Here is a 103,395-nt window from a genome sequence, read left to right on the forward strand (position 1 = left end):
TAGCGGAGAAAAATCATCCATAGCTTTTTCCCACGGAAAACCCATCACCTTTGACCAGCAAAGCGCCTGTCAAACCCTTCACCTCGCTTTAGCGACCCTTCGCCTTTTCACCGCTGAGCAATGGTGAAAACCCTTCACCAATACTTTGTAATATATCACTATCATGAACAACATTATTTTTAAGATTTACACATATTAATAATGCTCTGCATATATTATAGTGAAATCAAAAAAAGAGGAGAAAAATGATGTATTACTGTAATTATTACAGGCATCAACAGCCAGAAGAAACATACAATTCTAGTAATGAAGACTCTGATAGTGTTTATGGCTGTGAAGAGGCTGATCAATTTGAAAATTTTGAAATTCCACCTTTTTGCCCATATAGGTATTGTCAAATGCCGCCTTATGATGATCCTTATAGAAAACATGGTCCAGGACATGGAATGGATCAAGGACCAGGATCTGGTCATGGTCAAGGGATGCCTCCTGGACCACCACCAACTAAAACACCAAACAAACCATCAACACAAATGGGCGGACCTGGAGTTAAAGCCGTGGATCCGGGTTCATTAAGACCATGTGTATATAGGTTTGTTTATATATGGCCTAGAAGAGGAAAGTCTTTTTGGGCATGGCTCACTTATGTAGGGAGACAATCAGCGTCTGGTTTTAAATGGAATGGACGTAGATGGATATATTTTGGAATAGATTTAAGAGATATACAAAGTTTTCAATGTTATTAAGAACTTATGACATAAGGGGATTAAAAACAATATAAAGAATATATTTAGTCACTTCTTTCATATGTATTAGCTAGCATTCAGGTTGGAATAAAAAACAATCCGAATGCTAGTTTCAATTTAATTGGAAATCTTTTTCAATTGTAAAAGAATCTATAATTAAGAAACTTGGATGTGAATATGGTAAATGATATAATTATTAAAAATGAAGTAATTATATAATAATAATTAAACAATTAAATTGAGAGGAGAAAAACATATGAGAATAGGGAATGGAATTGAAATGCTTGAAATATCAACTGAAGTTATGGGAAGACCAGGTACTATTAATCCAACATTAATTTGGGACAATGATATAACAATTCTTGTAGATACTGGATTTCCAGGACAACTACCATTAATTAGAGCGGCAACTAACAAGGCAGGGGTTTCTTTTGAAAAAATAGGTAAAATTATTCTTACGCATCATGATATTGATCATATAGGAAGTCTTAGTAGCATTGTGAAAGAATTAGGGAACAGTGTTAAAGTGATTGCACATAAGGAAGAAAAGGCATATATACAAGGGGATAAGGTGCCACATAAGTTAGCTAAATTAGAAGAAAACATATCTTCTCTTCCTGAAGAAATGAAAGGAAGATATAAAATGATGAAGGAGGGTTTTCAAAAGTGTAAAACAAATGTGGATCAAGTAATAGAAGATGGTGAGGAATTGCCTTATTGTGGGGGAATTATTACTATTTATACGCCTGGTCATACAATAGGACATATTTGCTTATATCTTAAGCAAAGCAAAACGCTTATAGCAGGAGATTTGTTATTTGTTGAAGAAGGAAAGCTTTCTATGGCACCTACAGCGATTAATTATGATAACGAATTAACCAATAAATCCTTAAAGAGGCTAACAGAGTATGATATAGAAACAGTAATATGTTATCATGGTGGAGTATATAGGGATAATGTAAATAAGAGCATTAAACAATTAGCAAATCAAGGAAAATAGAAAAAGTATCTTTTAGTATTACAAAAGAATAATTAGGGGGCAGACATGTTTGAAATTAAAAGTTCTAGATTAGCATTAGACTCATTGTGTATTTATAGAAATTTACTTAAAGATCCAATTATAAAAAAGCTGAAATTATTACTTGAATATATTTGCTTGGATGATAAGGAATTATCGCAATCCATTAATTTATATAATGATTTCTTGTACAGTTTATTGGATAAAGATGTGGATTCTTTAGAAGATTATATTGTAAATAAAATCATATTCGATGAAAATTCATTTTCAAAAAATGTTCATAAACTTAATGCGGATAAGAAAAAAGAATTAATTAAAAATGCAGTGTCGTTGGATTTGGAAAATCTCCAAATTTTATCAACATTAGATTCAAAAAATATTAAAAATTATTTAATAAATTATTTTAAAGATGAAGAATTTAAATATATTATAGAGAAATTACCTGATTGGCAAATAAAATGTGAGTATGTAGACAATAAAGTAAATCACGAAAATATAAGAAATATTAAACAAAAACTATTTAAGTCTAATAGATGGGGTGGTTTAATTTACGATCTTGAAGACTTTCATATACAATATGGATGTGGGCTCTTTGCTGAGTTTAGAGCTTTTGTATGGGAACATTCAGCAGAAAATGGATATTTTAATGGGGTAAAAAATCCAGATCCTGTTGAGCTTGAAGATCTTATAGGATATGAAAATGAAAGACAAGTAGTAATTGAAAATACAGTTCAATTTTTAAAAGGATTTTCTGCAAATAACGTACTTCTACATGGTGATAGAGGAACGGGTAAATCCTCTACAGTTAAGGCGATACTAAATAAATATTATAAAGAAGGACTTAGGATGATTGAAGTTCCTAAAGCCTATCTTACGGACTTTCCAGATATAATAAGGAACTTAAAGGAAAGACCTCAAAGGTTTATAATTTTTGTTGATGATTTAGTATTTGGAGATGATGAAGAAAGTTATACTGCTCTTAAAGCAATATTAGAAGGTGGACTTGAAAATAAATCATCAAATATATTAATCTATGCAACTTCAAATAGAAGACATCTTGTTAAAGAATATTTTAATGAAAGACCTGGAATTGGTGAAGAAGTTCATGCTGGTGATAGTGTTCAAGAAAAATTATCTCTTGCAGACAGGTTTGGAATTAATGTGGTGTTTTCATCACCAGATCAAAATAAATACTTAGAAATTGTAGATGGAATTGCAGCCAAAAGAAATTTAAACATTGATAAAGAGACACTTCACAAAGAAGCGAAAAAATGGGAGCTGTGGTACAATGGACGTTCTGCAAGAACAGCAAGGCAATTTGTGGATTGGATAGAAGGACATGAAAATATATAAAGGCTGTTGTGCTAATAGGGATTATTCGTCAGTTGATTCACAATCTCTTTATATTCTAAACTATCTAAGTAAATTGTATTGCTAATATTAAATATTAATTTAGCTAATATTTAATAATTATTAAAATACATATGCTTATAAAATGAAAACCATAATAATTTTATAAGCATATTGACAAAAATCTGTTTAAGTAATAGAATTTTCTAAAAATAAATAAAATTTTAAAAGCGTTGAAATTGAGGAGTAAATATATTCTGATGTTTAGAGAGAGAAGTTTAAGGTGAAAATTCTTCTGATGAATATATTGAAGGTAGCTATTGAGCTTCAAATAGAAATCTATTGAGAGTAGAATTTGGCGGAATCCCACCGTTACAAGGGATAGAAGTAGAAGTTTTTGCTTTTAACAAAGTGTGTACAAATTGTACAAAAAAAGGTGGTACCGCGGAGATGTATCCTTCGTCCTTATTTTTATTTAGGACGAGGGATTTTTTTATCTAAAAATATTGTTAGAAGCTTATAGTTTTTATTCTAATGGGGCTAAAGTATAAAAATAACAGGAGGTATTTTATATGAGATTGAGTGGGGCTGAAATCACTATAAAACTTTTGGAAAAACTGGGGATAGATGTTGTAGCAGGAATTCCTGGAGGAACAAATCTTCCACTATACGATTCACTTTATAACAGCAAGATAAAGCATATACTTGCAAGGCATGAACAAGGGGCAGGGTTTATAGCTCAAGGAATAGCTCGTTCAACTGGAAAAGCAGCAGTCTGTTTTGCAACTTCGGGACCAGGAGCAACAAACCTTTTAACGGCCATTGCAGATGCAAAACTTGATTCTGTACCTATAATAGCAATAACTGGACAGGTGGCTTATGATTATGTAGGAACTGATTCATTTCAAGAAGTAGATACGTATGGACTAACAATTCCAATAACAAAGCACAATTTTTTTGTAAGATCTGCAACAGAATTGTTTAGTATTATACCGGAGGCTTTTAAAATTGCAGAGGAAGGCAGAATGGGACCTGTATTAATAGATATTCCTAAAAATGTTCAAACTGAAGAAGTAGAATTTTATAAGTGGCCAGATTTTAATATAGAAAATTCAATAAATAATATAGATGAAAAAGTGCTTAAACAAGCAGCTGAAATGATCAACACATCAAAAAAGCCCATATTATATATAGGTGGAGGAATAGCAAATTCAAATTCCTCAGAAATTTTGTATAAGTTTGCAAAGAAAAACAGTATACCTGTAGTTTCAACGTTAATGGGACTTGGAACTTTTCCAATGGAAGATCCGCTTTATATAGGAATGCTTGGAATGCATGGTGAAAAATACACAAATTTACTTTTAAACGAAGCAGATGTACTATTGGCATTTGGAGTCAGATTTGATGATAGAGCTGTAGGAAATATAAATAAATTTTGTACTAAAGCGAAAATAATACATGTTGATATTGATGATGTTGAGATAGATAAAATAAGGAAAGTTCAAGTTTCAATATGTGCAGATGTTGATGAAGTTATGCATAAAATTATAAACATTGTAGAAGAAAACAAGAGGGAAAAGTGGATAACATATATAAATAATAAAAAAAATTCAACACCAGTATTTTTGCCAAAGGAAAAAGATGAGTTTCATCCAATGAATATAATTAAAGCTGTAAGCAGCCTTGTTAAAGAAGATACAATAATTACAACAGACGTTGGGCAGCATCAAATGTGGGTAGCAAAAACTTACCCAATAAAATCTCCTAAAACTCTTTTAACGTCAAGTGGACTTGGAACAATGGGTTTTGGGTTACCAGCAGCTATAGGGGCAGCAATTGCAAATCCTAAAAAAACTGTAGTATGTTTTTCTGGAGATGGATCGTTTCTTATGAATATTCAAGAACTCGCTACTTTAGCAGATTTAAATTTGAATGTAAAGATAATAATATTAAACAATGGGCATCTAGGACTTGTAAGGCAACAACAAGAACTTTTTTATAACAAACACTATATGGCATCTAGGTTTATAACAAATCCAGATTTTGCAGCTATAAGTAAGGGGTTTGGAATAAATTCTTATAATGTTAATTCAGATGACAAGCTTATGGAAATACTTAAAAAGGTTTTTACCGGTGAAGAACCATGTTTAATTAATATACCTGTTGAACAATTTGAAAATGTATTGCCCATGGTTGCACCAGGAGCTGGCATTTCAGAAATGATAGGCGGTGATTTAATATGAGTACAGAAAATTACGTTATAAAACTTATAGTTAATAATCATCCTGGAGTTATGTCTCATATTGTAGGACTTTTTTCAAGGAGAGCCTTTAATCTTGAGGGTATAATATGTTTGGGGATAGGTGACAGCAATACCAGTCAAATGTATTTGCTTATAAAAAATGATGAGAGGACAGAACAAATTATAAAGCAGTTAGAGAAATTATATGATATTTTAAATGTTTCGCTTCATACGGAAGAGGAGTTTCCTGTTTTTAATAAGTTATACAATGAGTTAGAGTAAATAATTTATTGTAGTTCATAGTAGTGATAAATTGCGAAGCATTGGGTGAAGGGTTTTCACTTATGCTTCGCAATTTTTTTATACTATGAATTAAACTATAAGTAGTTAAAGTTGTAATAAATCTTTTATACTGTTTATCCTTTATGTGGATTAAAAGATTTAACTCTTGAAAAATCAGCTTTACTAAATTGTTTAACTGATAACACAAAGAAAATGAAGAACATAATTAATATAATAATCATTCCTAAATAGGGGTGAATCACAAAGCCATGAATATTAAATGCAACACCAGCTTTAACTAGGTCATTTGTAGATAAATTTTGCATTTTTAGAGTTATATATCTAAATATTGCAGTGGTATAAGTAAGTGGATTTATATATACAATTGGGCGAAGTATTTTAGGCATCACAGTAGTAGGAATATATGCGCCGGATAAAAATGTTAAAGGCATTAATATTACATTAGTCATCATTTGAAATGTAGTTGAATTTTTAGAAACTGTAGCTAAATATAAACCCATAGAACTAAAAGTTGCTCCAACTGCAACCATTACAATAAACATCTGAATAAATTGAATAAAGTCTATTTTTAAGCCCATAAATAATCCCATAATAACAACTAGAATACCTTGAAGTACAGAGATAGTTACAGCAGAAGATATTTGACCTACAGCTATTTGCCATCTTGAAGATGGTGAAACAATTATTTCTTTCATGAATCCACCAGATATATCATCTATGATACTAGTGGAATTAGTTAGTGCAGATTGAAAAACTGTCATAATTATTATACCTGAAATTAAATAGTTAAGGGGATTGCTGTATCCAGTAGTATTAGATTTCATAACAAAAGAAAAGATAAACATAAAAAACATGGGCATTATAATTGAAAAAGCAAGTTGAAGTTTGCTTCTAGTAAAATTGATTAAGTTCCTAGTTATAATAGCTTTTATTGTTCTCATTACAATCTAATCTCCTTTCCTGTTATTGATAAAAATACATCATTAAGCGTACCTTTTGTCATTTCAAAATCTATTATAATGTCCTTAAATTTACACATTATTTCTAGAGTGTCTTTTAAGTCTAATTGTATGGAAAAGACTTCGTCTTTGAGCGTGTATTTAATAGCATGTTTTTCTAAATGTGCCTCAAGAAGTTGATTATTAGAAGTTTTAATCTTTGAAACATTTGATGTATACTGTTTTTTTAGATTATATGGAGTATCAAAAGCTACAATTTTTCCATGGTCCATAATGGCTACTTTATCGCATATTTCAGCTTCATCCATATAATGAGTTGTAAGGAAAATAGTAATATTTTTTTCTTTTTGAAGCTTGTAAATATAATCCCATATGTTGGCTCTAGTTTGAGGATCTAGGCCTGTTGTAGGTTCGTCTAGGAATAATACCTTAGGATAATGAATTAGTCCTCTAGCTATTTCAACCCTTCTTTTCATTCCACCTGAAAGACTGTTAACAGGTGCTTTTTGCCAGTCTTTTAAATCTACAAGATTTAATACAAATTCAATTCTTTGTGTGATTTCATTTTTGGGAACTTTGTAAAATTCGCAATGAAATTTAAGATTTTCTTCAACAGTTAATTTACCATCTAAGGTGAAGTCTTGAAAAACGATACCTATGTCATTTCTAACCTTATCTTTGTTTTTAGAAACATCATAGCCATTAATCTTAAGAGTTCCTTCAGTTTTATCAATGATTGTACAAAGAGTACTTATGGTTGTACTTTTACCGGCTCCATTTGGACCTAGAAAAGCGAAAATTGACCCTTCTTCCACTTGAAAAGATACATTGTCAACTGCTTTAAAGTCTCCATATTGTTTAGTAAAATTTTCTACTTCAATTATATTTGACATAACATTTATCCTCCTGTTTTGTAATTTCTAGTTTATTGTAACTAGCCATTTTAAAGTAGGCATAAAACATTTCTAAAGATTTTATAAAGAAGGTTAAAAGTTTTTTAAACACACATTATAATACACAGATTTATCCATTCACTACCATGAGGGCAAGTTTCACTTTATAAAATTTTTAAGAATCCTTAAAGTAATTTTTAAAAATACTAATTACAATATTAATTAATAAATGTATTATTAACTAGGGAGCGTGGTACTCATGATTAAAAATGCCATAATAAATTTTTTTATGGAGTGGGGTAAGAAACGTAAAGAGAATAGAATTTTTCATAGAGAATTGCATAAAGAATTTCATAAGAAACAAAATGAACTATATAAAAATAATGTTGAGCTACAGATGTATAGGAAACATGTTAAATATTCAAGAATTATTATTACTCTATTAAATTTAGTAATATGGTTTCTTATATTCAAATATTTTGGAATAAAAACCATAAGTGTTTTTTTTGCTGTGCTTATAAGTTTAGGAGCAATAATACAATTAATTTTTTTAATGACTTTAGAGAAGAGGATATTTAAACCAATAAGCCAATTAGAAAAAGGTGTTGAAGAAATTTCTAAGGGAAATTATGACGTAAATATCGAATCTAATTATAATACTGAAATTAGCAATCTTATAGATTCTTTTAATGATATGGCAAAAAAATTAAAAGAAGGGGAGAGACTTAAAGCTGAATATGAGGAGAACAGAAAAACACTTATAGCAAATATATCTCATGATTTAAAAACTCCAATAACTTCAATTCAAGGATATATTGAAACGCTATTAGAACTAGAAAATATGCCAAAGGAGAATATAAACAAGTATTATAAAATAATACATAATAATGCTGCGTATATTAACAAATTAATAGATGATCTTTTCCTATTTTCAAAGTTAGATATACAAAAACTAGAACTATATATAGAGAGAGTTGAAGTACTTTCATTTATGGAAGATTTAATGCAGGAATTTAAATTCGAACTTGATGATAGAGGAATTGAATTGTACTATAATTATAGTATTAAAGAAAAGTGTTATGTAGAGGTAGACGGAAAAAGAGTAAATCAAATATTTAAAAATATAATAGGGAATGCTGTAAAATATGGCAAAGAGAATGATTTAAAAATAAATGTATATTTATATAAAAACAAGGGTCATATATGTATTGAAATAGAGGATAATGGAATAGGGATTCCTGAAGATAAACTTGAACATATATTTGAGAGATTTTACAGAGTGGATTATGAGAGGACTAAGGATCTTATGAGTACAGGACTGGGCCTTGCAATTGCAAAGGAACTAGTAGAAGCTCAAGGAGGGTCTATAGCAGCAAGAAGTGTAGAAAATAAGGGAACAACTTTTATTGTAAAGTTTCCAATTAAAGAATAGATAGGAGTAGAAGTTGATGAAAAACATTTTAATAATTGAAGATGATATTGATATTGCAGAACTTGAAAGGGATTACCTTGGATTAAATGGATATAAAGCTGAAATTATTCAAGATGGAGCAGAAGGACTAAAAAAAGCTCAAGTTGGAAATTATGACGTTATAATAGTTGACTTGATGCTTCCTAACAAAAATGGATATGAAATTATTAAAGAGATTAGAAAAAAACAGGAAATACCAATAATTGTAGTCTCAGCTAGAACAGATGATATAGATAAAATAAGAGGGTTAGAGTTTGGAGCGGATGATTATCTGACAAAACCATTTAGTCCGGCAGAACTTATGGCCAGAATAAAGTCCCATATAAATAGATATGAAAGACTTAAAGGAAATAGTGTTGTACCATTAGAGGTTATAACGAGAGGTGGATTAGAAATAAATGTAGATTCACACAGGGTATTTGTTAATGGTAAAGAAATTCAGATGACTTCAAAAGAATATGGGATACTTGTATTTCTAGCATCTAATCCAAATATAGTATTCACTAAAGAACAAATATTTGACAGAGTATGGGGAGATGAAAGCTTTGGAGATACAGCTACAGTTCCAGTTCATATACAAAAAATAAGAAAAAAAATTGAGAAGGATTCATCTAATCCTGAATTTATAGAAACATTATGGGGAACAGGTTATAGGTTTAAAGCTTAAATTAAAAAAAGATATGTCACAATATATTATGTTAAAGTGACATATCTTCTGCAATCTACTATTTTTCAATAAGTGTTTTATAACTTTCCTCTTTTTTCTGTATGTTTTGAGATATAACGTCATTAGGAAGCTCTCCGTCAACACCTAAATAATAATGACGTAAAGGTAAAATATTTTCATCTAATTCATATACTAGAGGAACACCTGTTGGTATATTAAGATCTGCAATTCCATTTCCAGGTATATTATCAAGATATCTAACTAGTGCCCTTAGAGTATTTCCATGAGCGGCAATAATTATTTTTTTACCGTTTTTAATTTGAGGAACAATAACTTCGTTCCAATATTCTAATACTCTTTTCTGTGTATCATCAAGATTTTCAGTTGTAGGTATTTCCTCTTCTTTTAATTCTGAATATTTGTGTTCATTGCCAGGATATCTTTCATCACTTTTTTTAAGTGCAGGTGGTCTAACGTCTACGTACCTTCTCCATTTATGGACTTGTTCATCACCATACTTTTTAGCTGTTTCTGCTTTGTTTAAACCTTGAAGTGCGCCATAATGTCTTTCATTTAACTTCCAAGATTTATAAACTGGTATCCATAAAAGATCTAATTCCTCTAATACGGTAGATAGAGTTTTTATTGCCCTTTTTAAAACTGAAGTATAGGAAATATCAAATTCATATTTATTATTCTTAAGTATTTTTCCAGCTGTTTTAGCTTCATCAAGTCCTTTTTCTGATAAGTCAACATCTGTCCAACCAGTAAATCTATTTTCTTTATTCCATTCACTTTCACCGTGTCTTATTAAAACTAATTTTATCATTTAAATCCCTCCTCGTTTAATTGTATGTATAAGAACACATTAAAAATATGTGCTCTAAATATTGTATCTCTTTACATAAATTCTATACAATTTAATTATAAATTGCAAGTGATAATCATTATTATTTATACATTTTTTATTAATTTAAAATTGTATCCTCAAGTTTATTTAAATCTAAGATTTTGAATGTATTTTTATGAAAATCTATAATTTTTTCATTTTTCATGTTTATAAGCTCTCTTGAAAGGGAAGGACGTGGAATGCCTAAGGATTCTGCCATTTCTTTTCTGGAAAAATCTATTTGAAATATAAGCTTTTTTCTTACATAATAAATGTCAAGTAAAAAACTGGCCACTTTTTCGCGTATTGTGTTGTAGGAAAAATTTTTTAGTTTTTTATTAAGCATAAGAATTTTATTAGATAAAAGTCCCATAAAATTACTTAATATTATAGAATTAATGGTACATAACTGAAGAATAGCTTCTTTTGTTATGTACAATATTTTACAATCATCGGAGCTAACAATTGTAGAAGGATATTTATGTGTCTCTGAAAAAATTATAACTTCTCCAAATATATCACCAGGTAAAAACTTTGCTATGGTGACAGTTTTTCCAGATGCAAAAAGTTTTTTTACCTCTACTGAACCAGAAAGAATGAGACCTAGGTTAGAACATTCATCGCTTTCAGCTGCTATTATACTATCTTTAGGATAGAAGGTGATTTTATAGTTTACATTATGCAAAAGATTGTTAATTTCTTGTGGACTAAATTTTTTGAAAATTACACATTTATTTAAAACATCTATAAATTCTATCACCATATTCACTCCCTCTATAATTATATTTGAAAAAAGGTAACATAAGATACAGACTTTATATTAAAATATTACTATAATAAAATCATGAAATCAACGAATAAAGAGAATGTTTCAATATAAATGGAGGGTACAAAATGAAAAGGAAAATTGTAAAAATACATGAAGAAAAATGTAATGGATGTGGAATATGTGTGAAGGCTTGTCATGAAGGGGCTATTCAAATAACTGATGGGAAGGCAAAACTAATAAGTGACATTTATTGTGATGGTTTAGGAGACTGCTTGCCGGGATGCCCTGAGGGTGCCATTGAGATAATCGAAAGAGAAGCTAGTGAATATAGTGAAGAGGCAGTCAAAAAACTTCAAGAAGAAAACAAAAGTAGTACAGAAAAGATTGTTTCAGAACTAAGACAATGGCCTGTTCAGTTAAATCTTATAAATAGTAGAGCACCATATTTAAATGGAGCAAATCTTTTGGTGGCAGCAGATTGTACAGCCTATGCCTATGGAGATTTCCATAAGGATTTTATAAAAGATCATATAACAGTTATAGGCTGCCCTAAACTAGATGATGTAAATTACTATAAGGAAAAATTAATAAACATGCTCAGTAATAACAATATAAAGAGTATAACTGTAGTAAGAATGGAAGTTCCATGTTGCGGTGGAATAGTTTCAGCAGTAAAGGCAGCTATGTTAGAATCAAAGACAATTTTACCATATAGAGAGGTAATAATAAGTACAGAGGGAGAAATTCTCTAAATAGTTTATCCATTCGCTATCATCCGTAAGACTCCCACTTATGCAAGCATTGAGTTAACGGATGCTACGCGCTGCATTGGTTCAACGAACACTCAGATGGTGTCAAAACCAAAACACCATCTGAGTGTTCGTTTCACTTTATTTACAAGAATTCAAAAGTAAGTGTTATTAAAAAAATCTTGCATTAAGGCTGAAAATGTTGTATAACTTATATATATACTGACTAGTCAGTTTGTGTATGGATTGGAGGTAATAACATGAATTTGTTTAGCGTATTTAAAACAGAAGCTAAATCATTTTTGCAAAACAAAATTAAGATACTTGCATTGTTAGCCGTCATAATTATTCCATTATTATATAGCTTCAGCTATTTAAAAGCCTATTGGGATCCATATGGTGATTTGAAAAATTATCATGTTGCAGTTGTTAATAATGATTCAGGGGCAACCTTAGATAATGAAAAGGTTAATTACGGTAATGATACTATTAAAAAACTTAAGGATAATACCGATGTTGGTTTTGAATTTGTTGATAGTAAGACGGCAAATAAGGGAATCAATGATGATAAATACTTTGCATTAATCGAAATACCAAAGGATTTTTCACAAAAAATTGCTGATGCGAAAAATGGTAAAGCAATAGCTCCTACAATAAAATATGTATCAAACAATAAGAAAAACTATATTGGGACTAAAATTTCAGAAAATATTAAAAATGAAATTTTAGTTCAAGTTAAGCAGAGTATTTCAGGAAAATATGGAGAAAGCGCATTTGATTCAATTTACCAATCGAGAGATGGGTTAAATGATGCTGCAAATGGTGCTGATAAGCTCATTAACGGAACAAATGATATTCATGATGGTAATAACAAAATATCATCTAGTTTAAATGAACTTAATAATCAAGTACCTAAGTTACAAAATGGTACAAATGCTCTTGCAAATGGTTCATTAGCACTAACTAACGGTCTTGGTAGTTTGAACTCACAGGTTCCTACAATAACTAATGCAGTTGGGCAGCTTACTTCTGGTGCTAATTCCTTAAACAAAGGATTAGCTGATGCTAACAATGGTGCGGCTACACTAGCTTCAAAATCAAAAGACTTAAATGATACTTACAATAACAAGGTAATTCCTGGTTATGGACAGATGACAGATGCTCTTAAAAATGGTGCAGATGGCTTAAATAATGGGGCAAAACAAGTTCAATATGGAGTTAAGCAATTGATTGACAATACGAAAAGTAGTCAAGATGCAATCAATGCAGCACAAAAATACTTAATTGCATATTTAGCAAACAATAAAAATGCAATGAATGATAAAAACATGCAAAACTATATGAATGCTATGCAACAAATAGCTGAACAGACTAATTCATCTAGTGATGCTAATAAAGCTAGCATTAAACAATTAACAGATGGAACACAAACAATGGTTGATGGGACTCAAGAGCTATCAAATAGTCTTAATCTTAATAATGATAACTCAGCAGTATCACAATTTAAAGCAATTGGATTAAATGCTTTTAACACAGCTGGACTTCAGCCTTACACAGCTGGAGTAGATCAGTTAGCTTTAGGATTAGGGGCATTAGCACAAGGTTCTGATAAAATTTCTACTGGACTTGGAGCTTTAAATGCTAACATGCCAACACTTACAAATGCATCAAGTCAATTATATAATGGATCATCTACATTAAATAATGGTATAGATGAACTTAACTCAAAAATGCCTGCTTTAGCTTCTGGTACACAGCAGCTTGCAGACGGATCAAATAAACTTGGGGATGCTTTAACAACCTTAAATAACGGAAATAAAGACTTGAAAAATGGACTAACAGATGGAGCAAACAAAATCAATGATAATGTGAAATCATCAAGTAAAGATCTTGGAACCTTCATTGGTGATCCAGTAAAAATATCAGAAACTAATATTGATGAAATAGATAATTATGGTACAGGGCTAGCTCCATACTTTTTACCAATATCATTGTGGTTAGGTGCCGTACTTATGATGCTTATTTTAAAGATTAAAAAAGATAATTATAAAGAATTAAACAGATTTGAATTTACTTTAGGGAAATATTTCAACTATGGTATACTAGGTATAGTACAGGCAATATTATTGGGGTTTGTAGTTTTAATACTTGGAATTAAGCCTGCACATCCAGTGATGCTTTTTGGTTCTTTAATAGTAGTAGCACTTTCATTTGATGCTATACTTTATGCGCTAGTAAGTTTACTTGGACTGGTAGGAGAAGGTGTAGCAATAGTACTTTTAGTATTACAACTATGTTCTGATGGAGGTACCTTCCCAATGGAAGTTTTGCCTAAATTTTTCCAAAACATAAGCTATTTCTTACCATTTACTTACACGGTACAAGGCTTAAGAGAGTTGTTATTTGCTCAAAATATTAATAGTGCTTTAGTATTAAAAGATTTAGGAGTGCTTTTATTGTTTGGACTTGTAGCAATAATTGTTACACTAACATTAATTAAAAAAGGTGAAAAAATAAACAAACATATAGATGAAGCTTTAGATAGTTCAGCTGCTTAATTTATATGAGATAAAATAAAAGGGTATTAAAGAAAAAGGCCAGAATTTACTAGCCTTTTTTTTTATTTTTAGTGTATGTTAAAGATTTCCAGAAAAACAATACTATAACTAAAAGCGTAATTAAAGGTGAGATAAACTCTGGGACTTCAACCTTAAAGCCTTCAAGTATCATTATAACTCCCAAAAATAATATAGAATACATGGCACCATTTTTTAGAAACACATACTTTTTTATATTTTCAATATTGCCTATAGTTAGTTGCCTAACAACAATTGCTCCAAGTCCATTACCAATAATAATAAGTGGTACTGACATAGTAAAAGCAAAGGCACCTAAAACACCGTCAATTGAAAAGGTAGTGTCAATTATCTCTAAATATAATATTTTGCTTAAATCTGACATTTTATTAGTATTACTTAATAGCTGGGCTTCATTTGATTCTGCATTTTTTTTAAAACCATCTGTTATAAAAAAGGCTGAAGAACCTATGACAGCAGCTAAAGCTAACATTGGATTATATTTTAAGGAAAGTGTTACTATAAGAACTAGAATAAGAGAAACTACAGCATAAAACCAAACTCCATGCTTTAAAAAGAATTTTTCACTTGAAAGTCCAAATTTCTTATCTTCTATAAATAACCAATGTAAAAATAGAAATAAGAGAAAAATCCCTCCGCCAAGCATAAGTGGAGGTTTAGACATTTCAATGGATTCCTTTATATGTGGATTGTTAGAAAACGCAGCGGTTAATGCACCAATTGGCCCTAAGGTTGGATTGGTAATCCATACTATGAGCCAAGGTAGCATTCCTCTTACAACAAAAACTGCAAATATTATTCCGTATATTAAAAAAAACTTTTTTCCCTTTTCAGACATTGTTCCAAGGACTTCCGCATTGATAACAGCATTATCAATACTAGATACTATTTCAAAAATACATAATCCAATTAAAATAAATATTATAGAGAATATACTCATAAACCACACTCCTTTTTATTGAAAATTCTGTTATGTCAAATTATTCTGTCTATTTGTAGATTATATCAAAAAAATTTATATTACTATGTTAATATATTAATAATTTTAAAAATTATGTGGTGTATATCTATATTGAATGTTTAAATTTAAAATGATAAAATTAGAAAGTATGCTTACAATTGGAGGTAAAAGATGAAGACGTATTATGATATTGTTGTCATTGGTGCAGGTCCAGCCGGTCTTCTATCGGCAATATCTGCTAAAAAACAAGGTATTGATGATATAATTATAATTGACAGAGATGATAATTTAGGCGGTATTTTAAATCAATGTATTCATGACGGATTTGGTATAGAAATTTTTAATGAGAATTTAACAGGTACGGAATATGCCGAAAGACTTAATGAGGAAGTAAAAAAGTTAAATATTCAGTATAAATGTAATACGGTAGTTTTAAATATAGATGATAATAAAGTTGTGACAGCAGTAAATAAAAATCAGGGTATTTTTCAGATAAAGGCTAAGGCTTTAATTTATGCTACAGGAGCTAGAGAAACTGCAAATTTTAAAATTAATATTGATAAAAGCAGAAGTGCAGGAGTATATACGGCCGGTACAGTACAGAGGTTCGTTAATATTGAAGGATATGTTCCAGGTAAAAATGCTTTGATTTTAGGATCAGACAATATAGCACTTATAACAGCTGGGAGATTAGCAATTGAAGGAACAAATGTAAAAGCTCTAATTGAACCACAGCAGCATATATTAGGTGATAAAGAAAAGCTTGAATTATGGATTCATAGTTTTAACATACCAATAAAATTAGGGTATGACATTGTAGAAATTAAAGGTAGGAAAAGAATCACAGGAGTTACTATAGCTAAGTTAGACAATAATAAAATAATAGAAGGTACGGAAGAGCATATTGAGTGTGACGCTTTAATAGTTGGAGCAAAGTTAACACCTGAAATTGAACTTATAAAAAAGCTTACAATTACAATGTGTAAGGAAACTATGGGACCTAAAGTAGATAAAAATTTTCAAACAGATATAAGTGGAATTTTTGTGTGTGGAAATGCCCTTCATATAAATAGATCTGCTGATGGTGCAGCTATAGAAGGTAAAAAAACCGGCATATATGCAGCAAACTATATAAGAAAATTATGATATTTAGGAAAAATTAAAGTTGAAAAAAGACTATCTTAAAATTTTTATTTTGAGATAGTCTTTTTTACATTGATGAATAAATGTCAAGTTTATAGAGACAATATATGTTTATCTTTTCCTTGTGTTACAAATATGTGAAAGTTATAATATTAATTGGAAGGAGAATAGGGCAGTGATTATATTAGGTTGGTGATTTTATGTATAGGCTTAGTTCGAGACAAATAGATTTAGTTAGGAGATTGCTCAAAAATGAAAACGTTACAGTTAAAAATTTCGCGCAAGCACATAATGTAAGCACTAGAACAATTTATAGAGAAATAGACAACATTAATAAATTAATTTCCAAATATAAAATAAATATAATAAATACACTAAATGGATTAAGTTTAAATGGTAAAGATGATGAAATTTTAGAATTTAAATGGGCAATGTATGGTTCAGAGTCGATGACAGGATCCAAGAATAGAAAAAATTTCATAGTTGCAGAACTTTTACAATGTAAAGAGCCTATAAAAATTCAATATTTTGCACAAAAATTTGATGTGTCCAGTTCAACAATAAGCCATGACATAAAAGATGTAAAAGAATGGCTTGAAACAAAGCATATAAATGTTATTTCTAAACCAGGTGTTGGGGTATACACAGAGGGTGGCGAAGAAAATATTAGACATACTTTAGTTGATTTGCTTTATAAAAATTACAATATAGAACAATTGATTAGTTTTATACAAAATGATATAGAGGAAATAAATGAAGGTAAAAATAGTAGAATCGATGAGCTTAACAATAGACTATTAAACATAATAGATTATGAAACAATTTATCTTATTGAGCGGTCACTTTCGAATATAGAGTCAACAATGGATTATAAAATAGACGACAGATTATATATAGAGTTATCTATTCACCTTTCTTTAGCCATTGAGAGGTTAAGGAATAATGAAAAAATTAGTTTCGACAGCATTACCTTAGAAAAGTTAAAGAAGTCACAAGAATATAAAATATCAAAAATTATAGCAAAGTATATTGAGAATGAAATAGAGATAAAAATTCCAGAAGAAGAACTTGGGTATATTACAGTTCATCTTCAAGGGGTAAGGGTTGGGGGAAACAACTTAAATTTAAGTGAGAAATATTTATATTCACTTACAGAAAATGTAATAGAAGAAGCCTCAAAGATATTTGATATAAGATTTGATATGGATTGTATACTAAAAAAAGATTTAAATATGCATCTTTTAAATTCAATTTACAGATTAAAATCAGGGTATAAAATAAGAAATCCGTTAATAAGTGAAATTAAACATCAATATGGATATGTTTTCAATAAATGTAATAATGTCTTAGATGTCCTTAGAAAAGCTTTAAATGTAGAGATAAGTGAAGATGAAGTTGGATATATAAGTATGCATTTCGCAGCGGCAATGGAGAGAATGAAGGATAAAACCACTATATATAATGTACTTTTGGTTTGTGCTAGTGGAGTTGGAACTTCAAGAATGCTTGCAGCTAGAGTAAAAAAAATTAAGGAAATAAACATAGTTGCTATATCTTCAGTTTTTAAAATTGATGAAATAATAAATAAAAATCCTGTAGATTTAATTATATCAACAGTACCAATTAAAAGAGAGGACAAAAAAATCATTGTTGTAAATCCATTATTCACTGAAAGGGATATTACAAAACTTGAGGACGAGTTGAATATAAAGATAACTATAGAGAAGGAAGAAAAACGACAGCCTATTGAAAAACAAATGGAAAATGTAGAACGTATAAAGGCATATAGTTATGAGATAAGTACCATTGTAAAAAATACATTTTTCACAGAAATATGTGCGACCAATGTAAACGGTATAATTCAAGAATTATTAGAAGAACAAGTTAAGTATGGAGTAATTGATATGAAAACTTCAGATGGTATCAAGGTTATGTTAGTAAATAGAGACAAGTTAGGCACAATAATATTGCCTAATAAAAAATTTGTTATATATCATTGTGTAAGTAGTGATATTAAAGAGCCTATGATAACAGTTGGAAAGCTAAAAATACCTATAAAGCTTATAAACTTAATTGATAAAAAAGAATTGATTTATACAGCTTTTCTTATGGTAGCACCATTAAACAAAAAGGATAGTTTAGAAGTTATAGGAGATTTATCATCATCAATTATCGAACAAGTTGATTTTATTGATAGATTAAATGAAAGTAAAAATGCTGAAGAATGTAGAAAAATTATTGAGAAGACTCTTGTAAAAAGGCTTTATCTACAAATAATAAGAGTTTTTAGATAGGGAGATGAAGAAGTGTTAAATAAAAATAATTTATATAACAATAAGGGCCCATTTGCATTATTTTATATTTTATTAAGTTTACCATGGGTAATCCAAATAAAAAATTTATTATCATTAGGGAAAATAGGATCGTCTATTAAATTATCCGTATTTGCAATTGTATTTTTGGTTGCTATGTTTTTTATTCAGAAATGGTTTAAAAAAATGCTCATTCAATATCAATATAATTTAAATATATCTCTAGACAAAATGAAAAATAAAAAAATGAGGAGGAATTTAAAATGAAAGCAATAATTTTATGTAGTTGGGGTGCGACTTCAAGTTCTCTTGCAAAGGCTGTAACAGATGAGGCTAAAAAAAGAAATTTAGATATAGTGGTAGATGCTGGTGGTACAGGAGAATTTAAGAAAAAAGCAGCAAATTATTCGGTAGCATTATTAGAACCACAGGTAAGACATTTGAGAAAAGAAGTTGAAACTGCTGCAAGTAAATTTGATATCCCGGTAGAAATAGTAGACATGCAAGCCTTTGCACTTATGAATGGAGGAAAAGTACTTGACCAGATTATTAAGCTTGCACAAAAATCAGGTAAGATGTAATTAGGATAGGGGTAATACCCTTATCTTAAAATAAATATTTAGGAGGAATAAAATCTATGAAAGAGAACAGGTTTATGAAATGGATGGAAGATAGTTTAATGCCCGTCCTTGGAAAGATGGCACAAAATATTTATTTGCAATCAATACGTGATGCCTTTTGTGTCTTTGCATTGCCACTTATAATAAGTGGATCTGTATTTTTAATTATCGCAAATCCACCTACATCACTTGGATGGGGAGTTATAAATGCATGGAACAATGCTATTACTCCGATTCAAAGCAATATTATGATTGCGTTTAATTTAAGTTTTGGAATTATGGCGGTAGCGGTTGCATTTGGTACAGCTTATAGCTTGGCTTCAAGGTGGGACATGGATGAATCTCTTTGTGGTATGTTGTCACTAGTATGTTTTTTAATTGTTTGTTTCCCAGCTTCAGATATTACAAAAGTAAAATTTGGTGATGTTTTAACTTATCTTGGTGGAGAAGGATTGTTTATTGCAATAATTCTAGGTATAATAACTACTATTGTAGTAAGGTTATTTACAAAAAAAGGTTTAGTAATAAAAATGCCTGCAGGTGTTCCACCATATGTTGTAAGAACATTTAGTGCATTAGTACCATTTTTCGTAATGATTACTTTATCTTGGGCAGTAGAATGGGTTGTATGGGCAAATCTAAAAATTACATTGCCACAGTTGGTACTAAACATATTTGCACCTTTAGTTGCAGTTTCAAATAGTTATCCAGCTGCAGTATTAGAAATAATCTTAATGATGCTTTTATGGTCACTTGGTATCCATGGAATGAATGTTGTATCTTCTGTTGCATATCCATTTTGGACAGCACAATTAGCTGCAAACACTGCTGCTCGTAATGCAGGAACACCACTTCATGGAATTGTTACAGAACCATTCTTTCATATGTTTACACATATCGGAGGATCAGGTTTAACATGGCCACTTGTAATAATGTTCTTATTTTCACAATCAAAGCAACTTAAGAGTCTTGGAAAAATCGAACTTATACCAGCAATATTTAATATAAATGAACCAATAATGTTTGGTGCACCCCTTGTTCTTAATCCAGTAATGTTTATACCATTTATACTAGCTCCTGTTGCTGCAGTAACTATAAATTATATTGCGTTTTTCAGTGGAATTGTTCCTAAAATAGTAATGCAACCACCATTTACAGTTCCAGTGTTTTTCGGAGGAATTATAGCAACTGGTGGATATTGGCAAGGCGCTGCACTTCAGCTTGTAAATCTAATTGTTTCAGCATTAATATATTTGCCTTTCTTTAGAATGTTCGAAAAAGAACTTGTAGCAAACGAAAAGAAAGCAGAACTTGAAATAAGAGCTACTAATGGAGAAACAGTGTAATAAATATCAATTATGAATGGGGGCTTAACGGTGAATGAAGAAAATAAAATGGATTTAGAAAAAATTGTATTTAATCTAGTGCTTCATGGTGGAAATGCAAGAGGAAAAGCATACGATGCATTAGATGCTGCAGAGGAAGGAAATTTTGAATTGGCAGAAAAGTGTCTTGATGAGGCAGATCAGGAATTTTATGACGGACACGAATATCAAAATATGTTAATTCAAGGACAAATGGATAATGAAACACCTAATTTTCTAGTAATACATGCACAGGATCAGCTTATGACTGCTCTTTCTGAAAAAAATCTTATTAAAAGAGAAATAGAATTATATAAAAAGGTACATGAATTAGAAAATAAGGTAGAAGGTTTAATAAAAAAATAGAAATACCCTTAAATAAAATAAAATTATATTAGGATATTTCCAAAATATATACTGTGTAAATAAATTCTAACTCTTAAATACAATAATTACAATATGAAATATTAAAAAAGCTGTGAAAAATGTTTTGAGCATTTTTCATGGCTTTTTTAATATACTTTAGAAGCAAAAATTCCTATATATTCTTTTATACCTAAACTTAACTTTGACAGAGAATCTCCAGAGGGAATAAGATCATTTGTTCCAAAACTTTTACGAATGTCTGTTTGATAATCTGTTGGATAAGGAGTCACTGTCACTTTAAATTTTTTAAATTGCAGTAAAGCTCTAGGCATATGAAAAGCAGAAGTAACCAGTATAGGCTTTTTAAAACCATATTTTTGCAAAAGTTCACTAGTATACTTGGCATTTTCAGTAGTATTAATACTTCTATCATCTATAATTATGTTACTCTTTGGGACGCCAATAGATAGCAATATGTTTTCTGCTATTTTTGATTCAGTACCTGAAGATTTAAAAACTTTCCCACCAGAAATTATTATTGGCACATTCAATTTTTTATATAATTGTAGAACAGTTAAAAGTCTATTGGAGGAATAGCCAGACAAATGGCCTTTAAAATCTAAATTTGGAGTGTCAAGCGTTGCACCTCCACCAAGCATTATTATAACATCAGCAGATGGATTTCTTGGCGGACTATATTGGCGTTCAAGGGAACTAATAATTGAATCAGTAACAAGAGGTATAGAAAAAGCATAAAATATAAAAGTGAAAAGTATTAATGGTTTTAAAAACTTGCTATTAAATTTGTGTATTTTAAAACATATAAAAATTAATACCAGTATAAATATACCTGGAGGTAGTATAAAAGTAGAATATAAAAATTTTATAATATAAATCAATGCAATAAATGCTAAAGCATAAAATATGCCTAGCCACTCCTTTCATAAATTAAGACATATTTATAAATTTACCATATTCTTATTCAAGATAAAAGTATTTTATTTCTTTCATATGCATAAGGGTTAAATTGTGTCATTTTATAATACTGTGAATATTATATATTATGAAAAACAAAAGCTTAAAAATTATATGGGGGAAGTGAGTAGGTATGAGTTTAGGCTCAAAAGATATTGCTAGTTGTGGACTTTTTGGAGGACGTAATAACAATATTTTACTAATCATAATAGTCATATTTTTCTTCTTTTGTTGCTGCGGCGGAGGCGGTAATTCAGGTGGAATCTCAGGATGTGGCAGTCCATGCGGCAGGAGACGTAGAAGAAGGGGTGGCATTGGCATTGGAAGTATATCAATAGTCTGGGTAATTGTAATATTTGCATTACTTGCAGGTGGTAATAGAAATACTAATACAAATATAATTAATTTAGATACTGATGAGGGAACTGACTTTACTGGTAGTACCACAGGATTTTAATAATTAATAGCTATTGTTACCCGGAAAGGAGGTTGTATGTTTTCAAATGGTTTTGGATTTAATCGTGGAGGAAATTGCTGCTGCAATTTATCTCAGCTTACTATATTAATATTGATAATTTTGCAATTCAGTAAGAAAAAAGGATGCACAGATTCTGAAGAAGAGGGTGAAAAACAACTTGTAGATGATGGAGTATTATTCATAATAACCATATTTTATTTGTGTTGTTGTAAACCAAAAGTTTGTTAATAATTAAGAAGGGAAAATTTGCCCTACTTTAATAAAGGGGTGATAGTATGGCAACCAGTGAAGACGAGCCATTAGAAGGTGAAGAAGTTATAGATGGAAATAATGATAGTTTTGGAAATCTAGCAGGATTATTTAAAAATATAGATATGAGTCAAATAATGAGTTTGTTAGGATCTGTAGACATTAGTCAGGTATCATCTCTATTTGGTTCTATGGGAGGTATGAATTCTGAAGATACAGGTAACGACTTTGTACCTAGTGGAGGTAAAGCATATAAAGTATTAAATGCTCTAAAGCCTATGGTTAATTCAGATCAAGCAGACCTTATAGATATGATACTTCAAATTTATACTATAAGTAAAATATTGAAATAAGACATCTTAATAAAAATATATCAAAATGATGGATTATTTTTTAGATGCCGAGGAGGACTGTCTCAAAATGACTAAAATAATTTTGAGGCAGTCCTTTGAGGTTTACCTTTAAAAAGATATAAATATTTTGTTTGTATGTAAATTTAAACAAAATATAGATTAAGGAATAATATATTATAAAGTAGATTAATTTGCTTTTAAGAAGGAGGGCTGGATTATGGCATTCACGGACTTTCTGGGAGGTTCTGGAAAGGGCTCAAATTTGATTGTTTGGGTATTAATACTTGTAGTAGTTTTTGGATTTGGAAAGGGCAAAAAATTTTATAACTTTAATTTTAAAACTGAAGAGGCAAAAAAAGACAAGGAAGATTTGAAGGAAACTGAAACAATACATCATGGACATAGACAAAAAAAAGTAAAAGTTTCATCAGAAAAGATTTTTGAAAATATGTCTTTTGGAAATATAGCAGGAAATAAAACTGGATTTAAAAAACTTGTAGGTGGAAATGGAATATTTATTTTGGTAATAGTTGCACTTCTATTTATATGTAAGGATGGTAAGAAACATACTTCAGAAGAAGCTTAAGGCACATTGAGTTAACGGCTGATACACGCTAGATTTTTAGTTCAACTAACACTCAGATGGAGTCAAAACTAAAACCCTACCTGAGTGCAAGTTTTACTTTATTTTAGATAGTTTTAATTATCTAAAATATTGCTATTTTTAAATAGAGGGAGGTGGTAAGATGACGACTCATAAAAAACATCGTCACATTGTAAAAGAACCTGAGACTAATACTCCATTTGATTTTAATTTAAATAATATTATAAGTATGTTAGGGAAAATAAATATTAATGATATGGCTCCTGTACTTGAAAAAATGGCAAAACAAGAGGCCGGAGGAAACAATAAGAGCAAAGAAGAAATAATAAAGGCTATAAAAACTCTTTTAGATTCAGATAAAGGAGAACTTGTAACTATATTAATTGAGGCTTATGGCATAAGTAGAATAAGCACTAAAAAATAACATAAATTAATTTATTAATAGCACAAGTTTAAATATATTGAATAGAATATAGTATAAACAAAAGATGGAAAATATGATACGAAACATTATTAGCCAAGGGAGGGTTATTAATGAGTAGAAGATATGAAAGTGATTGTGGATGTCAAGCACCAGTATTTCCTTCAGTAGGTGGTTTCGGAGGAAAGAATTGTTGCTGCAGTTTACCTACTTTAATAATTTTAATTCTTATAATACTTCAATTTAGTAAAAAAGGTAGAAGAACAAGTTCAAGTACTTCATCATCAAGCTGTGGAGGAAAATTAGTAGATAATAGCATATTGTTTATAATAGCATTATTCTATTTGTCTTGCTGTAATCCATGTAAAACAGCTTAGTAAATTAAATTTTAAGGAGGGTAGTATGATTTTACCCTCCTTTTAAATAAAGAGGTGTTTTTTATGACAGATAAAAATAAAGAAAATAATAAGGAAATGGATCCTAAAGAAATACAAAATATGCTTAAAAATATGGATATGAAAAAATTGCAAGATACAATGAACAATGTAAACATAAATGAATTGCAACAAACAATAAACAATATAGACTTTAAACAGCTTGCAGTAATAATTAATATGCTTAAATTAATTACAAAAAATAAAGGTAATTCTTCAAAATAGATAAAAGCAATTCACATTTTTTAATTAATAGGAATAATATAAAGTATAAACAAAAGATGGAAAATAAATATACATTGACCATAGCCCAAGAAGGGGGGGGTATATATGTGTAAAAAACATGAAAATGTAACTGTTTATCAACCACTACCAGCTGTAGGCGGTAATTGTTGCTGCAACTTACCAAATCTAGTAATATTAATATTAATAGTTCTTCAATTCTCTAAAAAGGGAGGTCATGGAGGAAAATTTGATAATGGAATATTGTTCATAATAGCATTGTTCTATCTATCTTGTTGTAATCCATGCAAGAATATGTAGTTAAAAAATCTTGAGGGCGTAAAAGGCCCTCTTCTGATATAATGTATATAAATTCATAAGTAAATTTTTATTACATAATATGAAGAAATCGCGAAGTAAAGACTAAAGAATTTTATCATAGCTAAAGCTAGATAAAAAGATTAAAGAAAGCCTTCGGCTAGATGGAAGAATTGACGGGGCTAAAGCCGTCAAAGGTGAGAGAAGTTACTTACGTAACAGATAAAAGATGAATTTCCTAGTATAAAGTAATTGGACTTATATGTTTTAAACCGTAGGTTTTGGTTTTAGGCGAAGCCTTATGTAAACATATATCTACTTAAGTTTTTAGTGCTACACAAAATTTAAGTTCGAGATACATGACCTTCGGTGAAAAAAATGAATGGCAATATACTTTAGATTCTAAACCTTTTGCTGCAAGCAAATTCTCTCACCATTAACTGCATTACCGTTAATTCTTTAATCTTGCCACTCTGGCAATCTTACACCTTTTTGCTCACGCAGTAGAGGAAAATCTTTAACCAACTTGCTTCGTAATTTATGACAATTATAAATATTAAATAATTTTGTTTTTTCAGTGAACATAATATAAAATATAGATGTAATGTACAAAAGGATGAGGAGGAATAATATGTTTAAAGCAGTTATATTTGATATGGATGGTGTTCTAGTAGATAGTGAATTAGAACATTTGGTAGTTGAAACAAAACTTTTAAAGAGCATAGGCATAGAACTTGAAGAAGGTGAGCATAACAAATTTGTAGGTACTACTGCAAATTACAAATGGAGTTGTATTAAAGAAAAATATAAGATAGATAAATCCATTGAAGAGCTTATGAAACTTAATACTGATGCATATTATGACCATATTACTTCAAATGATGTATTAAAGCCAATAGATGGGGTCACTGAATTAGTAGATAATTTAAGTAGAAATGGATTCAAACTTGCAGTAGGTTCATCTTCAAACATGAATGCTATTGAAACAACATTAAAGGCAATTAAACTTGAAAAATATTTTGAAGCTGTAGTTTCAGGTCAATATGTTAAACTTAGCAAGCCAGAACCAGATATATTTTTATATGCAGCAGATAAGCTTGGTGTAAAACCAGAAGAATGTCTTGTTATAGAGGACTCACATAACGGAGTTATAGCTGCAAACAAAGCAGGGATGAAGTGTCTTGGATACATAAGCGAACATTCTGGAAATCAAGATATTTCTACAGCTGATTTGATTACAGATTCATTTCATAAGATTTCAATAGAAGACCTCAAAAAATTATTTTAGTTTTTCTAATCTAATTCTAATCTTAGATTAATAATCATATAATTTTCTCCATTTATAATAAAAGCATAATAAGATATGGAGGGATTTAAAATGAGTATTGATTTGAAATTAATTGATGAATTAAAAAAGAGAGCCGATGTAAGTTATGAGGATGCAAAAGAAGCACTTGAAAAAAACAATGGTGATTTGGTTGAAGCATTAATTTATCTTGAAAAACAAAACAAAGTTAAGACAGAGCCTGAAAATGGATTTATTAGTTCTGTAAAAAAAATAATAAAAAAAGGAAACAGAATAAAATTTATCATAAAAAAAGAAGAGAGTACAATATTAAGTATTCCGCTAACAGCAGGTATTGTTATAACAGTTTTCGCACCATATGTAACCGTAATAGGAATAATCTTAGCAATTTTTACTGGACATAAAATAAGGTTTCAAAGTGCAAAAGGCGAAGATATGAAGGTAAACGAAACTGTTGATAAAGTTACAAACATTGTAGACAAGGTAAAGACAAATCTTACAAGTGAGTAAAGTTTACCTAATTGAACAAAATTTAGTTAATAGTATAATAATGATAAGGTAGTTTAGGATGCCTTATCATTTCTTATATATGGAGGTTTTTTATGAGAGCATACAAGGTTCTTATTATAGAAGACGAACTTAAGATAGCTAGGTTTGTAGAACTTGAGCTTAAGTACGAGGGATACGATGTAGAAAAGTCTAATGATGGAAAAGTTGGACTTATAATGGCATTAAAAGATAAATATGATATTATATTATTAGACATAATGCTACCATCCATGAATGGCATAGAAGTTTTAAGAAGATTAAGAGAAAGTTGTGATACACCTGTTATAATGCTTACAGCTAAAGATGAAGTTATGGATAAGGTTATAGGACTTGATATGGGGGCCAATGATTATGTAACAAAGCCATTTGCAATTGAGGAATTACTTGCGAGGATTAGAGCAATACTTAAAACAACAAAAATAAGAAAAGAAAGCTTAGAAATTTTGCAAATAAATAAGCTTAAAATGGACTTAAAAAAGTATGTGGTATCTTATGATGATAAGATTATAGATTTGACTAAGAGAGAATTTGACTTGTTACAATATCTTATAGAAAATAAAAATATTGTACTAACTAGAGAAAAAATAGTTGAAAAGGTCTGGGGATATGATTATCTTGGAGATACTAATATTGTGGATGTCTATATAAGATATCTGAGATCCAAGATAGATGAAAAATACAAGATAAAATTAATAAACACTGTTAGAGGAGTTGGATATTTACTAAAAGATGAGATATAGAAAAGATAGATTTATAAAAATTATTAAATTTATAATGTTAATGTTTTTTTTACCTTTTCGTATATTTAGAATTTTTATTAGACTAATTAGTAAAATTAAAGAAAAAATTTCTTTAAGACTAAAATTTTCCATTACATTTAAAATAACTTCCATTTATACTTTGATTTTTGCCATCATCTATATAGTTATAAGTGTAATAATAATAAGTTTATTTTCATTATATATTGGGAAAAATGTTGAAAATAACATACAAAAAGATATTAAATTAATATCTTATAATCTAATATCTAATGAAGATATGCCCAAAGAGTATATATTAGAAATTTCACAAATAGAAGATATATCCATAGATTTATTTGATGAAAACAACAAATTGGTTTACTCAACAGATGGCAATAAAGGAAATGTCATGCTTTATAAAAAAGGAATCCATAGCAATTTGCAAAATTTAAATGGAGACTATATGCTTTTAACTAGTAGAAATTCTGCGCCATGGATAATTTTAAGCAAAACCTCAAAGTGGTATGGCAAAAATGTGGTGATTCAAATTAGGCATAATCTATATAGAGAAATATTAAAAATAATAATACTTTTCTGTGCTCTAATGCTTATTAATATAATATTTATAGTAATTACTATAAGAATAGGTTCAAAAGCTAGTAGAAAAATGCTTAAACCTATTGAGAACATGACAAATACTGTTAAGAATATAGATGTAAACGTACTTAATACAAGACTCGATATAAACGGTGCTCAAGATGAACTTAAAGATTTAGCTATAACTTTTAATAGTATGTTGAATAGAATTGAGAAGTCTTATGATGAACAAAAACAATTTGTTTCAGATGCTTCTCATGAGTTAAGAACGCCAATTTCAGTTATACAAGGATATGCAAACCTTTTGAAGAGATGGGGAAAAGATGACAGAGATGTTCTGGAAGAGGCCATAGATGCAATTAAAACCGAATCTGAAAGTATGAAGGAGTTAATAGAAAAATTGTTGTTTTTAGCAAGAGGAGATAATTCTAGGCAAAGAATAGAAATAACTAATTTTCAAATTAATAAGTTGATTGATGAAATCATAAAAGAAACAATATTAATTGATAAGGAGCATGAAATAATAAATAACCAAAATCATAACATTAATATTGATGCAGATTATAACTTGCTTAAGGAGGCAATTAGAGTATTTATTGATAATAGTATAAAATATACACCTGTTAACGGAAAGATAATTGTTGACAGTTCATTAAAAGATTCATCACAAGTAATGATTTCAGTAGAAGACACTGGTATAGGTATTAATAGAGAAGATCTTCCAAACATATTTAATAGATTTTACAGAGCGGATAAATCAAGAACAAAAAAAACAGGTGGGACTGGCTTAGGTCTTGCAATTGCAAAGTGGATAATATTAAAACATAAGGGGAGTATAAATGTTAAGAGCAAGATCAATGAAGGAACAAAGATAACTATAGTATTACCTTTAAAGCAAAATGAAGCAGCTCAAAATGAGAAAGTTGAAAGCTAAGGATATAAATGTTTTTCCTTAACTTTCAACTTTTTATTATCAATTATATATCTATACCAATCATTTTCATTAAGTATTTAGCATTTGTGGTATCTGAGCGTCCAGATCGTAATTTATAATCAAAATGAATTTTATTGTCAATATAATCTTCTCTAAAATGATAATTTTTTATCTTGCCTTCGTTTATATCTTCTAGGTCACAAAGCTCAAAGTCATGAGTAGAAATTAATCCACAACACCAAGGTTTATTTAAATGTTTTAACACAGTTTTAGCACCTATAATTCTGTCATTTGAATTAGTTCCTCTAAATATTTCATCAATTAAAAATAACATTGGTTCCTCTGTAGGTAAAAAGTTCAATATTGTTTTAATTCTAGTTAATTCCACATAAAAGGTTGATAACCCTTTGCTAAGATCATCACTTATGCGCATTGAGGTAAACACTTTTAAAAGACCACATTCAAATGCATCGGCACAGACTTCAGCACCAGTATAAGCTAATACAAGGTTTATACCTATGGTTCTTAAAAAGGTTGTTTTTCCTGACATATTAGAACCAGTTATAATAAAAATATTGTTTTCAAAACTTACATCATTGTATATCCTTGAAGTAGTTTCAATAAGTGGATGACCAAGATTTTTACCATGAATCCTTGAAATGTTATTTGAAAAAGTTGGGTAACAAAGTTTAGAGCTTAAATGAGAGATTGTAGCTAAACTTGATATTACCTCAAAATCGGCAACAGTTTCTAAATAAATTCTAACGAGACTTCTATAGTTATCTTTCCATTTTTCAAGAGAAAACAAACATCTATAATCCCAAAATAAAAGTAAATTTAAAATGAAATATAATAAAAAATTGTTTCTGAGATTAACGGCACTTATAATTGTATCTATTTTTTTTAATACAGTTGAAGCTTTAGCCTTTGTATATAAGTTTTTTTGAAGTCCATTTAAAAGTGGAGAACTAAATTTTTCATTTTCAATAAGATATAACATATTACCGTAAGCAGAAAAACTATTATTAAAGGCTTCAATGGAGTTAAGTACAGGGTACACATTTATGTAACTTATTATATTTATTAAAGCATGAAGTAAGAATAAAACAAATAAAATATAATAAAGTATAGGCAGTTTTAATATTATTGATGATATTAAACAAATTAGAGTAAGTACAGGAAGTATATTTATGACAAGTTTAAAGATATCTTCATTCCATATTTCATCTTTACTTTCTATGTAATCTAGTAGAGGATTAGAGTCTTTTGAAAATTTTTTATTTGCCATACCTTCACTTTGAAGCTTTTGACAAAATTTAATTCTTTCAGATAATTCTTTTACAGCACTTTGCCTGCCCTTAATTTTTTCTATATTTAAATCGGGTGATTTTAAAATATTTGACAATTTTATACGTCCTAAAAAGGTGGTAGTTGTATTAATTAGTTGAAATAAAGAGTTATTACCAAATATGTCTAAATCGTTTGAATAAGGATGATCTAAATCTATATATTCTTCACCAATATCATTAAATTCTGTCCAAGTTCCATTAATTCTTTTTATATAATTTTCATTTATTAATAGTAATCGTTTAATATCCTTTATTCTAGATGATATATTAAGATCATTAACTAAAAGAAATGCAAAAAGAATTATTGAAAAAACCAGACCTAAAATTGTTATAAGTGATAAATTTTTTTTTACAATTAAAAATAGAAAAAATATAATCATTATAAATGACAATAAACGTAAGGTCCCAAAAATACTGTGCGTTTTTTTTAAATCAAATTCATTAGCTTCAAGCTCTTTTTTACGATTTAAAAATGTATCTAATTTATTCATTGCTACACTCTCCTTAAATTTAATTAAAACAGTTTTTTTAAACAAGATTTACATATAAGCATCTTACCTTTATTTGCAGAAACACAATCTTTAGAACTAACTTTTTTACCACATATTTCACAGATAATCAAATCAGAAATATCACTTGAGCAATTAGGTTTCTTAGTGATTGCTTTTTTTATAAATTTATTAGACCTATTAGGTGGAGGCAAGTAATCAATAGGTTTCTCTTTATTTTTTCTTTTTATTATGGTGTAGTCTATAGAATAACTACTTTCTCCAAAAAGTTCTAGTTCAAATCGTGGATTTTCTTTATCATAAAATTCTTCTATAATCAGTCTTCTTATTTGTGCATCATTTATTATAAGTCCACTTTTTTCGATGCCATCAAATATGCTTTTGGTTATGTTATTAGTGTCAGGATGTCTTTTTTCACTTTTGTAATAAACTTTAAGAACGGCAATAAGGGCTTCACTTAAAATTATATTGGGGTTTTGTGATCTTGCTTCATAGGCAATTTGCTCTTCATAGAGTGCATATCTATCATGATATTTTCCTGAATTATATGGTAAAATAGCTCTCCCTTGTATGTTAAATAATTTAAAATTTGACTTTGATATTGGTGATCCTTGTATAATAACCTTTGCGTAACAATCTTCCATCATGAATTCTCCATTAAAAATATTTATAGAAATATTATAACATATATAAGTTACGCACAAGTTATTAAATAATTTCTTATAAATAAGTAACAATATTGTATATTAAAGTTGTTTTCTATATTAGAGTTAGGCTATAATCTTAGAAGAAGTTATAGAATGAATTTGTGAATTGGAGGAGTTTAGAATGGCGATTACAAAAAAGAAAGAGACATCATTAAAAATAAAAAAAAGAAATGAATTTATAATGCAGCTTGTTACTATTATAATGGGGTTACTTTCTATACCTGTATATATGATTACAAGGAATAAATATATTACAATAATATTAATTGTATTATGTTTTATTATTGTCTTAAGATACATAAAAAAAAGAAAAATATATGATTATGGAATTAAAGGTGAAATGGAGACAGCAAAAGAACTTTCAAAATTAAATAATAAGTATTATATTTATAATGATATAATTATTGGTGGAAAAGAAAAAGGGGCACAAATAGATCACTTAGTTTTATCACCATACGGAATGTTTTGTATAGAGACCAAAAATATGAGAGGAACAATTACTGGAAGAGAAGAAGATAATAATTGGAAACAAAAAAAGATTGGACAAGGTGGCAAAATATACGAAAAAGAATTTTATAATCCATGTAAGCAGTCCAAAGGGCATATAAATGCAATAAATAATATGCTAGTGCATGAGAATTTTCATGATATAAAAGTATACTCAGTTGTGGCCTTTAACAATAGCTCAGACACAAATTTAAAAATTGAAGTAAAGCATACTACAGTATTAGAATTAGATAAACTTATTAATTTTATACTAACTAAAAATGAAAAGAAAATTGATGATTATAAATTAAAGTCATTGGTGAAATTAATAGATAGGGTTGCGGAATAAATAATATTTTACTTCGTAATATAAAGAGATTTCGAAGTAAAAGTGAAGGGTTTTAACGGATGCTGCGCACGTTAAAAGGTGAAGTGTTTACTGATAAATCAGTAAAGAATAAGGAAATTTTTCCTCCTACGTCAGAAAAATAATGAATTTAAATTTATATTTCTTTATATACAAAGACAACTCTACTATGTATTTTAACCGTAGGTTTTGTTTTTGGTCGTAGCCTTTAGTATTTATATAACAGTTTAATATGTTAATAAATACGTATTCATTAAAAATTGGCGACTTTCGGTGAAAAAATAAGGTGCAAAATACTTTAGATTATAGATTCAAGTTCAAAGATTTTTCGCAGTATAGCGTAGAAAAATCATCCTTATCCTTTTCCCACGGAAAACGCTTCACCTTTTCACAGCGAAGCATAGGTGAAAACCCTTAACCCGTACTTTGCAATATTTAATGATTAAGAAGAAACTTTAACATTAATCTATCAACCTATTTTATATGAGATATAAAGAGAGGAATTTAAAATGGAAAAAGATATAAAAATATTAGCTATAGAAAGCAGTTGTGATGAAACTTCAGCAGCGGTAGTTATAAATGGAAGAAAAGTATTATCAAATGTGATTTCATCTCAAATTGCTATACATACTAAATTTGGTGGTGTGGTACCAGAAGTTGCATCTAGAAAACATATTGAAGCTATAGCAACAGTAGTAAATGAAGCATTAATTGAAGCAAAACTTACATTTAATGATATAGATGCAATTGGAGTTACATATGGTCCAGGACTTGTAGGAGCCTTACTTGTAGGCGTTCAATATGCAAAAGGGCTTTCATATGCACTAGGAAAACCATTAATTAGAGTTAACCATATTGAGGGACATATAAGTGCAAATTTTATTCAGCATAAAGATTTAAAACCACCATTTCTTTGTTTAGTAGTTTCAGGAGGACATACATTTATAGTATATGTAAAAGACTACGGAGAATTTGAAGTGATGGGTCAAACAAGGGACGATGCTGCTGGTGAAGCTTATGATAAAGTAGCTAGGGCAATAGGACTTGGATATCCTGGCGGACCTAAGATTGATAAACTTGCAAAGGAAGGGAATGAAAATGCAATAAAATTTCCTAGAGCAAATTTTCATGAGGAATCATTGGATTTCTCGTTTAGTGGAGTAAAGTCTGCAGTATTAAATTATTTGAACAAGATGGAAATGAAAAATGAAGAGATAAACAAGGCAGATGTGGCAGCATCATTTCAAAAAGCAGTAGTAGATTTTTTAGTTTCTAATGCCATAAAAGCTTGTAAAATAAAAAAGGTTGATAAAATAGCAGTTGCAGGAGGAGTAGCTTCAAATTCTTTTCTAAGAAAAACACTGCAAGAGGAAGGAAGTATAAATAATATAGCAGTTTTATTTCCTGAACCTATATTGTGCACAGATAATGCAGCTATGATTGGAAGTGCTGCATATTTTGAATATTTAAAAGGAACAGAAGCACCTCTTGATTTCAATGCAATTCCAAATCTTAAACTTGGAGAAAGATAAAAAAATACAACTAAATTACTAAATAATTAAAAAAATTAAATTTATTTAGTGATTTAGGTGTATATTTTTTATGCCTCTATTGTAATTTTATGTAAACTATACTACAATATGTAATAGAGATGCAGTTATAAATTATACTAAGTTATAGATGAAGGAGGATTAATCATATGTTTACTGGTATAAATATAGAAAGAAATTCATTAAATAAAAACATTAGACTAGAAAAAACATATAATTTAATTAAAAACAAATTTAGTATTATAATATTTTGTCTACTTATTATGTTCATTGCCTTTAGTTTAATATTATACAATAAACAGATCGTAAATTTAAATTCAAAAGATGTTTCAACTTTAGGCACATTGTATATGAATAGTATAATTATAGGGATTTTTGTAGGTATGTTTACTTCTCTTTTTGTAATTTTTTGGTATGAACAAAAAATTAGACAATATAAACACGACGATTCAATAAAAAGCTATGCAAGAATTTTTAGAGCTGATATCGAAAGGAGTAAAAAACTATTTAAAAATAAAAGATTTGAATTAGTTAAAATAAGTAATGTAACTATTATGAAAAATTGGCTTCAATGTTTTGGATATATATCTTCAGAGCTAAGTATAGAAGAAATACATGAGCTTGTAGACTATTATGCTAGAATAGACAAGCTTATCGATTATGAAAATAGAATAAACGGTCATTTAGAAAAAATGCAATGTTTTACACTCAAAACCTATCCATATATGAAAGAATATAAAGAATTAATTGCAATGTTTAGTTTTGAAATAAACAATTTATTTAAGGTAAAAATTGGAAAGTTAGCTTTAAAGTTAAATCATTTATCTAAATAAGGCTAAGGCTATAAAATCATATAGTTACTTTGATGAATTTTACATAAAATTATTGTATAATTAAATAAATATACATATGAAGCAAAGAGGGAAAAAATGGAGAATAAACAGAGTGATAAGTTTAAAATAAAAAGTTTAAATAGAGAGATAATAGTCGTATTGATATTTTTGTTATTAATATTAATTATAACTAGAGCTAATTTAATGATACTTCATAATTTCGTGGATATTGTATGTACTATATATGCATATAATATAGTTGCAATTATAACAAAAAGAAATAAAAATATAAGTAAGACTTTATTTTCTATAGTTGCAATTATATATACAGTGTTTGCTTTAATTGGATTAATTAACTTGATAGATAATAATATTATAAATATATCAATATATCCATTTGCCAATGAATTAAAAAAGAATGTTGAGTTTATTGGTCAATATGGAGGTTATATATTTTCATTGTTCTTATTAGTCCTATTTTTAGCCACAAATAAATTTGAAGAGTCTGATAATAGAAAATTGCATATAATAATTCTAATTAATACTGTAAATATGATTTCAGCAGAAGTGTGGTTATATCTTAATTATAATAAATACACACCAATAAATATATTTACAAATGTAATTTTGCTTTTGACATATTATAAGATTTATAATATGTTAGTGGATTTTGGTATAGAAAAACCGTATGGAAGTTTATGTGAAGATGTAAATAATTTAAATAAGGAGCTAATAAGTAAAAATATTGAACTTAAAGAAAGTATACAGAGATACAAAACTGTTATAGATTTGACACCAAATTCTATTATTATAAGTGAAAATGGAAAGTGCATTTTTGCAAACAATTCAGCATTAACTATACTTAAGGCAAAAAATGTTGAAGAAGTTATCGGAAAGGAATTTTTAGATTTTATACATAATGATAATCGTGAGGTTGTAAAAGAAAGAATAAAAGCAACAAAAGAAAGTGGAACTATATGTCCATTTATAGAACAGAAATATGTTGCACTAGATGGGACCATTACATATGTGAAAGCTACTGGTACTTCCATTCCATATGATAGTAATATAATAATTTCTATTGCTAGGGATATAACAGAGAGTAAAAAAGCAGAAAAAAGCGAGAAACGTTTAGAAGAAGCGTTACAATATGATAAGTTAAGAAAAGATTTTTTTGCTAATTTATCCCATGAACTTAGGACTCCGTTGAATGTTATATTTACTGCTGTTCAAATGTTACAAATCAAACTTAGACAAATTGAACATGCAGATGAAAGTATTATCAAGTACATAACCATGACAGAACAAAATTGCTACAGACTTTTAAAGATAATAAATAATCTAATTGATATAACAAAGATAGATTCAGGATATTTTAATGTAAATATGGAGAACTTTGATATAGTGAGGTTAGTGGAGGACACCACACTCTCCATAGCAGAATACATAGAAAGTAAAAAAATAGAGTTGATTTTTGATACAGATATTGAAGAAAAAATTATTGCATGTGATGAAGAAAAAATAAGTAGGGTTATTATAAATTTATTGTCTAATGCTGTTAAATTTACAAAACCAGGTGGTAAGATAATGGTTAATGTTTATGATAAAGGAGAAGACATAATTATTAGAGTTAAAGACACAGGGGTAGGCATTACAAAGTCAATGCATAAAATAATTTTTGAAAGGTTTACACAGGTAAATAAAAATTTGGCTAGAGATTTTCAAGGTAGTGGGATAGGCCTTTCTATTGTAAAAGCATTAGTAGATATGCATAATGGTGAAGTATGGGTTGAAAGTGAAGTTGGAAATGGAAGCAGTTTCTTTATAAAACTTCCAGCAGTTAAAGTTGAGGATGGAAAACCTGTGCGAAATTATAACTTTGTTAAAGATCAGAAAAATGTTGTTAATATAGAATTCTCAGATATAATAAAATAAATTTACATTTTTAAAAAAGGATTAAGGTTTTAGCCTAGGTTACAAGGTAAGAAATCTTAATCCTTTTTTATTTTATAATAAATTGATATTGACAGGGCTTAATTTTACTGTTAAGATTTTAGTATGATAAAGTGATAAATTAATAAAGCAAAATTGCAATGGGGGATTCTAAATGGAAGGCTTAAACAAATATATACCTGAAGGCACAAGAGATATACTTTTTAACGAATGTTATTCGAAAATTGAAATAGAAAATTTACTTAGAGATGTATACAAAAATTATGGCTATCATGAAATTATCTCTCCTACCTTAGAATTTTATGATGTTTTTAATATGAATAATCAGCCAATAAATCAAGAAAAGATGTATAAATTATTTGATAATAGAGGAAGAATACTTGTTTTAAGGGCTGATATGACAACACCTATAGCAAGGATAGCAGCTACAAAGATAAAAAAAGGCATGTTTCCAATGAAGTTATGTTACAGCCAAAATATATTTCGTGTAAATGAAATATTAAATGGAAAACTAAATGAATTTACTCAATCAGGTGTTGAAATTATTGGAGTAGAAGGCATAAGAGGAGATATAGAGGCAATATATACTGGAATAGAAGCATTAAAGAAAACAGGCCTTGAAAATTTTAAAATTGAAATTGGGGATTCAAGATTTTTTAAAGAGCTTACAGAAAACATAGAGATAGATGACTTAAAAAAAGAGACATTAAGGTTACTTATCCAAAACAAAAATATATCAGCCTTAAAAGAATTTTTAAATGATAATAAAGAGAATATAGATAAAAATATTAGTATTGTTCTAGAGAGACTTCCAGAACTTTTTGGAGGAAAGGAAGTTATAAATGAAACTATAGAGCTTTTAGACAATGCAGATAACATTACATCACTTAAAAGCATTGCGGATGTCTATGAAGTAATGGACAAATTGGGGCTCAGCAAATATATAGCTATTGATCTTGGAATGGTGCAACATCTAAATTATTATTCAGGATTAATTTTTAGAGGATATTGCATGGAGGTTGGGGATAGCATATTAAGTGGCGGAAGATATGATAAGCTGATAGAAAACTTTGGGACAGGACTCCCAGCCACAGGATTTGCCATAAATGTTGATATTGTGCTTGAGGCACTTAGAGTTCAAGATAAGATAAAAAGAGATAAATATGTAGAGAAGGTTGTATTTTGCACATCTGAAAATTTAGATAAAGGATATACCTTACTAAAAGCTATTAATTCCAGTGGAATTAAGGCGGAAATTGCACTATTTGATAATGAAAATAAGGCATTAGAGTATTGTAGCAAAATTAATTGTAGCTGTCTCATAAATATAACTGACAAAACGGAATATAAACTTATAGATAATGAGTGGTTAAAAACAGAATATAAATTTTAGAAATGGAGAGCTTGTTATTATGGAATGTATAAAACCTTTAAGAATAGCACTTACAAAAGGCAGACTTGAAAAATTTTCTATAGATATATTTGAAAAGATAGGAATAGACACTGAGGAACTTAAAAATAAAGGAAGAAGGTTAGTACTTTCAGATAAAAAAAACAATATTCAATTTGTATTAGTTAAGGCTGTAGATGTATTGACTTATGTAGAACATGGAGCAGCTGATATTGGAATAGTCGGGAAGGACACTTTAATGGAAGAGGGAATAGATTTTTATGAAGTTGTAGATTTAAAGGTTGGTAAATGCAAATTTGCATTAGCCTCCATTCCCAGTTTTAATCTAAATAAAGGTTATAACAGAAAAAAAATTGCATCAAAATATCCAAGGGTTACAAGAGAATATTTTAGAAAACTTGGTATAGATGTAGAGATAATCAAGATAGAAGGATCTGTAGAGCTTGCACCAATATTAGGACTTTCTGATGCAATAGTGGATATAGTTGAAACGGGAACTACTTTAAAGGAAAATGGACTAATTGTGTTTGATGAAATATGCGATATCAGTGCAAGGATGATTGTAAATAGAGCTAGTATGAAGATGAGAATTAATGAAATAAAAAAATTAATAAGTGATGTTCAAGAAGTAGTTAACAGGGGGTAGAAAGGTGATAGACATATTAAAAGCCAGCTCTAAAGAAGCTGAAAAATATTTTGAAAATTTAAAGAAGAGAGCAGGAAGTATTCAGCAGGATGTAGAAAAAGCTGTTTTGGAAATACTTAAAAATGTTAAGGAAAACAAAGATAAGGCCGTTTTAGATTATACAAGAAAATTTGATTGTAAGACAATAGAAAGTCTTATAGTAACAAAGGAAGAAATAAAAGGTGCATATGAAAAGGTTGATGACGAATTTATAGAAGCTTTAAAACTTGCAAAGTCAAATATCATTGAATTTCATGAGAAACAAAAAAATAAAGCTTGGATAATGACAAAGGATAATGGCGTGGTTATGGGACAATTAGTTAGAGGATTAGAACGAGTTGGAATTTATGTTCCAGGGGGAACTGCAGCTTATCCTTCATCTGTACTTATGAATGCAATACCTGCAAAGGTTGCAAAAGTGGAAAAAATAGTTATGGTTACACCTCCAGGAAAAGATGGAAATATAAATCCTGTAATACTTGTTGCAGCTGATATAGCAGGTGTTGATGAAATATACAAAGTTGGTGGAGCACAGGCCATAGCAGCACTTGCTTATGGAACGGAAACAATTAAAAAAGTAGACAAAATAGTTGGACCTGGAAATATATTTGTTGCTATAGCTAAAAAAAATGTTTATGGGTTAGTGGATATAGATATGATAGCTGGACCAAGTGAAATATTAGTTTTAGCTGATGAAACTGGAGATGCAAAATTTATAGCAGCTGATTTAATGTCTCAAGCAGAGCATGACAAACTGGCATCAGCAATTTTAGTAACAACATCCAAGGAATTAGCTACAAAAGTGCAAGATGAAATAGAAGAGCAAATTAAAAGCTTAAGTAGAAAAGAAATAATAGAAGAGTCACTTAAGAATTTTGGAATGATATTTGTAGTTGATAGTTTGGAAGAAGGTATAAAACTTGCTAATGATATTGCTCCAGAGCATTTCGAACTTATAGCAAAAGATCCATTTTTACACCTTGGAAAGATAAAAAATGCAGGTTCAATATTTTTAGGTAGCTATTCACCAGAACCATTAGGAGATTATATGGCTGGTCCTAATCATGTACTACCAACTAGTGGAAGTGCAAGATTCTTCTCGCCACTGTCTGTAGAGACATTTATTAAAAAATCAAGTTACATTTATTATAGTGAAGCAGCACTTAAGGATGTAAAAGATAAGATTATAAAAATAGCAGATGAAGAAGGCTTAACAGCTCACGCAAATTCTATAAAGGTAAGATTTTAGGGTGGTGATATAAGTGGTAAAAAGAGAAGCGGAAGTAAAGAGAGATACTTTTGAAACACAAATTGAAATAAGTTTAGACCTTGATGGTGAGGGAAATGCTGAAATACAAACTGGAGTGGGTTTTTTTGACCACATGCTTATTCTCTTTACAAAACATGGATTATTAAATTTAAAGTTAAAAGCAAGTGGAGATTTATATGTTGATTCTCATCATTTAGTTGAAGATGTGGGAATTGTTCTAGGAAAATGTATAAAGGAAGCTTTAGGAGATAAAAAAGGAATAAAGAGATATGGAACTTCATACGTTCCAATGGATGAAAGTTTAGAACTTGTTTCTATGGATATAAGTGGAAGACCATTTTTAGTATTTGAAGGAAATTTTAACACTGAAAAATTAGGAAATTTTGAAACGGAAATGGTAGAGGAATTTTTTAGGGCTGTAGCCTTCAATGCTGGAATTACCATTCATGCAAAAGCTTTGTATGGAAAAAATACACATCACATGATAGAAGGACTTTTTAAGGCGTTAGGAAGAGCGTTAAGCGAAGCAATACAAATAGATTCTAGAATTAAAGGGGTAATGTCTACCAAGGGAAGTCTTTAGGGGTGTTTTTTGATTAATTTTTTTTAGGTGAGGTGATTGTTTTGGAAAATAAAAAAATTGCTATTATAGATTATGGAATGGGTAATTTGAGAAGTGTGCAAAAAGCCTTTGAATCTTTTGGAGCAACATGTAGTATAACCTCTGATTCAAAAGAGATTTTGAGTAGTAGTGGTGTCATACTCCCTGGAGTTGGAGCTTTTCCAGACGCCATGGAAAGTATAAAAAAATTAGGCTTTGATGTTGCACTTAAAAAAGCAGTGGATAAAAAGACACCGATACTCGGAATATGTCTTGGCATGCAATTACTATTTGATAGTAGCAGTGAGATTAGAGATACAAAAGGGCTTGGCCTTATAAAAGGAAATATAAAAAAGTTTGAAGTGGATTTAAAAATACCTCATATGGGTTGGAATAATTTAAATATAATTAAAGAAAATGAACTTTTAGAAGGCGTAAAAAACAATAGTTATGTATACTTTGTACATTCTTATTATGCAAAGCTAAATGAACAAAACTTAAATGCTGATACGGTTTATGGAATAAAAGTGCCTGCAGTCGTAAGTAGCAGCAATGTGTTTGGAACTCAATTCCATCCAGAAAAAAGTGGAGAACCAGGAATTCAAATGCTTAAAAATTTCTGGAATTTATCAGTGGAGGAGAGAGATTAATGATTATATTACCTGCGATGGATATTAGGGATGGTAAATGTGTAAGATTATATCAAGGAAAATTTGATGCTTTAGAAGTGGTTGGAGAAAATCCACTAAAGGTAGCCACTTCTTTTAAGGAAGCCGGGGCGGAATACATACATATAGTAGATCTTGATGGTGCATTAAATGGTGAAGTGAAGAATTTAAATATAATCTTAAGGGTAATAAAAGAAATAGGTATTCCAGTGGAGCTTGGCGGTGGAATTAGGGACATAAAAACGGTTGATGCACTTATTGAGGCGGGATTATCTAGAGTTATATTGGGAACATCAGCTTTGAAAGATAAGAAATTTATACAGGAAGTTGTTTTTAAATATGGCGAAAAAATAGCTGTAGGAATAGATGCAAAAGATGAAAAAGTTGCAGTAAATGGATGGATAGATGTCAGTGATGTAAACTATATTGATTTTGCAAAAGAAATTGAAAAAATAGGTGTAAAAACAATTATATTTACGGATATAAGCAAGGATGGTACATTAACTGGTCCAAATCTTAAGCAATTAAAAGCTATTAGTCATAGTGTGAATTGTAACATAATAGCCTCTGGTGGAATAAAAGAGTTAGATGATTTAAAAACAATAAATAATATGGGGCTTTATGGGACTATAGTTGGTAAAGCAATTTATTCAGGAAATATTAATTTAAAAGAAGCTATAAGTGAATGCAAATAAAGAGTATATGGAGGAAAAATATGAGTAAGTATTGGAATGAATTAACTAAAAAAATAGAACCTTATGTTGCTGGAGAACAGCCAAAAGATAAAAAATATATAAAATTAAATACTAATGAAAATCCATATCCTCCTTCACCGAAGGTATTAAAGGCAATAAGTGATGCAAACAACTCTGATTTAAGATTATATCCAGATCCTGATTGTGATAAGTTGCGTGAAACAGTTGCAAATTACTACGATTTAAATAAAAATCAAGTATTTGTTGGAAATGGTTCAGATGAGGTATTAGCATTTTCCTTTTTAACTTTTTTTAGTAGTGATAAAGAAATAGTTTATCCAGATATAAGTTATAGTTTTTATCCTGTATATGCTGGGTTATATGGATTAAAAGCAAGGCTATCAGCACTTAAAGAAGATTTTTCAATAGATGTAGAAGATTTTTTAAAAGAAAATGGTGGAGTTGTAATACCAAATCCCAATGCACCAACAGGCAAATATCTAGATATAAAAGCTATAAAAAGAATTTTAGAATTTAACAATGAAAATGTAGTAATAATAGATGAGGCATATGTTGATTTTGGTGGTGAGTCCGTTGTAGGATTAATAAAAGATTATCCGAATTTATTAGTAATACAAACACTTTCAAAATCAAGAGCATTAGCTGGAATGCGTATAGGTCTTGCCCTTGGGAGAGAGGAACTTATTGATGGTTTAAATAGAATAAAAAATTCTTTTAATTCTTATACATCTGATAGAATAGCACAGGTAGCTGCAGTAGCAGCTTTTGAGGATGATGAGTACTTTAAAATTTGCTCAAATAAAATAATAAAAACAAGAGAAAAAGTAACTAAAAGACTTACTGAGATAGGGTTTAAAGTTATACCTTCAAAGGCAAATTTTATATTTGCAAGTCATAGCAAAATGCTAGCAAAAGATATTTTTATAAAACTTAGAGAAAAAGGTGTACTTGTTAGATATTTTAACAAACCTAAAATAGACAACTATCTCAGAATAAGTATAGGTTCCAAAGAAGAGATGGATACTTTTTTAGAAAAAGTTGAAGAAATAATATAATAAGGTGGTGAAAAAATGCTTACGAAGAGAATCATTCCTTGTTTAGATGTTAATATGGGAAGAGTCGTCAAAGGTATTAACTTTGTTGATTTGAAAGATGTAGGAAATCCTGTGGAAATTGCTGAATTTTACAATAAGGAAGGTGCAGATGAAATTGTATTCCTTGATATAACGGCAACTTCTGATGGTAGAAAAACAATGATAGATGTTGTTAAAAAAACAGCTGAAAAAATTTTTATACCTTTAACTGTAGGTGGGGGAATAAGAACACTTGATGATTTTAGGGATATCTTAAAGGCAGGAGCAGATAAAATATCTATTAATTCTTCAGCAGTTAAGGACCCAGAACTTGTAAAAAAAGCAGCAGAAAAGTTTGGAAGTCAATGTGTAGTTGTAGCTATAGATGGTAGAAAAAGACCTGATGGAAGCGGCTGGAATGTTGTAATTGCAGGTGGTAGAATTGATACAGGACTTGATGCAGTAGAGTGGGCGAAAAAAGTGACAGCACTTGGCTGTGGGGAAATATTACTTACTAGTATGGATGCAGATGGTACTAAAAATGGGTATGATATAGAGTTTACTTCAGCAATAACAGCTGCTGTAAATATACCAGTTATTGCATCAGGTGGTTGTGGAAATATAGAACACTTTTATGAGGTGTTTCAGAATACAAATTGTGACGCGGCACTTGCAGCTTCGTTATTTCATTATAGAGAACTTACAATTAAAGAAGTTAAGAATTATTTAAAAGACAAAGGAGTCAGTGTTAGACTGTAGGCATAAAAAAGGGGTGATATTATGGATGAAAGAATATTACTAGAAACTGTAGATTTTAGTAAAGGCTTAGTTCCGGCTATAATTATAGATGTAGAAAATAAAGACGTATTAATGCTTGCATATATGAATAATGAAGCCTTGAAAAGGACTATAGATACCAAAACAACATGGTTTTGGAGTCGTTCTAGAAATGAATATTGGAACAAAGGAGCAACTTCAGGACATTTTCAATATGTAAAAGCTATAAGTTTAGATTGTGATAATGATACTTTATTAGTTGAGGTAAAGCAACTTGGTGCAGCCTGCCATACAGGAAATAGATCTTGCTTTTTTAAGAAAGTAAATTTTTAATTGATTGGAGAAAGATTATGAAGGAAGTTATAGAAGAATTGTATGAAACTATCTTGAATAGAAAATCAAAGCCTTTAGAGGGATCTTACACAAATTATCTTTTTGAAAAGGGAGTTGATAAGATACTTAAGAAAGTAGGCGAAGAGTGCACAGAAACGATTGTAGCGGCAAAAAATGGAGATAAGGTTGAACTTGTAAATGAGGTTTGTGATTTAACATATCATCTCTTGGTGCTTTTAGCTAATGAGGATATAGAGTTAAAAGATATAGAAAATGAACTTCAGCAAAGGGAATTAAAGACCGGAAATAAAAAACCAGAAAGAAAAGAAATAGAAAATTTGTAAATTTGGTTTGTTCATAACAGTGAGAAATTGCGAAGTACGGTGAAGGGTTTTAACGATTGCTTCGCACGTTAAAAGGTGAAGTGTTTATGGATAAATCCATAAAGGCTAAGGAAATTTTTCCTCCTTAGGTCGGAAAAATAATGAATTTATATGTCTTAAAATTTAGAAATAACGTTACTATATATTTTAACCGTAGGTTTTGTTTTTAGGAGTAGCCTTTGGTGTTTATACAATAGTTTAATATGCTAATAAATACTTATTCATTGAAAACTTGCGACCTTCGGTCAAAAAGATGAATGGCTATATACTTTAGATTATAAACAGAATTCTTGGTTTCAGGTGGAATTTTTTCATCTGAGACTTAGAAATCGTTATCCAGAGACGTAGCAGCCGTTATCTCCAACTTTAAAGAAGAGTGGAGTGTTACGGATGATAGCCATCGGATAAATCTAAGTTCAAAGATTTTTCGTAGCATCGCGAAGAAAAATCATCCATAGCTTTTTCCAACGGAAAAAATATCACCTTTGACCAGCAAAGCGCCTGTCAAACCCTTCACCTCGCGTTAGCGACCCTTAACCTTTTCACCGCGAAGCATAGGTGAAAACCCTTCACCTATGCTTCGCAATCTCTTTATATTATGAAAAAAATATTCAGTGATAAATTTAGTTCTAACTATTTATCAAATTTAAACCCTTGACTTTCAAGAGTTGGCTTTACTTTTGGATAATAAACAGATTTATATATATTTGAGGTAAGAGCACTCCAGTTACCCTCTTGCTCTCTTCCAATTTCTTTTAAGTAGACTTCCATGTTGGCATCATATTTATCTATCAAATTTTTCAACTTATCTTTGTCGTAAGTTTCATTATGTTTAAAAGCTTCAAGTGGAAATCTTGGCTTTTGTCTAGAGTTATCAGATGGATAACCTATAACCAAACCTACTAATGGATAAGTATACTCCGGTAGGTTTAGTAATTTAATAACTTCTTCAGGATCACGTCTAACGCCACCAATAGGAACTATACCAAGTCCAAGAGACTCAGCTGCTATTATAGATCCTCCCATTGCAAGACCTGAATCAAAAACTCCTGCAGCAATACCTTCAAGACTTTCATGTATTACCTGCTTGTTACCCGTCTTTTCTCCAGCTAAATATGTTTTGTACATATCCATTACAAATACTAAGAATACAGGGGCATCCGCTATATAGGATTGGTTACCAGTAAGTTCTGCTAATTTTTCTTTTTTTAACCTATCTCTTACAACAACAACTGAAACTTCTTGTGAATTTATAGAACTTGGCATTGCTTGGGATGCCTCTAAAATTTCATTTAATATTTCCTCAGGAACATCTTTATCACTGTATTGTCTTATTGATCTATGATTTTTAATTGATTTTACAATAGCGTTCATATATAATCTCTCCTTATAATAATTAATGTTAATTAATAATTATTATTATACTTGGTTGTAGAAAAAAAAGCAAATCTATATTTTATATTACAATTCATAGTATAATTCCTATATTATATAAATAAAAGTTTACTTTATACGAAATATCTATTATAGGGTTTAAAACAGTAAAGAAGGTGTTTTATTTGATAAAAAATTACATGGAAGAAGTTGTTGATAAAGTTTTGATAGAAGTTTTAAATGATTATAAAGACAGTTGCCATTGTGCTATGTGTATTGATGATATAAAAGCTATGGCATTAAATAGACTTCCACCGCAGTATATATGTACTGAAAAAGGATTGTTGTATACTAAATCCAATGAACTAATGACTCAATTTAAAACAGATATAATAAAAGAAGTTATTATGGCCATAGAAATTGTAACTAAAAATCCAAGACATGAACATAGTCATAATATTATAGCATAAAAAATATTATAAAAATTTGTTGACAAAAGATATAGTTTAGAATAATATATGTATTAGAAAATATATTATTCCAATTGCTTTGATAAGAAATAGTAACATAAAAGAACTATAAGAGAGAGGTCTTTTTAGCTGAGAGAGATCTTTAGTACAATTTATGTGAATGCATCTTGGAGCACTGTTTCGAAACTTTAGTAGATTACAGCGGGTGCGCCCGTTAAAGCGTCTAGGTATGTTTGTACCGAAGTTGAGATGTCATGTTTTTATTACATGATAATTAGAGTGGAATCGCGGAAGTTACTTCTGCCTCTATAGATGGGGGAGAAGTTTTTATTTTGCAAATTTTTTTAATATTAATCATAGTATTTATATATGAAAAGTAAGAAAGGGGAATATATATGAATTCTGTAGAGTATTTTAATAATATAGCGGACAAATGGAATGTAATTAGAAGCGATTATTTTGAAGAAAAATTAAAATATAAAGTCTTATCAAAGGTAGATATAAAAAATAAAGTGGTTGCAGATTTAGGTTGTGGATCTGGATTTATATCTTTAGCACTTGCATCAGATGCTGCCTTAGTTTTTTCAGTAGATAATTCTATAAATATGTTAAAGGTACTAAAAAAGTCTGCACAGGAAAAAGTTTTGAATAATGTGTATCCATTTAAATCATCTTTGACTGATATATCATTATTTGACGAATCATTGGACGCAGTATTTATCAATATGGCACTTCATCATATTAAAGATGCAAAAAAAGCCATTTCAGAGATGTATAGAATGTTAAAAAAAGGTGGAACTGTAGTTATATCAGATGTTAAAAAGCATAATGGGGAATGGGCTAGAGAAGAAATGTTTGATGAATGGTTAGGATTTTCAAATGAAGAAATTAATGGCTGGCTTAAAGAGACAAATTTTAAAAATACAAATATAGAAAATACAGACTTATTTTGCAAAGGCTATTCAAGTAAAGGTGAATATACTAAAACCGGAATTTTTATAGCTTCAGCGATTAAATAATAGTACAGGAGGATAAAAAATATGAAAATAGAATCTTTAGTAATTCATGGTGGAGTAGATGGTGATGAGAGGACAGGTGCGGTAAACGTGCCTATCTTCCAGACATCAACATATAAGCAACCTTCTTTTGGTGAAAATTCAGGATATGAATACTCAAGAACAGGGAATCCTACAAGGGAAGCACTTGAAAAGTTGATTTCAGATTTGGAAAATGGATATGCAGGATTTGCTTTTGCATCTGGTATGGCAGCAATAACAGCAGTACTCTCTCTATTCAAAGCAGGAGATAAAATAATAATTTCAAATAATATATATGGTGGAACATTTAGAGTATTAGATAAAGTATTTAAAAATTTTAATATTGGGTATATAATTGCTGATACGACAAACTTAAAAGAGGTTAAGGATAAAATAGATGAAACTGTAAAAGCAATTTATATAGAAACTCCAACAAATCCATTGATGGATGTAACAGATATTAAGGGAATAGCCGATATTGCTAATGAAAAGGAAATCTTAACTATAGTAGACAACACTTTCATGACACCGTATTTACAGACACCTATTAAATTTGGGGCAGATATTGTTATTCATAGTGCAACAAAATATTTAGGTGGACATAGTGATGTTGTTTCAGGGCTAGTTGTAGTAAATACAAGTGAGTTAGCTGAAAAACTACATTTTATTCAAAATTCTACTGGAGGGGTATTGGCACCTTTTGATTCTTTTCTGCTTATAAGAGGAATCAAGACATTAGCAGTAAGAATGGATAGACACAATGCCAATGGAAAAATTATTGCAGAATATTTAAAAGAAAGAGATGAAGTAGAAAAAGTTTATTATCCTGGATTTAGTGATCATCCTGGTTATGAGATTCAAACTAAACAAGCAAAAGGATACGGGAGTATAATATCATTTGTACTTAAAGAAGATTATGACTACAAGAAATTTTTGTCAAATCTTGAGCTTGTAACATTTGGTGAAAGTCTAGGAGGGGTAGAATCCTTAATATGCCATCCAGCTAGCATGACTCATGCAGCCATACCAGCAGAAATAAGGAAAAAGGTTGGAATTGTGGATAGTTTAGTTAGATTATCAGTTGGAATCGAAAACTCGGAGGACTTAATTAAAGACTTAGATGCTGCGTTTAAAAAAAGTAAATAGTTTAAAGAGGGTATGAATTATGAAATATTTAGAAAATATTAGAGAACTTATTGGAAATACACCAATAATAAAAATAAATAATATAGAAATTGCAAATGGTAATAATATCTTTGCAAAACTTGAAATAAACAATCCTGGTGGGAGTATCAAGGACAGGATTGGAGTGTACATGATAGAGGATGCAGAGGAAAAAGGATTATTAAAACCAGGATATACAATTATTGAAGCTACTGCAGGAAATACTGGGATTGGTATAGCATTAGCGGCAGTGAATAAGGGATATAATGTTACTTTTGTTGTACCTGAAAAATTTTCTTTAGAAAAACAAGCTATTATGAGGGCACTTGGAGCAAAGATTGTAAATACTTCAAGAGAACAGGGTATACTTGGAGCAATTGCCAAGGCAGAAGAATTGTTAAAGACAACTAATAATTCTATAAGTCTAAAACAGTTTGAAAATCAACAAAATCCATTTGCACATTATGCAACTACTGGTCCAGAAATATATAAAGATTTAGATGGTCAAATAGATTATTTTGTTACTGGGGCAGGAAGTGGAGGCACATATACAGGAATTGTGAGATATCTAAAAGAAAAAAATCCGAATATTAAAGGCATACTTGCGGATCCAGAAGGTTCAACTATTGGTGGTGGTATCGAGGGCTGTTATGAAATAGAGGGAATAGGTAACAATTTTATACCTAAGACTATGGATAATAAGCTTGTAGATGAAGTTATAAAAATAAAAGATAAAGATGCTTTTGATATGGTAAAACAAATTGCATTAAAAGAAGGAATTTTAGTTGGAAGTTCGTCAGGTGCAGCACTTGTGGCTGCATTAAAAATAGCAGAAAAAGTTAAGAATGCTAATATCGTAACGTTATTTCCAGATAGAGGAGATAGATATATAAGTAAAGGAATTTACTAATTTACAGCTCACAGTTTGTATGCTTCATAATAGTGATAAATTGCGAAGCAAAGACTAAAGAATTTTAAAGCTAGATAAAAAGATTAAAGAAAGCCTTCGGCTAGATTAAAGGTTTGACGATGCCAAGGCCGTCAAAGGAGAGAGATGTTACTTACGCAACAGGTAAAGGAAAATTTTCCTTCTACGTCAGAAAAATAGTAAACTTAATTTATACATCTTAGTATTTAAAGATAACTCAAATATGTATTTTAACCGCAGGTTGTGCTTTTAGGCGTAGCCTGTGGTGTTAGCATTATGGTTAATATTGTAATAAATACTTATGTATTGAATACCACGACCTTCGGTCGAAAAATGAATGGCAATATACTTTAGCTTATATATTTAAGCTAAAAGATTTTTAGCAGCATAGCGTAGAAAAATCATCCTAAACCTTTTGATGCAAGCAAATTCTCTCACCGTTAATTCTTTAATCTTGCCACTCTGGAAATCTTTCACCTTTTTACTCACGCAGTAGAGGAAAATTTTTAACCAGTTGTTTCGTAATTTCTTCATATTATTATTAAACATCATTTATTAAAAGCAATTATGTTATAATATTATAAAAAAAGTATACTTTGAAGCAGGATAGTCTAAATGACTGTCATGAACTAACATAGTAATACAAGAGGTGTAAAGATGAAAATATTATTAGTAAATGATGATGGTATTCATGCTGATGGACTGCACGTTTTAGCAAAAGAAATAGAAAAAGACAATGAGGTGATTATCGTAGCGCCAGATGATCAAAGAAGTGCATGCGGGCACTCAATAACCCTTGGCATGCCATTAACATTAAAAGAAGTTAAAATTAATGGAGTGAGATCAAAAGCATATAGTGTTAGTGGGACACCAGCAGATTGTGTTAGAATTGGTGTCCTTAAATTATGCAATGGTGAGGGAATAGATCTAATAATATCGGGAATAAATAGGGGAGTAAATCTAGGAAGAGACATTCTATATTCAGGAACGGTTTCTGCGGCAATTGAAGCTGGAATTAATAAAATACCGTCAATTGCAGTGTCAGCACATATAAATGTTGAAAAGATAAATTATGAAGTAGCAGCAAAGTATGCCAAAGAAATTCTCAAATGCTCAATGGAAAATTATATTGGAAGTAATGTAGTCCTAAATTTAAATGTGCCGTCAATTGAGGAAGACCAAATAAAAGGCATTAAGGTATGTAAAAGCGGTGGAAGACTTTATGAAGATCGATATGATGAGCTAGACAGAAGTAATGATGAAATAAGGTATATTGCCAATGGAGTAATGAATCAAACTTATGATGAGGATACGGATGTGTATTACTTGAAGAATGGATATGTTACATTAACTCCATTGCAATATGATTTGACGGACTATAAACTAATAGAAAAACTAGAAAAAATTATAGATTAATGGAATATTTAATGCATAATTGCAAATGATATAAATATGGTAAAAAGATTTGTATTATACGGTTTTCTTGGAATTTGTGCAGAAATATTTTGGACTGGAATGGGATCATTAATTAATGGAGACATTAGATTAAGAGGGTTCACATATATATGGATGTTTCCTATATATGGAATGATCGTTTTCCTAGAACCAATACAGCATAAGATTAAAAATTGGCCGCTTGTTTTAAGAGGGGGTGTGTATACAATTTTAATTTTTTTTATGGAATACACGAGTGGGTTGTTTTTAAGATTTCTGCTGGGTGTTTGCCCCTGGAATTATACAGGGCCTCTAGCTATTAATGGACTCATAAGGCTGGATTTTATACCAATATGGTTTTGTTTTGGTATAATAATTGAGAAGATTCACTATACTATAGATAAAATTAGTGTTTTATTGAGAACACAGTAATAAAGTTAGAATTTCATTCGGATAAAATTTACCTCCACAAATTCTCCACAATTGTAATCTATAATAAAGTTATAAATTACATTGTTAAAGGAGGAGTAGTTATGATGCGTGGATATGGAGGTTATGGGTTTCGAAGTTGTATTGGTGGAGGTTTTTTTCCATTTACAATGATATTTAATTTAGTTATACTAATTATTCTTGTGGTAGTTGGAGTTAAATTATATAAGAAATATATAAGTGGTACAGATAATTCAATTGCAATTAAAATATTAAATGAGAAATATGCTAGTGGAGATATAACAGAAGAAGAATACTCTAGGAGAAGAGAAATTCTTTTAAATAAAAAGAAAAAGTAAATCTATAGATAGGTATGTTTCAAATAACTTGATTATTTTGATACATACCTATTGTTTATATGTTGAATATGGCAAATAATATTGTTAATAGAGTGTTTGGAGTGAAGCGTATGGAATTAAGAATGACAATACTTATAGTAGATGATGAGGAAAAAATTTTAGAGGTGGTAAAGGCTTACCTTGAAGAGGATGGGTATAATGTTATTACGGCTTCAGATGGAGAAGCTGCTTTGAATATATTTAAAAATGAAACAGTTCACCTTATAATTCTTGATTTAATGCTTCCTAAAATCTCAGGCATACAAGTGTGTAGTAATATAAGAAGTAGGTCAGAAGTACCTATACTAATGTTAACTGCACGATGGGAAGAGGAGGATAAAATAGAAGGAATATCTATAGGAGCAGATGATTACTTGACAAAACCATTCAGCGTTAGGGAACTTGTTGTAAGGGTTAGAGCATTAATTAGAAGAGCATACAGAAATAAGGAACCACTTGCAGATGTTCTTGTTTTTAATTCTGGAGACTTAATAATTGATATAAAAAAGTTTTTAATTAAAAAAAACGGCTATATAGTAAATATGACAAACAATGAGTTTAAAGTTTTAAAGGCATTGCTTACAAATCCTGGACAAGTATTTTCAAGGGAAAAACTTGTTGAGAAAGCTTTTGGATTTGATTATGATGGAGTTGACAGAACTATGGATACGTATATTAAAAATATAAGGCAAAAAATAGAAGACAATCCTAAGGAACCTAAATATATTGTTACAATATACGGTATGGGATATAAGTTTATGGAGTAAGGTGGTAAAGGTTATGAAAATGTCTCTTACTAAAAAATTGGCTTTTGGATTTATATTAACAGTAATGGTTTCTATAGCTATAGTAGCAATTATATCTAATATTATGATAAATTTTAGGTTTAATGAATACCTTATAAGTCAGCAAAAAAACAAGATAAATAATGTCTGTAAAATGGCTGAGGATTTGTATAATAAGGACAATGGATTTTCAGGCACAAATACAGATGAAATAAAAAGATATGCATCCGTGGAAGATTTTTTGATAGAAATTAAAGATGCAAATGGAAATATAATCTTTAATAATAATAAGGTAGATAACAACATGGATTATATGATGAAGTCTATGATGGAACGCAAAATGGGAAATTACGTTGAAATAAAAAACAATTTAATGAAAGATAATAAAAAGATTGGCAGTATAGTTATAGGTTATTTTGACAAGTCATATATAAATAGTGATGCGTTAAATTTTAAAATAACATTAAATCAATCATTTATGTTTTCCAGTCTTATAGCTTTATTTATTGGGTTTTTGGTAAGCTTTATTTTCTCAAAGCAGATATCGAAGCCATTAATTGTTATTAATAATGTTGCAAATAAAATAAGAAGTGGAGATCTTAATGCAAGATGTAAAATAAAAAGTAGTACTAATGAAATCATAGAACTATCTGAATCTATGAATTACCTTGGAGATACATTAAAAAAGCAAGAGATGCTTAGAAAAAGGTCAACGGCTGATATAGCACATGAACTAAGGACACCACTTTCGACTTTAAAAACTCATATAGAGGCTATGCTTGATGGAATTTGGGCTCCAACTAAAGAAAGGTTAGAAAGTTTTTATGAGGAGATAGAAAGGTTAATAAAACTTGTTAATAATCTTAGAAGCCTTTCAAAGTTAGAAGAAGTAAATTTGAATTTAAGCAGGAGCAAGTTTAATGTGAAAGATTTAGTAATGAGTATAATAAAAAATATGGAATCAATTTATAACAAAAAAAATTATAAATTAATAATGGGAAATACAATTGATTTAGAAGTATTTTGGGATAGAGATAAAATAATTCAAATAATGGACAATTTGCTTTCAAATGCTTATAAGTATTTGGAATCAAATGGTGTTGTGAAAATTGATATGAAGAGGGAAAAAAATAATATTATTATTGAAGTTGAGGACAATGGAATAGGAATTCCTGAAAAAGATTTGCCTTATATTTTTGAAAGGTTTTATAGGAGCGATAAATCAAGAAGTAGGAATACTGGTGGCTCTGGAATAGGCCTTGCAATAACAAAGGCCTTAGTTGAAGCTCATGATGGAAAAATTGAGGTTTATAGTGAGGAAGGAAAAGGAACTAAGTTTGTTATAAAAATGCCTTTTATGGAGTATAGCAGTATCCTTTAAAACATATCTTGTAAAAAAACAACGAGTTCAGTTCGGCTATTAACCTGTAATTTCTCTAAAATTTTAGATACATAATTTTTTATAGTTCCTTCTGTAACAAATAGGGCTTCACTTATAGCTTTATTACTTTTCCCGGACATTAAATGTTTTGCTACTTCAAGCTCACGAGGAGTTAGTGTTTTAAGTAATCTATCTTTTTCCTCATTTTGGTTAGTTTTTTGGCTATTTATGCCGTTTAAGGCTTTAACAACTTTTTCAGTAACTTTAGGATTTAAAAGTATGCTTCCACCTAAGGCAGTTTTTATAGAATTTATTATTTCCTTAGAGCCGGAATCCTTAAGAATATAGCCATCTGCACCTTGCTTTAGACCTTCAAAAATATATTCATCTTCGTTAAAGGTTGTTAATATAATAATCTTTATATGTGGATAATTTTCTTTAACAAATTTTGTAGTAGCTATTCCATCCATAACGGGCATTCTTACATCTGTCAATATTACATCTGGTGATAGTTTTTTTAGTAGCTCAATTAATTCCTTGCCATTTGAAGCTTCACCTATGCAATTTATTTCTTCATTTAAACTTAAAATCATTTTTAAGCCTTCACGAACAATTTCTTGATCGTCTACAATAATTAAATTAATCATTTATTTCCCCCCATTTTAAAGGTAGATTTTGTGGAATTTTTCCTTCGATTGTAAAGCCGCGGTTTGCTTCAGATTCAAAAGTTATTTCGCCTTTTAGTGAGTGAATTCTTTCCTCCATACCAGTAATTCCATTAGAACGGACTATTTCCTTACAGCTTGAACCATTATTCTCTATCTTAAAAATTATATTATTTTCTAATTTATAAATATGTATATTAAAGAAAGTAGCATTTCCATGCTTTATGCCATTAGTAACTGCTTCTCTTATGGTTTTAAAAATGCAAACTTTAATTTCATTAGCAGCTCTTTCAACTTCTTCATCAAAATCTAAAGTGAACTTGTATTTAGTTGTATTTCTAAAATTAATAAAAATATTTTCAATATCATCTCTAAGAGTAGTAATGGAAGTAGTATTTTTCTTAAGTACACTAACTGCTTTTCTCAAAGTTGTTAAGCAATCTTTAGAAAGGTTATAGCAATTTTCAATAGTTGTTTTAGCTTTTTCAGGTTTAATAGCAACAATATTTTCGGCATACTCTAAATTCATGCTTAAAGCAACTAGAGAATGGCCAATAGAATCATGAAGTTCCTCTGCTATTCTAGTTCTCTCTTTTTCAATAGTAAGCTCCTCTATTTTATTTGAATACTCTCCTAATGTTAAGTTAGTTTTATTAAGCTCCTTATTAAGTTTTTCAGCCTTGATTTTTTCTGTAACTATATTTTTTATTAAGAAACAAATTAAAAGTGTAAGTCCGTAATTAGATGCTATGTTCTCAACAGTATAGAGTAAATTAGTTGAATAAAATATTCCAGCTGACATAGCAAAACTAATAAAATTAATAACTAATAAGCTTTTTAAAAATTTCTTGTTCAATAGAACTAATTCTATAGTCAAAAGAGAGCAGTATACAGTTGTGCTAATGGATTTAGTTTTGTAAGAAAAGTAACATATTATTAAGTTACTTAATATAAAAGAAAGATATTTTATTGTTTCATTTACAGTTCTTCTAAAATAATCGCTTATAGCTAAAAATACAACTAAGGCTACATTAATTATTTGTATAGGGCTATGTAGAGTAGCTTTAAAAATGGATATAAGTGCTATTGCTTGTATAATTTTTAAAGTTATAATTCTATCTTTTGAAGATGAAAGAAAATTCATAATTTATCCCTTCTGTAAACAAGTTTTCTTTATTATACCATTAAATTTTCATTTGAAGTATAGTACTTTAGTCACATATGAATTAGTGACTAAAGTAGCATAGCAAATGAGTACTTTAGTGAATATTAAAAAAAATTTATTGAAAGTAAAATATTAGTATAGTAAGAAATGATAAGGGGGAATTGTAAATGCTTGAATTAATAAATTTAACAAAAAAATATAAGAATTTTATAGCAGTAGATAACATTTCTTTTAAAGTTGAAGATGGAGAAATATTTGGACTTTTAGGACCTAATGGTGCAGGAAAGTCTACAACAGTGTCAATGATTAGTACGGTGAAAGCGCCTACAAGTGGAGAAATAAGGGTTGATAATAAGTCCCTAAAAGAAAAATCAATGGAAATAAAAAAGATTATGGGAATAGTACCTCAGGATATAGCTTTATATGAAGCTTTAAGTGCAAAAGATAATTTAGAGTTTTTTGGGTCACTTTATGGTTTGAAAGGAAAGATACTAAAAGATAGAGTTTCTGAAGTGCTAGAAATTATAGAACTTAAAGACAAAAAAGACCAGGCTGTTTCCGAATTTTCAGGGGGAATGAAAAGAAGAGTTAATATTGGCATAGCATTAATAAACAATCCAAAACTTTTAATTTTGGATGAACCTACTGTAGGAATAGATCCACAATCTAGAAATCATATACTGGAAACCGTAAAAAGATTAAATGAAGAGAGAGGTATGACAGTAATATATACAAGTCATTATATGGAGGAAGTTGAGTATCTTTGTAAAAGAGTTGCAATTGTAGATAATGGAAAACTTATAGCGTTAGGGACTAAAGAAGAACTAAAGGAAAAATTAAAAGTTAAAGATACGTTAACTGTAAGTTATAGCAAAGCTGCAAAAGATGATTTAGAAAAAGTTAAAAATATTATGGGAACTGAAAAAGTGAGGATAGATAAAGATGAAATAACACTATTAGTAGATTCAAAGCAAAGGAACATTATAGATGTTGTAGATGATATAAAAAATCTAGGAATAAAATTAACAAGTTTTAAGTATGACGAAGTAAACTTAGAAAGTATGTTCCTCCAGATTACAGGAAAATCTTTAAGAGAATAACAAGGGGGTAAGTAAAATGAATAAGCTAATACATTTATTTTTATTAGATACAAAGCTGTTATTAAAATCAAAAGTATTTTATTTTAAGTTGGTTTTATTTCCAATAGTAATGATATTAATACTTGGTTCGGTTTTTAGTAGTAGCAGTAAAACCATATTAAATTCATTTGATGTAGCATATTACAGTGATGATTCTCCTGTTATAGCGGGAAAAGAAAGTTTAAATCTTTCAGAGACTCTAAAATATTCAGTATTTAAAAGCAAGGATGTAAAAGAAATTATAAATTTAAAGGAAGTCAATAGTTATGAAGAAGGTAAAAAACTGGTTAGTGATGGAAAAGCCGTAGCTTTAGTTTATGTTCCCAAAAACTTTACTAAGAACTATTTAAATGGTAATAAAATAAACATTAGTGTTTTAGGTGATAACAATAAATCAGATTATGTTTCAATAGTTAAAACAATTATAAACAGTTTTAATAAAAACATTTCTACAATAAGAGTTGAGCAAAAAGAAATTATAGATGAACTTGCTTTAAACAAAAAAGACGTAACGGAAGATAAAGTAAATAAGCTTATAAATGATATACAAACCACAGGTAACAGTTCACATGAAATTTTAAAAGTCTCCACCAGTAGTAATGCAAAACCTATAGGAATTATGGAATATGAGTCAATTGCAATGGTAGTAATGTTCTCTATTTTAACAGCTTTTGAACTTGCGCACAGCATAGTTAATGATAAGTTAAATAATACTATGGCTAGAATAAAGTCAATGCCAACAACAAACTTACAATATGTGCTTGGTAAAGTTCTTGGAGTGGTTTTTGCCATAACAGTGCAAATGACAACGGTAATTGTAATAAGCAGAATGGCATTTAGAATAAAATTTGGTAACATATTTGAAATGTTATTAGTAACTATTGTCTATAGTTTCACTATAGGAATGATTGTATTTTGTGCGGGAGCTTTAGCAAAAGATCAGATGTCAATTTCAAGTTTTGCCACACCAATTTTGTGGGGATTCAGTTTTCTTGGTGGAAGTCTTGTTAGCAAAGATAGCTTTCCAGATAGTCTTGCTGTTATCCAAAAATTAATTCCAAATGGCAAAGCAATAAACTGCTATTTAAAAGTATGTCAAGGAAAAGGAATTTCAGATATTTATGTAGATCTTATAGAGCTTGTTGCAATAGCATTAGTGTTTTTAATAATAGCCTTATTAATGTTAAATGAAGGTAAATTCAAAAATGTTAAAAAGAAAGATACTCTTGCATTAAAAAATAATGCAATTTAAAAATTATAAGGGAGAGGGAAAAATGCAAATATTAACTATGATAAAAAACCAATTAAAACTCCTTTTAAGTAATAGAATAGCAATTTTAGCTATAATTTTAGCACCGTTATTAGTTACCTATCTGTTTTCATTTTCAAACAATGGCAGTAATAAAACAAATGTCTACTTAGTAGATAAGGACAATAGTAAAGCTTCAAAACAATTAATATCTATGATAAAAAATCATAAAGGTTTGAATGTAATTATAGATTCGGAAGAGGAAGTAAAAAGTAAGGTTGATAACAATGATATTCCTGTGGCAACAGTAATTGAGAGAGGGTTTGAAAACAATTTGAGATATGGTAAAGCCTTAGATATTAAAATGATGGAAAATTATGACAATACAGATGCAGAAAATATATCTGAAACAATTTTATCTGAAGGAAATACTCTTGAAAAAATCACTGGGGATTCAAAAAATATTTCAGAGGTGCTAAAGCTTGATAATGAAAATGTTTCAAAGCAACTTATTAATAAAACAAGTATGGATAATAGCATAACACTTTTGTATAAAACTATAAACGCAGGTCAAAAGGAAGAAGATAAAAATACTGTAACTTTAATTGGATTTATAGTAATGTTCTTATGGTTTGTAATAATACAAGGCTTTAGAACTTTAATAGAAGAAAAAGAAAATGGAACATTTATTAGGATTATAGGGGCACCAATGAATTACACAAAATATTTAATTAGTAAAATTATAGTTGCTTTAATATTAGGAATAGCAGTGACAATAGTAGTATTGATAGCAGCAAAATTTATTTTAAATGTTAGCATAGTTAACAATATATTTGCAGTAATGTTTATATTTACAATATATTTATTTGCACTAATTGGAATAGTAATGATATTTGCTAATTTTGTAAAAAAACATCAAACCTTCACTATATTTGGAGCAGTAATAATGGCATTAACAGGAATGCTTGGTGGATGCTTTTTCTCTATAGATGAATTGGCACCTAAAACAATTCAAATTATATCAAAATTTATGCCAGAAAGTTGGGCGATAAAAGCATTAAAAAATATAATGTTTAACAATTTATCTTTATATTCTCAATTGTCAAATATATTTGTACTGTTTTTAATTGGGGTTTTAGGGTTAGTAATATCAACAATATTAACAAATATTAACATGAAAACTGAAAAAAATATTTAGAAAAAGGAGAGATAAAAATGAATTCAAGATTGTTAATTGGGATTATAGAGGTAATTTTAGGTGTGATTTTAAATGTATTTATAGGAAAAATAGCAAGATTTATATTTAAAAAAGATGGTACTGGACCAAGAGCACCTCTAAGATTCGCTGGAATATGGCTATTTTTTAATGGTATATCAATTGTAACTGGTATGCATATATTATAACATATATAAAAAATTATGGTTGTTATCAATAAAATGTTATGGTAAAGTATAAGTAATATTATATAGATTTTACGGTTGAGCAAGCAGAATATGCTTGTATTCAAGAGATTTATATGTCTTCTGGGGTGGGGAGTCCGTTTTTCGGGCTGTCCATTTTTGTTTTTTGAATAATTATATAAGGGAGGAGTATTCATGGAGAAAACTTTGTTAGACATAGCATTAATACTTATTTTTACTAAAGTAGGTGGAATCATAAGTAAAAAATTTAAAATGCCAGAAGTGTTAGGTGCATTATTAGCCGGTGTTATACTTGGCCCAGTTGCACTTAATATTGTACAATATGATGATAACATTAAACTGTTAGCTAATCTTGGTGTAATTATGTTAATGTTTTTAGCAGGACTTGAGACAAATATCGAGGAATTCAAAAAAGCTGGTTTTACATCTTTTATAATTGCATTAGTAGGTGTTATAGTTCCACTTATATTGGGTATATTAAGTGCATACATGTTTTTTAATAACACATGGGAAAACATATTTGTAGGAGTGATATTGACAGCAACTAGTGTTAGTATTACTGTTGAAACCTTAACTGAACTTGGAAAACTCAACACAAGATCTGGAATAAATATATTAGGGGCAGCAGTAATAGATGATGTATTGGGACTTGTACTAATATCAGTAGTCCTTGCTATGGCACAAACAGCTGGAAGTAATACAGGATCTTTTGATATAATAGGATTGTTATTTGTTTTATGTAAGATACTTATATTCTGTATAAGTTCTATAGCAGCAATGGCATATTTACCTGGGGTATTAAATAAATTCACTAAATTTATAAAACCAGGAAGAGAATTGTTAACATTTTCTATAGCAGCTGCATTTGTAATAGCATTTATAGCTGAAGAAATTGGGATTGCATCAATTACTGGTGCCTATATATGTGGACTTATATTGTCAGCTACAACACACAAGGTGTATATAGAAAGAAATATTAAGGCTATTTCATCTGGATTTTTATCACTTATATTTTTTGCAAGCGTTGGAATAGAAGCAAATCTTAAAGGGCTCAATGCAGAAGTATTGCTTATTACATTAGTTATGTTTATAGTGGCGGTAATAGGTAAGATAGTTGGGTGTGGAGTTGCTGCAAGATTTTTAAAAATGAGTAGGAGTGAAGCCTTGCAAATTGGAGTTGGTATGGTTTCAAGGGGAGAAGTTGCTATAATTACAGCTAATATAGGACTTCAAAAACATATTATTTCTGAGGAAATATTTTTACCTACTTTAATTGTGGTTATTCTTACAACAGTAATAACCCCAGTGCTACTTAAGATCGTATTTTCTCATAAAAATGAAAAATTAGTTGATGCTTAAAGAAAAATATGCTAGAATGTAAATGAAAATAAAAATCAATAAGAAATGACTCTCATCATTTGGTGAGAGTTTAAATGAAAATTTATATCACCCCGCAGGGGGGAGGTGAAAGTGGAATAATGAATAAGGAAAAAGCAGATGCAGTTAAAGCTTTAAAAACATCAAAAGGTCAAATTGAGGGAATAATTAAAATGTTAGAAGATGGTAGATATTGTATCGATGTATCAAATCAAATTGTAGCAGCACAATCCCTTTTAAAGAAAGCAAATATGCTGATTTTAAAGCAACATATAAATCATTGTGTGAAGGATGCTTTTTTAAATGATAGTGGTGATGAGAAGGTGGATGAGATAATAGAATTACTAGGAAGATTAATGGGTAAATAAAGGAAATCAAAGAGGTATTTGATACTAATGAGGTGAGAGGAACATGGCCAGTAAAACATTAAAAATAGAAGGAATGACATGTGCAGCTTGTGCAAAGGCAGTGGAAAGAGCATCTAAAAAACTTGATGGAGTAGATGAAGCAAATGTGAATTTTGCTACAGAAAAATTAAGTATAAGTTTTGAACAATCTAAGGTTAAAGTGTCTGATATAAAAAGAGCTATAGAGAAAGCTGGATACAAGGCAATTGAAGATGAAGTAAATATAGATGTTGATAGGCAGAGAAAAGAAAAAGAGATAAATGATGTATGGAGAAGATTTTTAATATCTGTAGTCTTTGCAGTACCTCTTTTAATTATTTCAATGGGACCAATGTTATTAGCAAAACTTAATATTATGCTTCCTATGACAATTAGCCCTATGGATCATCCCTATGCATATGCAATTTTAGAATTATTATTAACACTTCCAATTGTAGTAATTGGAAGACGATATTTTATAGTTGGATACAGAGCATTAATAAAATTAAGTCCTAATATGGATTCATTAGTAGCTATTGGAACATCTGCGGCATTTTTGTACAGTGTTTATGGTGTTATAGTTAGATTTATGGGGAATAACACAATTGAATTGTATTTTGAATCAGCAGGAGTTATTTTAACGCTTATAACTCTTGGAAAATATATGGAGGCAGTTTCTAAAGGCAAAACCTCGGAAGCCATAAAAAAACTTATGGGACTTACGCCTAAAACAGCTATAATATTTGTTGATAATAAGGAGAAGGAAGTTCAAATAGATGAAGTTGAAACTGGAGACATTGTAATTGTTAAACCAGGAGAAAGGATGCCTGTAGATGGTGAAGTAATAGATGGACACACATCAGTAGATGAATCAATGCTTACAGGAGAAAGTATTCCTGTAGAAAAGAATAGTGGGGATAAAATAATAGGTTCAAGTATAAACAAAAATGGCTATATAAAATATAGAGCTACTAAAGTTGGAAGTGACACAGCGTTATCTCAAATTATAAAACTTGTAGAGGATGCTCAAGGTTCTAAGGCACCTATAGCAAAATTGGCAGATGTTATATCTGGATATTTTGTTCCAACTGTAATTATACTTGCACTTATAGGAGCTCTTGCTTGGCTTATATCTGGAAAGAGCGGAGTATTTTCACTTACTATATTTATATCTGTACTTGTGATAGCTTGTCCTTGTGCACTAGGACTTGCAACACCAACAGCTATTATGGTTGGCACAGGGAAGGGAGCAGAATACGGAGTACTTATAAAAAGTGGTACAGCGTTAGAAGTAGCTCATAAAATTCAGACAGTGGTTTTTGATAAAACAGGTACAATAACAGAAGGAAAACCTAAAGTTACAGATATAATAACGTTAAAAGATTTATCAGAAGATGATTTGCTTAAAATAGCAGCTTCTGCAGAAAAGGGCTCAGAGCATCCACTTGGAGATGCAATTGTAAAAAGAGCAGAAGAAAAGAAAATTGAATTTTTTAGGGTAGAAGAATTCAAGGCATTACCTGGAAATGGTATACAGGTTAAAATTGAGAATAGAAATGTATTACTTGGTAACAAAAAGCTAATGGATACAAGTAATATTTATATGGAGAATTTAGAAGAGGTTTCAAATAGATTATCAGGTGAAGGCAAAACGCCTATGTATATAGCAGTTGAAGATAAGTTAATTGGGATAATAGCTGTAGCAGATACTGTGAAACAAAATAGTGCAAAAGCTATTAAAAAGCTACACAATATGGGAATTGAAGTAGCTATGATTACAGGTGACAATAAAAGAACAGCAGAGGCAATAGCAAAACAGGTAGGTATAGATAGAATTTTAGCAGAAGTATTACCTGAAGATAAGGCAGATGAAGTAAATAAACTTCAAGCAGAAGGCAGCAAGGTAGCCATGGTTGGAGATGGAATTAATGATGCACCAGCACTAGCAAAAGCTGATATAGGTATAGCAATAGGCTCAGGAACAGATGTTGCTATAGAATCTGCAGATATAGTTCTTATGAGAAGTGATTTAATGGATGTTGCAACGGCTATTGATTTAAGTAAAAAAACTATTAGAAATATAAAACAAAACTTGTTTTGGGCATTTGGATACAACATATTAGGGATACCTGTAGCAATGGGTGGACTTTATCTATTAGGTGGTCCTCTTTTAAATCCTATGATAGCAGCACTAGCAATGAGTTTTAGCTCAGTGTCGGTACTTACAAATGCACTTAGATTAAAAAGTTATAAAGCGTAAAGTTAAGAAAATTTATATATGAATTTTCTAATTTAATAAATATATGTATTATGAGAGGAGAAATTAAAATGAAAAAGTTAGTATCAATTGAAGGAATGAGTTGTAATCACTGCGTACATCACGTAACAGAGGCTTTAGAAGAATTAGGAGCAAAAGACATAAATGTAAGTCTTGAAAAAAAATCAGCTGAATTTGAGAGTAATGAAAGTATAACTGATGAAAAAATCAAATTAGCTGTTGAAGATGCTGGATATGATGTTGTTAAAATAGAAAGTCTATAAAATTAATGACAATTGTCACTAATTAACTTTACTAAAGTAACTAGTGCACCCCGCTAATAGAAGCTAGAATTATATTATAGTTTTTATTAGTGGGGTGTTATTATGAGTGGAAATTTAAATGATATGTATATTATTATCATTGTATTTATATACATGATTTATTTACAGACAAAAAAGAGAAAAATAAATCCATCAAAACGAATCATAGTTGCATTAATTTTTGTATATCTTACAATTGAGTCCTTTTCAAAGGTAAAAACAGGTATTTTAAATTGCATATATCCACTGTTTTTATTAATTATGATTGGTGTTATTGCAGGAATAGCAACTGGATTAGTTGCTAAGATTTTTAAAGGTGAAGATGGAAAATGGTATCAACAAGGTGGAACAATAACTATATTAATTTTAATTATGGCTATAGTCTTTAAAATTTTATTTAGAAATCTTATTTTAAAGATGCCAGGAGGAACATTTTTAAACGCAGGAGGTTTCTCTTTTATGGTTGTTTATTCAGCCCAAATTATAAGTAGAAGCATAGTAATATTATCTAGGTGTCATGCGTTGTTTGAGTAAAAAATAGAAGATTCCTCAGAATCCTCTATTTTTTTACTATATTTGTTTCCTACGGATCAAAAGATTTAAAAGCACAAGTGCTATAAAACCACCAACTAAAGCTGTAATTAGTTGTAATACACCCATTGATACAGAAAGCTTTGATACTATTTTTGGATTTGAAATTAATTTTAAAAATACTATTAGTTTTGTTGCGGATAAGAATAAAAATAAAAATTTTAAAATAGAACCTAATATTATTCCAATAATAGCACCATATTTTTTAAATTTATTACAATTATAGTATAAGATTATAAATAACCAATTACCTATTATTATAAAAGGTATAAATGGGCCAAAAGGAGCAGGTAGTTGTCCAAGCGTCCAAGCAAGGAGTGGTGTTAGAGCACCTACCGCAAGACCTAAATATAATCCACATATAGATGCAGTTATAATGAGTACAGCATTCACAGCAGGACCTACAAAAATTTGACTAACTTGTGGATAAGCTTTACCTAAAAATTGAAAAATTATAGCAATTGCTAAAAACAAAGCTGCTCTCACAAGATTTTTTAGATTATTATTCATAAAATCATCACCCTTAAATTATATTATCTTTGTGTACAATTTATTCTAAAGTTAGTAATAATAAATGTCAAGTAAAAATGAATATCCAATGTTGACTTAAATTGAAATATGGTGCATAATATAAACTCGTAAGTGAATAACTAAGGTAGAGGTGCGTTATTTAATAGTATATCTGTGGATAAAAGCAAATATGAAACGGATAAAAAGGAAATGGCGCCGAAGTGTATAGTGGAAGCTTTAACACTATATAACTGGTTTTACATAAAACATATGTAAAACTGTCACAACCATTTTGTGGAGGGCTATCATTCAAAATTGATTTTCATACATATAATGTGTGTATTAAGTCTTGAGTGCTTTGTTTCTCAAGATTTTTTTATTTATGCCCATCTTGGAAAATTCACTTATCGGAAATATTAAAACCGATAAGGAGGAAAAATTGTGGAACAAAAATCAAATTTAAAAAAAGACATAGGTCTTTTTATTGCAACAGCTCTAGTTACGGGAAATATTATGGGTTCAGGAATATTCATGCTTCCAGCAACACTAGCTAAAACTGCAGGTCCAGGTTCAACTATATTGGCATGGCTGGTAACAGCAGCAGGATCAATTTTTTTGGCATTATCTTTCGCAAAATTAGGTTCTAAAATACCTAAAACAGGTGGACCATATGAATATTCTAAAAGTGCATTTGGAGATTTTGTTGGTTTTTTAAGTGCTTGGTTATATTGGAATGGTTCATGGATTGGAAATGCAGCAGTTGTAATTGCAATAGCAAGTTATGCAGGGATGCTTTTCCCGGCAATAGGTAGTAATCATGTGGCAGGCTTTTTATTTACAAGTTGTGTTTTGTGGATTTTTACTATAATTAATATTGTTGGAGTAAGACTTGCAGGGAAAATTCAGACAGTAATAACCATTTTCGAGATTCTATTATTTATTTTTTTCATTATAGCTGCAGGAATACACTTTGATATTAAAAATTTAACCCCTATGTTCCCTAAAGGAAAAGGAATAGAAACAATGCCAGTTGCAGCAACATCAACACTATGGGCTTTTGTAGGCCTTGAAAGTGCAGCAATTACAGCTGGAGAAATAAAAAATCCAGAAAAAAATGTAAAGAGAAGCACAATACTTGGCATAATAATAGCAGCTGTTATGTATATGGCAATAAATATGGCAGCTATGGGAGCAGCACCAAATTCAGTATTAGCTAAGAGCAATGCACCAATTGCAGATATACTATCAAAATATTTTGGAAATGGAGTGGTAACTTTTATAACAATAGGTGCAGTTATAAGTATATTAGGAACAACTGTAGGATGGCTTTTATCTACAGCTCGTGTAGCTTATGCAGCTGGAAATGATAATATATTTCCAAGTGTTTTTTCTAAGGTGCATCCTAAGTTCAAAACTCCATATGCAGCATTGATTATAGGCTCAGTACTTGTTAACATACTTTTATTTATGAATTATAATAAAAGTTTCTCATCAGCATTTTCTTTTGTGGCATTACTTGCAACATTATCATTTTTACCAATATATGCAATTACTGCAGCATCAGAAATCATGTTGATTTCAAAAAGAGGAGATAAATTTAATTTGTTTAATTTTATAAAGAACTCCTTTGTGCCTTTATTGGGTTTCATATATGCAGTATGGGCTATATATGGGTCAGGAGCAGAAACGGTAATGTACGGGTTTCTTTTGATATTACTCGGAATACCATTTTATATGTACATGTCTCTTAAGAACAAAGAAAAAATTACTGAATTAAGGAAGATAGGATAAATTATAAAACATAAATGTTTACTTAATATAAAGAGATTGGGAAGTAAAGTGAAGGGTTTTAACGATTGCTTGACCTTTTCACCAATACTTCGCAATTTCTTATTACTATGAATTTTCTATAGTTACTACCACTCGTAAGATTGCTGTTTCTGAAAGTTACACCTTATTTAAAGTGGTTTTATAAACATCTGAGTCCAATAACAGGTACCATTTTTATTTTTTGCAAGCCCTACCCCTATTTGGCTATAAGATGGATTTAATATATTTGCTCGATGTCCAGGAGAATTCATCCATGCATTTACAACAGCAGCAGGCGTTTGCTGTCCCATAGCTATATTTTCACCAGCAGAAGAAAATTTCAATCCAAATGTCTCCATCATATTAAAAGGTGAACCATAAGTTGGTGATATATGTGAAAAATAATTTTTATTTATCATATCTTGAGATTTATACCTAGCAACTCTTGAAAGTTGCCAATTTGTTGAAAGCTTTGCAAGACCAGCATTGCTTCTCTGAATATTTACAAGTCTAATAACTTCATTTTCAGCAGTCTTTATATCTTGTAAATTTGGTATATACACAGTATTACCTGGATATATTAAATTGGGATTTGAAAGCTGAGGATTCATGGATATTAATTCAGATATACCTGTTTCGTTTTTTACAGCAATTTTCCAGAGGGTATCACCTGGCGCAACTTTATAAGCTAAATTTTCACCGTATACTATGCTTTGAAATGATATTGTGAACATTAGTAATGAAGATAAAATAATTTTTTTATTCATATGAATTTAATAACCTCCAAAATATATTTAATAAACAAAATTCAAATTCATAACTATTAAGAACAAACTATAATTTAATAGATATTATATGGAGATTTAATTATTTTATAAGAAGAAATATATACCAATGTGATTTAAAGTTTTTCATAATTAAATCTTATAGTTGATAAAATTTACTAATAAAGATTATAATATAGATAAATAAACAGTTTAACATAATAGGAGGAAACACATATGGACATTAATAATAAAGTAGATATGCTTAAAGAAAAGCTTGTTGAGGCTGTTCAAGAAATTGTTAGCATTAAAAGTGTTGAAGGAGAGCCAAAACCTGGAATGCCATTTGGTGAAGGTCCAGCTAGCGCATTAGAAGCAGCACTTTCAATAGCAAGAGATTTAGGATTTAAGGTTGTAAATTTAGATAATTATGTTGGTTATGCTGAATATGGAACTGGAGATGAATATATTGCTGTTTTAGGGCATGTTGATGTGGTTCCAGAAGGAGATGGCTGGAAATACCCACCTTATGCAGCTGAAATACATGATGGTAAGATTTATGGAAGAGGTACAACAGACGATAAGGGCCCTATAATATCTGCACTATTTGGTTTAAAAGCTCTTGTAGATGCAAATGTGACTCTTTCTAAAAAGGTAAGAATTATATTTGGTACTGATGAAGAGTCTGGAAAAAGTAAAGATATTGAATATTATTTAGAAAGGGAAAAGTTGCCATTAGCGGGGTTCACTCCTGATGCTGAATATCCAATAATTAATGGTGAAAAGGGAATTACTATTTTTGATTTAGTAAAGGAATTTTCAGTTAAATTAGATGGGGATTTGAGTATTGAATATATTAAAGGTGGTAACAAAGCAAACATGGTTCCTGACTATAGTGAAGCAGGCATAAAATTTGATTTAAAAAGTAATTTAATCGAAAGTTGTGAACATTTTGCTGAAAGAACTGGTTATAATTTAAAAGCAGAAGAAAGTGGTGATTTAGTAATTATAAAATCATATGGTGTTTCTGCACATGGAAGCTTGCCACAACTAGGTAAAAATGCAATTTCGCAGTTGTTCGCATTTTTAGGTGAATTAGATTTAGGAAAATCAGATATGGGAAATTTCATAAAATTTTTCAATAAGTATATTGGCTTCGAAGTTGATGGAGAATCTTTTGGAATAGGTCTTTCTGATGAAGTATCAGGTAAACTTTCATTTAATGTAGGAGTTGTTAAAATAGATAAAAGCGGTGCTAGATTAACATTAAATGTAAGGTATCCGGTAACTAACACTTATGAGGATCTTATAAAACCTTTGAATGAAAGAATAGATGAATTTGGGATAATAGTTGAAAATATGCAACATCAAAAACCTTTATATTTTCCAGAAGACCACCCACTTATTAAAACTCTTCAAAAAGTTTATACAGAGCAAACTGGAGAAGAAGCAAAACTTCTATCAATTGGTGGAGGAACATATGCTAAGGAAATGGCTAATATAGTTGCATTTGGTCCAATATTCCCTGGTAAACCAGATCTTGATCACCAACCAAATGAGTATATAGAAGTAGAGGATTTGGTATTAAATGCTAAAATATATGCAAAAACTATACAGGAACTAGCAAAATAAAGCTAAATATATAAAAAACGTTGAATTAAAAGTTCAACGTTTTTTATTATAGATTTCCTAGTTCTGTTTTGTTAATATTAAAAGAAAGTAACTGTTTTAAGCAATCTAAAATTAAGGAAAGATGATAGTTATATACGATATTAATATCATTATTTTCATGATTGTTAATGGATATATTACAATTGTATAAGCTATTAAGACGTTCCATATTAACAGAATTTATATATAATTTGTCACCTAAGGAATTAATAATATTAATACTTAGTAGTATTTTATTGCATAATTCAATTACATTCTTAACCGTATTTATCTCAACTAATTCTTTCGATTTAATTATAAAATCGTTTTCATAATCAGTGATATGAGTTTTTAGTGAAGAAATTTCATCCATTATAGTTTGCATATCCATATAAGTATTATTACAAAATTTATTTCCACAAAATAAAATCATTTTATCAACAAGATTATTAGATGCTAGATATATCTTATTTAAATACTTTGGAGGATATACAATATAGTTAACAAATATTGCAATGATTATACCAATAAAAGTTTCTATAAGCCTATTGAAACTATAAGTGTAAGGATTTCTTCCATTTAAATTTGTCATTATAACTAAAAACACTACACACCCAATACTAGCAGATTTACTCCATTTTAAACCGTTACATATACATATTACAATTATAGTTCCAATTCCTATCAAGAAAATATTACCAGCATTTATAAGAGAAAAAATAAGCCCAGTGAAGGCACCGACTAAAGTACCAAACATTCTGTTTTTTCCTGTGTTAAATGAAGAGGAAACAGAACCTTGCATTGATATAACAGCAGCAATACACGCATAAAATGGATATTCTATTTTAAAAATTTTAGACACAAACATACAAAGACATACAGAAATAGATGTTTTTAGTGTTCTCATTCCTATAAATTTAGTAAAAGTTTTTTTTATTTTCATAATATCACCTTAAAATAGTAAAAATATATTTTATCCATCAGATACCATATATAAGACGCTCACTTTATTAAATGTAATCTTTATTATAAAATATTTTGTTATTATTAACAAGAAAATGTTTTATATTTTTAGTTAAATTGATTTATAATAATAGAATAAAGAAAAAATTTTAACAAAGGGGTGAATTTATGTCTAGTTTTTATACAAAGGGAGAAGAGATAGCAAATGCAGTTACACATGGAATTGGAACTCTGCTAGCTATTTCTGCGCTGGTTCTCCTCATAGTATTTTCAGCACGATATGGTAATGCATGGAGTGTTGTTAGTTATACAATTTACGGAACTTGCCTGGTTTTATTGTATTTGTTTTCAACTCTATATCACAGTATACCTAATAAAAAAGCAAAAACGGTACTAAGAATTTTTGATCATGCATCCATATATATTCTAATTGCAGGAACATACACACCATTTGCGCTTACTATACTTAGGAATCATGGTGGATGGATAATTTTTGGAGTCGTATGGGGTGCTGCAATAATAGGAATAACAATTAAAGTGTTTTTCACTGGAAAATTTGAAGTTATTTCTACAATTATGTATGTTGTGATGGGATGGCTCATAGTATTTTATTTAAAAACAATAATACGATATTTACCAACTACAGGGCTAGTACTTTTGGTTGTTGGGGGTATAGTCTATACATTAGGTTCTGTACTATTTTTATTTGATAAAATATCTTACAATCATGCTATATGGCATCTATTTGTTATAGGTGGAAGCACATGTCATTTTTTATGTATTTTATTATATCTTTTATAACAATAAAATTTTTTTATTATCACTAGTGAGTATATGTATCACTATTGATAATGTACTCACTAGTGATATAATGTATATAAGATATGTTTTACAATATAAAGAAAGTGTAATATCATGAGGAGGAAAATTTAATGGAAAAGATAGCTTTAATTACGGATACAACAGCTGATTTAACAGATGAACTAGTTGAAAAATACAACATAAAGGTTTTGTCATTTAGAATTATATATAAAGATAGAGAATATAGAGATAAAATTGAAATATCTTCACAAGAAGTTTATGACGGATTTAAAAAGGAAGTACCTACATCTTCTATGCCAGCACTTCAAGATATGGAAGATGTTTATGATCAACTTGAAAAAGATGGGTACACGCATGTAATTGGAATAACACTGTCTCTAGGACTATCAGGTATTTATAATGGACTTACCTTAGTTAGTAAAAACCACCCAAATATAAAATCACATATTTGTGATTCAAAATCAATATCTTTAGGAGAAGGAGCTTTGGTTGCTGAATGTGCAAAGCTTATAGAAAAAGGCAAAAGTTTCGATCAAATAGTGAGTGAAATACCCAATATACAAAAAAGAATACATCTGTTTTTTGTTGTGGGTACACTAGAATATTTAATAAAGGGAGGAAGAATAGGTAAGGTTACAGGTACAATAGGAACATTGTTAAAATTAAAACCAATTATATCTCTTGACTATGATGGTAAGTATTATACCTATGCTAAAGTAAGAGGAAGAAATCAATCTCTATCTAAATTAGTTGAAATAGCAAAAGAAATATCAGATAAAAAAAGCTGTATAGCATATGCAATGCATGGTGATGCTGAAGAAGATACCTTGAAGGTTAAAGAAGTAATAGGAAAACTACCAAATATAAAATCAATTCAGTATGGTGGCTGTATAAGTCCAGTATCTGGAGTTCATAGTGGACCAGGACTTGTTGGTCTTGTTTTAGTAGAGGAAGAATAAGCAATGAATGACTTTAACGATTTTGATGTTAAAGAAGAACAAAATAAGTTATATAAAGAATACAAAGAAAAGTTAGCTAAGTTAAAAAAGATAGAGAAAGAAAAGCAAGCGGTTGGTCAAGTTTTCACAAAAGGGCTTCTTCCTTTGTATGTGTTATATGTTTTAAGTTTAGGAGCTACAAATGGTAATGATATAGCACGGAAAATAGGTGAGAAAACTCATGGATTATGGGTGCCGAGTACAGGTGGAATATATCCTCTATTGAAAAAAATGGAGAAAAGTAATCATATAATTGGCATGTGGGATGATGAAAACAAGAAAAAACAAAAAATTTACACTATTACTAATCTAGGAATTAAGGAATTGGAAAATAAAAAGGAACTTCTTAAAAGTAAAATAAGTGAAGCGTTAGAAGTTTTTAAAATAATATACAGTGATTTGTACGAATAAAGACACCATTTAGGTGTCTTTTTTGTTAGTGCGAAAATGAAGTGAATACGTACAAATAATTTCATTTTGAACGATTTTTCATGAGTGAAACTATATTAAAAGTTACATATATCTAAAGATAATTATTTAAAATTATCAAAATAATACAAAAAACTATTGCAATAATAAAAAATAATGGTATAATTTTTATTAAATTATTAATTAATGTTTTAATGTAATTATGAATATATTTATAGGGAGGCTTTCAATTGAAAAGTATTTTTACTACAAAATCTATCGACACTTTAATTGGAGAAACAAAAGGTAAAAAGTCATTAGCAAAAGTTTTAGGGCCAACGGAACTTACATTTCTTGGTATCGGAGCTATTATTGGAACGGGTATTTTTGTTATAACTGGAGTTGCAGCAGCTACTATGTCAGGACCTGCACTTGTGCTTTCTTTTATAATAGCTGGCTTTGCTTGTGTGTTTGCAGCATTATGTTATGCTGAATTTGCAGCTATGGTTCCTGTGGCTGGAAGCGCATATACCTATGGATATGCGGCACTTGGTGAAATTTGGGCATGGATTATAGGATGGGATCTTATTCTAGAATATACAGTCGCCATAGGTACTGTAGCAATAGGTTGGTCAGGATATGCAGTTAACTTGCTTAGTGAAATTGGTATAAACTTACCTAAGAATCTTGTAAGTGCACCAATGGATGGTGGAGTTGTTAATTTACCTGCAATACTTATAGTTGCATTAATATCCGCACTATTGATAGCAGGGGTTAAACAAAGTACAGGTGTTAACAATATTATAGTTGCAATTAAACTTGTAGTTGTAGTTTTGTTTATAGTTTTAGCTGTTGGACACGTTAAACCTGCAAACTGGCATCCATTTATGCCTTTTGGATTTGGTGGAGTAGTTAAAGGTGCAGCTTATGTATTCTTTGCGTATATAGGTTTTGATGCGGTTTCTACAGCTGCTGAAGAGGTTAAAGATCCTCAGAAGGATTTACCAAAGGGAATTATTTATTCATTAGTAATATGTACAGTGCTTTATATAGTAGTTTCTGCAATATTAACAGGCGTTGTAAAATATAGTGCATATAGTAAAACATCAGCACCAGTAGCATTTGCACTTCAGCAAATAGGTATTAATTGGGGTTCAGCTTTAGTATCTGTTGGTGCAATGTGTGGAATAACATCAGTACTTTTAGTTATGATGTTTGGTCAGACAAGAATATTCTTTGCAATGTCAAGAGATGGACTTTTACCAAAAGCTCTTGGTGATGTAAGTGAAAAAACAAAAACTCCAGTACTTTGTACAGCATTAGTTGGAATCGCAGCAGCAGTAATTGCAGGATTTTTGCCAATTGGTATAGTTTCAGAGATGACTAATATAGGTACACTTGCAGCCTTTATTATAGTTTCTTTAGGAGTAATAGCTTTAAGAAGAAAGAGACCTGATCTTAAAAGACCATTTAAATGTCCAGGAGCACCATTTACACCTTTAATTTCTGCAGCAGCATGTGCTTATCTAATTTATCAACTTCAAGTTGTTACTTGGATTAGATTTGCTGTTTGGTTTGCAATTGGTATGGTTGTATATTTTGTATATAGTAGGAAACATAGCACTATGCAAAATGAAGAAGAGGCGGTTTCTTAACAAATAAAAATTAAATTAAAAACAATAAGACATTGCGGATAAAAAGCTGAATAAGCTGTTTCGCAATGTCTTATTATTTACTTTATCCATTCGCTACCATCCGTAAGACTCCAACTTATGCAATAGTTGAGAGTTAACGACTACTACGCGCTGGATTTGTTCAACTAACACTCAGGTGGGAAAAACCCCCACCTGAGTGTTAGTTTTACTTTATCTCCCCATGCTTTTCATAATCCGTAATTTGTAATATTGAATTGTCATCATTGATAAAAACCACTGTAGGTTTATGAATTTTAGCTTCAGATTCATCCATTTGGCAATAAGTCATTAAAATAACTTTATCGCCAGGCTGTACATATCTTGCAGCAGCTCCATTTAAGCATATAACTTTACTCCCACCTTCACCTGCAATAACATATGTTTCTATTCTGCTTCCATTGTTTATGTCAACTACTTGTATTTTTTCATATTCTATTATATTAGCAGCAGCCATTAATTCTCTATCAATAGTTATACTTCCTACATAATTTAAATTTGCTTCTGTAACTGTAGCTCTGTGAATTTTTGATTTTAACATGTTTAATTGCATTAGTTTCCTCCTTGTGTAAACGTAAAATTGTCAATAAGTCTTGTTTTGCCAATATACACTGCAATGGCAACTAAAATAGAAGAATTAATTATATCTACAGGTTTTAGGGTTAAACTATCTACAATTTCAACATAGTCAATTTTGGCTAAGCTTTCTGAATCTAATTTTTTAGTAATTATATTTTTTATAGCAGCAGGATCATTTTTACCCGCTAATAGAGCCTCTTTAGCTAAAGTAAGACTTTGATTTAAAACTAAAGCAGCCGATCTTTCATGTTCAGACAGATATGAATTTCTTGAACTCTTAGCTAAACCATCAATTTCTCTTACTATTGGGCATCCAACTACCTCAATATCGAAGTTTAAATCACGTACCATCTTTTTTATAACTGCAAGTTGTTGTGCATCTTTTTCACCAAAATAAGCTCTATTGGGTGTTACAATATTAAATAATTTAGAGACCACAAGGCAAACTCCTCCAAAATGAACAGGCCTTTTAGCACCACATAAACCTTCTGTTAGTCCTAAAACATTTATTGTTGTGCTTGCATCTTTGTAGTACATTTCTGAAGGTGAAGGATTAAAAATGATATTGGCTCCAGCATTACTACAAAGAGCTTCATCATGTTTTATGTCTCTAGGGTAAGATTCTAAATCTTCATTTGGTCCAAATTGGGTAGGATTCACAAATACACTTACAACAACTCTGTCATTTTCTTTTTTTGCTCTTTTAATTAAACTTTCATGACCTTCATGTAAAAATCCCATGGTTGGTACAAGACCTACTGTAAGACCTTTAAGCTTCCACTCATTTATTTGTTTTCTAAGTTCGTTTATTGCATTAATTGTAATCATTAATAGGGCTCCTTTCATATATGCTTAATACAATTTTTTTATAATGTCATCAGAAATATTAAAGCTGTGCTTTTCAGAAGGAAATATACCATTTTTAACTTCTTTTATGTAATCCTCAAAAGCGGTTCTAATTACCTCACCAGCATTTCCATAGGACTTGACAAACTTTGGGGTAAAATCTGTAAATAAACCAAGCATATCTTGATATACGAGTATTTGTCCATCGCAATATTTACCTGCGCCGATGCCTATTGTTGGAACACTTACAGTCTCAGTTATGATTTTTGCTAATTTGTATGGTATTCCTTCTAAAACAATTGAAAATACACCAGCATCTTCTAGTTTTTTAGCATCTTCTATTATATCTTTTGCTTTTAGTTCATCTTTTCCTTGAATTTTAAAGCCACCAAACATATTAACAGATTGAGGAGTTAAACCTATATGCCCCATTACTGGAATTTGAGCTTTTACTATGACTTTAACCTGCTCATACACAGTACTGCCACCTTCAAGTTTAACAGCACCAGCACCACCTTCCTGAATAATTCTACCAGCATTTTTAACTGCATCATATACAGAAGTTTGATAAGACATAAAAGGCATATCACCAACTACAAGTGCATTTTCACTACCTCTAGAAACTGCCTTGATATGATGAAGCATATCCTCCATTGTTACGCTTAGAGTATCCTTATAACCTAGACAAACCATTCCAAGGGAGTCACCAACTAAAATACCATTTATGCCTGAATTATCCATAATTTTAGCCATAGAATAATCGTATGCAGTTAACATTGTAAGCTTCTCGTTTTTTTGTTTTGCTTCTAAAAAAGTAGAGATATTATTTTTCATTATTATACGCTCCTATAACGTTTTGAGCTGTAGATTAATTACAAAGCTCATTTTTTAAGATATTGTAATTTTTTCCATAATGCTTTTTCTCAGATAAATTAATTAGGTTTAAAGAAAGACGCCTATATAAGTCTAAATCACTGGGTGGTATAACAGTTAGATGATGTTTTAAAGTCTCTAAATCACCTCTTTCAACTGGTCCTGTAAGTGCATTTAAAAATCCATGGGCTTTTATGTTTTTTATATTATTGTCTATTAGTGGCATAAGTGCATTTATAGCATCTTTTTCATTTAAACCACAGCTTTTCATATAACTACAGCCTATCTCTAAAAGTGATAAAACTAAATTAGAGACTGTAACATTTGCAAGATGATAAAGAGGTTTTTTATCTTTATCCAGAATAATAACATTATTTCCAAGTCCTTTTAAAAGCTCACTTAGTACGTATAAGTATGCATCATCTCCTTGGATTGAAAAATATATTTGGTTTAGTGATTTATAAGTAGTAAATTTATCTGAGAAAGCACACATTGGGTGGATAGAATATCCTAATGCGCCTAGAGTGTTTATATTTGAAAAGATTGAGGAAGATAATGAACCACTTGTGTGACAAATGATTTTATCTTTAAGATTGTATTCTTTAAGTTCATTCCATATTTCTTTTATAACATCATCGGGAGTAGTAATAAAAATTAAATTTGAATATCTAATTAATGTTTCTAAGTCGTTAAAATGTTTACTGTTAGTAAATTCGGCTGCTTCAGCTGCTGAATTGGCATTTTTGCTATAATAACCTGATAAGTTTAAGTTATTAATACTAAAATATTTACCTAAACTAATGCCAACCTTGCCAGCTCCTATAAAGCCGATATTAAAATCCATGGCATCACCGTCTTTATATTATAATATATAAGCCGTATATTTAGGCTAAAGGCTAACTCCCAATTGTAATGTCCCATTCAAATTGATATGAGCATAAAAAATAATCTATATAATTAACACTAAAGGTGCAGTTCAAAATGATACTACCCGAAACTATTTTAACATATATTAATTATGTATTCAAATACATATTATAGGGGGTAATTATGAATTTAAATTATACATTTTTAATAGCGTTAGCTTTATCATTAGATGCTTTTGGAGTTTCTATAAGTATAGGTATCAACAAGGCATTAATAATAAAGGATAAAATACTATTTGCAATATCCTTTGGATTTTTTCAATTTTTCTGTTCGCTTTTAGGGGCATGTCTAGGATTTATCTTTAATACGTATATTACAGCTATACCTAATATTATAGGTGGAGGAATAATAGTAGTTGTAGGAGTAATTATGATTAAAGATGGATTTGAAAATAAGGACAAGAAGTTACACTTAAATAAAATTGTGTATATTATTTTGGGTATCTCAGTGAGTATAGATGCTTTTGTTATTGGATTTACTGGGTTTAATAATATTATTAATTTTACAGAAGTGTTTTTACAGACAATTTTTATTGGATTAATAACATTAATTGTAGCTTCCATGGCGTTTATAATTTCATCCTATTTATCTAAGATAAATGTAATTGCAAAATATGCAGATTTTATGGGAGGAATTATATTAATTTTTTTTGGAATCAAGATGATGGTGTTTTTTTAGTCATATAGCTTATATATTGTGCTATAATTATAATAAAAATTGTTATAGGGTGATAAGGTGAAATACGAGACTTGTTTAAAAGAAAAAAGCATTAAAGTAACTAAAGGAAGAATTGCAATTTTAAGCATTATATATAATTCAATGCAAGCCATAACTGCAGAATATATATATGAGGAGTCTGTTAAAAATGGAAGCAATGTAGATCTTTCAACTGTTTATAGAAGTTTAGATTTATTTGTATCTAAAGGTATAATAGATAAATTTGATTTAGGTGATGGAAAGTATAGTTATAAAATTAAGGAATATAAACATAAGCATAAGATTGAGTGCAGCTATTGTCACAAAAAAGTTGAAATAGAATGCCCCATGATTTCTGTTGAGGAAATAATAAAAAACAAAACTGGTTTTGTGCTTTTAGAACATGAACTTAAAATGAAAGCCATATGTGAAGAATGTTCAAAAAAAATGAAAAATAATCATTAATTAGTTTCATTTTCATTCAAAGAATCCATATTGGAAATAGGTACTAATTTATTTACAGACCATATTCCACTGCTATTTTTATTCATAAAAAGTTTGTATTTAACAGTTTTGTGAGGAACTTTGTATTCCATTCCTTGCACTTCAAGTATAGCCTCTTTTGTGTCAGAAAACAAAAGATGGTAGAAGTCAACATTATATAATTTATATTGGTTAAACATTCCTGTAGTTAAATACTGTTGTGCTGAATATGTTATATCTTTACGTTTATTATTTTCAATGTTATGGTAAGTAGAAATAAAAAGCGTAATTAAAACTATTATACAAAGGACAAAAAGTTTCTTTTTTGAACTATTTTTTTTAATCAAAGGAAAACCCCCTATAATTTAATATCCATAATTTGTAAGTATATTATAATAAAATTATTCGATTTTGTAAATAATATATATATTGTAATTTTTAAATAAGAAAGGAATGTTATAATGAATTTTTCATCTTTAGTGTTAATGGAGAAGGACAAAGAAAATAATGCTTTTATCAGGGAGATAGGAAGCTATGAAGTTACCGATGGCGCTGAATATATAACAAAAATGTATTATGATGGTGAGGTTGTAAATATTTTTTTTGATACTAATAAAGACGTAGAAGAATGGGAGTATTCAGCAATTTTTGATTTGTTTAATTATGATTTATTTTTGGAAAAAGGTTATAAAGTAGAAGATGTGGATGATGAATACAATCCAACATGGAAGCTTACATTTGATTTTTCAGAAGATCATGAAATTATGAGTAATAAAATAAAAGAAGTGTGCAATATTATATCAGAGAGTATGGATACTGTTTTTTATGATATAAATGGTAAGCAAGAATTATACTAATTTGTTGTTTAAATTGGAAGTATAAAGAAATTACTGGCCGAGGGTTAAAGCTTTTCATAATAGCTAAAGCTAAATGAGAAGATTAAAGAAAGCCTTCGGCTAGATGGAAGAATTGACGATGCTAAAGCCGTCAAAGGTGAGAGAAGCTACCTACGCATCTGGTCGAAAAAATAAATTTCATAGTTTAAAGTGATTGAACTTATATTTTTTAACCGTAGTTATATTTTTAGGCGCAGTCTTTTGAGTTCATATGATGGTTAATGTAATATTAGAATAAATACTTATGTATTGAATATCATAACCTTCGGTGAAAAAATGAGGGACAATATACTTTAGATTATAGATTTAAGTTCAAAGATTTTTCATGGCATAGGGGAGAAAATCATCTTAACATTTTTGCTGAAAGCAAATTCTCTCACAATTAACGGCATTACCGTTAATTCTTTAATCTTGCCACTCTGGCAATCTTTAATCGTTTTACTCACGCAGTAGAGTAAAAATCTTTAACCAACTTGCTTGGCAATACATTACTAGTAAGAACAAATTTTAATAAGTAAACTAATAATAAATTTTGAAAGGGGTATTGTTATGGATGAAAATAAAAAGACTAAAACTAGGGATATGATTGAAGAAAAGTACAAATGGAAAATAGAAAAGGTATATAAAAATACAAGTGAATGGGAAAAAGATTTAGATAATTTAAAAAAGTATGTTCCTAAAATAACTGAGTATAGTGGAAAACTTGGAGATGGCGAGAAGCTTTTAGAATTTTATAAAATTGATGAGGAAGCATCTAGGCTGGCAGAAAAATTATATGTATATGCTCATCAAAGATATGATGAGGACACTACAAATACAGAATTTCAAACTTTAAAGAGTAAGATAGATTCATATCTTTCAGAATTTAAAAGTGCAGAATCGTTTTTTATACCAGAGATATTAGCTTTACCCGAAGGTTTAATACAACGCCAATTTGAAAAGTTTAAAGACCTGAAAAAATATGAATTTGCAATAAATGATATTTTAAAAATGAAACCTCATGTACTTTCAAAAAAAGAAGAAAAGCTTTTAGCAGCGGTATCAGATTGCCTTGAAGCACCAGGTAATATTTTTAGTATGCTTTCAAATGCAGATATGAAGTTCCCAAATGTTATTGATGAAGATGGTAATGAAGTAGAACTTACAGAAGTTAAGTATGGTAAATTTATAAAATCTAAAAATAGAGAAGTTAGAAAAAGGGCCTTTAATGTGCTATTTAATACCTATAAAAATTATAAAAATACATTTGCTGAAGCACTTTCATCTTCAGTTAAAAATTTTGTGTTTCAATCAAAGGTAAGAAATTATAAAAATTCAATGGAATATAGTTTAACACCTAATGACATTCCATTAGATGTTTATAATAATCTTATAGAAGCAGTAGACAGTAGCCTAAAAGAATCTCTTCATAGATATGTTAAAATTAAAAAGAAGTTGCTGAAATTAGACGAAATTCATATGTATGATTTATATGTACCAATAGTTGATAACGTAAAGGAACATATTGAATTTGAAGATGCAGTAAAAATTGTTAAGGAAGGATTAAAACCATTGGGCGAGGAATATTTGCAGATATTTCAACAAGGTGTTAACGATGGTTGGATAGATGTATTCGAGAATGTAGGAAAAAGAGGTGGTGCATATTCTTTTGGAAGTTATGATACTATGCCATATGTACTATTAAATTACAATTATGAGATGAATGATGTGTCAACTTTAGCTCATGAGATGGGTCACTCAATACATTCATATTATTCAAGAAAAAATCAGCCATATATATATGCAAATTATTCATTATTTTGTGCAGAAGTGGCATCAACAACAAACGAATCTCTGCTAATAAATCACTTAATAAATAATGAAAAAGATAAAAATAAGAAAATGTATCTTATTAATCAACAACTAGAACAAATAAGAACTACTGTTTTTAGGCAAGTAATGTTTGCTGAATTCGAAAAAACAGTACATGAAGGTATAGAAAGTGGCTCGCCATTTTCAGGAGAGGATTACTGCAGATTATGGCATGAATTAAATGTTAAATATTTTGGGCCAGAAATGTTTGTGGATGAAGAAATAGATATGGAATGGGCAAGAATACCGCATTTTTATAGTGATTTTTATGTTTATCAATATGCCACAGGTTATTCAGCTGCAAATTCATTTAGCAAAATGATTTTGGATGGAGAAAAAAATGCAACAGAAAAGTATAAAGAATTTTTAAAGAGTGGGTCTAGTGATTATCCAATTGAAGTGTTAAAAAGAGGTGGTGTTGATATGACAACGTCAAAACCGCTAAATGATACAATTGATACTTTTAATAAACTTTTAGATATGTTAGATAAAATACAATAAAAATTAAGCTAAAAGTTAAAAAAACTTTTAGCTAATTTAATTTTAATAAAAAAATTAACTATGTTTAATAAGAATAGAAAAATAAAGCGTCTTGTTAAATGTCGCATAATGTTGTAATATTGTACTAAGTACTTCAAAATTTTAGTCTTTAATTATTAGGATGCTTGTTAAGGAGAGTTTTATGAGATTAGAGTTTATGTGCAATGTTAAAGAAAATGAAGTTTTAGGGAAGAATATATATACTAGTGAAGGCACAATATTACTAAAAGCAGGTGTGAGTTTAAATAGCTTTTTTATAGATAAGTTAAAAAAGATAGGTGTTTCTTATGTATACATACAAGATGAGAGACTAGATGATGTGTTAGCAATTGATGACAAGTTAGTGGAACTTAAAAGACTCACAATTAAAAATATGTCTAAAATTGTAAAAAATGTTTTTAATAAAGATAAAAAAGGACTACATGATTCTATAGAAATTTTGGAAGAATTAATAGATTATGTTGCGGAAAATGGAGATGTAAATGATCTTTTATTTGATGTAAAAACTTATGATAATTATACATATCTTCATTGCATTGATACAGGAATAATGTCAACTTTTTTAGGTGTTAATATGAAATTTAACCATTTAGAGCTAAGGGAACTAGGAACTGGAGCAATTCTCCATGACATTGGTAAAACCAAAATTCCAAATAGCATAATCAATAAGACTAGCTCATTAACTAAGGAAGAATTTGAAGAAATAAAAAGGCATCCAATATACGGTAAGGAGATTCTGGAAAAAAATTATTCTATATCAGATAATACTATAAAAGTGGTATCTGAACATCATGAGAGATTTGATGGAAAAGGTTATCCAAATGGATTAACAGGAAATGCCATATCAAAATTTGGAAAAGTTGTTGGCGTTTGTGATGTATATGCAGCAGTTACAAGTAATAGGAGTTACAGAAAAAGATTTAAGCCCAATGATGCATATGAACTTATTCTTTCAGGAAGTGGAACTATGTTTGATGATGAAATTGTGCAAAAATTTAAAAATACATTTTCTATTTATCCTTTAGGCTGCAGGGTTATATTATCAAATTCTATTGAAGGTTATGTGGTAAAGCAAAACGTTGGTTTCCCGGATAGACCTGTAATAAGGGTTATGGATGAGAATGGTAAAACAGGTGCAAATTCATTTTATGAAATTAATCTTATGAATAGTATTAATATTACGATAATTGGCATAGCTTGATTTTCATTTAAATTTTAACGTTAACAGAATATTTATTAAATTGGAGAAACCTATGGATAAAAATACAAAAATACTTATTGAAAATCTTTGCAAATACTATAATTTTCAAATTCAACAATTTGGAGAACAAAATGCATACTTATGGGGTGTAATAGATAAAAATATTATACCAAATAGAATTTTTATATTTTTTAAGCAATCTGAGCGGAGTAATCTAGAAAATATTCTTAATAAAATTAAAATTGAAAACAAAGAAGAAATAAAATATATAAAAGTTTTAATTACTAATGATAGCTCACAAATAAATATGCTTGAAGATAACATTATTGCTTTTGATGCTAAAAATAATGATGTGTTGTACATTTCAAATTGTATTAGAGATGACGCTAAGGAAATAGAAAAAATTGTAGCTTTTCAGAAAGCTAATATGAAAGACAATAGGTTTTATATAGTAACTTACTCAATAATATTTATTAATGTTATTATTTTTCTAATATCAGTATATATGTCAAAAAATATATTTGACATAAACTCAAATGTATTGGAATATTTGGGAGCAAAAGATAATTTACTCATAAGTAAAGGTGAATATTACAGGCTGATATCAAGTATGTTTTTACATAGTGGCATAGTACATATTTCTATGAATATGTATTCACTATTTGCTATTGGACCACTAGTGGAAAAATTTTATGGAAAATTTAGATATTTTTTAATATATATCTTATCTGGAATAATTGCATCAATAACAAGTTTTATGTTAAGTCCATATATGTCTGTTGGAGCTTCGGGAGCAATATTTGGTGTACTAGGGGCAACACTTGTTATTGCATATAACCTAAGAAAACAAATTGGAAAGAGTTTTTTAATAAATGTTGTTTCTGTAGTAGTAGTAAACTTGATTTTTTCTTTCTCCATACCTAATATAGACGTATACGCACATTTAGGTGGTTTTGTAAGCGGAGTTATACTAGGAGCAATTTTATATAGAAATTATAGTTTGGATAATAAATAGCAGTTTATTGCACAAAGATATTGCGAAGCAACCGATTAAAGCTTTTTACTCTACTACGTGAGTAAAAAGGTGAAAGATTGCCAGAGTAGCATGATTAAAGAATTAACGGTAATTCCGTTAATGGTGAGAAAATTTGCTTGCAGCAAAAGGTTTAGGATGATTTTTCTACGCTATGCTGCGAAAAATCTTTGAATTTAAATCTATAATCTAAAGTACATTGTCATTCATTATTTTTCTGACGTAGGAGGAAAATTTTCCTTTATCTGTTACGTAAGTAACTTCTCTCACCTTTGACGGCTTTAGCCTCGTCAATTCTTCCATCTAGCCGAAGGCTTTCTTTAATCTTTTTATCTAGCTTTAGCTATGATAAAATTCTTTAGTATTTGATTCGCAATTTCTAAATACTATGAATTATAATTAACTATTTCCAAAATCTCATCTTCTATAAGAGTCTCTTTCTTTAAAAGTTCTTCGGAAAGTTTGTTTAAAACATTTATATTATCTGATAAAAGTTTACGACCTTCATTATAAAGTGAATTTAAAGTATCCTTACATTCAGAAGTTATATCATTTCCAATATTAGGGCCAAGGCTTGAAAGTTCAGAAAAATTTAATAAACCTAAGCTGTCACCCATACCATATTGGGTTACCATATTTTTAACAAGCTTTGTACTTTCTTTAAGGTCACTATAAGCACCAGTTGTTACAAAATCTTTGGAAAAGATCAAATCTTCAGCGATTCTTCCACCTAAAAGTACCATTATTTTTTTTGTTATATAGTCTTTGTTTTGATATAAAGTATCCTCTGGTATACTTAAAGTATAACCACCAGCTCCTTTAGTACTTGGAATTATTGTAACTTTAGATACTTTTTCAAAAGGAAGCAGCTTAAGTGATAGCAATGCATGTCCAGCTTCGTGAAATGCAGTGATTTTCATGTCTTTTTTACTTATGTGAGAACGATTTATTTTTTCGTGTCCAGCAATTACTATGGAGTAGGCTTTGTCAATGTGCTCTGATTCAATAAAATTACTTTCATCTTTACAGGCTAATATAGCGGCTTCATTTATTAGACTTTCAAGTTTAGCACCAGAAAAATATGCCGTTTTGTAAGATAGATCTTCGATGTCTATTTTACCAACAGGTTTGTTTTTTAAATGAAGGTCTATTATTTTTTTTCTGGCGCTTAAGTCTGGAAGAGCCACTTCAATATGTCTATCAAATCTTCCAGGTCTTAAAAGAGCTGAATCTAACATGTCTAATCTATTGGTAGCAGCTATAACAACTATTCCTTCTTTTTCATTAAAACCAGACATTTCTGTCAACAAAGCATTTAAGGTTTGATCTCTCTCATCAGAACCTCCAGCTTGACCACTTTCTCTTTTCTTACCGATTGCATCTATTTCATCTATAAAAATTACAGCTTTACCATGAGTTCTAGCCTTTTTAAAAAGTTGTCGTATTCTACTTGCACCTACACCAACATAAATTTGAACAAAATCAGAACCAGTCATAGCATAAAAGGGAACATTTGCCTCACCAGCTACAGCTTTAGCAAGTAGTGTTTTACCAGTACCAGGTTCACCATACAATATAATTCCTTTTGGTATTCTCGCACCGTATGAGGCGTATTTTTCTGGATTTTTTAAAAAGTCAACGATGTCGTTTACACTCTCTTTTGCTTCTTCATTTCCAGCTACAGAAGTAAAATCAAAATCTACATTTTCTACAGCAGAAATATCAAGAGAGTCTCCTGAAAATAATTTTTTTGAAGATAAAGTTTTAGATTTTAAAGACATTATTATTGTAATTATCAGAGATATTATAAGAATAGTTAATGGTAAAACATTGTACAGTGAAAAATATGGTGTTTCAGATACCTTTATATTATTTTGTAGTAAATCCTCTTTGAAGTCATTCAATCTAGGGTTATCAGTTTGATATATAGTGCCATTTTTTAACTTAACACTCATAGTAGGTGAGTTTGTAATATATACTTCAGAAACTAAATTTTTTGATACATCGCTTCTAAAATCCAAATATTTTTTATTTGAAGTATTGATGTTAGAAAAATTAAAAACACCAAGTAATATCAATGATATAATCCCAGTAACAATAGGTATCAAAATATATTTATTTTTAAATTTATTCATTTATATACCTCCGTATATTCATATGATAGTTTACATAATATAATTATACATGGGAATATGTAAAAGTCTAATGGGAATTAAATATTAAGGTGGAACATCTATACATTTACAATAGTTTAAAGCTATAATAAGAGTATTAAAATTATAAAAAAATGGAGAGGTAAGTATGAAATATTATGCAATAAAAGAAGGATTTGATTCAATAAGAAATGTTAAAATAGAGAATACAATAGTAAATACATGGAGTGAATGTGAAAGGCTTGTAAGAGGAGTGAAAGGTGCTAAATACAAAAGTTTTAAACTTAAAGATGAAGCAGAAGAATATTTAAATAACAATAATTTTATGAAAAATAACATAAATGGAGAGCTTTTAAAAGGTATAACATATGCTTATGTTGATGGAAGTTACAATACAGTGACTGGTAAATACGGATATGCAGTTGTAATTGTAAGAGATGATGTCATCATTCATATAGAAAATGGGTGTGGACTCGATAAGTCAGAAAAGAATATAAGGCAAATTGCTGGTGAACTTGAAGCGTCTATAAAAGCAATTGAATACGCGGTGAAAAATAGATTGAAACAAATAACAATTGTGCATGATTATCTAGGTGTATGTTTTCATGCCACGGGTGAGTGGGAGAGGAAAGACATGTCTTCAAAGATATATTATGAAAAGATAAACTCACTTATTAAAGAAGGTGAAATAAAAGTTGATTTTCTAAAAGTGGACAGTCATACGGGAAATTTATTTAACGAAGTAGTAGATGAATTTGCTAAAGCATCTATAGAGGTCAAAATTAAAGGAGAAACCGAAAAGCTTTTAAAAAATAATGTTATAAAAGTTCAAAATTATGAAATAAAAAATAAATTCAATGAGATACTTGTAAAATTATTAGAAGAAAAGATACACGTTGTAGTATAAGTTTGATAACAAATCTAAAATATGATAAATTGTAAATAATTTAAATCAGATTTTAATTTAATTAATGATTTGTTTTGTAATTAGTAAATGTATTATGATATAATATATTATATTATGGATATGAGCAAAAAATATGTTTATTTTTTACAAATGCATACAAGTGTAAAGGAAGATAAAATATGGAAATATTGTCTTTAGGTGAAAAAATAAAAAGAAGAAGAAAAGATCTTGACATGACTCTGAAAGATTTGGCTGGAGACAGAATAACTCCGGGGCAAATAAGTTTAGTTGAGTCGGGAAAATCTAATCCTAGCATGGACTTACTAGAATATTTGGCAACAACTCTAAATACATCAGTAGAGTATTTGATGGAAACTGAAGAAACACAAGCAGAAAAAATATGCGTTTATTATGAGAATGTTGCAGAAGCGCATATATTAAACAAAGATTTTCAACTTGGTGAGCAGTTCCTAGAAAGTGCAATGTATTATGCTGAAAAATATAATCTTGACAGTAGAAAAGCTAGAAATTTGTATCTTCGTGCAATAATTAGTACAGAAAAGAAGGAAATGGGTTTAGCCCAGCAATATTTTTTGGCTGCAAATGCTATTTTTATAAGGTTAGGATTACAAGAAGATGTAATTAACACTTACGTTAAACTTGGGAAAATAACTCTTGATTTAGAGGCATATCATTCTTCTTGTAGTTATTTTCAACAAGCAGAAAAAGTTTTTATGGAAAATGATATAGGAAATGATTATTTATTAGGTGAAATATATTATTATATAGCACTTATATATTTTAAATTAGATAATGTGGACAAATCAATGAATTATAGCTATTTGGCTAAAGAAAAATTTGCTGAAATAAATAATAAAAAGGAATATGGTAAGTCACTTTTATTGCTTTCAAAAGAATACATAAAAAAAGAAGATATTAACAATGCAATAAAATATTCAAAAAAATCATTGGAAGTTTTTAAAGAAAATAAAGATGTTGTATATATTGGTAATATAGAAAATGAATTGGGAAGACTTTTTTACGAATTTGATAACTTAGAGGAATCTTTTGTACATTTAAACAATGCTAAAGAGATAAGGCTAAAAGAAGATAAAGGTGCAATTATAGATACACTAAGTAATATATGTGATAACTATATAAAACTAAAGGATGTTGACAATTCAAGAAAGGTTCTTGAAGAGATAATGGAAAATGTATCTACCGGAGATGAGGCAAATTTAGTTAGGTATTATTTGTTAAAATATAGAGTTGACATTTTAGATAAAAATATTAAGGAAGCGGAAGATACCCTTCTTATGGCTTTGGATTATGCAGAAAAAGTATCACTTACAAAATACATTGGAGAATTATCTATAACAATTGGAAAATTTTACATTGATAATGGTGATGATAAACAAGCTGCTAAATATTTAAACAAAGGTGTAGAAGCATTTAAACAACTTGGAATGGTTAAGTATTTATAAGTATGGAAAAGATAGGTGTGAAAAACATGGAAATACTATCTATAGGTGAAAAAATTAAGAGAGCAAGAATATACAAAGGATATACACTAAAGGATATATGTTGTGATAAAATATCAATCTCTAAAATGAGTTGTATAGAGAATGGCAAAATAGATCCAGAAGGTTGGGTAATAGATTTAGTTGCAAAAAAGTTAGAAGCAGATGCTAACTATTTAAAGAAAGATATAAAACAGCAATTAGAAGAAAATTACAATGAAATATTTAGTAAGCCAATTAAAGCAGAGCATGAAGAAATATTGAAATATAATCTTGAATATGCTGAAGAATATAAATATTACACAATTGCATTTAATATTATGCATTTATTGTTTAACTATTATCTTGACATAAAAGACATAAATTCTTGCCAAGTGAATACGTCAAAATATTATAATTTATGTGTTAAGTCAGGAGAAGAGAACAACACATTAATATATTATCTTGATATAGGTAGATATTTATATATGGGAAATGAATATTTTCAAGCTGCAAGTTATTATAATAATGTTAGAAAGGAACTGCTCTTAAAAAATTCTAACAACTATAAAATGATAGCTGATTCAATATATAAAGAGGCTGAATGTTATTTGCTACTAAATAATTATGAACGCGCATATGAAATTGTTGTTAAATTGATGGAGTATATTAAATATTTAAGTGAAGAAGAATATTCATCAGAAATATATAATTTAATTGCTATACTTTGTGTTAAAGTTGGAAATGATAAGTATGATGACTATGAAAAGCGCTCTTTAGAATTATGCAAAGACAATATGACTAGAAAAGCAGGATTTTTATACAGCTATGGGGCTGCAATGATTGGTACAAAATTAGAAGAAAAAGCATATGGATACATATGTAAGGCTGTGGACCTATACCCAGAAAAAGATAAGTTTAATTATGTGAATTTTATAATTGAGGTAATAGAAACCTTGATTAGTATAAATAAGATGGGTATGGCTCAAGAACTAAGTGAAAAAATCTTAAATTATGCTATAGATTTAAAAAATGACATATTTATTGAAAAAGCTTATTATTTTAAAGCTGTAACAATGGAGAATAATGGACAGTTTCAAATGAAAGAAATGTATATGAATTTATCTCTTGATATATTAATGAAGCTTGGGACTAAAAACCAACTTTATAAGAGATATTTGGACATGGGAAATTTATATTCCACTGTTCATAATACAGCAGAAGCATTAAAGTATTTTTCATTAGCTATTAATTTAAGCAAAAAATTATAATTTAAAACTAACTTTTTTGGTTGTGTTTTGATAAAATATTATATAATTAAAGGTGTTAGTTTATACTAATACCTTTTTATTTTAAGGAGATGGAATACATGAATATTGAGAGATTAACACTTAAGGTTCAAGGAGCAATAAATGATGCTAGGGATATAGCCATAAATAATAAACATCAAAATGTAGATGTAATACATATATTTATGGCTTTAATTTCTCAAGATGAAGGTCTTATACCAAATATATTTGGAAAGATGGAAGTTAATATTGAGAAATTAACTGGTGATACTCAAAAAGAATTAGATAGGATGCCAAAGGTTTTGGGTGGAGGAGCTGATGGATCTTCAGTTTATGTAACTAGGAAATTTGACGAATTATTTGTTAATGCTGAAAAAATATCAAAGGATTTTAAAGATTCCTATATAAGCGCAGAACATGTAATGATTGCACTTATGAATTTAAGCAAAGATGATGTTATAACATATATACTAAAAAATAACAATATTGATAAAAAAGAGTTTTTGAAGATATTGGCAGAAGTTAGAGGAAATCAAAGAGTAGAGTCAGAAGACCCAGAGGGAACTTATGATGCATTAAAGAAATATGGTAGAAATCTTATAAATGAAGCAAAAAATCATAAATTGGATCCAGTCATAGGAAGAGATGAAGAAATAAGAAGAGTAGTAAGGATTCTCTCAAGGAGGACTAAAAATAACCCGGTTTTAATTGGTGAACCAGGAGTGGGTAAAACGGCTATAGTTGAAGGCCTTGCAGAAAGAATTGTTAGAGGTGATATACCAGATGGACTTAGAGATAGAATAATATTTTCATTAGATATGGGGGCACTTATAGCAGGGGCTAAGTATAGAGGTGAATTTGAAGAAAGGCTTAAAGCAGTTTTAAAAGAAGTGGAAAAAAGTCAAGGGAAGATAATATTATTTATAGATGAAATCCACACTATTGTTGGAGCTGGAAAAACTGAAGGAGCAATGGATGCAGGTAATTTAATAAAGCCACTTTTAGCAAGAGGTGATTTGCACTGCATTGGAGCTACTACTTTTGATGAATATAGGAAATATATTGAAAAGGATAAGGCGCTTGAGAGAAGGTTCCAGCCAGTTATAATTTCTCAGCCTTCAGTAGAAGATTCTATTTCCATTCTTAGAGGGCTTAAAGAAAGATTTGAAATCCATCATGGAGTTAGAATACATGATTCTGCAATTATAGCAGCTGCAAAACTTTCTGATAGATATATAACAGATAGATTTTTACCAGATAAGGCTATAGATTTAATTGATGAAGCTGGTGCTATGATAAGAACAGAAATAGACAGTATGCCTACAGAAATGGATAATTTGAAAAGAAAGATTTTTCAAATGGAAATTGAGAAAGAAGCTTTAAGCAAAGAGACTGATAAGGCCTCTATTGAAAGATTGAAAATATTAAATAAAGAATTAAGTGATTTAAAAGATAAGGATAAAGAAATAAGTTCTAAATATGAAAAGGAAAAATTTAAAATAAAAGAGATAAAGGAACTAAAGACAAAGCTTGATGAGGCAAAAGGAGAAGTTGAAAAAGCAGAAAGAGAATATGATTTAAATAAAGCAGCAGAACTTAAATATGGGTTAGTACCAAAGCTTGAAAAGGATATAGAAGAAAAAGAAAAACTTATGAACACTCAAAATGAAAATGCACTTCTTAAAGAAGAAGTTACTGAAGAAGAAATTTCAGACATTGTTTCAAAATGGACTGGAATACCAGTATCAAGTCTTTTAGAAGGTGAAAAACAAAAATTATTAAAATTAGAAGATGAACTTAGTAGAAGGGTTATAGGTCAAGGTGAGGCAGTTAAAGCGGTTTCAGATTCTGTAATTAGAGCAAGAGCAGGACTTAAGGATATAAAGAGGCCTATTGGATCATTTATTTTTCTTGGACCCACTGGTGTTGGAAAAACTGAACTTGCTAAAACTCTTGCAAGAACGCTTTTTGACAGTGAGAATAATATAATTAGAATAGATATGTCTGAATATATGGAAAAATATTCTATATCAAGGCTTATTGGAGCACCTCCAGGATATGTTGGTTATGAAGAAGGAGGGCAACTTACTGAGGCAGTAAGAAGGAAGCCTTATAGCGTAATTTTATTTGATGAAATAGAAAAAGCACATGAAGATGTCTTTAATATCTTTCTTCAAATCTTGGATGATGGAAGACTTACAGATAATAAGGGGCAAACTGTAGATTTTAGAAATAGTATAATTATAATGACATCAAATATTGGAAGTAGATATTTAGCTAGTGATGAAGCTAAAGACGGAATAAGTAAAGAAATTAAAAAGAATGTAATGGATGATTTAAAATCACGATTTAAACCTGAATTTATAAATAGACTTGATGATATAATTGTCTTTAAACCGTTAAGTACAAAGGACATAGAAAAAATAGTAGATATATTTACAGAAGAAATAAAGAATAAATTGAATGAAAAAAATATAAAAATTATTATAGAAGAAAGTGCGAGAAAAATCATGGCAAATGAAGGGTATGATCCGGTTTATGGGGCGAGACCTTTAAAAAGATATATAGAAAATACCCTTGAAACAAAGATAGCTAGAGAGATAATCGAGGGCAAGATATATGATGGAATGACAATACAAGTTGTAGGAGAAAATGGTAATATATTAATAAAAAGTTTATAAGTATCATATAAAAAGCAAGTAAGTATATGGTATACTTTATATTGTAATAAAGTATACCATATATTTTTTTAGGAGGATGAATATGTCTATATTAGTTTGTGGAGGAGCCGGTTACATAGGAAGTCATATGGTAGCTGAACTCTTAGAAAATGGTGAAGATGTTGTAGTTTTAGATAATTTTCAAAAAGGGCACATTGATGCACTTTTAGGTGGAAAATTATATGTTGGTGATATAAGAGATAGGAAAATATTAGACAAGGTTTTTAAAGAAAATAAAATAGAGGCTGTAATTGATTTTGCTGCAGATTCTTTGGTTGGTGAAAGTGTTGATAATCCGCTAAAATATTTTGAAAATAATGTTGGTGGAACGGTTAGTTTATTGCAGGCAATGAGAGATTATGGTACAAAGTACATAGTATTTTCATCTACAGCGGCAACTTATGGTGAGCCAGAAAATACTCCAATTTTGGAAAGTGACAAGACATTTCCAACTAATCCATATGGAGAGTCTAAACTTACAGTTGAAAAAATATTAAAGTGGAGTGATAAAGCTTATGGTATTAAATATACTGCTTTAAGATATTTTAATGCTGCTGGAGCACACATAAATGGAAAGATTGGTGAGGATCATAATCCAGAAACACATCTTATACCACTTATTTTTCAAGCAGCATTAAAAAAGAGAGAAAAAATATATATTTTTGGGGATGACTACAAAACACCTGATGGAACTTGCATAAGGGATTATGTACATGTAAGTGATCTTGCAAGTGCACATCTTTTAGCATTAAAAAGGTTAAGAAGTGGAAATGAAAGTGCTATATATAATCTTGGTAATGGAAAAGGTTTCTCAGTGAAAGAGGTAGTTGAGGTTACTAGAAAAGTTACGGGACTTAATATTGAAGCAGAAATAGCTGAGAGACGTGCTGGCGATCCAGCAATATTAATAGCTTCTTCAGAAAAAGCTATAGAAGAACTTAATTGGCATCCTAAATTTAATTCATTGGAAACAATAATTGAAACTGCATGGAAATGGCAAAACTCTCATAGAGATGGGTATGGAAGATAGAAATTAATCTTAATATATAGAGTTTGCAAATTTAAGACTAAAGTTTTTTATCATAAAACTGTTAGATAAAAAGCTCTAGTCTTTATTTTGCAATTTTTTATCCGATGACTACCATCCGTAACACTCCCCATCTTCTTCAAAGTGGGAGATAACGGCTGCTACGTCTCTGGATAACGATTTCTAAGTTTCAGATGGATGACCTATGGTCTAAAAACTCCACCTGAAACCAAGAACTCTGTTTATATTTTAGGCCAAATTTAAATTATCACATTAAAAAAATATAAACGGTTACACTATGAATGTGTGAATTTATTTAAGCTGAATTAAAAATACACTTTAAAATTACTAAAAGTAATCATATAATATAAATTATGCAGTTCTTATTAAAATGATAAAAAATTATTATTTCAATAAAATACTAAGGACTTAATATATAGGAGGCTTTATAAATTGAACATATTTAGGAAAAAAACACTTGAGAGCATGCTTAAAAGTGCAGAGAAAACACATCTAAAAAAGAACCTAAGGGCAAAGGACATAGCAGCACTTGGAATTGGTGCAGTAGTTGGAGTTGGAATTTTTGTTGCCACTGGTGAAGGTGCACATTTAGCAGGACCAGCTATAATTGTATCTTTTATTTTGGCGGCAATAGTAGCATGCCTTTGTGGTCTTAGTTACTGTGAATTAGCAACTATGTTCCCAGTAGCAGGTAGTACATATTCTTATGCATATATAACTTTTGGAGAGCTTGTTGCCATGATAGTTGGATGGTGTCTTACAGCAGAATATCTTGTGGCTTGCAGTGCTGTAGCTTCAGGGTGGTCAGGAACCTTTGTAGGAATTCTTCAATCTTTTGGCATAAATCTTCCACATGCAATAATTGCATCACCAAGTAAAGGAGGAATATTAGATCTTCCAGCCATTGTAATTACATTACTACTTACATACATGTTGTATTATGGAATGAAGGAAAGTTCAAGGATAAATAATATAATAGTATGCGTAAAATTACTTATAATCGTATTATTTATAGCTCTTGGCGTATCACATATAAATGTTGAAAATTACAAACCCTTTGCACCATTTGGCTTTAAAGGAATTTTTGCCGGAGCAGCAACTATATTCTTTTCTTATATAGGCTTTGATGCTATTTCCACTACTGCAGAAGAAGCAGAAAACCCTAATAAAGATGTACCACGAGGACTTTTTATATGTTTAGCTGTAGTAAGTATACTATATATATCAGTAGCATTTGTGCTTACAGGAATGGTTCCATTTAGAGAGATAATTTCTGAAAATGCAGTGCCAGGTGCACTAGCAAGAGTTGGTATAAGATGGGGATCAGCTTTAGTTGGAGTTGGGGCCATACTTGGAATGATATCTACAATAATAGCTGTACTTTATGGTCAGATAAGAGTATTTATGGTTATGTCTAGAGATGGACTAATATCAAAGTCATTTTCAAAGATACATAAAAAACATAACACGCCTTATATAGCAACAGCAATAACTGGTATTGTAGCAGCTATTATAGCAGGAGTTCTACCTTTAGATATAATTGTGGAATTTTTAAGTACTGGTACATTAATAAGTTTTTCGGTTGTATCTTTAGCAGTTATTGTACTTAGAAAAAGAATGCCAGATTTTAAGAGAATATACAGATGTCCAGGAGTACCAGTTACTCCAATTATTACGATAATATGTTGCATATTGTTACTTAGCAGGTTAAAGGCAATAACATGGATTGGATTTGTTTGTTGGCTTGCCATAGGACTCATTGTATATTTCACTTATGGAATAAGACATAGTAGTTTAAATGAAAAGAATAAACTAGATAAAGAAGAAATCTTATAGAAAATTTTAATAAATAAAAAATATATGGTATTTAAAAATTCATTTTAAATACCATATATTTTTTATTTTCTTTCGCTTTCTCTTTTTATGATATAATCTTTTGCTTTAAGTTCAAGAGTATCATCTAAGGGTTCAAGGTCAATTTTATCATTGTATTTTAATTCAAGTGCAGTTTTTATTAATCTGTCTGCAAACTCAGGATTTTTTGAGAGAAGGGAACCATGAAAATATGTTCCATAAGTATTTTTATAAACAACTCCTTCAAAACCGTCAAAACCATTATTGCCATATCCATTTATTACTTTTCCAAGAGGATTTAAATCATGTATGTGAGTCCTACCAGAATGATTTTCAAATCCAACAAGTGTTTCACCAGTAGTTTCATTTTTTATAACTGTATTTCCTATAAATCGTGTGTCTCCACCGTCAGTACGAATATCTAATATGCCAAGTCCATCTAATTTTTCGCCATCGGGAGTTGTGTAATATTTTCCTAAAAGCTGATATCCACCACAAATTGATAAAAATACTTTACCTGAATTTATATATTCTTCAATACCAGCTTTTTTATGTTCTATCAAATCATTTGATACTATAGATTGTTCATAATCCTGTCCACCGCCAAAAAATACAATATCATAATCATCTGGATTAAAGCCATCATTTAAAGACACATTAAAAACATTAACGTCTATATTTCTTTTAGAAGCTCTATATTTTAGAATTAGTATATTTCCAACATCACCATATACGTTTAAAAGGTCGGGGTATAGATGACAAATGTTTAATTCCATTAATTTCACCACCAATTTTATTAAATATTTACCAAAGTTTTTGTATAAGTTTTTTTCTATGTAAAAATTTTCTGAAGTCAATCATTGCTGTATAAGTTGCAAGAACATATACGATTTCACCGTCAGAAGACTCTATATTGCTAAGAACGGCATCGTAATTTTCACACATAGAAAATTTAGTATAATCAATACCTGCAACTTTTAGTCTTACGCCCATATCATAAAGTCTATTTCCACCTATAATAGCATTTGTAATGTTTAGATTTGCAAGTGACTCGAAGTTTACATCCCAAATCCAAGAAACATCTCGTCCATCTGCATAATTATCATTTAAAAGCATACATAGATTTATCTTTCTATTGTCAAGAGAAACAGTGTTTAAAGCTTCATTATAGCCAGCTGGATTTTTAACTAAGATTATTTTGATTTCTTTCCCGTTTATGTTAATAGATTCCTGTCTGCCAAAACTACTCTCAATGTTTTTAAGTGAATTATATATTACTGAATCTTCAATATTTAAAAGTTTAGCCGTAGATACTGCACATAATGCATTATATACATTATAAACACCAGGTTGATTTATAATATATTCAAAGTTATTTATCTTTACTGTTGAACTTGAAGCCGTAAGTTCTTCAATAGAAGTAACAAAATAATCAAGTTCTGGTCTTTTGTAACCACAATTTTCACAATAATATTTACCCAAATGGTTATATGTAATAAAGTCGTAGGAATAAGCAGTTTTACAGTTTTTGCAAAATTTTGCGTCTGCATTTATTTCAACTGTGGTATTTTTATTTGGTGAACATTCAAAACCATAATAAACTAGTTTATTTGGAACTTTTAAATCGCCAAGAAGGGATTCATCTCCATTTAAAAGTAAGGTTGAATGTGGAACCTTAACAATACCCTCTAAAATTTTATTTAGTGTAGTATATACCTCACCATATCTATCAAGTTGATCTCTAAATAAATTTGTTACGATTATTATTTTTGGATCTATATATTCAGTAATAAATTTTAAATTAGCTTCGTCTACTTCTATAACCGCATATTTATCAGAAGTTAACTCCTTAAATCTGAAATTATCAATAAAACATGAAGTAATTCCAGGATTTAAATTAGCGCCAGTGTTATTAGTGATAACATTTTTATTACTGTTTTTAAGCATGTTGTAAATCATACTAGTAGTTGTGGTTTTTCCATTTGTACCAGTTACAAGTACAACTTTATAATCTTTTGAAACAATACTGAGTATATTTTTATCAATTTTTAGAGCAATTCTACCAGGGAAATTACTACCTCCCTTAAATAAGGTTTTGGACAATTTAATTATAATCTTTGAAATTAAAATGCTGAAAAAAGATTTAATTTTAATTTCAGACACCTCCCAAATACAAATGAAATAATGTTTAAAAATATTATATAGCTATAAGTATTGCAGAAAAAATATTAATAAACAATATTTATATTTTTTATTAGTTATTTTGTAGTTATTACAATTTATTGTGCAAATGATAAATAATTTATAACTACAAATAGCTTGATTTATCAACATCAATTGTATAACATATATAGAATAATGTCCATTCCTTAAATGTTAAATAACCATGATAAATCTGTGCATGATTTTATATATCTTAAACCTCATATTTTTAATTCTATTTGCCGAAAGCAATTAAAAAAGCTTAACTTATACAGATAAAGACGTCTGTTTGTAATTACCTAAAATATCGTTAACAGGAGAAACTGCAACAAAGGCTAAAGGATCAATATTTTTAATTATTAACCTTAAAGATGTAAGTTGATGTTTTTGAACTACTACATATATAAATTTTTTATTGTTATGAGAATATCCACCAACTGCATCCAATACAGTAACACCTCTGCCAAGTTCAATTTTTACTTCTTCAATTATCTTTTCAGAATTATTACATATAATAATACATTGTCTTGATGAGGCAATACCTTCTTGTACAGTATCAATTGTCTTTGAACGAATAAAACTCATTATAAGAGCATATAGTACTGAATGTGGTCCAAGAACGATACCAACAAAAACATACACACATAAATCTTGAAAAAGTAAAATATGAGATAATTGTACGGATTTAAATTTGTTTTTAAATATTTTTGCAGAAATATCAAGTCCACCAGTAGATCCACCACTCATAAATAACATTGCCATTGAAATCCCTGAAACAACCCCACAAAAAATTGAAGCAGTTAGTTTATCATTTGCTGGGAGGATGGAAAAATTAGGAAAAAAAGTGCTTATGGAATCCATTAAAATAGAAGATACTAATACGATTATGCCGCTTTTTAGGGCAAATTTTTTCCCTAAAAGTCTGAATCCAAAAATAAAAAGTGGAATGTTTAAAATTATAGAAGTTAGACCAATTTTGAAATTAAAAAGTTTGTTAAGAGAAAGAGCAATTCCAAGTATGCCACCTGTACCTATTTTAGAGGGTGTTAGTAATAATGCTGCATACACCGAGTATAATATTGTTCCTGCAAGAAGTAGCAAAAATTGTTTAGATTTCGTATTCATAATATAATAAATCTCCTTTTGATATAAAACCTTTAAAAATCAGAGTTTAAAGATTAAAATATCTTAATATTGTAGAATTTACCTGTATATATTATCATAATAAAATTATGTTTACAAACATGGTTTAAAATCATTTTAGTATGTGCAAAATATATAAAATTTAAGAGTTTTTTCAGTTCGAACATAAGTGAATTAACAAAAATGTAATGATGGTTAATTGAAAATTACTCTGTCAAAGGGTAATATATATGATGTATTAATAAAATATATATAAATAGGTGGGAGGCAATTATGTATCCATTAAAATTTGAAAATTTATATTATGAAAAAATTTGGGGCGGAAGAGATTTAAAAAGCTATAGAGAAAACGTGCCAGATGGCAGCATTGGAGAAAGTTGGGATGTAGCATGTCATCCACATGGTATGAGCGTTGTAGCAAATGGTGAATACAAAGGTATGAAATTAGAAGAGGTAATTAAAAAATTTGAGAATAAAGTGCTAGGAGATAAAATAAATACAGAACAATTCCCTTTGTTAATTAAACTTATTAATGCAAAAGATAAGTTATCAGTTCAAGTACATCCAAATGATGAATATGCTCATAAAGTAGAAGGAGAACTTGGGAAAACTGAAATATGGTATGTAGTAGAGGCTTTTGAAGGTGCAAATCTTGTTGTTGGAACTAAAGAGTGTACAAAAGAACAATTTAAGGAGGCAATAAACTCTGGAACATTAGATAAGTACCTAAATAGAATACCTGTTAAAAAAGGTGAAGTGTATTTTGTAAAAAGTGGACTTGTCCATGCAATTGGAGAAAGCGTAATAATAGCTGAAATACAGCAAAACAGCGATACTACTTATAGAGTATATGATTATAACAGAGGTAGAGAAATTCACGTTGATAAGGCCTTAGATGTTATTGATTTAAAGCTTAAGGGCAAAAAAAGTAAAGGCTTAAAAATTGAAGGAGAAAATTTTGATAAAACTTATTATAATTTATGTGATAAATTTTCCTTCGAATTATATACCGTTAAAACTAGTGTTGTAGAAGAAAGTGATAAAGAAAGATTTTACATATTTACTTGTGTAGAAGGAAACGGACATATGAAGTTTGATGGTGGATGTGAAACGATACAAGCAGGAGACAGCATTCTTATACCAGCATATCTTGGAAAGTATGAAATCAAAGGACAATTGAAGCTTCTAAAATCATATGTACCTGACTTGGAAAAGGTTGAAAGAAATATAATAAGTGAAATTGAATTTTAATTTAAAATATGTTTTAATAAATAATGTAAATTAAAACAATTTAAGAATGGAGAGTGCGAATAATATGTCCGCAAATTTTTTAATTATTATAAAAGTAATTATACTCGGAATAGTTGAAGGTGTAACGGAATTTTTACCAGTATCATCAACAGGACATTTGATTATGTTTAATGATTTTCTTAATTTTAATGGAAAATTTAGTGATTTATTTGACATAGTAATACAACTTGGAGCTATTTTAGCTGTAGTAGTATTGTTTTGGGACAAACTTCTGGAATCATTAAAAACTGTCGTTGATCCAACATTTAAAAGTTTTGGTTCAAAACTCTGGAGAAATCTTATTATTGCATTTATACCGTCTGGATTAATTGGCGTTTTAACACATAAATTTGTAAATGCTCATCTAATGAAGGTTTTACCAGTATCGCTAGCACTTCTTGTTGGTGGTATATTTATGATTTTAGCTGAAAACAAGTTTAGAAAAAACAGCAGAACTAAGGATATTGCGGATGTTACAGTGAAACAAGCTTTTGTAATAGGATGCTTTCAATGCCTCTCTGTAATATGGCCAGGTTTTTCAAGATCTGCATCAACTATTATAGGTGGTTGGATAGTAGGACTTTCAACCGTTGCAGCAGCAGAATTTTCTTTTTTTCTAGCTATTCCTACTATGATTATAGCTACAGGATATGAGCTGATTAGTAATATGTCATCTATAACTGGTGCACAGTTTCTTCAAATAGCTATAGGCTTTATTGTATCCTTTATAGTTGCACTACTAGTAGTAGAAAAGTTTATGAATTTTTTAAAGAAAAGACCAATGAGGGTATTTGCAATCTATAGAATAATATTTTCTGTTATATTTTTAATTTTGGCAGTGACAAAGATAATAAATGTAGCTTAATAAAAAACTGTGAATTTATTGAGGCCACTGAAAAAGCTCTGCTTTTTCAGTGGCCTCAAATTTATTCATGGGTTTTTTATTGTTTTTTGGGAATGATATATATTAAAAATGAAAAAGTTATTGAAACTTATAAAATAGGAGAGGATATAATGGAAACAGTCAATAAAATTGAAGAAATAATAAGAAAAGGTAAATGGGTAAAAAATGATATTGGTATGAGCAGGCTCCAATGCTCTAAAATTGTTAAGGATGAAAAAGAATTATTAATTTTAATTGTATCTAATGTTTTAGATACTCCAATAGCAACAAGAGTAGAAAAAATAATGGTTGTTTCAAATGAATTAATATTATTTTATGATGGACAATATGCTGAAAGAATAGAAAAGGATGAATTTGAAAGATACAAAAACTTTTTAAGTGAAGAGGAATGGAATATAATTTTAGGAAAAGATGCTGTTTCAAAATTAATAAGTAATGATATGGTAAATGAAGAAGAAGGCTTTTATGTTGAGATGCATGAGACCATTGAAAAACATATAAAAAATGGATATGATAAAAATTCAAGTGACATGATTTCTAGAAAATATAACTTATAAATTTAAAATGAAGCACCAGAAAAAATATGTGTTATGGAGTTATTGAATAATTGTGTTATATCATAATAGTTAGAAAGTGCGAATCAAAGACTAAAGAATTTTATCATAGCTAAAGCTAGATAAAAAGGTTAAAGAAAGCCTTCGGCTAGATGGAAGAATTGACGAGGCTAAATCCGTCAAAGGTGAGAGAAGTTACTTACGTAACAGATAAAGGAAATTTTTCCTCCTACGTCAGAAAAATAATGAATTTGTATGTCTTAATATTCATAGCTAACTCTACAATATGTTTTAACCGTAGCCTGTGATGTTAACATTATGATTAATATTGTCACTCTGGCAATTTTTCACCTTTTTACTCACATAGTAGAGTAAAAATCTTTAACCAGTTACTTCTCAATTTCTTTATATTGTGAAGTAAATATTGTTTATATAAGCTAAAATTCAAATATATGCATGTATACATTGCCGTGTGTATCAATAATAGCAAATAAAAGAATTTGTTATAAAAATAAAGGGATTAAGATTTAATTCCTTTATTTAATAAGTATATTCTGAAATTATAACCATATTTATGATAACATAAAACACGTTGCAAGTGAAAAGCAATAAATCAACATAAAAAATTGTGTTGACAAAAACTTTGAAGTTGTGATATACTTTAATAGCTGTCACAAGGCAGCGTAGTGATCTTTGAAAATTGAACAGAGTATAAGAATTAAGTAAACCAGCAAATTCTTTTGATGTTAGAAATAACATTAGATAATAAATTAAGCGAAATGAGCTTAATCAAACTTTTAATTGAGAGTTTGATCCTGGCTCAGGACGAACGCTGGCGGCGTGCTTAACACATGCAAGTCGAGCGAGAAACCTTCGGGTTTCTAGCGGCGGACGGGTGAGTAACACGTGGGTAACCTGCCTCAAAGTGGGGGATAGCCTTCCGAAAGGAAGATTAATACCGCATAACATTGTAGCTTCGCATGAAGCAACAATTAAAGGAGTAATCCGCTTTGAGATGGACCCGCGGCGCATTAGCTAGTTGGAGAGG

103 protein-coding genes, 1 rRNA gene, 1 riboswitch and 3 other annotated features are annotated in these 103,395 nt (G+C 29.5%); of the genes, 81 read left to right on the forward strand and 23 right to left on the reverse strand.

The window, feature by feature from the left end:
• Positions 1 to 245 precede the first annotated feature (245 nt).
• The 5 genes from B8978_RS12285 (at position 246) to ilvN (ending at position 5,638) form a co-directional block, all read left to right on the forward strand.
• Positions 246 to 746: a hypothetical protein gene (locus B8978_RS12285; protein ID WP_242950553.1), complete on the forward strand. Its 501-nt coding sequence runs from the start codon at positions 246 to 248 to the stop codon at positions 744 to 746.
• A gap of 256 nt (positions 747 to 1,002) precedes the next feature.
• Positions 1,003 to 1,746, forward strand: a complete 744-nt coding sequence (locus B8978_RS12290; RefSeq protein WP_084116338.1) for an MBL fold metallo-hydrolase — start codon at positions 1,003 to 1,005, stop codon at positions 1,744 to 1,746.
• A 45-nt stretch (positions 1,747 to 1,791) separates the two neighbouring features.
• Complete coding sequence (locus B8978_RS12295; RefSeq protein WP_084116339.1) at positions 1,792 to 3,117, forward strand: ATP-binding protein; 1,326 nt, start codon at positions 1,792 to 1,794, stop codon at positions 3,115 to 3,117.
• 221 nt (positions 3,118 to 3,338) lie between these two features.
• Positions 3,339 to 3,584, forward strand: a binding site (T-box leader).
• A gap of 102 nt (positions 3,585 to 3,686) precedes the next feature.
• A complete protein-coding gene (gene ilvB, locus B8978_RS12300; RefSeq protein ID WP_084116340.1) occupies positions 3,687 to 5,357 on the forward strand; it encodes a biosynthetic-type acetolactate synthase large subunit in 1,671 nt (556 codons plus the stop codon).
• A complete protein-coding gene (gene ilvN / locus B8978_RS12305; RefSeq protein ID WP_084116341.1) occupies positions 5,354 to 5,638 on the forward strand; it encodes an acetolactate synthase small subunit in 285 nt (94 codons plus the stop codon). Before ilvB ends, ilvN begins: the two co-directional genes overlap by 4 nt.
• Positions 5,639 to 5,772: 134 nt before the next feature.
• Here the strand turns inward: ilvN and B8978_RS12310 are convergent, their stop codons facing one another.
• Together B8978_RS12310 and B8978_RS12315 are read right to left on the reverse strand one after the other, a co-directional pair.
• Positions 5,773 to 6,600 carry an ABC transporter permease gene (locus B8978_RS12310; RefSeq protein ID WP_084116342.1) on the reverse strand — a complete coding sequence of 276 codons (828 nt, stop codon included), beginning with the start codon at positions 6,598 to 6,600 and terminating at the stop codon, positions 5,773 to 5,775.
• Positions 6,600 to 7,511, reverse strand: a complete 912-nt coding sequence (locus tag B8978_RS12315; RefSeq protein ID WP_084116343.1) for an ABC transporter ATP-binding protein — start codon at positions 7,509 to 7,511, stop codon at positions 6,600 to 6,602. Before B8978_RS12315 ends, B8978_RS12310 begins: the two co-directional genes overlap by 1 nt.
• A gap of 259 nt (positions 7,512 to 7,770) precedes the next feature.
• Here B8978_RS12315 and B8978_RS12320 point away from each other — a divergent pair, with 259 nt between their 5' ends.
• Entirely contained in the window at positions 7,771 to 8,943 is a 1,173-nt protein-coding gene (locus B8978_RS12320; protein WP_084116344.1) for a sensor histidine kinase, read from the forward strand.
• Between the two features lie 16 nt (positions 8,944 to 8,959).
• On the forward strand, positions 8,960 to 9,649 hold the full coding sequence (locus B8978_RS12325) for a response regulator transcription factor (protein ID WP_084116345.1): 690 nt from the start codon (positions 8,960 to 8,962) through the stop codon (positions 9,647 to 9,649).
• Between the two features lie 58 nt (positions 9,650 to 9,707).
• Here B8978_RS12325 and gpmA read toward each other — a convergent pair whose 3' ends face one another.
• Together gpmA and B8978_RS12335 are read right to left on the reverse strand one after the other, a co-directional pair.
• Positions 9,708 to 10,478, reverse strand: a complete 771-nt coding sequence (gene gpmA / locus B8978_RS12330) for a 2,3-diphosphoglycerate-dependent phosphoglycerate mutase (protein ID WP_084116346.1) — start codon at positions 10,476 to 10,478, stop codon at positions 9,708 to 9,710.
• Between the two features lie 139 nt (positions 10,479 to 10,617).
• Positions 10,618 to 11,301, reverse strand: a complete 684-nt coding sequence (locus tag B8978_RS12335) for a Crp/Fnr family transcriptional regulator (RefSeq protein WP_084116347.1) — start codon at positions 11,299 to 11,301, stop codon at positions 10,618 to 10,620.
• A 131-nt stretch (positions 11,302 to 11,432) separates the two neighbouring features.
• Here B8978_RS12335 and B8978_RS12340 point away from each other — a divergent pair, with 131 nt between their 5' ends.
• Positions 11,433 to 12,059: an ATP-binding protein gene (locus B8978_RS12340; protein WP_084116348.1), complete on the forward strand. Its 627-nt coding sequence runs from the start codon at positions 11,433 to 11,435 to the stop codon at positions 12,057 to 12,059.
• Between the two features lie 257 nt (positions 12,060 to 12,316).
• Positions 12,317 to 14,614, forward strand: a complete 2,298-nt coding sequence (locus tag B8978_RS12345) for a YhgE/Pip family protein (RefSeq protein ID WP_084116349.1) — start codon at positions 12,317 to 12,319, stop codon at positions 14,612 to 14,614.
• Between the two features lie 49 nt (positions 14,615 to 14,663).
• Here the strand turns inward: B8978_RS12345 and B8978_RS12350 are convergent, their stop codons facing one another.
• Positions 14,664 to 15,593: a DUF475 domain-containing protein gene (locus tag B8978_RS12350; protein ID WP_084116350.1), complete on the reverse strand. Its 930-nt coding sequence runs from the start codon at positions 15,591 to 15,593 to the stop codon at positions 14,664 to 14,666.
• 192 nt (positions 15,594 to 15,785) lie between these two features.
• Here B8978_RS12350 and B8978_RS12355 point away from each other — a divergent pair, with 192 nt between their 5' ends.
• From B8978_RS12355 to B8978_RS12380, 5 genes are all read left to right on the forward strand, one after another.
• A complete protein-coding gene (locus tag B8978_RS12355; RefSeq protein ID WP_084116351.1) occupies positions 15,786 to 16,760 on the forward strand; it encodes an NAD(P)/FAD-dependent oxidoreductase in 975 nt (324 codons plus the stop codon).
• 197 nt (positions 16,761 to 16,957) lie between these two features.
• Entirely contained in the window at positions 16,958 to 19,051 is a 2,094-nt protein-coding gene (locus tag B8978_RS12360; RefSeq protein ID WP_084116352.1) for a BglG family transcription antiterminator, read from the forward strand.
• A 281-nt stretch (positions 19,052 to 19,332) separates the two neighbouring features.
• Entirely contained in the window at positions 19,333 to 19,650 is a 318-nt protein-coding gene (locus tag B8978_RS12370) for a PTS sugar transporter subunit IIB (protein WP_084116354.1), read from the forward strand.
• Positions 19,651 to 19,706: 56 nt separating this feature from the next.
• On the forward strand, positions 19,707 to 21,035 hold the full coding sequence (locus B8978_RS12375; RefSeq protein ID WP_084116355.1) for a PTS sugar transporter subunit IIC: 1,329 nt from the start codon (positions 19,707 to 19,709) through the stop codon (positions 21,033 to 21,035).
• Between the two features lie 30 nt (positions 21,036 to 21,065).
• A complete protein-coding gene (locus B8978_RS12380) occupies positions 21,066 to 21,419 on the forward strand; it encodes a PTS sugar transporter subunit IIA (protein ID WP_207651887.1) in 354 nt (117 codons plus the stop codon).
• 146 nt (positions 21,420 to 21,565) lie between these two features.
• Here B8978_RS12380 and B8978_RS12385 read toward each other — a convergent pair whose 3' ends face one another.
• Positions 21,566 to 22,318, reverse strand: a complete 753-nt coding sequence (locus tag B8978_RS12385) for a YdcF family protein (RefSeq protein WP_084116356.1) — start codon at positions 22,316 to 22,318, stop codon at positions 21,566 to 21,568.
• A gap of 209 nt (positions 22,319 to 22,527) precedes the next feature.
• Between B8978_RS12385 and B8978_RS12390 the strand changes: the two genes are divergently transcribed.
• The 12 genes from B8978_RS12390 to B8978_RS12445 all read left to right on the forward strand — a co-directional run bounded on the left by B8978_RS12390 (position 22,528) and on the right by B8978_RS12445 (position 29,599).
• Positions 22,528 to 22,851, forward strand: coding sequence for a hypothetical protein (locus B8978_RS12390; protein WP_084116357.1), 324 nt, complete (start codon positions 22,528 to 22,530; stop codon positions 22,849 to 22,851).
• 36 nt (positions 22,852 to 22,887) lie between these two features.
• Positions 22,888 to 23,100, forward strand: a complete 213-nt coding sequence (locus B8978_RS12395) for a hypothetical protein (RefSeq protein WP_084116358.1) — start codon at positions 22,888 to 22,890, stop codon at positions 23,098 to 23,100.
• A 47-nt stretch (positions 23,101 to 23,147) separates the two neighbouring features.
• A complete protein-coding gene (locus B8978_RS12400; protein WP_084116359.1) occupies positions 23,148 to 23,474 on the forward strand; it encodes a hypothetical protein in 327 nt (108 codons plus the stop codon).
• 217 nt (positions 23,475 to 23,691) lie between these two features.
• Positions 23,692 to 24,060, forward strand: a complete 369-nt coding sequence (locus B8978_RS12405; protein WP_084116360.1) for a hypothetical protein — start codon at positions 23,692 to 23,694, stop codon at positions 24,058 to 24,060.
• Positions 24,061 to 24,220: 160 nt separating this feature from the next.
• Entirely contained in the window at positions 24,221 to 24,502 is a 282-nt protein-coding gene (locus tag B8978_RS12410; RefSeq protein WP_084116361.1) for a hypothetical protein, read from the forward strand.
• 110 nt (positions 24,503 to 24,612) lie between these two features.
• Positions 24,613 to 24,876: a hypothetical protein gene (locus B8978_RS12415; protein ID WP_084116362.1), complete on the forward strand. Its 264-nt coding sequence runs from the start codon at positions 24,613 to 24,615 to the stop codon at positions 24,874 to 24,876.
• A gap of 63 nt (positions 24,877 to 24,939) precedes the next feature.
• Complete coding sequence (locus B8978_RS12420) at positions 24,940 to 25,158, forward strand: hypothetical protein (protein ID WP_084116363.1); 219 nt, start codon at positions 24,940 to 24,942, stop codon at positions 25,156 to 25,158.
• Positions 25,159 to 25,263: 105 nt separating this feature from the next.
• Complete coding sequence (locus tag B8978_RS12425; protein WP_084116364.1) at positions 25,264 to 25,476, forward strand: hypothetical protein; 213 nt, start codon at positions 25,264 to 25,266, stop codon at positions 25,474 to 25,476.
• A 628-nt stretch (positions 25,477 to 26,104) separates the two neighbouring features.
• Positions 26,105 to 26,761 carry an HAD family hydrolase gene (locus tag B8978_RS12430; RefSeq protein ID WP_084116365.1) on the forward strand — a complete coding sequence of 219 codons (657 nt, stop codon included), beginning with the start codon at positions 26,105 to 26,107 and terminating at the stop codon, positions 26,759 to 26,761.
• 90 nt (positions 26,762 to 26,851) lie between these two features.
• On the forward strand, positions 26,852 to 27,289 hold the full coding sequence (locus tag B8978_RS12435; RefSeq protein ID WP_084116366.1) for a DUF4342 domain-containing protein: 438 nt from the start codon (positions 26,852 to 26,854) through the stop codon (positions 27,287 to 27,289).
• Between the two features lie 92 nt (positions 27,290 to 27,381).
• Positions 27,382 to 28,068, forward strand: coding sequence for a response regulator transcription factor (locus tag B8978_RS12440; RefSeq protein WP_084116367.1), 687 nt, complete (start codon positions 27,382 to 27,384; stop codon positions 28,066 to 28,068).
• Entirely contained in the window at positions 28,058 to 29,599 is a 1,542-nt protein-coding gene (locus tag B8978_RS12445; RefSeq protein ID WP_084116368.1) for a HAMP domain-containing sensor histidine kinase, read from the forward strand. The genes B8978_RS12440 and B8978_RS12445 overlap by 11 nt, the downstream gene beginning before the upstream one ends.
• 43 nt (positions 29,600 to 29,642) lie before the next feature.
• On the opposite strand, the gene B8978_RS12450 is transcribed toward B8978_RS12445, so the two are convergent.
• Both B8978_RS12450 and B8978_RS12455 read right to left on the reverse strand, forming a co-directional pair.
• Positions 29,643 to 31,439: a MutS family DNA mismatch repair protein gene (locus B8978_RS12450; RefSeq protein WP_084116369.1), complete on the reverse strand. Its 1,797-nt coding sequence runs from the start codon at positions 31,437 to 31,439 to the stop codon at positions 29,643 to 29,645.
• Between the two features lie 23 nt (positions 31,440 to 31,462).
• On the reverse strand, positions 31,463 to 32,101 hold the full coding sequence (locus tag B8978_RS12455; RefSeq protein WP_084116370.1) for a RusA family crossover junction endodeoxyribonuclease: 639 nt from the start codon (positions 32,099 to 32,101) through the stop codon (positions 31,463 to 31,465).
• A 184-nt stretch (positions 32,102 to 32,285) separates the two neighbouring features.
• Between B8978_RS12455 and B8978_RS12460 the strand changes: the two genes are divergently transcribed.
• The 14 genes from B8978_RS12460 (at position 32,286) to hisE (ending at position 45,231) form a co-directional block, all read left to right on the forward strand.
• The gene (locus tag B8978_RS12460; protein ID WP_084116371.1) at positions 32,286 to 32,999 is read left to right on the forward strand and encodes a nuclease-related domain-containing protein; all 714 of its coding nucleotides are present in this window, start codon (positions 32,286 to 32,288) and stop codon (positions 32,997 to 32,999) included.
• 527 nt (positions 33,000 to 33,526) lie between these two features.
• The gene (gene tsaD, locus B8978_RS12465; protein ID WP_084116372.1) at positions 33,527 to 34,549 is read left to right on the forward strand and encodes a tRNA (adenosine(37)-N6)-threonylcarbamoyltransferase complex transferase subunit TsaD; all 1,023 of its coding nucleotides are present in this window, start codon (positions 33,527 to 33,529) and stop codon (positions 34,547 to 34,549) included.
• Between the two features lie 167 nt (positions 34,550 to 34,716).
• Positions 34,717 to 35,400: a hypothetical protein gene (locus tag B8978_RS12470; protein ID WP_084116373.1), complete on the forward strand. Its 684-nt coding sequence runs from the start codon at positions 34,717 to 34,719 to the stop codon at positions 35,398 to 35,400.
• Between the two features lie 96 nt (positions 35,401 to 35,496).
• Positions 35,497 to 37,335, forward strand: a complete 1,839-nt coding sequence (locus B8978_RS20245; protein WP_084116374.1) for a PAS domain-containing sensor histidine kinase — start codon at positions 35,497 to 35,499, stop codon at positions 37,333 to 37,335.
• A 172-nt stretch (positions 37,336 to 37,507) separates the two neighbouring features.
• Entirely contained in the window at positions 37,508 to 38,746 is a 1,239-nt protein-coding gene (locus B8978_RS12480; protein WP_084116375.1) for an ATP phosphoribosyltransferase regulatory subunit, read from the forward strand.
• A gap of 19 nt (positions 38,747 to 38,765) precedes the next feature.
• Positions 38,766 to 39,410, forward strand: coding sequence for an ATP phosphoribosyltransferase (gene hisG, locus B8978_RS12485; protein ID WP_084116376.1), 645 nt, complete (start codon positions 38,766 to 38,768; stop codon positions 39,408 to 39,410).
• Between the two features lie 4 nt (positions 39,411 to 39,414).
• Entirely contained in the window at positions 39,415 to 40,698 is a 1,284-nt protein-coding gene (gene hisD / locus B8978_RS12490; RefSeq protein ID WP_084116377.1) for a histidinol dehydrogenase, read from the forward strand.
• Positions 40,699 to 40,711: 13 nt separating this feature from the next.
• Positions 40,712 to 41,302 (forward strand): imidazoleglycerol-phosphate dehydratase HisB, encoded by a 591-nt coding sequence (gene hisB, locus B8978_RS12495; protein ID WP_084116378.1) that lies wholly within the window; start codon positions 40,712 to 40,714, stop codon positions 41,300 to 41,302.
• A 41-nt stretch (positions 41,303 to 41,343) separates the two neighbouring features.
• A complete protein-coding gene (gene hisH, locus B8978_RS12500; RefSeq protein WP_084116379.1) occupies positions 41,344 to 41,970 on the forward strand; it encodes an imidazole glycerol phosphate synthase subunit HisH in 627 nt (208 codons plus the stop codon).
• Complete coding sequence (hisA, locus tag B8978_RS12505; RefSeq protein WP_084116380.1) at positions 41,970 to 42,683, forward strand: 1-(5-phosphoribosyl)-5-[(5-phosphoribosylamino)methylideneamino]imidazole-4-carboxamide isomerase; 714 nt, start codon at positions 41,970 to 41,972, stop codon at positions 42,681 to 42,683. Before hisH ends, hisA begins: the two co-directional genes overlap by 1 nt.
• 20 nt (positions 42,684 to 42,703) lie before the next feature.
• The gene (gene hisC / locus B8978_RS12510; protein ID WP_084116381.1) at positions 42,704 to 43,759 is read left to right on the forward strand and encodes a histidinol-phosphate transaminase; all 1,056 of its coding nucleotides are present in this window, start codon (positions 42,704 to 42,706) and stop codon (positions 43,757 to 43,759) included.
• 15 nt (positions 43,760 to 43,774) lie between these two features.
• Positions 43,775 to 44,536, forward strand: coding sequence for an imidazole glycerol phosphate synthase subunit HisF (gene hisF, locus B8978_RS12515; protein ID WP_084116382.1), 762 nt, complete (start codon positions 43,775 to 43,777; stop codon positions 44,534 to 44,536).
• 21 nt (positions 44,537 to 44,557) lie between these two features.
• Positions 44,558 to 44,887, forward strand: coding sequence for a phosphoribosyl-AMP cyclohydrolase (gene hisI, locus B8978_RS12520; protein ID WP_084116383.1), 330 nt, complete (start codon positions 44,558 to 44,560; stop codon positions 44,885 to 44,887).
• Between the two features lie 17 nt (positions 44,888 to 44,904).
• A complete protein-coding gene (gene hisE, locus B8978_RS12525) occupies positions 44,905 to 45,231 on the forward strand; it encodes a phosphoribosyl-ATP diphosphatase (protein ID WP_084116384.1) in 327 nt (108 codons plus the stop codon).
• A gap of 672 nt (positions 45,232 to 45,903) precedes the next feature.
• Here the strand turns inward: hisE and B8978_RS12530 are convergent.
• Positions 45,904 to 46,644, reverse strand: a complete 741-nt coding sequence (locus tag B8978_RS12530) for an NADPH-dependent oxidoreductase (RefSeq protein WP_084116385.1) — start codon at positions 46,642 to 46,644, stop codon at positions 45,904 to 45,906.
• Positions 46,645 to 46,829: 185 nt separating this feature from the next.
• On the opposite strand from B8978_RS12530, the gene B8978_RS12535 reads away from it, so the two are divergent.
• The 9 genes from B8978_RS12535 (at position 46,830) to B8978_RS12575 (ending at position 54,670) form a co-directional block, all read left to right on the forward strand.
• Entirely contained in the window at positions 46,830 to 47,114 is a 285-nt protein-coding gene (locus B8978_RS12535; RefSeq protein ID WP_084116386.1) for a late competence development ComFB family protein, read from the forward strand.
• 70 nt (positions 47,115 to 47,184) lie between these two features.
• Positions 47,185 to 47,425: a binding site (T-box leader), on the forward strand.
• A gap of 84 nt (positions 47,426 to 47,509) precedes the next feature.
• Positions 47,510 to 48,133 carry a class I SAM-dependent methyltransferase gene (locus B8978_RS12540; protein ID WP_084116387.1) on the forward strand — a complete coding sequence of 208 codons (624 nt, stop codon included), beginning with the start codon at positions 47,510 to 47,512 and terminating at the stop codon, positions 48,131 to 48,133.
• A gap of 21 nt (positions 48,134 to 48,154) precedes the next feature.
• Complete coding sequence (locus B8978_RS12545) at positions 48,155 to 49,297, forward strand: trans-sulfuration enzyme family protein (protein WP_084116388.1); 1,143 nt, start codon at positions 48,155 to 48,157, stop codon at positions 49,295 to 49,297.
• Between the two features lie 19 nt (positions 49,298 to 49,316).
• A complete protein-coding gene (locus tag B8978_RS12550) occupies positions 49,317 to 50,225 on the forward strand; it encodes a PLP-dependent cysteine synthase family protein (RefSeq protein WP_084116389.1) in 909 nt (302 codons plus the stop codon).
• Positions 50,226 to 50,900: 675 nt separating this feature from the next.
• Complete coding sequence (gene surE, locus B8978_RS12555; protein WP_084116390.1) at positions 50,901 to 51,659, forward strand: 5'/3'-nucleotidase SurE; 759 nt, start codon at positions 50,901 to 50,903, stop codon at positions 51,657 to 51,659.
• 36 nt (positions 51,660 to 51,695) lie between these two features.
• Positions 51,696 to 52,109 (forward strand): putative ABC transporter permease, encoded by a 414-nt coding sequence (locus tag B8978_RS12560; RefSeq protein ID WP_084116391.1) that lies wholly within the window; start codon positions 51,696 to 51,698, stop codon positions 52,107 to 52,109.
• A gap of 101 nt (positions 52,110 to 52,210) precedes the next feature.
• Entirely contained in the window at positions 52,211 to 52,465 is a 255-nt protein-coding gene (locus B8978_RS12565; RefSeq protein WP_242950554.1) for an SHOCT domain-containing protein, read from the forward strand.
• Positions 52,466 to 52,575: 110 nt separating this feature from the next.
• Complete coding sequence (locus tag B8978_RS12570) at positions 52,576 to 53,271, forward strand: response regulator transcription factor (RefSeq protein WP_084116392.1); 696 nt, start codon at positions 52,576 to 52,578, stop codon at positions 53,269 to 53,271.
• Positions 53,272 to 53,284: 13 nt separating this feature from the next.
• Positions 53,285 to 54,670: a sensor histidine kinase gene (locus B8978_RS12575; RefSeq protein ID WP_084116393.1), complete on the forward strand. Its 1,386-nt coding sequence runs from the start codon at positions 53,285 to 53,287 to the stop codon at positions 54,668 to 54,670.
• Here the strand turns inward: B8978_RS12575 and B8978_RS12580 are convergent.
• Positions 54,667 to 55,317, reverse strand: a complete 651-nt coding sequence (locus B8978_RS12580) for a response regulator transcription factor (protein ID WP_084116394.1) — start codon at positions 55,315 to 55,317, stop codon at positions 54,667 to 54,669. The genes B8978_RS12575 and B8978_RS12580 overlap by 4 nt on opposite strands.
• A complete protein-coding gene (locus B8978_RS12585; RefSeq protein WP_084116395.1) occupies positions 55,310 to 56,479 on the reverse strand; it encodes a sensor histidine kinase in 1,170 nt (389 codons plus the stop codon). Before B8978_RS12585 ends, B8978_RS12580 begins: the two co-directional genes overlap by 8 nt.
• A gap of 188 nt (positions 56,480 to 56,667) precedes the next feature.
• Between B8978_RS12585 and B8978_RS12590 the strand changes: the two genes are divergently transcribed.
• The 9 genes from B8978_RS12590 (at position 56,668) to B8978_RS12630 (ending at position 65,187) form a co-directional block, all read left to right on the forward strand.
• Positions 56,668 to 57,600, forward strand: coding sequence for an ABC transporter ATP-binding protein (locus B8978_RS12590; RefSeq protein WP_084116396.1), 933 nt, complete (start codon positions 56,668 to 56,670; stop codon positions 57,598 to 57,600).
• Positions 57,601 to 57,616: 16 nt separating this feature from the next.
• Positions 57,617 to 58,891, forward strand: a complete 1,275-nt coding sequence (locus tag B8978_RS12595) for an ABC transporter permease (RefSeq protein ID WP_084116397.1) — start codon at positions 57,617 to 57,619, stop codon at positions 58,889 to 58,891.
• A gap of 22 nt (positions 58,892 to 58,913) precedes the next feature.
• Positions 58,914 to 60,086 carry an ABC transporter permease gene (locus B8978_RS12600; RefSeq protein WP_084116398.1) on the forward strand — a complete coding sequence of 391 codons (1,173 nt, stop codon included), beginning with the start codon at positions 58,914 to 58,916 and terminating at the stop codon, positions 60,084 to 60,086.
• Between the two features lie 17 nt (positions 60,087 to 60,103).
• Positions 60,104 to 60,292 carry a hypothetical protein gene (locus B8978_RS12605; RefSeq protein ID WP_084116399.1) on the forward strand — a complete coding sequence of 63 codons (189 nt, stop codon included), beginning with the start codon at positions 60,104 to 60,106 and terminating at the stop codon, positions 60,290 to 60,292.
• Positions 60,293 to 60,365: 73 nt separating this feature from the next.
• Positions 60,366 to 60,427: a sequence feature (sodium ion sensor (DUF1646 type); this cis-regulatory element may regulate processes involved in with the transportation of sodium ions), on the forward strand.
• A 57-nt stretch (positions 60,428 to 60,484) separates the two neighbouring features.
• Entirely contained in the window at positions 60,485 to 61,669 is a 1,185-nt protein-coding gene (locus B8978_RS12610) for a cation:proton antiporter (RefSeq protein ID WP_084116400.1), read from the forward strand.
• Positions 61,670 to 61,788: 119 nt separating this feature from the next.
• Positions 61,789 to 62,055, forward strand: a complete 267-nt coding sequence (locus B8978_RS12615) for a metal-sensing transcriptional repressor (protein ID WP_084116438.1) — start codon at positions 61,789 to 61,791, stop codon at positions 62,053 to 62,055.
• A 43-nt stretch (positions 62,056 to 62,098) separates the two neighbouring features.
• On the forward strand, positions 62,099 to 64,333 hold the full coding sequence (locus tag B8978_RS12620) for a heavy metal translocating P-type ATPase (RefSeq protein ID WP_084116401.1): 2,235 nt from the start codon (positions 62,099 to 62,101) through the stop codon (positions 64,331 to 64,333).
• A 68-nt stretch (positions 64,334 to 64,401) separates the two neighbouring features.
• Entirely contained in the window at positions 64,402 to 64,614 is a 213-nt protein-coding gene (locus B8978_RS12625) for a heavy-metal-associated domain-containing protein (protein WP_084116402.1), read from the forward strand.
• A gap of 102 nt (positions 64,615 to 64,716) precedes the next feature.
• Positions 64,717 to 65,187 (forward strand): hypothetical protein, encoded by a 471-nt coding sequence (locus tag B8978_RS12630; RefSeq protein WP_084116403.1) that lies wholly within the window; start codon positions 64,717 to 64,719, stop codon positions 65,185 to 65,187.
• Positions 65,188 to 65,223: 36 nt separating this feature from the next.
• Here B8978_RS12630 and B8978_RS12635 read toward each other — a convergent pair whose 3' ends face one another.
• A complete protein-coding gene (locus B8978_RS12635; RefSeq protein ID WP_084116404.1) occupies positions 65,224 to 65,754 on the reverse strand; it encodes an ECF transporter S component in 531 nt (176 codons plus the stop codon).
• Between the two features lie 138 nt (positions 65,755 to 65,892).
• Positions 65,893 to 66,067: riboswitch (Lysine riboswitch) on the forward strand.
• 128 nt (positions 66,068 to 66,195) lie between these two features.
• Here B8978_RS12635 and B8978_RS12640 point away from each other — a divergent pair.
• Positions 66,196 to 67,545, forward strand: a complete 1,350-nt coding sequence (locus B8978_RS12640) for an APC family permease (protein ID WP_084116405.1) — start codon at positions 66,196 to 66,198, stop codon at positions 67,543 to 67,545.
• Between the two features lie 167 nt (positions 67,546 to 67,712).
• Here B8978_RS12640 and B8978_RS12645 read toward each other — a convergent pair whose 3' ends face one another.
• Complete coding sequence (locus tag B8978_RS12645) at positions 67,713 to 68,330, reverse strand: CAP domain-containing protein (RefSeq protein ID WP_084116406.1); 618 nt, start codon at positions 68,328 to 68,330, stop codon at positions 67,713 to 67,715.
• Between the two features lie 234 nt (positions 68,331 to 68,564).
• Between B8978_RS12645 and pepV the strand changes: the two genes are divergently transcribed.
• Positions 68,565 to 69,959: a dipeptidase PepV gene (gene pepV / locus B8978_RS12650; RefSeq protein ID WP_084116407.1), complete on the forward strand. Its 1,395-nt coding sequence runs from the start codon at positions 68,565 to 68,567 to the stop codon at positions 69,957 to 69,959.
• Between the two features lie 46 nt (positions 69,960 to 70,005).
• Here pepV and B8978_RS12655 read toward each other — a convergent pair whose 3' ends face one another.
• The gene (locus B8978_RS12655) at positions 70,006 to 70,920 is read right to left on the reverse strand and encodes an FUSC family protein (protein WP_084116408.1); all 915 of its coding nucleotides are present in this window, start codon (positions 70,918 to 70,920) and stop codon (positions 70,006 to 70,008) included.
• A 188-nt stretch (positions 70,921 to 71,108) separates the two neighbouring features.
• Between B8978_RS12655 and trhA the strand changes: the two genes are divergently transcribed.
• The 4 genes from trhA to bcaP all read left to right on the forward strand — a co-directional run bounded on the left by trhA (position 71,109) and on the right by bcaP (position 74,823).
• Positions 71,109 to 71,741 (forward strand): PAQR family membrane homeostasis protein TrhA, encoded by a 633-nt coding sequence (gene trhA / locus B8978_RS12660; protein WP_084116409.1) that lies wholly within the window; start codon positions 71,109 to 71,111, stop codon positions 71,739 to 71,741.
• Positions 71,742 to 71,872: 131 nt separating this feature from the next.
• Positions 71,873 to 72,721 carry a DegV family protein gene (locus B8978_RS12665; RefSeq protein WP_084116410.1) on the forward strand — a complete coding sequence of 283 codons (849 nt, stop codon included), beginning with the start codon at positions 71,873 to 71,875 and terminating at the stop codon, positions 72,719 to 72,721.
• A 3-nt stretch (positions 72,722 to 72,724) separates the two neighbouring features.
• Positions 72,725 to 73,171 carry a PadR family transcriptional regulator gene (locus B8978_RS12670; RefSeq protein WP_084116411.1) on the forward strand — a complete coding sequence of 149 codons (447 nt, stop codon included), beginning with the start codon at positions 72,725 to 72,727 and terminating at the stop codon, positions 73,169 to 73,171.
• 248 nt (positions 73,172 to 73,419) lie between these two features.
• The gene (gene bcaP, locus B8978_RS12675; RefSeq protein ID WP_084116412.1) at positions 73,420 to 74,823 is read left to right on the forward strand and encodes a branched-chain amino acid transporter BcaP; all 1,404 of its coding nucleotides are present in this window, start codon (positions 73,420 to 73,422) and stop codon (positions 74,821 to 74,823) included.
• A gap of 205 nt (positions 74,824 to 75,028) precedes the next feature.
• Here bcaP and panD read toward each other — a convergent pair whose 3' ends face one another.
• Genes panD through B8978_RS12695 form a run of 4 tightly spaced genes read right to left on the reverse strand, consistent with a single transcriptional unit; the run spans position 75,029 to position 78,001 of the window.
• Entirely contained in the window at positions 75,029 to 75,412 is a 384-nt protein-coding gene (panD, locus tag B8978_RS12680; RefSeq protein ID WP_084116413.1) for an aspartate 1-decarboxylase, read from the reverse strand.
• Positions 75,412 to 76,266, reverse strand: a complete 855-nt coding sequence (panC, locus tag B8978_RS12685) for a pantoate--beta-alanine ligase (protein WP_084116414.1) — start codon at positions 76,264 to 76,266, stop codon at positions 75,412 to 75,414. Before panC ends, panD begins: the two co-directional genes overlap by 1 nt.
• A 24-nt stretch (positions 76,267 to 76,290) precedes the next feature.
• Entirely contained in the window at positions 76,291 to 77,118 is an 828-nt protein-coding gene (gene panB / locus B8978_RS12690) for a 3-methyl-2-oxobutanoate hydroxymethyltransferase (protein WP_084116415.1), read from the reverse strand.
• Between the two features lie 34 nt (positions 77,119 to 77,152).
• The gene (locus B8978_RS12695; RefSeq protein WP_084116416.1) at positions 77,153 to 78,001 is read right to left on the reverse strand and encodes a Rossmann-like and DUF2520 domain-containing protein; all 849 of its coding nucleotides are present in this window, start codon (positions 77,999 to 78,001) and stop codon (positions 77,153 to 77,155) included.
• Positions 78,002 to 78,207: 206 nt separating this feature from the next.
• On the opposite strand from B8978_RS12695, the gene B8978_RS12700 reads away from it, so the two are divergent.
• On the forward strand, positions 78,208 to 78,762 hold the full coding sequence (locus B8978_RS12700; protein WP_084116417.1) for a manganese efflux pump MntP: 555 nt from the start codon (positions 78,208 to 78,210) through the stop codon (positions 78,760 to 78,762).
• 57 nt (positions 78,763 to 78,819) lie between these two features.
• Complete coding sequence (locus B8978_RS12705) at positions 78,820 to 79,245, forward strand: Fur family transcriptional regulator (RefSeq protein ID WP_084116418.1); 426 nt, start codon at positions 78,820 to 78,822, stop codon at positions 79,243 to 79,245.
• On the opposite strand, the gene B8978_RS12710 is transcribed toward B8978_RS12705, so the two are convergent.
• Positions 79,242 to 79,610, reverse strand: coding sequence for a hypothetical protein (locus B8978_RS12710; RefSeq protein ID WP_084116419.1), 369 nt, complete (start codon positions 79,608 to 79,610; stop codon positions 79,242 to 79,244). The genes B8978_RS12705 and B8978_RS12710 overlap by 4 nt on opposite strands.
• A 114-nt stretch (positions 79,611 to 79,724) precedes the next feature.
• On the opposite strand from B8978_RS12710, the gene B8978_RS12715 reads away from it, so the two are divergent.
• The 4 genes from B8978_RS12715 to B8978_RS12730 all read left to right on the forward strand — a co-directional run bounded on the left by B8978_RS12715 (position 79,725) and on the right by B8978_RS12730 (position 84,766).
• Positions 79,725 to 80,120, forward strand: a complete 396-nt coding sequence (locus tag B8978_RS12715; protein WP_084116420.1) for a DUF6762 family protein — start codon at positions 79,725 to 79,727, stop codon at positions 80,118 to 80,120.
• Positions 80,121 to 80,708: 588 nt separating this feature from the next.
• Complete coding sequence (pepF, locus tag B8978_RS12720; RefSeq protein ID WP_084116421.1) at positions 80,709 to 82,511, forward strand: oligoendopeptidase F; 1,803 nt, start codon at positions 80,709 to 80,711, stop codon at positions 82,509 to 82,511.
• A gap of 181 nt (positions 82,512 to 82,692) precedes the next feature.
• Positions 82,693 to 83,751 (forward strand): HD-GYP domain-containing protein, encoded by a 1,059-nt coding sequence (locus tag B8978_RS12725; RefSeq protein WP_084116422.1) that lies wholly within the window; start codon positions 82,693 to 82,695, stop codon positions 83,749 to 83,751.
• 52 nt (positions 83,752 to 83,803) lie between these two features.
• Positions 83,804 to 84,766, forward strand: a complete 963-nt coding sequence (locus B8978_RS12730; RefSeq protein WP_084116423.1) for a rhomboid family intramembrane serine protease — start codon at positions 83,804 to 83,806, stop codon at positions 84,764 to 84,766.
• A gap of 404 nt (positions 84,767 to 85,170) precedes the next feature.
• Here the strand turns inward: B8978_RS12730 and B8978_RS12735 are convergent, their stop codons facing one another.
• On the reverse strand, positions 85,171 to 86,919 hold the full coding sequence (locus B8978_RS12735; RefSeq protein WP_084116424.1) for an ATP-dependent metallopeptidase FtsH/Yme1/Tma family protein: 1,749 nt from the start codon (positions 86,917 to 86,919) through the stop codon (positions 85,171 to 85,173).
• Between the two features lie 166 nt (positions 86,920 to 87,085).
• On the opposite strand from B8978_RS12735, the gene B8978_RS12740 reads away from it, so the two are divergent.
• The 6 genes from B8978_RS12740 to B8978_RS12765 all read left to right on the forward strand — a co-directional run bounded on the left by B8978_RS12740 (position 87,086) and on the right by B8978_RS12765 (position 96,236).
• Positions 87,086 to 87,844 (forward strand): ribonuclease H1 domain-containing protein, encoded by a 759-nt coding sequence (locus B8978_RS12740; protein WP_084116425.1) that lies wholly within the window; start codon positions 87,086 to 87,088, stop codon positions 87,842 to 87,844.
• A gap of 179 nt (positions 87,845 to 88,023) precedes the next feature.
• Positions 88,024 to 89,328: a helix-turn-helix domain-containing protein gene (locus B8978_RS12745; RefSeq protein WP_084116426.1), complete on the forward strand. Its 1,305-nt coding sequence runs from the start codon at positions 88,024 to 88,026 to the stop codon at positions 89,326 to 89,328.
• Between the two features lie 2 nt (positions 89,329 to 89,330).
• Positions 89,331 to 90,614, forward strand: coding sequence for a helix-turn-helix domain-containing protein (locus B8978_RS12750; RefSeq protein WP_242950555.1), 1,284 nt, complete (start codon positions 89,331 to 89,333; stop codon positions 90,612 to 90,614).
• Between the two features lie 98 nt (positions 90,615 to 90,712).
• A complete protein-coding gene (gene clpB / locus B8978_RS12755) occupies positions 90,713 to 93,313 on the forward strand; it encodes an ATP-dependent chaperone ClpB (protein ID WP_084116428.1) in 2,601 nt (866 codons plus the stop codon).
• Positions 93,314 to 93,395: 82 nt separating this feature from the next.
• The gene (galE, locus tag B8978_RS12760; protein WP_084116429.1) at positions 93,396 to 94,382 is read left to right on the forward strand and encodes a UDP-glucose 4-epimerase GalE; all 987 of its coding nucleotides are present in this window, start codon (positions 93,396 to 93,398) and stop codon (positions 94,380 to 94,382) included.
• A gap of 450 nt (positions 94,383 to 94,832) precedes the next feature.
• On the forward strand, positions 94,833 to 96,236 hold the full coding sequence (locus B8978_RS12765) for an amino acid permease (RefSeq protein ID WP_084116430.1): 1,404 nt from the start codon (positions 94,833 to 94,835) through the stop codon (positions 96,234 to 96,236).
• A gap of 62 nt (positions 96,237 to 96,298) precedes the next feature.
• Here the strand turns inward: B8978_RS12765 and B8978_RS12770 are convergent, their stop codons facing one another.
• The 3 genes from B8978_RS12770 to B8978_RS12780 form a co-directional block, all read right to left on the reverse strand.
• Positions 96,299 to 97,030: a type 1 glutamine amidotransferase gene (locus B8978_RS12770; RefSeq protein ID WP_084116431.1), complete on the reverse strand. Its 732-nt coding sequence runs from the start codon at positions 97,028 to 97,030 to the stop codon at positions 96,299 to 96,301.
• A gap of 28 nt (positions 97,031 to 97,058) precedes the next feature.
• Complete coding sequence (locus B8978_RS12775; protein ID WP_139796052.1) at positions 97,059 to 98,417, reverse strand: Mur ligase family protein; 1,359 nt, start codon at positions 98,415 to 98,417, stop codon at positions 97,059 to 97,061.
• Positions 98,418 to 98,723: 306 nt separating this feature from the next.
• Positions 98,724 to 99,581 carry a YitT family protein gene (locus B8978_RS12780; protein WP_084116432.1) on the reverse strand — a complete coding sequence of 286 codons (858 nt, stop codon included), beginning with the start codon at positions 99,579 to 99,581 and terminating at the stop codon, positions 98,724 to 98,726.
• A 291-nt stretch (positions 99,582 to 99,872) separates the two neighbouring features.
• Here B8978_RS12780 and B8978_RS12785 point away from each other — a divergent pair, with 291 nt between their 5' ends.
• The 5 genes from B8978_RS12785 to B8978_RS12800 all read left to right on the forward strand — a co-directional run.
• Positions 99,873 to 100,850, forward strand: a complete 978-nt coding sequence (locus B8978_RS12785) for a type I phosphomannose isomerase catalytic subunit (RefSeq protein ID WP_084116433.1) — start codon at positions 99,873 to 99,875, stop codon at positions 100,848 to 100,850.
• A 64-nt stretch (positions 100,851 to 100,914) separates the two neighbouring features.
• Positions 100,915 to 101,754 carry an undecaprenyl-diphosphate phosphatase gene (locus B8978_RS12790; RefSeq protein ID WP_084116434.1) on the forward strand — a complete coding sequence of 280 codons (840 nt, stop codon included), beginning with the start codon at positions 100,915 to 100,917 and terminating at the stop codon, positions 101,752 to 101,754.
• 149 nt (positions 101,755 to 101,903) lie between these two features.
• Positions 101,904 to 102,350, forward strand: coding sequence for a hypothetical protein (locus tag B8978_RS12795; protein ID WP_084116435.1), 447 nt, complete (start codon positions 101,904 to 101,906; stop codon positions 102,348 to 102,350).
• A 149-nt stretch (positions 102,351 to 102,499) separates the two neighbouring features.
• On the forward strand, positions 102,500 to 102,655 hold the full coding sequence (locus tag B8978_RS19865; protein WP_176212693.1) for a hypothetical protein: 156 nt from the start codon (positions 102,500 to 102,502) through the stop codon (positions 102,653 to 102,655).
• A 489-nt stretch (positions 102,656 to 103,144) separates the two neighbouring features.
• Positions 103,145 to 103,395: ribosomal RNA gene (locus B8978_RS12800) — 16S ribosomal RNA — on the forward strand; the annotation flags it as partial.

Source organism: Clostridium acidisoli DSM 12555, assembly GCF_900176305.1.
Taxonomy (GTDB): domain Bacteria; phylum Bacillota; class Clostridia; order Clostridiales; family Clostridiaceae; genus Clostridium_I; species Clostridium_I acidisoli.

Coding starts and splice junctions, on each gene's coding strand:
- B8978_RS12445 (WP_084116368.1), top strand. CDS start 28,058: ATGAGATATAGAAAAGATAGATTTATAAAAATTATTAAATTTATAATG.
- hisC (WP_084116381.1), top strand. CDS start 42,704: ATGAGTAAGTATTGGAATGAATTAACTAAAAAAATAGAACCTTATGTT.
- B8978_RS12630 (WP_084116403.1), top strand. CDS start 64,717: ATGAGTGGAAATTTAAATGATATGTATATTATTATCATTGTATTTATA.
- panB (WP_084116415.1), bottom strand. CDS start 77,118: ATGAAAAATAATATCTCTACTTTTTTAGAAGCAAAACAAAAAAACGAG.
- B8978_RS12610 (WP_084116400.1), top strand. CDS start 60,485: ATGGAGAAAACTTTGTTAGACATAGCATTAATACTTATTTTTACTAAA.
- B8978_RS12695 (WP_084116416.1), bottom strand. CDS start 78,001: ATGGATTTTAATATCGGCTTTATAGGAGCTGGCAAGGTTGGCATTAGT.
- B8978_RS12470 (WP_084116373.1), top strand. CDS start 34,717: ATGTTTACTGGTATAAATATAGAAAGAAATTCATTAAATAAAAACATT.
- B8978_RS12670 (WP_084116411.1), top strand. CDS start 72,725: ATGAATGACTTTAACGATTTTGATGTTAAAGAAGAACAAAATAAGTTA.
- panD (WP_084116413.1), bottom strand. CDS start 75,412: ATGCAATTAAACATGTTAAAATCAAAAATTCACAGAGCTACAGTTACA.
- B8978_RS12625 (WP_084116402.1), top strand. CDS start 64,402: ATGAAAAAGTTAGTATCAATTGAAGGAATGAGTTGTAATCACTGCGTA.
- B8978_RS12350 (WP_084116350.1), bottom strand. CDS start 15,593: ATGAGTATATTCTCTATAATATTTATTTTAATTGGATTATGTATTTTT.
- B8978_RS12725 (WP_084116422.1), top strand. CDS start 82,693: ATGAGATTAGAGTTTATGTGCAATGTTAAAGAAAATGAAGTTTTAGGG.
- B8978_RS12745 (WP_084116426.1), top strand. CDS start 88,024: ATGGAAATATTGTCTTTAGGTGAAAAAATAAAAAGAAGAAGAAAAGAT.
- B8978_RS12600 (WP_084116398.1), top strand. CDS start 58,914: ATGCAAATATTAACTATGATAAAAAACCAATTAAAACTCCTTTTAAGT.
- B8978_RS12715 (WP_084116420.1), top strand. CDS start 79,725: ATGAATTTTTCATCTTTAGTGTTAATGGAGAAGGACAAAGAAAATAAT.
- B8978_RS12355 (WP_084116351.1), top strand. CDS start 15,786: ATGAAGACGTATTATGATATTGTTGTCATTGGTGCAGGTCCAGCCGGT.
- B8978_RS12635 (WP_084116404.1), bottom strand. CDS start 65,754: ATGAATAATAATCTAAAAAATCTTGTGAGAGCAGCTTTGTTTTTAGCA.
- B8978_RS12590 (WP_084116396.1), top strand. CDS start 56,668: ATGCTTGAATTAATAAATTTAACAAAAAAATATAAGAATTTTATAGCA.
- hisI (WP_084116383.1), top strand. CDS start 44,558: ATGGATGAAAGAATATTACTAGAAACTGTAGATTTTAGTAAAGGCTTA.
- B8978_RS12370 (WP_084116354.1), top strand. CDS start 19,333: ATGAAAGCAATAATTTTATGTAGTTGGGGTGCGACTTCAAGTTCTCTT.
- B8978_RS12415 (WP_084116362.1), top strand. CDS start 24,613: ATGAGTAGAAGATATGAAAGTGATTGTGGATGTCAAGCACCAGTATTT.
- B8978_RS12740 (WP_084116425.1), top strand. CDS start 87,086: ATGAAATATTATGCAATAAAAGAAGGATTTGATTCAATAAGAAATGTT.
- B8978_RS12655 (WP_084116408.1), bottom strand. CDS start 70,920: ATGAAAATAAAAAAAACTTTTACTAAATTTATAGGAATGAGAACACTA.
- B8978_RS12450 (WP_084116369.1), bottom strand. CDS start 31,439: ATGAATAAATTAGATACATTTTTAAATCGTAAAAAAGAGCTTGAAGCT.
- B8978_RS12315 (WP_084116343.1), bottom strand. CDS start 7,511: ATGTCAAATATAATTGAAGTAGAAAATTTTACTAAACAATATGGAGAC.
- B8978_RS12780 (WP_084116432.1), bottom strand. CDS start 99,581: ATGAATACGAAATCTAAACAATTTTTGCTACTTCTTGCAGGAACAATA.
- hisE (WP_084116384.1), top strand. CDS start 44,905: ATGAAGGAAGTTATAGAAGAATTGTATGAAACTATCTTGAATAGAAAA.
- B8978_RS12425 (WP_084116364.1), top strand. CDS start 25,264: ATGTGTAAAAAACATGAAAATGTAACTGTTTATCAACCACTACCAGCT.
- B8978_RS20245 (WP_084116374.1), top strand. CDS start 35,497: ATGGAGAATAAACAGAGTGATAAGTTTAAAATAAAAAGTTTAAATAGA.
- surE (WP_084116390.1), top strand. CDS start 50,901: ATGAAAATATTATTAGTAAATGATGATGGTATTCATGCTGATGGACTG.
- panC (WP_084116414.1), bottom strand. CDS start 76,266: ATGATTACAATTAATGCAATAAACGAACTTAGAAAACAAATAAATGAG.
- B8978_RS12375 (WP_084116355.1), top strand. CDS start 19,707: ATGAAAGAGAACAGGTTTATGAAATGGATGGAAGATAGTTTAATGCCC.
- B8978_RS12605 (WP_084116399.1), top strand. CDS start 60,104: ATGAATTCAAGATTGTTAATTGGGATTATAGAGGTAATTTTAGGTGTG.
- B8978_RS12320 (WP_084116344.1), top strand. CDS start 7,771: ATGATTAAAAATGCCATAATAAATTTTTTTATGGAGTGGGGTAAGAAA.
- B8978_RS12665 (WP_084116410.1), top strand. CDS start 71,873: ATGGAAAAGATAGCTTTAATTACGGATACAACAGCTGATTTAACAGAT.
- B8978_RS12545 (WP_084116388.1), top strand. CDS start 48,155: ATGAAAATAGAATCTTTAGTAATTCATGGTGGAGTAGATGGTGATGAG.
- B8978_RS12395 (WP_084116358.1), top strand. CDS start 22,888: ATGTTTTCAAATGGTTTTGGATTTAATCGTGGAGGAAATTGCTGCTGC.
- trhA (WP_084116409.1), top strand. CDS start 71,109: ATGTCTAGTTTTTATACAAAGGGAGAAGAGATAGCAAATGCAGTTACA.
- B8978_RS12530 (WP_084116385.1), bottom strand. CDS start 46,644: ATGAACGCTATTGTAAAATCAATTAAAAATCATAGATCAATAAGACAA.
- tsaD (WP_084116372.1), top strand. CDS start 33,527: ATGGAAAAAGATATAAAAATATTAGCTATAGAAAGCAGTTGTGATGAA.
- B8978_RS12550 (WP_084116389.1), top strand. CDS start 49,317: ATGAAATATTTAGAAAATATTAGAGAACTTATTGGAAATACACCAATA.
- B8978_RS12295 (WP_084116339.1), top strand. CDS start 1,792: ATGTTTGAAATTAAAAGTTCTAGATTAGCATTAGACTCATTGTGTATT.
- B8978_RS12435 (WP_084116366.1), top strand. CDS start 26,852: ATGAGTATTGATTTGAAATTAATTGATGAATTAAAAAAGAGAGCCGAT.
- B8978_RS12700 (WP_084116417.1), top strand. CDS start 78,208: ATGAATTTAAATTATACATTTTTAATAGCGTTAGCTTTATCATTAGAT.
- B8978_RS12340 (WP_084116348.1), top strand. CDS start 11,433: ATGAAAAGGAAAATTGTAAAAATACATGAAGAAAAATGTAATGGATGT.
- B8978_RS12730 (WP_084116423.1), top strand. CDS start 83,804: ATGGATAAAAATACAAAAATACTTATTGAAAATCTTTGCAAATACTAT.
- hisF (WP_084116382.1), top strand. CDS start 43,775: ATGCTTACGAAGAGAATCATTCCTTGTTTAGATGTTAATATGGGAAGA.
- B8978_RS12770 (WP_084116431.1), bottom strand. CDS start 97,030: ATGGAATTAAACATTTGTCATCTATACCCCGACCTTTTAAACGTATAT.
- B8978_RS12440 (WP_084116367.1), top strand. CDS start 27,382: ATGAGAGCATACAAGGTTCTTATTATAGAAGACGAACTTAAGATAGCT.
- B8978_RS12430 (WP_084116365.1), top strand. CDS start 26,105: ATGTTTAAAGCAGTTATATTTGATATGGATGGTGTTCTAGTAGATAGT.
- pepV (WP_084116407.1), top strand. CDS start 68,565: ATGGACATTAATAATAAAGTAGATATGCTTAAAGAAAAGCTTGTTGAG.
- B8978_RS12410 (WP_084116361.1), top strand. CDS start 24,221: ATGACGACTCATAAAAAACATCGTCACATTGTAAAAGAACCTGAGACT.
- B8978_RS12560 (WP_084116391.1), top strand. CDS start 51,696: ATGGTAAAAAGATTTGTATTATACGGTTTTCTTGGAATTTGTGCAGAA.
- B8978_RS12310 (WP_084116342.1), bottom strand. CDS start 6,600: ATGAGAACAATAAAAGCTATTATAACTAGGAACTTAATCAATTTTACT.
- galE (WP_084116429.1), top strand. CDS start 93,396: ATGTCTATATTAGTTTGTGGAGGAGCCGGTTACATAGGAAGTCATATG.
- B8978_RS12420 (WP_084116363.1), top strand. CDS start 24,940: ATGACAGATAAAAATAAAGAAAATAATAAGGAAATGGATCCTAAAGAA.
- ilvN (WP_084116341.1), top strand. CDS start 5,354: ATGAGTACAGAAAATTACGTTATAAAACTTATAGTTAATAATCATCCT.
- B8978_RS12575 (WP_084116393.1), top strand. CDS start 53,285: ATGAAAATGTCTCTTACTAAAAAATTGGCTTTTGGATTTATATTAACA.
- B8978_RS12290 (WP_084116338.1), top strand. CDS start 1,003: ATGAGAATAGGGAATGGAATTGAAATGCTTGAAATATCAACTGAAGTT.
- B8978_RS12785 (WP_084116433.1), top strand. CDS start 99,873: ATGTATCCATTAAAATTTGAAAATTTATATTATGAAAAAATTTGGGGC.
- gpmA (WP_084116346.1), bottom strand. CDS start 10,478: ATGATAAAATTAGTTTTAATAAGACACGGTGAAAGTGAATGGAATAAA.
- B8978_RS12480 (WP_084116375.1), top strand. CDS start 37,508: ATGGAAGGCTTAAACAAATATATACCTGAAGGCACAAGAGATATACTT.
- B8978_RS12460 (WP_084116371.1), top strand. CDS start 32,286: ATGGCGATTACAAAAAAGAAAGAGACATCATTAAAAATAAAAAAAAGA.
- B8978_RS12285 (WP_242950553.1), top strand. CDS start 246: ATGATGTATTACTGTAATTATTACAGGCATCAACAGCCAGAAGAAACA.
- B8978_RS12790 (WP_084116434.1), top strand. CDS start 100,915: ATGTCCGCAAATTTTTTAATTATTATAAAAGTAATTATACTCGGAATA.
- B8978_RS12620 (WP_084116401.1), top strand. CDS start 62,099: ATGGCCAGTAAAACATTAAAAATAGAAGGAATGACATGTGCAGCTTGT.
- B8978_RS12540 (WP_084116387.1), top strand. CDS start 47,510: ATGAATTCTGTAGAGTATTTTAATAATATAGCGGACAAATGGAATGTA.
- B8978_RS12645 (WP_084116406.1), bottom strand. CDS start 68,330: ATGAATAAAAAAATTATTTTATCTTCATTACTAATGTTCACAATATCA.
- B8978_RS12750 (WP_242950555.1), top strand. CDS start 89,331: ATGGAAAAGATAGGTGTGAAAAACATGGAAATACTATCTATAGGTGAA.
- hisG (WP_084116376.1), top strand. CDS start 38,766: ATGGAATGTATAAAACCTTTAAGAATAGCACTTACAAAAGGCAGACTT.
- B8978_RS12325 (WP_084116345.1), top strand. CDS start 8,960: ATGAAAAACATTTTAATAATTGAAGATGATATTGATATTGCAGAACTT.
- B8978_RS12735 (WP_084116424.1), bottom strand. CDS start 86,919: ATGAATAAATTTAAAAATAAATATATTTTGATACCTATTGTTACTGGG.
- hisA (WP_084116380.1), top strand. CDS start 41,970: ATGATTATATTACCTGCGATGGATATTAGGGATGGTAAATGTGTAAGA.
- clpB (WP_084116428.1), top strand. CDS start 90,713: ATGAATATTGAGAGATTAACACTTAAGGTTCAAGGAGCAATAAATGAT.
- ilvB (WP_084116340.1), top strand. CDS start 3,687: ATGAGATTGAGTGGGGCTGAAATCACTATAAAACTTTTGGAAAAACTG.
- B8978_RS12595 (WP_084116397.1), top strand. CDS start 57,617: ATGAATAAGCTAATACATTTATTTTTATTAGATACAAAGCTGTTATTA.
- B8978_RS19865 (WP_176212693.1), top strand. CDS start 102,500: ATGGAAGAATTGACGAGGCTAAATCCGTCAAAGGTGAGAGAAGTTACT.
- B8978_RS12400 (WP_084116359.1), top strand. CDS start 23,148: ATGGCAACCAGTGAAGACGAGCCATTAGAAGGTGAAGAAGTTATAGAT.
- B8978_RS12390 (WP_084116357.1), top strand. CDS start 22,528: ATGAGTTTAGGCTCAAAAGATATTGCTAGTTGTGGACTTTTTGGAGGA.
- B8978_RS12360 (WP_084116352.1), top strand. CDS start 16,958: ATGTATAGGCTTAGTTCGAGACAAATAGATTTAGTTAGGAGATTGCTC.
- B8978_RS12345 (WP_084116349.1), top strand. CDS start 12,317: ATGAATTTGTTTAGCGTATTTAAAACAGAAGCTAAATCATTTTTGCAA.
- B8978_RS12615 (WP_084116438.1), top strand. CDS start 61,789: ATGAATAAGGAAAAAGCAGATGCAGTTAAAGCTTTAAAAACATCAAAA.
- B8978_RS12335 (WP_084116347.1), bottom strand. CDS start 11,301: ATGGTGATAGAATTTATAGATGTTTTAAATAAATGTGTAATTTTCAAA.
- B8978_RS12570 (WP_084116392.1), top strand. CDS start 52,576: ATGGAATTAAGAATGACAATACTTATAGTAGATGATGAGGAAAAAATT.
- B8978_RS12455 (WP_084116370.1), bottom strand. CDS start 32,101: ATGGAAGATTGTTACGCAAAGGTTATTATACAAGGATCACCAATATCA.
- B8978_RS12405 (WP_084116360.1), top strand. CDS start 23,692: ATGGCATTCACGGACTTTCTGGGAGGTTCTGGAAAGGGCTCAAATTTG.
- B8978_RS12565 (WP_242950554.1), top strand. CDS start 52,211: ATGATGCGTGGATATGGAGGTTATGGGTTTCGAAGTTGTATTGGTGGA.
- B8978_RS12585 (WP_084116395.1), bottom strand. CDS start 56,479: ATGAATTTTCTTTCATCTTCAAAAGATAGAATTATAACTTTAAAAATT.
- B8978_RS12795 (WP_084116435.1), top strand. CDS start 101,904: ATGGAAACAGTCAATAAAATTGAAGAAATAATAAGAAAAGGTAAATGG.
- pepF (WP_084116421.1), top strand. CDS start 80,709: ATGGATGAAAATAAAAAGACTAAAACTAGGGATATGATTGAAGAAAAG.
- B8978_RS12580 (WP_084116394.1), bottom strand. CDS start 55,317: ATGATTAATTTAATTATTGTAGACGATCAAGAAATTGTTCGTGAAGGC.